At 71.2% G+C, this 112,613-nt stretch carries 107 protein-coding genes, 1 tRNA gene and 1 pseudogene (1 of these 109 running past the window's edge); 49 read left to right on the forward strand and 60 right to left on the reverse strand.

What is annotated here, in order from left to right; translation table 11 throughout:
- The first annotated feature begins 456 nt into the window (after positions 1 to 456).
- The 3 genes from AB0J66_RS35905 (at position 457) to AB0J66_RS35915 (ending at position 2,296) form a co-directional block, all read left to right on the forward strand.
- Entirely contained in the window at positions 457 to 1,389 is a 933-nt protein-coding gene (locus AB0J66_RS35905) for a hypothetical protein (protein ID WP_364670601.1), read from the forward strand.
- 3 nt (positions 1,390 to 1,392) lie between these two features.
- The gene (locus AB0J66_RS35910) at positions 1,393 to 1,809 is read left to right on the forward strand and encodes a hypothetical protein (RefSeq protein ID WP_364670604.1); all 417 of its coding nucleotides are present in this window, start codon (positions 1,393 to 1,395) and stop codon (positions 1,807 to 1,809) included.
- 343 nt (positions 1,810 to 2,152) lie between these two features.
- On the forward strand, positions 2,153 to 2,296 hold the full coding sequence (locus AB0J66_RS35915) for a hypothetical protein (protein WP_364670607.1): 144 nt from the start codon (positions 2,153 to 2,155) through the stop codon (positions 2,294 to 2,296).
- On the opposite strand, the gene AB0J66_RS35920 is transcribed toward AB0J66_RS35915, so the two are convergent.
- The 3 genes from AB0J66_RS35920 to AB0J66_RS35930 form a co-directional block, all read right to left on the reverse strand.
- On the reverse strand, positions 2,297 to 2,893 hold the full coding sequence (locus tag AB0J66_RS35920; RefSeq protein ID WP_364670610.1) for a class I SAM-dependent methyltransferase: 597 nt from the start codon (positions 2,891 to 2,893) through the stop codon (positions 2,297 to 2,299). It lies immediately after the preceding gene.
- A 104-nt stretch (positions 2,894 to 2,997) separates the two neighbouring features.
- On the reverse strand, positions 2,998 to 3,660 hold the full coding sequence (locus AB0J66_RS35925) for a DNA alkylation repair protein (RefSeq protein WP_364670612.1): 663 nt from the start codon (positions 3,658 to 3,660) through the stop codon (positions 2,998 to 3,000).
- A 16-nt stretch (positions 3,661 to 3,676) separates the two neighbouring features.
- Positions 3,677 to 4,174: a helix-turn-helix domain-containing protein gene (locus AB0J66_RS35930; RefSeq protein ID WP_364670615.1), complete on the reverse strand. Its 498-nt coding sequence runs from the start codon at positions 4,172 to 4,174 to the stop codon at positions 3,677 to 3,679.
- A 177-nt stretch (positions 4,175 to 4,351) separates the two neighbouring features.
- Between AB0J66_RS35930 and AB0J66_RS35935 the strand changes: the two genes are divergently transcribed.
- Positions 4,352 to 4,537: a hypothetical protein gene (locus AB0J66_RS35935; RefSeq protein WP_364670618.1), complete on the forward strand. Its 186-nt coding sequence runs from the start codon at positions 4,352 to 4,354 to the stop codon at positions 4,535 to 4,537.
- Here the strand turns inward: AB0J66_RS35935 and AB0J66_RS35940 are convergent.
- Positions 4,500 to 5,174 carry a class I SAM-dependent methyltransferase gene (locus AB0J66_RS35940; RefSeq protein ID WP_364670620.1) on the reverse strand — a complete coding sequence of 225 codons (675 nt, stop codon included), beginning with the start codon at positions 5,172 to 5,174 and terminating at the stop codon, positions 4,500 to 4,502. The two genes, AB0J66_RS35935 and AB0J66_RS35940, sit on opposite strands and share 38 nt — an antisense overlap.
- A 177-nt stretch (positions 5,175 to 5,351) precedes the next feature.
- On the opposite strand from AB0J66_RS35940, the gene AB0J66_RS35945 reads away from it, so the two are divergent.
- On the forward strand, positions 5,352 to 6,443 hold the full coding sequence (locus AB0J66_RS35945) for a glycerophosphodiester phosphodiesterase (protein WP_364670623.1): 1,092 nt from the start codon (positions 5,352 to 5,354) through the stop codon (positions 6,441 to 6,443).
- A gap of 40 nt (positions 6,444 to 6,483) precedes the next feature.
- On the opposite strand, the gene AB0J66_RS35950 is transcribed toward AB0J66_RS35945, so the two are convergent.
- Entirely contained in the window at positions 6,484 to 7,086 is a 603-nt protein-coding gene (locus AB0J66_RS35950) for a TetR family transcriptional regulator (RefSeq protein WP_364670626.1), read from the reverse strand.
- Between the two features lie 61 nt (positions 7,087 to 7,147).
- Here AB0J66_RS35950 and AB0J66_RS35955 point away from each other — a divergent pair, with 61 nt between their 5' ends.
- Positions 7,148 to 7,960: an SDR family NAD(P)-dependent oxidoreductase gene (locus AB0J66_RS35955; protein WP_364670629.1), complete on the forward strand. Its 813-nt coding sequence runs from the start codon at positions 7,148 to 7,150 to the stop codon at positions 7,958 to 7,960.
- 15 nt (positions 7,961 to 7,975) lie between these two features.
- Complete coding sequence (locus AB0J66_RS35960) at positions 7,976 to 8,689, forward strand: Type 1 glutamine amidotransferase-like domain-containing protein (RefSeq protein ID WP_364670632.1); 714 nt, start codon at positions 7,976 to 7,978, stop codon at positions 8,687 to 8,689.
- A 12-nt stretch (positions 8,690 to 8,701) separates the two neighbouring features.
- On the opposite strand, the gene AB0J66_RS35965 is transcribed toward AB0J66_RS35960, so the two are convergent.
- From AB0J66_RS35965 to AB0J66_RS36000, 8 genes are all read right to left on the reverse strand, one after another.
- Entirely contained in the window at positions 8,702 to 8,923 is a 222-nt protein-coding gene (locus tag AB0J66_RS35965; RefSeq protein ID WP_364670635.1) for a hypothetical protein, read from the reverse strand.
- A 113-nt stretch (positions 8,924 to 9,036) separates the two neighbouring features.
- Positions 9,037 to 9,357 (reverse strand): DUF3349 domain-containing protein, encoded by a 321-nt coding sequence (locus AB0J66_RS35970; protein WP_364670637.1) that lies wholly within the window; start codon positions 9,355 to 9,357, stop codon positions 9,037 to 9,039.
- Complete coding sequence (locus AB0J66_RS35975; RefSeq protein WP_364670639.1) at positions 9,357 to 9,653, reverse strand: hypothetical protein; 297 nt, start codon at positions 9,651 to 9,653, stop codon at positions 9,357 to 9,359. The genes AB0J66_RS35970 and AB0J66_RS35975 overlap by 1 nt, the downstream gene beginning before the upstream one ends.
- Position 9,654: 1 nt before the next feature.
- Positions 9,655 to 10,878, reverse strand: coding sequence for an inorganic phosphate transporter (locus AB0J66_RS35980; RefSeq protein ID WP_364670642.1), 1,224 nt, complete (start codon positions 10,876 to 10,878; stop codon positions 9,655 to 9,657).
- A gap of 158 nt (positions 10,879 to 11,036) precedes the next feature.
- Positions 11,037 to 13,112 carry a PQQ-dependent sugar dehydrogenase gene (locus AB0J66_RS35985; RefSeq protein ID WP_364670644.1) on the reverse strand — a complete coding sequence of 692 codons (2,076 nt, stop codon included), beginning with the start codon at positions 13,110 to 13,112 and terminating at the stop codon, positions 11,037 to 11,039.
- The gene (locus AB0J66_RS35990; protein WP_364670646.1) at positions 13,112 to 14,023 is read right to left on the reverse strand and encodes a sugar phosphate isomerase/epimerase; all 912 of its coding nucleotides are present in this window, start codon (positions 14,021 to 14,023) and stop codon (positions 13,112 to 13,114) included. Before AB0J66_RS35990 ends, AB0J66_RS35985 begins: the two co-directional genes overlap by 1 nt.
- Before the next feature lie 117 nt (positions 14,024 to 14,140).
- Positions 14,141 to 15,439: an aspartate aminotransferase family protein gene (locus tag AB0J66_RS35995; protein ID WP_364670649.1), complete on the reverse strand. Its 1,299-nt coding sequence runs from the start codon at positions 15,437 to 15,439 to the stop codon at positions 14,141 to 14,143.
- A gap of 175 nt (positions 15,440 to 15,614) precedes the next feature.
- Entirely contained in the window at positions 15,615 to 16,952 is a 1,338-nt protein-coding gene (locus tag AB0J66_RS36000; RefSeq protein WP_364670651.1) for an aminotransferase class I/II-fold pyridoxal phosphate-dependent enzyme, read from the reverse strand.
- A gap of 215 nt (positions 16,953 to 17,167) precedes the next feature.
- Here AB0J66_RS36000 and AB0J66_RS36005 point away from each other — a divergent pair, with 215 nt between their 5' ends.
- The 7 genes from AB0J66_RS36005 to AB0J66_RS36035 are packed head-to-tail and all read left to right on the forward strand — an operon-like array spanning position 17,168 to position 23,969.
- Entirely contained in the window at positions 17,168 to 18,007 is an 840-nt protein-coding gene (locus tag AB0J66_RS36005) for a nitrilase-related carbon-nitrogen hydrolase (protein ID WP_364670654.1), read from the forward strand.
- A complete protein-coding gene (gene hydA, locus AB0J66_RS36010; protein WP_364670657.1) occupies positions 18,004 to 19,404 on the forward strand; it encodes a dihydropyrimidinase in 1,401 nt (466 codons plus the stop codon). Before AB0J66_RS36005 ends, hydA begins: the two co-directional genes overlap by 4 nt.
- An 11-nt stretch (positions 19,405 to 19,415) precedes the next feature.
- Entirely contained in the window at positions 19,416 to 20,411 is a 996-nt protein-coding gene (locus AB0J66_RS36015; protein ID WP_364670660.1) for a TIGR03842 family LLM class F420-dependent oxidoreductase, read from the forward strand.
- Positions 20,408 to 21,250: an ABC transporter permease subunit gene (locus AB0J66_RS36020; protein WP_364670663.1), complete on the forward strand. Its 843-nt coding sequence runs from the start codon at positions 20,408 to 20,410 to the stop codon at positions 21,248 to 21,250. The genes AB0J66_RS36015 and AB0J66_RS36020 overlap by 4 nt, the downstream gene beginning before the upstream one ends.
- Positions 21,247 to 22,026 carry an ABC transporter ATP-binding protein gene (locus AB0J66_RS36025; protein ID WP_364670666.1) on the forward strand — a complete coding sequence of 260 codons (780 nt, stop codon included), beginning with the start codon at positions 21,247 to 21,249 and terminating at the stop codon, positions 22,024 to 22,026. The genes AB0J66_RS36020 and AB0J66_RS36025 overlap by 4 nt, the downstream gene beginning before the upstream one ends.
- Positions 22,023 to 22,787 (forward strand): ABC transporter permease, encoded by a 765-nt coding sequence (locus AB0J66_RS36030; RefSeq protein WP_364670669.1) that lies wholly within the window; start codon positions 22,023 to 22,025, stop codon positions 22,785 to 22,787. The genes AB0J66_RS36025 and AB0J66_RS36030 overlap by 4 nt, the downstream gene beginning before the upstream one ends.
- Positions 22,788 to 22,826: 39 nt before the next feature.
- On the forward strand, positions 22,827 to 23,969 hold the full coding sequence (locus AB0J66_RS36035; RefSeq protein ID WP_364670671.1) for an ABC transporter substrate-binding protein: 1,143 nt from the start codon (positions 22,827 to 22,829) through the stop codon (positions 23,967 to 23,969).
- Between the two features lie 3 nt (positions 23,970 to 23,972).
- Here the strand turns inward: AB0J66_RS36035 and AB0J66_RS36040 are convergent, their stop codons facing one another.
- The 4 genes from AB0J66_RS36040 to AB0J66_RS36055 are packed head-to-tail and all read right to left on the reverse strand — an operon-like array spanning position 23,973 to position 28,445.
- Complete coding sequence (locus tag AB0J66_RS36040; RefSeq protein ID WP_364670674.1) at positions 23,973 to 24,755, reverse strand: hypothetical protein; 783 nt, start codon at positions 24,753 to 24,755, stop codon at positions 23,973 to 23,975.
- Positions 24,752 to 25,615, reverse strand: a complete 864-nt coding sequence (locus AB0J66_RS36045) for a hypothetical protein (protein WP_364670677.1) — start codon at positions 25,613 to 25,615, stop codon at positions 24,752 to 24,754. Before AB0J66_RS36045 ends, AB0J66_RS36040 begins: the two co-directional genes overlap by 4 nt.
- On the reverse strand, positions 25,612 to 26,124 hold the full coding sequence (locus tag AB0J66_RS36050) for a hypothetical protein (RefSeq protein ID WP_364670680.1): 513 nt from the start codon (positions 26,122 to 26,124) through the stop codon (positions 25,612 to 25,614). Before AB0J66_RS36050 ends, AB0J66_RS36045 begins: the two co-directional genes overlap by 4 nt.
- A gap of 20 nt (positions 26,125 to 26,144) precedes the next feature.
- Positions 26,145 to 28,445: an EAL domain-containing protein gene (locus AB0J66_RS36055; protein ID WP_364670683.1), complete on the reverse strand. Its 2,301-nt coding sequence runs from the start codon at positions 28,443 to 28,445 to the stop codon at positions 26,145 to 26,147.
- Between the two features lie 55 nt (positions 28,446 to 28,500).
- Here AB0J66_RS36055 and AB0J66_RS36060 point away from each other — a divergent pair, with 55 nt between their 5' ends.
- Positions 28,501 to 28,878, forward strand: a complete 378-nt coding sequence (locus AB0J66_RS36060) for an Hpt domain-containing protein (protein WP_364670685.1) — start codon at positions 28,501 to 28,503, stop codon at positions 28,876 to 28,878.
- On the opposite strand, the gene AB0J66_RS36065 is transcribed toward AB0J66_RS36060, so the two are convergent.
- From AB0J66_RS36065 to AB0J66_RS36080, 4 genes are all read right to left on the reverse strand, one after another.
- On the reverse strand, positions 28,875 to 30,074 hold the full coding sequence (locus AB0J66_RS36065; protein ID WP_364670688.1) for a response regulator: 1,200 nt from the start codon (positions 30,072 to 30,074) through the stop codon (positions 28,875 to 28,877). The two genes, AB0J66_RS36060 and AB0J66_RS36065, sit on opposite strands and share 4 nt — an antisense overlap.
- A gap of 68 nt (positions 30,075 to 30,142) precedes the next feature.
- The gene (locus AB0J66_RS36070; protein WP_364670691.1) at positions 30,143 to 31,738 is read right to left on the reverse strand and encodes an ATP-binding protein; all 1,596 of its coding nucleotides are present in this window, start codon (positions 31,736 to 31,738) and stop codon (positions 30,143 to 30,145) included.
- Complete coding sequence (locus AB0J66_RS36075) at positions 31,739 to 32,161, reverse strand: response regulator (protein WP_364670694.1); 423 nt, start codon at positions 32,159 to 32,161, stop codon at positions 31,739 to 31,741.
- Between the two features lie 26 nt (positions 32,162 to 32,187).
- Positions 32,188 to 32,997 (reverse strand): SAM-dependent methyltransferase, encoded by an 810-nt coding sequence (locus AB0J66_RS36080; RefSeq protein ID WP_364670697.1) that lies wholly within the window; start codon positions 32,995 to 32,997, stop codon positions 32,188 to 32,190.
- Between the two features lie 66 nt (positions 32,998 to 33,063).
- Between AB0J66_RS36080 and AB0J66_RS36085 the strand changes: the two genes are divergently transcribed.
- On the forward strand, positions 33,064 to 34,995 hold the full coding sequence (locus AB0J66_RS36085) for a PAS domain S-box protein (RefSeq protein ID WP_364670700.1): 1,932 nt from the start codon (positions 33,064 to 33,066) through the stop codon (positions 34,993 to 34,995).
- A 4-nt stretch (positions 34,996 to 34,999) separates the two neighbouring features.
- On the opposite strand, the gene AB0J66_RS36090 is transcribed toward AB0J66_RS36085, so the two are convergent.
- Both AB0J66_RS36090 and AB0J66_RS36095 read right to left on the reverse strand, forming a co-directional pair.
- On the reverse strand, positions 35,000 to 36,892 hold the full coding sequence (locus tag AB0J66_RS36090) for a hypothetical protein (RefSeq protein ID WP_364670703.1): 1,893 nt from the start codon (positions 36,890 to 36,892) through the stop codon (positions 35,000 to 35,002).
- A gap of 122 nt (positions 36,893 to 37,014) precedes the next feature.
- On the reverse strand, positions 37,015 to 37,821 hold the full coding sequence (locus AB0J66_RS36095; protein ID WP_364670706.1) for a hypothetical protein: 807 nt from the start codon (positions 37,819 to 37,821) through the stop codon (positions 37,015 to 37,017).
- Between the two features lie 177 nt (positions 37,822 to 37,998).
- Between AB0J66_RS36095 and AB0J66_RS36100 the strand changes: the two genes are divergently transcribed.
- Positions 37,999 to 39,498, forward strand: a complete 1,500-nt coding sequence (locus AB0J66_RS36100) for a SpoIIE family protein phosphatase (RefSeq protein WP_364670709.1) — start codon at positions 37,999 to 38,001, stop codon at positions 39,496 to 39,498.
- Here the strand turns inward: AB0J66_RS36100 and AB0J66_RS36105 are convergent.
- Positions 39,485 to 39,883: an ATP-binding protein gene (locus AB0J66_RS36105; protein WP_364670712.1), complete on the reverse strand. Its 399-nt coding sequence runs from the start codon at positions 39,881 to 39,883 to the stop codon at positions 39,485 to 39,487. The two genes, AB0J66_RS36100 and AB0J66_RS36105, sit on opposite strands and share 14 nt — an antisense overlap.
- Positions 39,880 to 40,227 (reverse strand): anti-sigma factor antagonist, encoded by a 348-nt coding sequence (locus tag AB0J66_RS36110; protein WP_364670715.1) that lies wholly within the window; start codon positions 40,225 to 40,227, stop codon positions 39,880 to 39,882. Before AB0J66_RS36110 ends, AB0J66_RS36105 begins: the two co-directional genes overlap by 4 nt.
- 135 nt (positions 40,228 to 40,362) lie before the next feature.
- On the opposite strand from AB0J66_RS36110, the gene AB0J66_RS36115 reads away from it, so the two are divergent.
- Together AB0J66_RS36115 and AB0J66_RS36120 are read left to right on the forward strand one after the other, a co-directional pair.
- On the forward strand, positions 40,363 to 41,061 hold the full coding sequence (locus tag AB0J66_RS36115; protein ID WP_364670718.1) for a laminin G domain-containing protein: 699 nt from the start codon (positions 40,363 to 40,365) through the stop codon (positions 41,059 to 41,061).
- A 41-nt stretch (positions 41,062 to 41,102) separates the two neighbouring features.
- Positions 41,103 to 42,659: a protein kinase gene (locus tag AB0J66_RS36120; RefSeq protein ID WP_364670721.1), complete on the forward strand. Its 1,557-nt coding sequence runs from the start codon at positions 41,103 to 41,105 to the stop codon at positions 42,657 to 42,659.
- A gap of 108 nt (positions 42,660 to 42,767) precedes the next feature.
- Here AB0J66_RS36120 and AB0J66_RS36125 read toward each other — a convergent pair whose 3' ends face one another.
- Positions 42,768 to 43,487, reverse strand: a complete 720-nt coding sequence (locus tag AB0J66_RS36125; RefSeq protein ID WP_364670724.1) for a TetR/AcrR family transcriptional regulator C-terminal domain-containing protein — start codon at positions 43,485 to 43,487, stop codon at positions 42,768 to 42,770.
- Between the two features lie 98 nt (positions 43,488 to 43,585).
- Here AB0J66_RS36125 and AB0J66_RS36130 point away from each other — a divergent pair, with 98 nt between their 5' ends.
- Positions 43,586 to 45,061: an MFS transporter gene (locus tag AB0J66_RS36130; RefSeq protein WP_364670727.1), complete on the forward strand. Its 1,476-nt coding sequence runs from the start codon at positions 43,586 to 43,588 to the stop codon at positions 45,059 to 45,061.
- Here the strand turns inward: AB0J66_RS36130 and AB0J66_RS36135 are convergent.
- Complete coding sequence (locus AB0J66_RS36135; RefSeq protein ID WP_364670729.1) at positions 45,058 to 46,068, reverse strand: LacI family DNA-binding transcriptional regulator; 1,011 nt, start codon at positions 46,066 to 46,068, stop codon at positions 45,058 to 45,060. The two genes, AB0J66_RS36130 and AB0J66_RS36135, sit on opposite strands and share 4 nt — an antisense overlap.
- A gap of 93 nt (positions 46,069 to 46,161) precedes the next feature.
- On the opposite strand from AB0J66_RS36135, the gene AB0J66_RS36140 reads away from it, so the two are divergent.
- On the forward strand, positions 46,162 to 46,653 hold the full coding sequence (locus tag AB0J66_RS36140) for a GNAT family N-acetyltransferase (protein WP_364670964.1): 492 nt from the start codon (positions 46,162 to 46,164) through the stop codon (positions 46,651 to 46,653).
- Between the two features lie 53 nt (positions 46,654 to 46,706).
- Here the strand turns inward: AB0J66_RS36140 and AB0J66_RS36145 are convergent, their stop codons facing one another.
- The 6 genes from AB0J66_RS36145 to AB0J66_RS36170 form a co-directional block, all read right to left on the reverse strand.
- Positions 46,707 to 47,609 carry an ADP-ribosylglycohydrolase family protein gene (locus tag AB0J66_RS36145; RefSeq protein WP_364670732.1) on the reverse strand — a complete coding sequence of 301 codons (903 nt, stop codon included), beginning with the start codon at positions 47,607 to 47,609 and terminating at the stop codon, positions 46,707 to 46,709.
- Positions 47,610 to 48,154: 545 nt separating this feature from the next.
- Complete coding sequence (locus AB0J66_RS36150) at positions 48,155 to 49,294, reverse strand: hypothetical protein (protein WP_364670734.1); 1,140 nt, start codon at positions 49,292 to 49,294, stop codon at positions 48,155 to 48,157.
- A 22-nt stretch (positions 49,295 to 49,316) separates the two neighbouring features.
- Positions 49,317 to 50,537, reverse strand: a complete 1,221-nt coding sequence (locus AB0J66_RS36155) for an MFS transporter (RefSeq protein ID WP_364670736.1) — start codon at positions 50,535 to 50,537, stop codon at positions 49,317 to 49,319.
- Positions 50,534 to 50,998 (reverse strand): MarR family transcriptional regulator, encoded by a 465-nt coding sequence (locus AB0J66_RS36160; RefSeq protein WP_364670739.1) that lies wholly within the window; start codon positions 50,996 to 50,998, stop codon positions 50,534 to 50,536. The genes AB0J66_RS36155 and AB0J66_RS36160 overlap by 4 nt, the downstream gene beginning before the upstream one ends.
- Positions 50,999 to 51,017: 19 nt before the next feature.
- Positions 51,018 to 52,196 (reverse strand): GAF domain-containing sensor histidine kinase, encoded by a 1,179-nt coding sequence (locus tag AB0J66_RS36165; protein WP_364670741.1) that lies wholly within the window; start codon positions 52,194 to 52,196, stop codon positions 51,018 to 51,020.
- A gap of 30 nt (positions 52,197 to 52,226) precedes the next feature.
- Positions 52,227 to 52,724 (reverse strand): Lrp/AsnC family transcriptional regulator, encoded by a 498-nt coding sequence (locus AB0J66_RS36170; RefSeq protein WP_364670744.1) that lies wholly within the window; start codon positions 52,722 to 52,724, stop codon positions 52,227 to 52,229.
- 126 nt (positions 52,725 to 52,850) lie between these two features.
- On the opposite strand from AB0J66_RS36170, the gene ald reads away from it, so the two are divergent.
- On the forward strand, positions 52,851 to 53,966 hold the full coding sequence (ald, locus tag AB0J66_RS36175; RefSeq protein ID WP_364670747.1) for an alanine dehydrogenase: 1,116 nt from the start codon (positions 52,851 to 52,853) through the stop codon (positions 53,964 to 53,966).
- Positions 53,967 to 54,579: 613 nt separating this feature from the next.
- Here ald and AB0J66_RS36180 read toward each other — a convergent pair.
- Entirely contained in the window at positions 54,580 to 55,629 is a 1,050-nt protein-coding gene (locus AB0J66_RS36180; RefSeq protein WP_364670750.1) for an aldo/keto reductase, read from the reverse strand.
- 78 nt (positions 55,630 to 55,707) lie between these two features.
- Between AB0J66_RS36180 and AB0J66_RS36185 the strand changes: the two genes are divergently transcribed.
- Both AB0J66_RS36185 and AB0J66_RS36190 read left to right on the forward strand, forming a co-directional pair.
- Positions 55,708 to 57,807, forward strand: coding sequence for a glycoside hydrolase family 15 protein (locus tag AB0J66_RS36185; RefSeq protein WP_364670753.1), 2,100 nt, complete (start codon positions 55,708 to 55,710; stop codon positions 57,805 to 57,807).
- A 154-nt stretch (positions 57,808 to 57,961) separates the two neighbouring features.
- Entirely contained in the window at positions 57,962 to 58,111 is a 150-nt protein-coding gene (locus AB0J66_RS36190; protein WP_364670754.1) for a hypothetical protein, read from the forward strand.
- Here the strand turns inward: AB0J66_RS36190 and AB0J66_RS36195 are convergent.
- From AB0J66_RS36195 to AB0J66_RS36210, 4 genes are all read right to left on the reverse strand, one after another.
- The gene (locus tag AB0J66_RS36195) at positions 58,068 to 58,814 is read right to left on the reverse strand and encodes a DUF6082 family protein (protein ID WP_364670756.1); all 747 of its coding nucleotides are present in this window, start codon (positions 58,812 to 58,814) and stop codon (positions 58,068 to 58,070) included. The genes AB0J66_RS36190 and AB0J66_RS36195 overlap by 44 nt on opposite strands.
- Positions 58,815 to 58,957: 143 nt before the next feature.
- Positions 58,958 to 59,362 carry an SRPBCC family protein gene (locus AB0J66_RS36200; protein WP_364670758.1) on the reverse strand — a complete coding sequence of 135 codons (405 nt, stop codon included), beginning with the start codon at positions 59,360 to 59,362 and terminating at the stop codon, positions 58,958 to 58,960.
- A 12-nt stretch (positions 59,363 to 59,374) separates the two neighbouring features.
- Complete coding sequence (locus tag AB0J66_RS36205) at positions 59,375 to 60,721, reverse strand: ferredoxin reductase family protein (RefSeq protein WP_364670761.1); 1,347 nt, start codon at positions 60,719 to 60,721, stop codon at positions 59,375 to 59,377.
- 403 nt (positions 60,722 to 61,124) lie between these two features.
- On the reverse strand, positions 61,125 to 61,523 hold the full coding sequence (locus AB0J66_RS36210; protein ID WP_364670763.1) for a hypothetical protein: 399 nt from the start codon (positions 61,521 to 61,523) through the stop codon (positions 61,125 to 61,127).
- 487 nt (positions 61,524 to 62,010) lie between these two features.
- Here AB0J66_RS36210 and AB0J66_RS36215 point away from each other — a divergent pair, with 487 nt between their 5' ends.
- Positions 62,011 to 63,183 (forward strand): D-alanyl-D-alanine carboxypeptidase, encoded by a 1,173-nt coding sequence (locus AB0J66_RS36215; RefSeq protein WP_364670765.1) that lies wholly within the window; start codon positions 62,011 to 62,013, stop codon positions 63,181 to 63,183.
- On the opposite strand, the gene AB0J66_RS36220 is transcribed toward AB0J66_RS36215, so the two are convergent.
- Positions 63,178 to 63,954 carry an alpha/beta fold hydrolase gene (locus AB0J66_RS36220; protein WP_364670766.1) on the reverse strand — a complete coding sequence of 259 codons (777 nt, stop codon included), beginning with the start codon at positions 63,952 to 63,954 and terminating at the stop codon, positions 63,178 to 63,180. The genes AB0J66_RS36215 and AB0J66_RS36220 overlap by 6 nt on opposite strands.
- Before the next feature lie 103 nt (positions 63,955 to 64,057).
- Here AB0J66_RS36220 and AB0J66_RS36225 point away from each other — a divergent pair, with 103 nt between their 5' ends.
- Positions 64,058 to 64,444, forward strand: coding sequence for a helix-turn-helix domain-containing protein (locus AB0J66_RS36225; protein ID WP_364670768.1), 387 nt, complete (start codon positions 64,058 to 64,060; stop codon positions 64,442 to 64,444).
- On the opposite strand, the gene AB0J66_RS36230 is transcribed toward AB0J66_RS36225, so the two are convergent.
- On the reverse strand, positions 64,409 to 65,281 hold the full coding sequence (locus tag AB0J66_RS36230; protein WP_364670771.1) for a LysR substrate-binding domain-containing protein: 873 nt from the start codon (positions 65,279 to 65,281) through the stop codon (positions 64,409 to 64,411). The two genes, AB0J66_RS36225 and AB0J66_RS36230, sit on opposite strands and share 36 nt — an antisense overlap.
- Before the next feature lie 102 nt (positions 65,282 to 65,383).
- Here AB0J66_RS36230 and AB0J66_RS36235 point away from each other — a divergent pair, with 102 nt between their 5' ends.
- Positions 65,384 to 65,794, forward strand: coding sequence for a RidA family protein (locus AB0J66_RS36235; RefSeq protein ID WP_364670774.1), 411 nt, complete (start codon positions 65,384 to 65,386; stop codon positions 65,792 to 65,794).
- A 6-nt stretch (positions 65,795 to 65,800) separates the two neighbouring features.
- On the opposite strand, the gene selB is transcribed toward AB0J66_RS36235, so the two are convergent.
- Positions 65,801 to 67,660: a selenocysteine-specific translation elongation factor gene (gene selB, locus AB0J66_RS36240; RefSeq protein ID WP_364670777.1), complete on the reverse strand. Its 1,860-nt coding sequence runs from the start codon at positions 67,658 to 67,660 to the stop codon at positions 65,801 to 65,803.
- Positions 67,661 to 67,662: 2 nt separating this feature from the next.
- A complete protein-coding gene (selA, locus tag AB0J66_RS36245; protein ID WP_364670966.1) occupies positions 67,663 to 69,096 on the reverse strand; it encodes an L-seryl-tRNA(Sec) selenium transferase in 1,434 nt (477 codons plus the stop codon).
- Between the two features lie 389 nt (positions 69,097 to 69,485).
- On the opposite strand from selA, the gene AB0J66_RS36250 reads away from it, so the two are divergent.
- Genes AB0J66_RS36250 through AB0J66_RS36260 form a run of 3 tightly spaced genes read left to right on the forward strand, consistent with a single transcriptional unit; the run spans position 69,486 to position 71,278 of the window.
- Positions 69,486 to 70,160 (forward strand): dienelactone hydrolase family protein, encoded by a 675-nt coding sequence (locus AB0J66_RS36250; protein ID WP_364670779.1) that lies wholly within the window; start codon positions 69,486 to 69,488, stop codon positions 70,158 to 70,160.
- Positions 70,136 to 70,807 carry a phosphoribosyltransferase family protein gene (locus AB0J66_RS36255; protein ID WP_364670781.1) on the forward strand — a complete coding sequence of 224 codons (672 nt, stop codon included), beginning with the start codon at positions 70,136 to 70,138 and terminating at the stop codon, positions 70,805 to 70,807. The genes AB0J66_RS36250 and AB0J66_RS36255 overlap by 25 nt, the downstream gene beginning before the upstream one ends.
- 18 nt (positions 70,808 to 70,825) lie before the next feature.
- Complete coding sequence (locus AB0J66_RS36260) at positions 70,826 to 71,278, forward strand: hypothetical protein (RefSeq protein ID WP_364670784.1); 453 nt, start codon at positions 70,826 to 70,828, stop codon at positions 71,276 to 71,278.
- A 48-nt stretch (positions 71,279 to 71,326) separates the two neighbouring features.
- Here AB0J66_RS36260 and AB0J66_RS36265 read toward each other — a convergent pair whose 3' ends face one another.
- Both AB0J66_RS36265 and AB0J66_RS36270 read right to left on the reverse strand, forming a co-directional pair.
- The gene (locus AB0J66_RS36265) at positions 71,327 to 71,605 is read right to left on the reverse strand and encodes a hypothetical protein (RefSeq protein ID WP_364670786.1); all 279 of its coding nucleotides are present in this window, start codon (positions 71,603 to 71,605) and stop codon (positions 71,327 to 71,329) included.
- Positions 71,606 to 71,800: 195 nt separating this feature from the next.
- Positions 71,801 to 71,894: transfer RNA gene (locus AB0J66_RS36270), tRNA-Sec, on the reverse strand.
- A 39-nt stretch (positions 71,895 to 71,933) separates the two neighbouring features.
- Between AB0J66_RS36270 and selD the strand changes: the two genes are divergently transcribed.
- Positions 71,934 to 72,926 (forward strand): selenide, water dikinase SelD, encoded by a 993-nt coding sequence (gene selD / locus AB0J66_RS36275; RefSeq protein WP_364670789.1) that lies wholly within the window; start codon positions 71,934 to 71,936, stop codon positions 72,924 to 72,926.
- Positions 72,927 to 72,941: 15 nt separating this feature from the next.
- On the forward strand, positions 72,942 to 73,334 hold the full coding sequence (locus AB0J66_RS36280; protein ID WP_364670792.1) for a MerR family transcriptional regulator: 393 nt from the start codon (positions 72,942 to 72,944) through the stop codon (positions 73,332 to 73,334).
- On the opposite strand, the gene nrfD is transcribed toward AB0J66_RS36280, so the two are convergent.
- Genes nrfD through fdh form a run of 3 tightly spaced genes read right to left on the reverse strand, consistent with a single transcriptional unit; the run spans position 73,314 to position 78,509 of the window.
- Entirely contained in the window at positions 73,314 to 74,255 is a 942-nt protein-coding gene (gene nrfD / locus AB0J66_RS36285; protein ID WP_364670795.1) for an NrfD/PsrC family molybdoenzyme membrane anchor subunit, read from the reverse strand. The genes AB0J66_RS36280 and nrfD overlap by 21 nt on opposite strands.
- Positions 74,252 to 75,301: a 4Fe-4S dicluster domain-containing protein gene (locus tag AB0J66_RS36290; protein WP_364670798.1), complete on the reverse strand. Its 1,050-nt coding sequence runs from the start codon at positions 75,299 to 75,301 to the stop codon at positions 74,252 to 74,254. Before AB0J66_RS36290 ends, nrfD begins: the two co-directional genes overlap by 4 nt.
- Positions 75,291 to 78,509 carry a formate dehydrogenase gene (gene fdh, locus AB0J66_RS36295; protein ID WP_364670800.1) on the reverse strand — a complete coding sequence of 1,073 codons (3,219 nt, stop codon included), beginning with the start codon at positions 78,507 to 78,509 and terminating at the stop codon, positions 75,291 to 75,293. The genes AB0J66_RS36290 and fdh overlap by 11 nt, the downstream gene beginning before the upstream one ends.
- Before the next feature lie 51 nt (positions 78,510 to 78,560).
- Here fdh and AB0J66_RS36300 point away from each other — a divergent pair, with 51 nt between their 5' ends.
- The 7 genes and pseudogenes from AB0J66_RS36300 (at position 78,561) to AB0J66_RS36330 (ending at position 84,393) form a co-directional block, all read left to right on the forward strand.
- Positions 78,561 to 78,791 (forward strand): hypothetical protein, encoded by a 231-nt coding sequence (locus tag AB0J66_RS36300; RefSeq protein ID WP_364670803.1) that lies wholly within the window; start codon positions 78,561 to 78,563, stop codon positions 78,789 to 78,791.
- A gap of 82 nt (positions 78,792 to 78,873) precedes the next feature.
- Positions 78,874 to 79,596, forward strand: a complete 723-nt coding sequence (locus AB0J66_RS36305; protein WP_364670805.1) for an ABC transporter ATP-binding protein — start codon at positions 78,874 to 78,876, stop codon at positions 79,594 to 79,596.
- Between the two features lie 64 nt (positions 79,597 to 79,660).
- Positions 79,661 to 80,980 carry an ABC transporter permease gene (locus tag AB0J66_RS36310; protein WP_364670808.1) on the forward strand — a complete coding sequence of 440 codons (1,320 nt, stop codon included), beginning with the start codon at positions 79,661 to 79,663 and terminating at the stop codon, positions 80,978 to 80,980.
- Positions 80,981 to 81,105: 125 nt separating this feature from the next.
- Positions 81,106 to 82,512, forward strand: coding sequence for a sensor domain-containing protein (locus AB0J66_RS36315; protein ID WP_364670810.1), 1,407 nt, complete (start codon positions 81,106 to 81,108; stop codon positions 82,510 to 82,512).
- Between the two features lies 1 nt (position 82,513).
- Complete coding sequence (locus tag AB0J66_RS36320) at positions 82,514 to 83,158, forward strand: response regulator transcription factor (RefSeq protein ID WP_364670812.1); 645 nt, start codon at positions 82,514 to 82,516, stop codon at positions 83,156 to 83,158.
- Positions 83,159 to 83,686: 528 nt separating this feature from the next.
- Positions 83,687 to 83,875 (forward strand): annotated as a pseudogene (locus AB0J66_RS36325) (DUF2750 domain-containing protein); the annotation flags it as partial.
- An 89-nt stretch (positions 83,876 to 83,964) separates the two neighbouring features.
- The gene (locus tag AB0J66_RS36330) at positions 83,965 to 84,393 is read left to right on the forward strand and encodes an ester cyclase (protein WP_364670815.1); all 429 of its coding nucleotides are present in this window, start codon (positions 83,965 to 83,967) and stop codon (positions 84,391 to 84,393) included.
- A 259-nt stretch (positions 84,394 to 84,652) separates the two neighbouring features.
- Here the strand turns inward: AB0J66_RS36330 and AB0J66_RS36335 are convergent, their stop codons facing one another.
- Positions 84,653 to 89,965 (reverse strand): GH92 family glycosyl hydrolase, encoded by a 5,313-nt coding sequence (locus AB0J66_RS36335; protein ID WP_364670818.1) that lies wholly within the window; start codon positions 89,963 to 89,965, stop codon positions 84,653 to 84,655.
- Positions 89,966 to 90,126: 161 nt separating this feature from the next.
- Here AB0J66_RS36335 and AB0J66_RS36340 point away from each other — a divergent pair, with 161 nt between their 5' ends.
- Positions 90,127 to 90,774: a Bax inhibitor-1 family protein gene (locus AB0J66_RS36340; protein WP_364670821.1), complete on the forward strand. Its 648-nt coding sequence runs from the start codon at positions 90,127 to 90,129 to the stop codon at positions 90,772 to 90,774.
- A 13-nt stretch (positions 90,775 to 90,787) separates the two neighbouring features.
- Here AB0J66_RS36340 and AB0J66_RS36345 read toward each other — a convergent pair whose 3' ends face one another.
- The gene (locus tag AB0J66_RS36345) at positions 90,788 to 91,504 is read right to left on the reverse strand and encodes a trypsin-like serine protease (RefSeq protein ID WP_364670824.1); all 717 of its coding nucleotides are present in this window, start codon (positions 91,502 to 91,504) and stop codon (positions 90,788 to 90,790) included.
- A 102-nt stretch (positions 91,505 to 91,606) separates the two neighbouring features.
- Here AB0J66_RS36345 and AB0J66_RS36350 point away from each other — a divergent pair, with 102 nt between their 5' ends.
- Positions 91,607 to 92,005 carry a VOC family protein gene (locus tag AB0J66_RS36350; RefSeq protein ID WP_364670827.1) on the forward strand — a complete coding sequence of 133 codons (399 nt, stop codon included), beginning with the start codon at positions 91,607 to 91,609 and terminating at the stop codon, positions 92,003 to 92,005.
- A 32-nt stretch (positions 92,006 to 92,037) separates the two neighbouring features.
- Positions 92,038 to 92,313, forward strand: a complete 276-nt coding sequence (locus tag AB0J66_RS36355; RefSeq protein WP_364670830.1) for a hypothetical protein — start codon at positions 92,038 to 92,040, stop codon at positions 92,311 to 92,313.
- 85 nt (positions 92,314 to 92,398) lie between these two features.
- On the opposite strand, the gene AB0J66_RS36360 is transcribed toward AB0J66_RS36355, so the two are convergent.
- Together AB0J66_RS36360 and AB0J66_RS36365 are read right to left on the reverse strand one after the other, a co-directional pair.
- Entirely contained in the window at positions 92,399 to 92,800 is a 402-nt protein-coding gene (locus AB0J66_RS36360) for a hypothetical protein (RefSeq protein WP_364670832.1), read from the reverse strand.
- An 89-nt stretch (positions 92,801 to 92,889) separates the two neighbouring features.
- Complete coding sequence (locus AB0J66_RS36365; RefSeq protein ID WP_364670834.1) at positions 92,890 to 93,657, reverse strand: hypothetical protein; 768 nt, start codon at positions 93,655 to 93,657, stop codon at positions 92,890 to 92,892.
- A 190-nt stretch (positions 93,658 to 93,847) separates the two neighbouring features.
- Between AB0J66_RS36365 and AB0J66_RS36370 the strand changes: the two genes are divergently transcribed.
- Positions 93,848 to 94,132 (forward strand): hypothetical protein, encoded by a 285-nt coding sequence (locus AB0J66_RS36370; RefSeq protein WP_364670837.1) that lies wholly within the window; start codon positions 93,848 to 93,850, stop codon positions 94,130 to 94,132.
- On the opposite strand, the gene AB0J66_RS36375 is transcribed toward AB0J66_RS36370, so the two are convergent.
- The 7 genes from AB0J66_RS36375 to AB0J66_RS36405 all read right to left on the reverse strand — a co-directional run bounded on the left by AB0J66_RS36375 (position 94,129) and on the right by AB0J66_RS36405 (position 101,010).
- Entirely contained in the window at positions 94,129 to 94,551 is a 423-nt protein-coding gene (locus tag AB0J66_RS36375; RefSeq protein WP_364670840.1) for a hypothetical protein, read from the reverse strand. The two genes, AB0J66_RS36370 and AB0J66_RS36375, sit on opposite strands and share 4 nt — an antisense overlap.
- A 22-nt stretch (positions 94,552 to 94,573) precedes the next feature.
- Positions 94,574 to 95,053 carry an SMI1/KNR4 family protein gene (locus tag AB0J66_RS36380; RefSeq protein ID WP_364670843.1) on the reverse strand — a complete coding sequence of 160 codons (480 nt, stop codon included), beginning with the start codon at positions 95,051 to 95,053 and terminating at the stop codon, positions 94,574 to 94,576.
- Between the two features lie 500 nt (positions 95,054 to 95,553).
- Positions 95,554 to 96,639, reverse strand: a complete 1,086-nt coding sequence (locus tag AB0J66_RS36385; protein WP_364670846.1) for a DUF3500 domain-containing protein — start codon at positions 96,637 to 96,639, stop codon at positions 95,554 to 95,556.
- 53 nt (positions 96,640 to 96,692) lie between these two features.
- Positions 96,693 to 97,157, reverse strand: coding sequence for a hypothetical protein (locus AB0J66_RS36390; RefSeq protein WP_364670848.1), 465 nt, complete (start codon positions 97,155 to 97,157; stop codon positions 96,693 to 96,695).
- Positions 97,154 to 97,744 (reverse strand): winged helix-turn-helix domain-containing protein, encoded by a 591-nt coding sequence (locus tag AB0J66_RS36395; RefSeq protein ID WP_364670850.1) that lies wholly within the window; start codon positions 97,742 to 97,744, stop codon positions 97,154 to 97,156. The genes AB0J66_RS36390 and AB0J66_RS36395 overlap by 4 nt, the downstream gene beginning before the upstream one ends.
- Positions 97,745 to 97,797: 53 nt before the next feature.
- Positions 97,798 to 98,385 carry a helix-turn-helix transcriptional regulator gene (locus AB0J66_RS36400; protein WP_364670853.1) on the reverse strand — a complete coding sequence of 196 codons (588 nt, stop codon included), beginning with the start codon at positions 98,383 to 98,385 and terminating at the stop codon, positions 97,798 to 97,800.
- Between the two features lie 423 nt (positions 98,386 to 98,808).
- Positions 98,809 to 101,010, reverse strand: coding sequence for a beta-galactosidase (locus AB0J66_RS36405; RefSeq protein WP_364670855.1), 2,202 nt, complete (start codon positions 101,008 to 101,010; stop codon positions 98,809 to 98,811).
- Positions 101,011 to 101,188: 178 nt separating this feature from the next.
- Between AB0J66_RS36405 and AB0J66_RS36410 the strand changes: the two genes are divergently transcribed.
- The 6 genes from AB0J66_RS36410 (at position 101,189) to AB0J66_RS36435 (ending at position 108,162) form a co-directional block, all read left to right on the forward strand.
- Positions 101,189 to 102,493 (forward strand): extracellular solute-binding protein, encoded by a 1,305-nt coding sequence (locus tag AB0J66_RS36410; protein ID WP_364670857.1) that lies wholly within the window; start codon positions 101,189 to 101,191, stop codon positions 102,491 to 102,493.
- Positions 102,494 to 102,540: 47 nt separating this feature from the next.
- On the forward strand, positions 102,541 to 103,440 hold the full coding sequence (locus AB0J66_RS36415; protein ID WP_364670859.1) for a sugar ABC transporter permease: 900 nt from the start codon (positions 102,541 to 102,543) through the stop codon (positions 103,438 to 103,440).
- 2 nt (positions 103,441 to 103,442) lie between these two features.
- Complete coding sequence (locus tag AB0J66_RS36420) at positions 103,443 to 104,342, forward strand: carbohydrate ABC transporter permease (RefSeq protein ID WP_364670862.1); 900 nt, start codon at positions 103,443 to 103,445, stop codon at positions 104,340 to 104,342.
- Positions 104,343 to 104,356: 14 nt separating this feature from the next.
- A complete protein-coding gene (locus AB0J66_RS36425) occupies positions 104,357 to 105,376 on the forward strand; it encodes a LacI family DNA-binding transcriptional regulator (RefSeq protein ID WP_364670864.1) in 1,020 nt (339 codons plus the stop codon).
- 149 nt (positions 105,377 to 105,525) lie between these two features.
- Complete coding sequence (locus AB0J66_RS36430) at positions 105,526 to 106,617, forward strand: glycosyl hydrolase 53 family protein (RefSeq protein WP_364670866.1); 1,092 nt, start codon at positions 105,526 to 105,528, stop codon at positions 106,615 to 106,617.
- 117 nt (positions 106,618 to 106,734) lie between these two features.
- The gene (locus AB0J66_RS36435) at positions 106,735 to 108,162 is read left to right on the forward strand and encodes an NAD(P)/FAD-dependent oxidoreductase (protein ID WP_364670869.1); all 1,428 of its coding nucleotides are present in this window, start codon (positions 106,735 to 106,737) and stop codon (positions 108,160 to 108,162) included.
- A gap of 7 nt (positions 108,163 to 108,169) precedes the next feature.
- Here AB0J66_RS36435 and AB0J66_RS36440 read toward each other — a convergent pair whose 3' ends face one another.
- On the reverse strand, positions 108,170 to 108,970 hold the full coding sequence (locus tag AB0J66_RS36440) for an ATP-binding protein (RefSeq protein WP_364670872.1): 801 nt from the start codon (positions 108,968 to 108,970) through the stop codon (positions 108,170 to 108,172).
- Positions 108,971 to 109,130: 160 nt separating this feature from the next.
- Positions 109,131 to 112,613: the 3' portion of a DUF4011 domain-containing protein gene (locus tag AB0J66_RS36445; RefSeq protein ID WP_364670875.1), read on the reverse strand. Its footprint extends 1,299 nt past the window's final position; 3,483 of the gene's 4,782 nt are visible here — the last part of the coding sequence; its start codon lies beyond the right edge, outside the window — the gene reads right to left on this strand; it ends in the stop codon at positions 109,131 to 109,133.

Below are 112,613 nucleotides of genomic sequence, written 5' to 3' on the forward strand. Positions count from 1 at the left end.
CAGCTGCCGCCCGTCACCCTCGGTCTTCTTCCGTGGACTCATAACGTTCGATGTCATCACTCACGGTGCCCATCCCGCCAGGTCTTCAGCCTGGCATGTCGGGCCGGAAACACCTCTCGTGGCACAGTCCCGTTCAAGTTTGGGTGCGGCGGGTTGGGCTGAGCGGGTCGGGGCTCGTGGTGACGTTCGGCTACGTCGGGGTGGCGCTCGGGCTGCGGCTCGCCCAGGTTGCGGTGGATTCGTACTGGGTTCACGTCGTGCTGTGGTTCTCGTGTGCGCCGCTGAGTTTGCCCGGCGGGCCGTTTGAGGTGCTGTTCGTTTGGGGGGTGGCCGGGGTTTTCGGGTCGGTGGTGGTGGTGCAGGTGGCCGACGTTCTCTGGTGGGTGGGGCTGGCGGGCTGGGGGTCGGGGCGGTTCGGGCGAACTTCCGGTCGCGCGGTGGCCGTACAGTCGTGGCGTGATCTTGCGGTTTTCCGGGGTGGTGGTGCGGTATCGGGGGCGGCTGCTGGTCACGGCGCTGTTGTTCGCGGGGCTGGCTGTGGCGGGGGCGGTGCGGCAGGCGGCCGAGCCGACCGGGGAGCTGGTAGACATGCTGACCGTCGCGGGGGCGGCGCTGCTGGCCGGGGCGATGGTGGCGGTGGGCTTTCGGCGGCGGGCGGACGAGGCCGGGTTCGAGGTCGACGAGGAGCGGCGCTCGTTCCGTACGCCACGCAGTGCCGCCCCTGTCTTTACGGGGTTGTTCCTGCTGGCCGCGGCGGCGGCGATCGGCGGGGCGGGCGGCTGGGCGTGGGCGCACGGCGACCGGGACGGCGGCTGGGTCTTCGTGATGGTGCTGCTGGGCGCGGGGGTCGTGGCGGCGGGACCGGCGGCGTGGCGCGGGGCGGGCGCCGAGTTGACCGGCGACGGGATCCGCGGCGACCAGTCGGGCGGGTCGGTCTTCATCCCGTGGACGGCGCTGTCGGCCGAGCGGCCCGCGCGGGACGACCACCACGTCGATCTCCGGGTCGCCCATCCCGAGCAGGTGGTCCGGAAGGGGCTCGTCGTGCGGCCGCATCGGGTCCCGTTCGAGGCCGCGTCGTCGGCGTTCGTCGCTGGGGCGATACGGCACTACGCCGCGAACCCGGCCGAGCGGGCCGCGATCGGCACCCGAGCCGGTTATCGGGAGCTGGCCGCGCTCCTGGATCAGCCGCTGCGGCCGCAGGAACCGCCGACCTCGCGAAGGCGGCTGCTCTGGCGCGGAGTGGGCGGGGGCGCGGCGTTCCTCACGGGGATCACCCTCCAGACCTTCGTGGAGGCCGACACGACTCTCGGCCTGGTCCTGAGCCTGATCGGCCTCGGCCTGATCGGTGACGCCGCGCGAGGATTGCGCGCCCGCCGCCAGGAGGCCTGAGTAGTGGGTATCGATCTGGAGCTGGCCGATGTCGTGGTCGCGTTCTCCCAGATGTACGCCTGCCGGCAGTCCGGGCGGCCCTGCGAGCACCGACCCAACTGCACGGCGCACCACGACCGGCTCGTGGCCGAGGCCGCGGCCGCTCGGCCCGGGGAGGAATTTCCCACGGAGTTCCGCTACCGCCGCTTCCACGACATCGTCGAGAAGATGGAACTGACCGGGATGGGCGGCATCCCGTCGTTCAAGCTGCTGTCCAACGGTCCGTGGCTCGTGACGGCGCAGGAAATCGACGAGGCCCTCGCGGCGTACGCGCAAGCACCGACGGCCCTGCGGGTACGTCTCGAGATCGACCCGAGGTGGGCGGCCTGGCTGGCGTGGCTGGCGGTCGCCCGCGACCACGGCGGCTTCGAGGCGGAGTGACCGTCGGCAGTCGGCCTCGCTGTCCGGCTGCGGGCCGTGCTCGTGGTGAATCATCAGGGGATGACGACCCCCGAACATTCACCGGAGGAGCCGGCCGGCGCACGGCCACTGACCGCCTCCGCCTCGTTGCGGTGGACCACGCCGGCTGCCCTGTCCGAGGGGCTCCGCCTTCGCGGGTTGATCTGGGAGCCCGCCCCGCGGGCGACGGCGGCCGTTCGTCGAGCCTGACCTGCGGTGGCTGTCCGGAGTCATCGCCGAGGAGGCATCACCAAGCTCACCGCATATCTCCAGGACTCGGCGGCTGCTGCTCCGGTGCGCGCGGCGGAGGCCATGGGGGTCATGGATGGCGATCCACCTCGGCGACGTCGGCGTTCCGGTCAACTCCACTCACCGCGGCGCCTGGAACACCGACAGCGGGCAGGACTGGGCCGGCTACGCCACCGCGAGGCAACTCCGGAAGCTGCGTGACGAAGACCTCGAACGATGATCAGGCGGGTCGGCGGAGGATGAGGATTTCGCGGTGGGCGCGCGGGTCGGTGGCCGGGAGGTCGGCGGTCATGGAGCCGTAGCGGGCGATCGGCTCCAAAGAGGTGAGCCGGGTCAGTTCGGCGGCGGTCCAGGGGCGGGCCGGGATGATGGTGTCGACGACTGTCTCGTGGGCTACGGAGATGCGTACGCGCACCTGCCTTATGCCTGTGACCTGGTCGTGGACGTCCTGGGGGGAGCCCCACCGGGTCCGCACGTCGCCGATCGTCCAGTCCGGATCGGCGCCGGCGGGGGCGGCGAGGTCCACGATGAGCAGGCCGGCAGGGGCCAGGTGCTCGGCCGTACGGGTGAGGAAGCCGGTCATCGCCTCGTCGGTCAGCAGCAGCGCGGCCGAGTCGAGCATGAGCAGGGCGAGGTCGAAGCGGTGGGGCAGGTCGAAGTCGGTCATGTCGGCCTGGACCACCTGGAGCGGGAGGCCGGTGGCGCGGGTGCGGGCGCTGGCGCACATGGCGGCGGAGAGGTCCAGGGCGGTGGCCGGGATGCCACGGCGGGCGAACTCGCGGGCGTGGTCGGCGGGGCCGGCGGCCAGCTCCAGCACGCGGTGGGGCGGGCCGCCGTGGTGACGGGCGAACCACGTACAGACGAGGTCGACCTCAGCCGGGATGTCTCGGTAGCTGAAGGCGGCTCGGTACGCTTCGACGTCTATTGGCGCCGCACCATCTCGGTGATCCAGATCGGGGCGTACGGCGAGGTGCAGTTGGGCGGTGTGGGGTAGTCCTTGAGCACCTCCAGGCGCTCGCCGATGCCGATCGCCCGGTCGCGCGATCCCGGGTGGGAGATGCCGATCTGGGCCAGGCAGTGGTTCATCGCCCACTGCAGACGGTCGGGCGCGCCTTTCATCTCCGCCTCGATGACGTCGAGCAGGGCGGCGAGGTCGAGGCCGGCGGGCCTCTTGGCGACCCGCTCGGTGGTCAAGGCCCAGCCGGCACTGGCGACGGCCGGATCGGGGTCGGCCAGCCACGCGAGGCGCAGCTCCTCCGCCCACGGGCTCTTCTTGACCACGTAGTTGACGAGCCAGTCGTGCACCTTCGGGGCGCGGGCCTCGCGCAGCATCCGGTCGAGCTCGGCGCGGTCGAACAGCTTCGGCCGGCAGATCAGCAGGGCCAGCAGCCGGGCCGCGGTGTCGCCGGTCGCCCAGAGCTCCCGGGCCAGCTCCTGCTGCGTCTTCAGCCGCTTCGCGACCGCGCGCAGCCGGGTGAGGTTGACGCCGTGGTCGTCGCCGCGCTTCTCGTTCGCGGCGCGCAAGGCCGGGTCCTCGAGCGTTGCCAGCTCGGCCATCACCTCGGCCGCGGTCGTGTCGGTCACGCGCTCACCTTAGTGCCTATTTGCCGGCCGCCAGTTCGGCCAGGTAGGCCTCGGTCAGGCCGCCCAGGACGGACGGGGTGCCGGGTGGGCGCGGGATGCCCAGGTGCAGTTCGCGCAGCTCGTCCATGAAGTCGTCCCACAGCGGCTGGCCGCCGCGCTCCAGGAGCTCGGCGCGGATGGACAGCTCGCGGCTGACCGGGAGGTGGCGGCGGCCCCAGGCGCCGAGGTGGGCCAGGACCGGGACGAGCTGGATGGCGGGCTCGGTCAGGCTGAGCCGGATGCGCTGCTTGTGGGACGGGTCCGGGGCCGAGGTGATCATGCCGAGCTCGGTGAGGCGGGCCAGGCGGTCGGCCAGGATGTTGGAGGCGATGCCCTCCTCCGACTCGGTCAGCAGGGCGCGGAAGTGGCGGCGGTTGCCGAACATCATGTCGCGGATGATGATCAGCGACCATTTGTCACCGAAGACCTCCAGCGACAGGTTGATGGGACACCCGGAACGGTGATCGCCGGCCATGTGGTTCTCCCTTTCGCCGTACCGCTTGCAGTTTACAACCGGTCTGGCCTACCGTGCTGAGTCACGGCCTACATCACCTGTGACCTCGCGGTCTCCGCCGACGGCTTCACCGCTGGAGTCAACCAGAGGCTGGAGAAGCCGTTCGGCGACGGCCCGGTCGGCGAGCTGACCCGGTGGATGCAGGGCGGGACGACCTTCCACTTCGTCACCGGCGGCATCAAGGAAGCTCTCGCCCGCGCGGGAGACGGCGAGCGCCTCTTCGACGGCGTGCCGCCGCTTCATCTCAAGCCGGTCCGGGTGCGGGCGGCCTCGCTGGTCACCCACATCACTTACGCGCGAGCAGCAGGCGGCAGCCCGGCGTGATCACGTCGGCCGAGACGACGGTGAAGCCGGCCGCGGTCAGGTCGGCGCGGAGCGCGGGCAGCGGTGTGGTGCGGTAATACATCACGAACGGGGGGCGCCACACCGCGTTCCGCACCCGCATGGCGACGTCGAAACCGAGCGTGGCCAGGCCCGCGACCGAGGCCACGGGCGGCGTCTCGCCGATCGGGAAAGCGAAGGTTCCGCCCGGTTTCAGCGCCCGGTGGACGCCCTCGAAAACGGCCGGGCGCTCGGTGGGAAGGAAATGCCCGAGCGCCCCGAACGTCACCGCGAGGTCGAACGAAGCGGCGAAGGGCAGCGACCGGGCATCGGCTCGCACCAATGTGGCCGCGGGATGCGCGCGATGGGCCTCGGCCAGCATCCCCGCGCTGAAATCGACCCCGGTGACCGACGTGCACACCGAGGACAGGACCGACAATCCCGCCCCGGTGCCGCAGCAGACGTCCAGGCCGTTCGCGAACGGTCCGGGCAATGCCGCTGTCGTTGCTTCGAGCACGCGAGAAGGCGTACGGAACGGGGTCTGATCGAATTTGGGTGCCAGCAGGTCGTAGCCGTGCTCGACCGAGGACATCGCCTGGACGACCAGTTCGCGCAGCGACGGACCCCGGGGCGAGAACATCACCCGAGCGTACCTACCGGCGCGACCCGGGAGTAAACGCGAAGTGAACGGTTCGCCCTTTTCGCGCAGTTTCCGTGATCGCTACGTCACTGTTCCCGCAGCGTTGATCGCGTGGCATCGACTCTGCGCGGGACCTACCGGCGACGGTCGCCGGCACCGAGTCCCGTGGAGGACCTCGTGCCCGACCGACGTCAGGTGCTGCGCATGAGCGCCGTCGCCGCCGCCGCGCCCGCGCTGGGTACGGCCGTTGCCGCCCCGGCCGAAGCGCACCCGCGGGTCAAGAAGGAGATCTTCGGCCACCGCGGCGCCTCCGGTTACCGCCCGGAGCACACGCTCGCGTCGTACGAGCTCGCGGCCCGGATGGGCGCCGACTACATCGAGCCCGACCTGGTCTCGACCAAGGACCACGTGCTGGTCTGCCGGCACGAGCCGGAGATCAGCGGCACGACCGATGTGGCGTCACGTCCCGAGTTCGCCGGCCGTAAGCGGACCGTGCTCCTCGACGGCGTCAGCGTCACCGGCTGGTGGACCGACGACTTCACCCTGGCCGAGCTGAAGACGCTGCGGGCGGTCGAGCGCCTGCCCGCCGTGCGCCAGGAGAACACGCTCTACGACAAGCTGTTCGAGGTGCCGACCTTCACCGAGGTGCTGGAGCTGCGGGCCCGGCTGTCCAAGGATCTCGGCCGCGACATCGGTGTCATCCCGGAGACCAAGCACCCCACGTACTTCCGCCGCCTCGGCCTCGAGCTCGAGACGCCGCTGGTACGCGCCCTCGACCGGGCCCGGCTCAACAAGCGCGGGGCCAAGGTGTGGATCCAGTCGTTCGAGGCGGCCAACCTCAAGGACCTCAACGACAAGTACCGCGTACAGGTCAACCTGGTCTTCCTGACCTCGGCCACCGGTTCGCCGTTCAACGACACCAAGACGTACGCGCAGTATCTGACGCCCGCGGGCCTCAAGGAGCTGTCGACCTACGTCGATGGCATCGGGCCCGACAAGAGCCAGGTCATTCCGCGCACCGCCGAGGGCAACCTGGCCACCCCGACGTCGCTGGTGAGGGACGCCCACGCGGCCGGCCTCAAGGTCATCCCCTACACGTTCCGCGCCGAGAACCAGTTCCTGCCGGCCGATTACCGCGTGGGTGCCGACCCCAACGCTTATGGCCGCGCCATCGACGAGCAGATCACCTACCTGAAGACCGGCATCGACGGTCTCTTCACCGACCAGCCCGACATCGGCGTGCTTTCCCGCACGCTCGCCTTCGACTGACGGTTCTCCGGAGCCCCCGCGACAGTCGCGGGGGCTCCGCCTATTCGCTCAGCGCGGGCGTGATGACGTCGAAGGCGCGTGCGGTCAACTCCAGCGGATCCGACTTCCCGTCGCTCTCCGCCCAGCGCCGCAGCACGTCCTCCAGCGCGGTCAGCGCGACGCCCACCGCGAGTCCCGGGTACATGTCGGTCGCGGTGTCGCGTCCCAGTCGCGCGGCGAGGACGGCCGTCATCGCGTACCGCCAGGCCGTTTGCCTTTCCAGCGAGCGCGCGTAGAGCGCCGGCGTCCGCAGGACGAGCTGGACCACCGGCAGCGCCTTGCCGGTGTTGCCCGCGCAGTCGAGCACCGCGACCTCCACCGCGTGCCGCAGCGCCACCGCCGTCGGCTCACCGGCCGGCCGGCTCGCCAGCTCGGCCCGCATCTGGTCGCCGAGGGTCTCGAGCATCTCGACGACCACGTCCTCCTTGGACGCGTAGTACCGGAAGAACGTGCGCCGCGATACTCCCGCCGCCGCCACGATCTCGTCCACCGTGACCGTGTCGAAGCCCCGGGCCGCCATCAGCTGCAGCGCCGCCACCTTCAGCTCGTCGCTCACGACCTGCCGCTTGCGCTGCGCCATCGTCAGCCCGCGCTCGTCCACCATGCGCGCAGGATATGCCATGCCCCGCTTGACACTCAGTGCCACCGGTGGCAGCGTGAGTCACATGACCGTTGTTATCACCGGCGCCTCCAGCGGCCTGGGCCTGGCCACCGCGCGCGCCCTCACCGACCGCGGCGAGCACGTCATCGCCGCCGTCCGGGACGAACGCAAGGCCCGCGCCGTGCTGCCCGCCGCCGTGGACATCCGCCACGCCGACCTGGCCGACCTCGGCTCCGTCCGCGCCTTCGCCGCCACCGTCGGCCGAGTCGACGTCCTCATCAACAACGCCGGTGTGATGGCCCCGCCCCGCGCCGACCTCCAGTTCGCCGTCAACCACCTGGCCCACTTCGCGCTGACCGGCCTCCTGCTCGACCGGATCACCGGCCGGGTCGTCACCGTCACCTCGGTGCTGGCCAAGAAGGGCCGCCTCAACTTCGCCGACCTCGGCGCGGGTAGCCCGTCCGCCCTCTACAACCAGTCCAAGCTGGCCAACGCCGTCTTCGGCCTGGAGCTGCACCGCCGCCTGGCCGCCGCCGGGTCACCCGTACAGAGCCTCCTGGCCCATCCCGGCTACGCCGTCACCGGCCTCCAGGCGGGCATGCGGCCCAGCCTCAACCGCCTGTTCCTCACTAAAATCGGCAACCCGCTGCTGGCCGTTTCGGCCGAGAAGGGCGCCCGCCCGATCCTGCACGCGGCGACCGATCCGGCCGCCCGGAGTGGACAGCTGATCGGGCCCGGCGGCCCCGGCGAGCTGCGCGGCGCCCCCAAGGCGCTCGCCCCGGCGCCCGCCGCCACCGACCTCGAGACCGGCCGCCGCTTGTGGCAGCTCTCCGAAGACCTGACCGGAGTTCACTACCCCCTGGAGCAGCTGCGCTGAGCGTATCCTCCGGCCATGAAAGCGCTCCTCACCTCCGCCGGCATCAAGAACGACACCATCCGCGAGGCCCTGGTCGAGCTGCTGGGCAAACCGATCGAGGAGGCGAGCGCGCTCTTCGTGCCCACCGCCCTCTATCCGTTCCCCGGGGGTCCGTACATGGCGGCCCGCACGTTCCTGGGCCAGGGGCCGACGCCGCTGTGCGACCTGGGGTGGAAGGCGCTGGGCCTGCTGGAGCTGACCGCGCTGCCGAGCATCGACTTCGACACCTGGGCGCCCACGGTCCGCGAGGCCGACGCCCTGCTGTTCGGCGGCGGCGATCCGCTGTTCCTGGCCAACGAGATGCGCCGATCGGGCCTGACCGCCCTGCTTCCTGAGGTCGTCTACGTGGGAGTCAGCGCCGGCGCCATCGCCGCCGCGACCACGTTCGTCGAGACCTACACCGAGCCGCCGGCCGGCACCGACAACCCGGTCAAGGTCGAGCCCGCTGTCTTCGGCGACGTTCACCGCCTCATGGTCACCGCCGAGGGCGCCGGCCTAGTCGACTTCGCGGTCATCCCCCACTTCGAGAATCCGAACCACCCCGACGCGTCCCGCGTCAACGCCGAGAAGTGGGCTTCGCACATCCCCGCCGCGACGTATGCGATCGACGACGACACCGCCCTCAAGGTGATCGACGGCAAGGTCGAGGTCGTCTCCGAGGGTGAGTGGAAGCTCTTCCCGCCGTCCTAGCCTTCGCGCGGATCATCGGGAGCAGGATTGCGCGCAGTCCGGCAGCGAGGCGCGGGCGCGGGATCTGTCCAGCTGGTGGCCGAGCCAGGCGTTCAGGGCCAGGAAGGCGCCGCCGCAGAGGAGCAGGACGATGACCAGGATGCCGAGGATCCAGCGCCAGATGGCGAGACGGCTCTCCTGCGGGGTGTCGGTGCCCTCGAAGGGCCACGAGGAGTCGTCGTCCGGATCGTCCACGAAGACGGACGGTACCGAAAAGGGCTACCAACTACGACTTTTCCCGCGTATACGACCCCGATGGATGACGGCGCCGCCGGCCTGGGGCCGGCGGCGCCGTGGGTCAGGACAGGTCAGTCCTGGGGTGGGTCGGCCAGGGGCCAGCCGCCGGCGGCCAGGTGGGCCGAGACGCGGACGATGTCCTCGGGGGTGGCTTCCTGGAGGACCGAGTCGTTGATCATGGCCTCGATGTCGGCGGCGGTGATCACGTCGCCGCCCTGGGTCTCGGACTGGGTGGCCAGGTCGGCGGCGATCTGGCGGACCTCGTCCTCGGTCAGTTTGCGGCGCAGCAGGCCGAGCAGGGCCACGTAGTCCTGCCGGGGGACGCCGGCCGGGTAGCCCGCGCGGAGCCAGCCGACGGTGCGGGTGAGGAAGTTCGAGCGGGAGTCGGTCATCACTTGTCCACGATCGTCGGGAAGATGTGCTCGAAGCTGATCGTCTTGCCGAAGCCACTGGCCACGATGAACGTGATACCCAGCAGCACGCCGAAAATGACGATCGCGAAGAGCAGATAGCCGATGACCTTGCCGGCCGGGTTGGGCCGGGCGTGCGAGACCTCCGCGTCGCCACCCGCGCCCCAGGCCAGGGAGCGGATGCCGAGCGCGAACAGGGCGGGCAGGCCGGCCCCGAGGACCAGGCCGGCGGCCAGGACCTTCCAGGCGCCTTCGAGGGCGAATCCGAGGTTGCTCATGTCAGACCGCCGTTCCGGCCGGCTCGCGCGGCGCGTCGGCCGCGGGCGCGTCCCACTCGTCGTTGACGTTGTTGTGGTCGATCGGCTTGCGCCGCGACCGCAGGTACATGAAGGCCGCCGCGGCCAGCAGGACCACGAAGACCACGATGGCGCCGCCCAGACCGCCGACCAGGTCGGCCAGGTACCACATCAGCGCGCCGACGATGGCGGCCGAGGGCAGGGTGATCAGCCAGGCCGCGACCATGCGGCCGGCCACCCGCCAGCGGACCTGGGCGCCGGGCTTGCCGACCCCGGAGCCGAGGATCGAGCCGGTGGCCACGTGCGTGGTGGACAGCGCGAAGCCGAGGTGGCTGGAGGCCAGGATGACCGCGGCCGAGGAGGACTCGGCCGCGAGGCCCTGCGGCGGGGCGATCTCGACGAGGCCCTTGCCGAGGGTACGGATGATGCGCCATCCGCCGAGATAGGTGCCCAGTGCGATGGCCAGGGCGCAGGACGCCTTCACCCAGAACGGGATGTTCTTGGTGTCGGTCCAGTCGCCGGTGGCGATCAGGGCGAGGGTGATGATGCCCATCGTCTTCTGCGCGTCGTTGGTGCCGTGGGCGAGCGAGACGAGCGAGGCGCTGCCGATCTGGCCCCAGCGGAAGCCGTTGTCGGTGAAGCGCTTGGCGACGCCGACGGTGATCCGGTAGATGAGCCAGGTGCCGACGGCGGCCACCACGCCCGCGATGACCGGGGACAGCACGGCCGGCAAAAGCACCTTGCCGACGACGCCGTCGAGCTTGGAGCCGTCGCCGTTCCAGTTGACGCCGGCCCAGCCCAGACCGGCGATGGTGGCGCCGATGAGGCCGCCGAACAGCGCGTGCGACGAGCTCGAGGGCAGGCCCAGCAGCCAGGTCAGCAAGTTCCAGATGATGCCGCCGATGAGGCCGGCCAGGATGATGAGCAGGAGCGCCGAGCCGCCGTCGGCGGTGAGCGAGTCCTTGGGCGTACCGTCAGAGTTCTGGATCTTGACGACAGCGTTGCTGACCGTGAGCGCGACCTCGACGGAGAGGAACGCACCGATCAGGTTGAGGATGCCCGAGAGGGCAACAGCGACCTTGGGCCGCAGCGCTTTGGTGGCGATGGACGTGGCCATCGCGTTCGCCGTGTCATGGAACCCGTTGGTGAAATCGAACCCGAGGGCCGTCACCACCACCAGGGCCAGGATGACCGTTGACTCTGTCACGAAGCCAGCGTCACCCCGGGGATCAGCTCATGGAAGGTTCAAGTGATCAGCATCTAAATGTTGCGTCGTCGTTAACCCGGCGTACACCTGGAGTTTCGCGTCCGCAAACGGATCGCCCGGCCGCGCTATACAACGCGGCCGGGCGAAACGCCATCAAACTAGGCTGTGGGCTGCAGCACGACGGTCGCCGTGCCGGTCTGGGCCGGGGTTCCGGTGTCGGTGTACGACGCCACGAAGACCGCGGTCAGGTTGCCCGCCCCGGCGTGACCGGGGTCGAGGAACGTGGTGATCGAGCCACTGCAGCCGGACGCCGTGGAGAGCGGGTGCCCGTGCTGGTCGTGGCCGAGGATGTAGGTCACGGTGACCCGGGCGCAGTCGACCGGCTGGTCGTCGGTCACCTGGACCTGGAAGTTCACCGTGTCACCGAACTGGAACGGCTGGCCCGCCTGGGGCGAGGTGAACGTGACGACCGGGGCCGCCGTGCCGACCGGCAGGATCACCTCGGCCGACGAGGACCGGCCGGTGCTGTCGGTGACCTTCAGGGTCGGGCGGTAGTTGCCGTTCTGCCGGAAGGTGTACGTCGGGTTCGGCGACCGGGAGTCGACCCGGTTGTCGTTGTCGAAGTACCACTCGTAGCGCAGCGTGTCGCCGTCCGGGTCGGTCGTGCCGGCGCTGGAGAACTGCACCGTCAGCGGCGCCTGACCGGAGGTGGGCGTCGCGGTGGCCTTGGCGATCGGGGTGCGGTTGCCGCGGACGTAGTCGAACCGGGCCAGCTGGGCGTCGGGGTTCTCGGCGAAGTAGCCGTCGCCGTACTCGAGGACGTAGAGCGCGCCGTCGGGGCCGAACTCGAGGTCCATCGGGTTGTCGAAGACGAGCTCCGGCAGCACCGACTCGATCTTCGTGACCTGGTTGCGGCGGTCGAGCGTGAGCGCCTTGACCCAGTCGCGGGTCCACTCACCCAGCAGCGGCTTGCCGTCGAACGCCTCCGGCCACTTGACCCGCGAGTTCAGCCGCCGGTCGTAGTCGTAGGCCGGGCCGCCCATCGGGCCGATGCCACCCGTGCCGAGCTCCGGGAACTGGGGGCTGAGGCCGTACGAGTACGCGATCTCCGCCTTCTCGACCGGCGGCAGGTTGCGCAGGCCCGTGTTGTTGGGCGACTCGTTGACCGGCGCCGCGCAGTTGAACGGGGCGCCCGACGTGCCGGTGGCGAAGTCGTAGTCCACGTACGGCTTGTCGGCGTCGGCACAGTAGGGCCAGCCGTAGTTGGCCGGCTTGTCGATGGCCAGCCAGCGACCCTGTCCGGCCGGGCCCCGGGCCGGGTTCGCGTTCTGCGCGTCCGGCGAGTAGTCGCCCAGGTAGATCACGTCGGTGTCCGGGTCGATGGTGAAGCGGAACGGGTTCCGCAGGCCCATCGCGTAGATCTCCGGCCTGGTCTTCGGGGTCCCCTTCTTGAAGAGGTTGCCCTTGGGGACCGTGTAGCCGCCGTTCTTGCCGACCGTGATCCGGAGCACCTTGCCGCGCAGGTCGTTGGTGTTGGCCGCGCTGCGCTGGGCGTCGAAGACCGGGTTGCGGTTGGCCCGCTCGTCCAGCGGCGCGTAGCCGTCGGAGGAGAACGGGTTGGAGTCGTCACCGGTCGACAGGTACAGGTTGCCCTTGCTGTCGAAGTCGATCTTGCCGCCGACGTGGCAGCACTGGCCGCGGTCGACCGGCACCTGGATGATCTTCTGCTCGGTGTTCAGGCGCAGCGTGCTGCCGGCCAGCTTGAAGCGGGACAGCTGCAGGTGGCCCTTGAACGGCGCGAAGTCGGCCGCGGTGCCCTCGGTCGGGGCGTCGCCCTCGTTGACCTGAGGCGTCGTCGGGTCGTCGGACGGCGTGTTCAGCACCGGCGAGTAGTAGACGTAGACCCACTTGTTGTGCTGGAAGTCGGGGTCGATGGCGATGCCCTGCACGCCCTCCTCGTCGTGGAGGTAGACCGGGATGGTCGCGGCGAGCACGTTACGGCCGGTGGCCGGCTCGTGGATGCGTACCTGTCCCCCGCGGGCCGTGTGCAGCACGCGCTTGTCGGGCAGGACGGCGAGGGCGATCGGCTCGCCCGGGAAGTCGTTGAGGGTGACCTTCTGGAAGTCGGAGGACGGCGGCAGCGGCGCGCTCGATCCACCGCCGGCCACGGCCACGGAGGGCGTCAGCAGGGCGGCTACGCCCACTACGCCCAGGATGGACAGTCTGCGAATCATCAGAACCTCAATCCGGCGAGGTAGTCGTAACCGCGCTCCGCGGTCACGAGGGCCTGCTCGGGCGTACGCGGCGGGGAACCGGCGTCGTCGCGCTCCACGATGTATTCGATGAGTCCTGCTTCCTTCGAGTGGTCGAAGATGCGGCCGAAGTCGATGAGCCCGTCGCCGGGGTCGGCGAAGCTCGCGTTCACGTCGAGGTCCTTGACGTGCACCTGCTTGATGCGGCCGCGGTTCTCCTTGATGATGTCGACCGGGTCGTGGGCGCCCCGGAAGGCCCAGTACAGGTCGACCTCGAAGTGCACCAGGCGCGGGTCGGTCTCGCCGAACAGGATGTCCATGCCGGTCCGGCTGGTCCCGTTCTGGCGGAAGAACTCGGCGTGGTGGTTGTGGTAGCCGAACTGCAGCCCGGCCTTGCGGGCCAGCGCGCCCGCCTTGTTGAGGTCGGCCGCGAACGCCTTGTACACGGCGGCGTCGCGGATCGGGCCGTTGGCGCCCTGCCCGAAGAACGGGTGGACGATGAACTTGTTGCCGACGATGGCGGCGTCCTCGAGGGCCCGCTTCCAGGTGTCGGCGTTCCACGGCTGCGGGATGCCGACGTGGCCCGAGGTGGCCCGGATGCCGGCCTTGTCGAGGGCCGCCCGGAACTGCGCGGCGGTGCGGTTGACGAAGCCGGCGTGCTCGACCCGCTTGTAGCCGATCTCGGCGAGCTCGGCGAGGCTCGCGTCGAGGTCGATCGCGAGCTGGTTGCGCAAGGTGTAGAGCTGCACGCTGATCTGGTCACGCGGGACGCGGCTGAGGTGGCCCCCGTGGGAGCCGCCCGCCTGAGCGGCTCCTGGTACGGCGATGGTCGCCGCGGCGCCGGCCGCCGCAGCGGCGCCGAGGAGTTGACGACGGTTCAGTGACTGCGGCATTGCGATCTCCCCTATCGAACGACGTCGTTCGATGAGGTTACCGATCTGTTTCGTCGAAAGTGAAGCTAAGTTTCTTCAGATCAAGCAAAAGTTCTCGCTGTCCGGACAAAACATCGTTTAGATGCGGCTTTCCGCGTCCACCTGGGCCAGAGCACCGGACAGGATGGACAGACCCTCCCTGGCTTCGGCCTCGGTGAGCGTTAATGCCGGCCCCATCCGCAGCACATTGCTGTAGAGTCCGCCCTTGCCCACGAGCAGGCCACCGGCCCGGCACTCGTCGAAGACCCGGAGCGTGGCCGCCGGATCGGGCTCGGTCGTTCCAGGATGGACGATTTCGACCCCGATCATCAGTCCCTTGCCGCGCACCTCCCCCACGATGGGCAGATCGAGCGCGCGCAGCCCGTCGAGCAGGATCGCGCCGACCCGCGCCGCGTTGCCCTGCAGGTCGTGGTCGAGCACGTAGTCGAGCACCGCGTTGCCGGCCGCCGCCGAGAGCGGGTTGCCGCCGAACGTGGAGAAGCTGATCGCCGGCACCGCGTTCATCACCTCGGCCCGGCCCACCACGCCGCCGAGCGCGAAGCCGTTGCCGATCCCCTTGGCGAAGGTGATCAGGTCGGGCGTGACGCCGTGGGCCTGATAACCCCAGAAGTGCTCGCCCGTACGCCCCCAGCCGGTCTGCACCTCGTCGGCGATCAGCAGGATGCCGCTTTCGGTCAGCACCTTGTGGTACGCCCCGAGCAGACCGTCCGGGCCGGCCACGAACCCGCCGACGCCCTGCACCGGCTCGGCGATCAGCGCCGCCACATCCCCCGCGGTGACGGTGGTGAGCACCTCGCGCAGATCGTCCACGGCGGCGTCGAGGATCTGGTCGGCGGTCAGGCCGGCCATCCGCCCCCGCAGCCGGTCGCCCGAGGCCAGCCACGAGACGTTGAGCGGGGTGAGCGCGCTCGACGACCAGCTGCGGTGCCCGGTGACGGCCATGGTGGCGAAGGTCCGGCCGTGGTAGCTGTTCTTGATGGCCAGGATCTGGTTGGAGCGGCGCAGGTTCGTCGCCATCAGCAGCGCGGTCTCGTTGGCCTCGGTCCCCGAGTTGGTGAAGAAGACCCGCGCGTCGGGGATGCCGGACAGCCGCGCGATCTTCTCGGCCAGCTCGACCTGCTGCTTGATCAGGTAGAGGGTCGAGGTGTGCACGACGCCGGTGGCGAGCTGGCGCTGGACAGCCTCGTTGATCTCGGGGATGTCGTAGCCGACCATCGTGGTGAGCACCCCACCGAAGAAGTCCAGATAGGAACGACCGTCGCTCCCGGTGACGCGGCGGCCGTCACCTTTGACGATCTCCAGGGCGTCGTCGCCGTAGTAGGTCGGCATCCAGCTCGGCAGCACAGCGCGGTGGCGGGCCAGCAGATCGTCGCTCATGAGGGGCTCCTAACCATTAAAACGGACAAATCCGAATTGGGCGTGGGGGTGGCCGCGGGCGGCGCAGGGGTGGCCGCGGGCGGCGCAGGGGTGGCCGCGGGCGGCGCAGGGGTGGCCGCGGGCGGCGCGGGGGTAAGTGCGGGCGGCGCGGGCGCGGGGTTGGGCGACGGTGTACTCATCGCCAGCCGCGGGGGTGGGGGCGGGTTCGGGGGCCGCTGCCGCGGCTGGTCAGGTGGGCGGCGGTGGCCAGGGCGTCGGCCAAGGGGCCGACGTCGGTGGCGACCAGGCCGGCAGTGACGCGGACGTGGTCGGTGGGCAGGGGGGTCACGCAGAAGGGGGCGCCGGGGGCGACCGCGATGCCGTGGGCGGCCAGCGAGACCATGGCCATCTGCTGGTCGTCGACGGCCATCCACAGGTTGATGCCGTCGTCGGCGGATGCCGTCACGCCGCGCGCGTGCAGGGCCGTCAGCAACGCGGCGCGCCGTGTCGCGTAGGCGTCGCGCGCGTCGGCGATCTGGGCGGCGGCCGCGGGGTCGGTGAGCAGGTCGAGCAGGACGGCCTGGAGCAGGCGCGAGGACCAGCCGGGGCCGAGCAGCCGGCGGTCCGCCACCGCCGAGATCACCCGGGCCGGGCCGCCGATCGCGGCCAGCCGCAGATCGGGTCCGTGCGACTTGGAGAAGCCGGCGATGTGGACGGTCTGCGGCGACCCCAGGCTGACCGGTGGCGCCGAGGCGATGTCGCCCGCGTGATCGTCCTCGATCACCAGCACCTCGGGAGACCCGGCGATGATCGTCGCCAGGGACGCCGCCCGGGCCGCGGTCATGCTCACGCCGGTCGGATTGTGGGCCCGGGGCTGCAGGAAGACGGCGACCACGGGGGTCGACGACAGCGTCGCTTCCAGCCGGTCCGGGACCATGCCCGAGTCGTCCAGCGGGACGCCGATCACGGAAGCGCCGACCGCTTGCAGCAGGTCGAGCAGCGGCGGGAAGGCCGGATTTTCGACGATCACGTGATCGCCGAAGCGCACGGACACCCCGATCACCCGGTCGAGCGCGTCCAAGGCGCCGTCCACCACGGTCAGGGACTCCGGGGCGAAGGGCCACCGCGCCCGCAACGCCTCCTCCAGCCCGGGCAGCACCGGTGCGTCGAGATAGCTGGACGTCAGCCGCCCGTCCCCGATGCGTTTCAGCGCGTCCGTCAGGTCCGGCAGCAGATCATGGTCGGGGATCCCGGTGGAGAGGTCCTGCTCGAGCGCGCCCACGGCGCCCATCTGCGTGAAGCGCAGGCGCCGGCGCGAGGGGACAGCCGCCACGAACGTGCCCGAGCGCCCGCGCGTCTGCAGGACCCCGACCCGGGTCAGGCTGCGCCACGCCTCGCTGACCGTCGTCGGGCTGACACCCAAGGACCGCGCGACGTCGCGGACCGTCGGCAGCCGGGCCCCGGCCGGCAGCGTTCCGGCCGTGATCAGACGGCTGATGGCCGCAGCGATTCCCCGGGCGCTGCGATCGTCCACAGCGTCCACTATCGGCCCGATCAAATTACCTCTCAGAAACATTCCGTTACGTACGGGCAATTGTTCGCATGAATCTGTGTCGTTAGTGTCCTACGGCATCAGAGCGCGACAAGCAAGCCCTAGCGCAGGGCCTATGACGGGGAGTAGACACACGATCACAGGCCTGTTTCGGCCGTGTGAACGCTCATAAAGATCAATTGAGAGGGGCAGCAGTCATGTCCGACGTCGTTCGCGCCGCCCTCGTCCAGACCACGTGGACGGGTGACAAAGAATCGATGATCAAGGCCCACGAGGACTATGCCCGCGACGCCGCCGCCCAGGGCGCGAAGGCGATCTGCTTCCAGGAACTCTTCTACGGCCCGTACTTCTGCCAGGTCCAGGACGCCGCCTACTACGAGTACGCCGAGTCGATCCCCGGCCCCACCACCGAGCGCTTCCAGGCCCTGGCCGCCGAGCTCGGGATGGTCATGGTGCTGCCGATGTACGAGAAGGAGCAGGAGGGCGTCCTCTACAACACCGCGGCCGTCGTCGACGCCGACGGCTCCTATCTCGGCAAGTACCGCAAGCACCACATCCCGCAGGTGAACGGCTTCTGGGAGAAGTTCTACTTCCGCCCCGGCAACCTGGGCTACCCGGTCTTCGACACCGCGGTCGGCAAGGTCGGCGTCTACATCTGCTACGACCGGCACTTCCCGGAGGGCTGGCGTGAGCTGGGCCTGGGCGGCGCGCAGATCGTCTTCAACCCGTCGGCCACCAGCCGCGGCCTGAGCTCGTACCTCTGGCAGCTGGAACAGCCGGCCAGCGCGGTCGCCAACGAGTACTTCATCGGCGCCATCAACCGGGTCGGCATCGAGGAGCTGGGCGACGACGACTTCTACGGCCAGAGCTACTTCGTCGACCCCGAGGGCAAGTTCGTCGGCGAGGTCGGCGACACCCATCAGCCGGAGCTGATCGTCCGCGACCTCGACCTCGGCCTGATCAAGACGGTCCGCGAGCGCTGGCAGTTCTACCGCGACCGCCGGCCCGAGAGCTACACCCGGACGGTGGAGCTGTGAGCACCCTGATCAAGGGCGGGACGGTCATCGGGCCGACCGGGCCGTACGCGGCCGACGTGCTCATCGACGGCGAGACGATCGCGGCCGTCTTCGCACCGGGGCGGGCGCCCGAGGGCCCGGAGGTCATCGACGCCACCGGCAAGTACGTCATCCCGGGCGCGATCGACGCCCACACCCACATGCAGATGCCGTTCGGCGGCACCGAGGCCAGCGACACCTTCGACACCGGCACGAAGGCCGCCGCCATCGGCGGGACCACCACGATCATCGACTTCGCCATTCAGCGGTACGGCGAGGTCGTGCAGGACGGCCTGGCCGCGTGGCACGCCAAGACCGCGGACACGTGCCACATCGACTACGGCTTCCACATGATCGTCGGCGGGGTCGACGACGACTCGCTCAAGGCCATGGACCAGCTCGTGGCCAGCGAGGGCATCACGAGTTTCAAGCTGTTCATGGCCTACCCGGGCGTCTTCTACTCCGACGACGGGCAGATCCTGCGGGCCATGCAGAAGGCGCGCGACAACGGCGCCCTGATCATGATGCACGCGGAGAACGGCCCGGCCATCGACGTGCTGGTCAAGCAGGCGCTGGAGCGCGGCGAGACCGACCCGGTCTACCACGGCATCACCCGCCCGCAGGAGCTCGAGGCGGAGGCCACCAGCCGGGCCATCTGGCTGGCCAGTGTGGCCGCCGACTGCCCGCTCTACATCGTGCACCTGAGCGCCTCCAAGGCCCTCGAGCAGGTCAAGGCCGCCCGCGACCTGGGCCGCAACGTCTTCGCCGAGACCTGCCCGCAGTACCTCTACCTGACCCTGGAGGACCAGCTCGGCGCGCCCGGGTTCGAGGGCGCCAAGTGGGTCTGCTCCACTCCCCTGCGCAGCAAGCACGAGAGCCACCGGGCCGACCTGTGGCAGGGCCTGCGCACCAACGACCTGTCAGTGGTCTCGACCGACCACTGCCCGTTCTGCATGAAGGATCAGAAGGAGATGGGCCTCGGCGACTTCTCCAAGATCCCGAACGGGATCGGCAGCGTCGAGCACCGGGTCGACCTGCTCTACCAGGGCGTCGTGGACGGCAAGCTGTCGCTGGCCCGCTGGGTCGAGACGATCGCCACCACGCCGGCCCGGATGTTCGGCATGTACCCCAAGAAGGGCATCATCGCGCCCGGCTCGGACGCCGACATCGTGCTCTACGACCCGAACGGGCGGACCCGGATCAGCGTCGAGACGCACCACATGAACATGGACTACTCGGCCTGGGAGGGCTGGGAGATCGACGGCAAGGTCGACACCGTCCTGTCCCGCGGCGAGGTCATCTCGCGCGGTGGCGAGTACACAGGCCGGGCCGGCCGCGGCAAGTACGTCCCCCGCTCGCTCTCCGACTACCTGGTCTGAGGGGACCGCCCATGGACATTGGAGTGGTACTCCAGAACAACCCACCGGCCATGCAGGTCGTCGAATACGCCAAACAGGCCGAGGCGGCCGGGTTCAGCCACGTGTGGACGTTCGACTCGCACGTGCTGTGGCAGGAGCCGTTCGTCGTCTACTCGAAGATCCTCGACGAGACCGAACGGGTGATCGTCGGCCCGATGGTCACCAACCCGGGCACCCGGGACTGGACGGTCCTGGCCTCGCTCTTCGCGACCCTCAACGAGATGTACGGCAACCGCACGGTCTGCGGCATCGGCCGGGGTGACTCGGCGCTGCGGGTGCTCGGCGCCCAGCCGCAGAGCCTGGCCCAGCTGCGCGAGTCCGTACAGGTCATCCGTGGTCTGGCCAATGGCGGGAAGGTGCTGCTCAGGGGCAAGGAGCAGCAGCTCGCGTGGGCGGCGGACAGCCGGCTGGAGGTCTGGGTCGCCGCGTACGGCCCCAAAGCCCTGGCCTTGACCGGCGAAGTGGGTGACGGCTACATCCTGCAGCTCGCCGACCCGGACATCGCGGCCTGGATGATCGGGGCCGTCCGGCGAGCGGCCGAGGCCGCGGGACGGGATCCGATGGCGATCAAGTTCTGCGTGGCCGCGCCGGCGTACGTCGGTGACGATCTCGACCATCAGCGGGAACAGACCCGCTGGTTCGGCGGGATGGTCGGCAACCACGTGGCCGACATCGTGGCCCGCTACGGCTCGGACGGCACGGTGCCGCCGGTGCTCACCGACTACATCAAGGGCCGCGAGGGCTACGACTACGCCGAGCACGGGCGGGCCGGCAACACGCACACCACGTTCGTGCCGGACGAGATCGTCGACCGGTTCTGCATCCTGGGCCCGGTCGAGCAGCACCTCAAGCGGCTCGAGGAGCTGCGCGCGCTCGGGGTCGACCAGTTCGCGGTCTATCTGCAGCACGACGCCAAAGAGGAGACCCTCCGGGCGTACGGCGATCACATCATCCCGGCGCTCTCGTGAGAAAGGTGCTGTACGCCGTCATCGGGCTCGCGGTCGCCGTGGCGCTCTGGGAGGGCTACAAGGTGGTCGGGAGCCCGGACGGGACCGTGCTCTTCGGCGTGCGGGTCCTGCCCCGCGCCGACGACCTGTCCATGCCGCACGTGTGGACAGTGCTGGACCGCCTCGGCCGCCCGGAGCTCACGGGCGGCCGGCCGGTCTGGATCGTGGTGGTGCAGGCGTGTCTGTTCACGCTCGGCATCACCGCGGCCGGGTTCGTGATCGGGGCGCTCGTCGGGTTGCTGCTGGCGGTGGCGATGGAGCGCTTCCGGATCGTCGAGCGCGGCCTGCTGCCGTACGTCATCCTCAGTCAGACCGTCCCCCTGGTGGCGCTGGCGCCGTTGGTGGCCGGCTGGGGCGGCACGATCATGCCGGCCTGGGCCACGGTGTCGGTGATCGCCGCCTACCTGGCGTTCTTCCCGGTGGCGGTGGGCATGCTGCGCGGCCTGCAGTCGCCGTCGGCCAGCGGGGTCGAGCTGATGCGCAGCTACGCCGCCGGCTGGTGGCGCACGCTGGTCAAGCTCCGGTTCCCGGCCTCGCTGCCGTACCTCTTCCCGGCCCTGCGCCTGGCCGGGGCGGCGGCGGTGGTCGGGGCGGTGGTCGGCGAGATCTCCACCGGCACCCGCGGCGGCATCGGCCGCCTGATCATCGAATACTCGCGCGAGGCCACCTCGGACCCCGCGAAGGTCTACACCGCGATGCTCGGCGCCGCCCTGCTCGGCCTCGTCGTCGCCGGTCTCGTCAGCCTGCTGGAGCTGCCCCTGATGCGGCACCGCCGGCACGTGGAGGTGGTCACTTTATGAGCGCGGTCGTCGTTTCCTCCGTCACGAAGACCTTCAACCAGGGACGTACGGACGAAGTGGTCGCCCTGTCCGATGTCGACCTCACCGTGGGCGACGGCGAGTTCGTGTCGCTGATCGGGCCGTCCGGCTGCGGCAAGAGCACGCTGCTGCGGCTGATCGCCGACCTGATCCCGCCCTCGACCGGCACGGTCACGGTGGCCGGCAAGGGGGCCGGGACGGCCCGCAAGGAGCAGGCGTACGGCATCGCCTTCCAGCAGGCCGGGCTTTTCGAGTGGCGGACCGTGCTGCGCAACGTGGAGCTTCCGCTCGAGCTGCGCGGCATGACCAAGGCTGCACGCCGCACGCGGGCCGAACAGATGCTGGCGCTCGTCGGGCTCGAGGACTTCGGCGGGCACTACCCGGCCCAGCTCTCCGGCGGCATGCAGCAGCGGGTGGCGATCGCGCGCGCTCTCGCCGTACAGCCGCCGTTGCTCTTGATGGACGAGCCGTTCGGAGCCCTGGACGAGATGACCCGCGAACGCCTGCAGTCGGAGCTGCTCGGCATCTGCGCCAAGACCGGGACCAGCACGGTCTTCGTCACCCACTCCATCTCGGAGGCGGTGTTCCTCTCCGACCGGGTCGTCGTCATGTCGGCCCGCCCCGGCCGCATCACGGCGTCGATCACGGTCGGCCTGCCCAGCCGCGACGACGCCGGCCGCCAGTCCCCCGCCTACTTCGACAAGATCACCGAGGTCCGCCAGGCCCTGCGGGGCGCACCGCTGAAGACCGCGTCATGAAGTGGGCCCGTAGCGTCCTCCCGCCCGTCGCCGTCGGGATCGCGGCCATCGTGGCCTGGGAGCTGATCGTCTCGCTGGGGCGGATCGCGCCGTTCATCCTGCCCGCGCCGTCGGCGATCTGGCGGGAGCTGGTCGCTCAGCGGCAGAACGTGTGGGAGGCCGCCCTGGCCAGCGGCGCCAACGCGCTGATCGGCCTGGCCGGCGGGGCGGTGCTGGGCGTGCTGGCGGCCATGGCGGCCAGCCGGTTCCGGCCGCTGACCGAGGTCTCCCTCCCGTTCGCGGCCGTGCTCAACGCGCTGCCGATCATCGCCCTGGCCCCGATCCTCAACAACATGTTCGAGTCGACGAGCAGCATCCCCCGCCGGCTCGTCACCGCGATCATCGTGTTCTTCCCAGTCTTCGTGAACACGCTGCGCGGCCTGCGCGAGGTCGACCCCCTCCATCAGGAGCTCATGCACACCTACGCGGCGAGCGGCTGGACCTTCGCCCGCAAGGTGCGGCTGCCCGGCGCCCTCCCCTACGTCTTCACCGGCCTGCGCCAGGCGTCATCCCTGGCGGTCATCGCCGCCGTGGTGGCCGAGTACTTCGGCGGGCTGCAAACCGGCCTGGGGTCACGGATCACCTCGGCCGCCGCCTTCACCGCGTACCCCCGGGCCTGGGCCTTTGTAGTTGGCGCGTGCCTGCTGGGCCTCGCCTTCTACCTGACCACGCTCCTGCTCGAGCGCCTGGCCATGCCCTGGCGCACCCGCCTGATCGCCTGACCCACCAGCACGACCTTGAAACCCACTTCGGAGGCATCGATGCGAAGAATCCAGATATTTACTGCTATCGCAGCCGCGTCGGCCCTCCTGGCGGCCGGTTGCGGCACGGCCGATCAGGATGCGACCCCCACCCCCGGCGGCAGCGGCGGCGCCCTGACGCCGATCAAGCTGCAGCTGCAGTGGTTCTACCAGGCCCAGTTCGCCGGCTACATCGCCGCCGTCGACCAGGGCTTCTACAAGGAGCAGGGCCTGGACGTGCAGCTGCTCGAGGGTGGCGTCGACATCGTCCCGCAGACCGTGCTCGCGCAGGGCAAGGCCGACTACGCGGTGGCCTGGGTCCCGAAGGCGCTGGCGAGCCGCGAGCAGGGCGCCGGCATCACCGACGTCGGCCAGATCTTCGGGCGTTCCGGCACCTATCAGGTGGCCTGGAAGGACTCCGGCATCAAGACCGCGGCCGATCTGAAGGGCAAGAAGGTCGGCAACTGGGGCTTCGGCAACGAGTACGAGTTGTTCGCCGGCATGACCAAGGCCGGCCTCGACCCCGGTAAGGACGTCACCCTCGTGCAGCAGCAGTTCGACATGCAGGCGCTGCTCAAGAAGGAGATCGACGCCGCTCAGGCGATGAGCTACAACGAGTACGCCCAGTTGCTGGAGGCCAAGAATCCGCAGACGGGCAAGCTTTACACCGCCGACGACTTCTCGATCATCGACTGGAAGTCCGAGGGCACATCCATGCTGCAGGACGCGGTCTGGGCGAACACCGAGAAGCTCAACGACCCGGCGTACCAGCAGCAAACCGTGAAGTTCCTGACCGGCACCATCAAGGGCTGGGCGTTCTGCCGGGACAACGCCGAGAAGTGCCGGGATCTCGTCGTGGCCAAGGGCTCCAAGCTCGGCAAGAGCCACCAGCTGTGGCAGATGAACGAGACCAGCAAGCTGATCTGGCCCGCTCCGGGCGGCATCGGCGTCATCGACGACGCCGCCTGGAAGCAGACGGTGGACATCTCGATGACCACCAAGAACCAGACCGGGGACACGGTGCTGACCAAGGCCCCGGAGGGTCCGGCCTACACCAACGACTACATCAACCAGGCGATCACCGCGGCCAAGGCGGCCGGCGTGGACGTCAACGGCACGTCCTTCCAGCCGGCCACCGTGACGCTTACCGCGGGCGGCGCATGAACATCAGGAAGTGATCAGGCGGGCGGCCAGGGCGACCGACGTGAGGTCGCCCTGGCGCAGCTTCGCCGCCGCGTCGTGCTCGCCCAGGTTCTCGAGGCGATGCGCCGACGAATCGACCAGCTGCTCGTCGCCGCCGAGCAGCCGGCGGGCGATCCGCGCCTGGGCCGGGCTCAGGTCCGCGTACGCGCACTGGTCCAGGGCGGTGATCGTCTCGGCGTCCAGGGTGCCGGCGACGGCCCGTTCCGTGACCACCCTGAGCAGCCAGGTCGGCCACCAGCCGTACTTGCCGACGGCCCGGCCCGAGCGCACGGCCATCTCCGGCCGCTGACCGGCCCGCAGCAGCCGCAGGGCCAGCGCCGAGTCGAACTGCTCGAGCCGCATGGCGCTCAGGAACGCCTTCATCAGCGGCTGGGTGCCGACCACCGGCTCGATCTCCGCCGCCGCCTCGGCGAACCGGCCCTGAAGGGCATGGACCAGGGCGTACGCCTCGGTCGTGCCGGCCTCGCCGGTGGAGCGCTCGTTGAGTCGCTCGACCGTGGCCACCAGCCGCTCGGTGGCCTTGGTGGCCCGCTCGGCAAGCTCCTCGCTGCCGGGCTTGTTGAGGCTGCGCACCACGACCTCGGCCGCGATCTCGGCTTCACGCCGCAGCAGCGGCGAGGCGATCTTCGGCGTGATCACGTCGGAGATCCCCTCGGCCGCGGTCGCGGCGTCGAACAGCTCGGAAACCTCCTGGAACTGCCCCCACCAGGTGGCTGGGTGGGCCGCGGTCACTATCCCCGTGCTCACGATCGTCCCTCCGTGTAAACCGCCGGATTCAGCATCCCGGCCTTGACCAATGTGCGGCTCAGCGGCCGGGTCAGCTCGGCCAGGCGTACGCACGCGTCGGTCCCGATCGCGTCGTACGCCGGCTCGGCCAGCCGGTCGGTGGTCGCCTCGACCTCGGCCCGCAGTGCACGGCCCGCCTCGGTCAGTTCGTCAGACCTTTCGTCCAGCAGGCCCCGCGTCCTTAAGGTCTCGACGGCCCCGGCCCAGTGATCCCGGCCCCACCCGCGGCTGACGCGCAGGAAACGCTCGTCCATCTCGCCCGAGGCGACGTGCAGCACGAGCGCTTCGAGGCCGCTGATGCCGGCGGTCAGCAGGGCCGCCACGTGGCCGTCGCCGCGGAACTCGCGCAGCAGCATCTGGGCGTGCCAGAGCACGAGATGCGGCTCGTCCGGCCACGGCAGCGCGAGGTGGGCCGCGAACAGCGGGCGGCCCTGCGGCCAGGCGGCCGCCGCTTCAGCGGCCCGCCGGGCCAGCGCCGCCGCCTCGGCCACCTCGGGCGAGGCCAGGGTCTCGGCGCCCAGCCCTCGGGTCAGCGCGGCGTCGGCCGCGGCCAGCCGGGCCGCCACCATCGCGGCCGGCGTGGCCCTCTCCCAGACCGCCGGCAGCGCCCGCGCGATGAGGTCGGGGTTGAAGTTGTAGAACGTGGCGGCGACGACGCCGGGGCCGGTCGGGCCGAAGACGGCGCCGCGGGAGGCGAAGTAGCCCTCGGACGGGCCGGCGCCGAGCGCGGCGTACCGCTCGGGCGCCTCCGGGACGAAGTAGATCATGGCGTGGACCGGCTCGGTGACGCGCCAGGCCCGCCGCTGCGGCGACTCGGTCATTGCTGAGGCCCTTCCGTCAGGGGGAGTTCGGCCGCCTCCGCGAGGACCGGAGCCGAGGAGTGCTTCGGCGGGGGCAGCTCCGAGACCGTATGCCAGACACCGGATTTTCGGGCGGCGGGCCGGGTCACCATGTGCACCGGCAGCGGCGGCGGGGTGAACGGCCCCGCGCCCCAGCGGACCCAGATCGCCACCCGCCCGGCCGCCGCCTCGGCCAGCAGCTTGTCCACCGTGCGGGGCCGGTCGAGCCGGTCGACCTCGATCGCGATCGGGGCCGCGCCGGGCCGGGCGCAGGCCACGTCGAGCACCGAGTTCCCCTTGAGCGGGGGCGGCAACGGGAAGACGCTCGGCGCCCGCCGGTAGACCCGCCAGCCGGACGAGGCGCCCCAGTCGGCGATCGTCTCGATGATCCGGGCCGTCGCCTGGTCGTTGCTCAGCTCGGCGAAGCGCAGCTCGCCCAGCGCCGTCGCCAGGGATCGGGCCGTCCGGGTGCCGTCGTCCGCGGTGTCCATCGCCGTACACTAAGCCCCCCTCACGCCGCCACGGCCAGCTGGACCCGGCCGGCCAGCACCCGCGTCATCTCGTCGGCCGGCATCGGCCGCGCCAGGTGATATCCCTGCCCGAGCGTGTAACCGAGCCGCCGCAGCCGGTCGGCCTGCTCCTGGTTCTCGATGCCCTCGGCCACCGTGTCCAGGCCGAGCGCGCCGGCCAGCTGGATGACCGCGCGGGCCACCGCCTGCCGGGCCTCGGCCGCGGGTGTGCCCGGCTCGTCGAGCTCGATGCCGTCCACGAAGGACTTGTCGAGCTTGATGATCGAGGCCGGGAACGAGCGCAGCAGGCTCAGCGACGACTCGCCGGTGCCGAAGTCGTCCAGGGCCAGCCGTACGCCCCGGGCGTCCAGCTCGTGCAGGGTGCGCGAGACCTGGGGCCCGCGCAGCACGGCCGACTCGGTCAGCTCCAGCACGAGCCGCTCGGCCGGCAGGCCGCTCTCGGCCAGCGCAGCGAACACCTCGGCCACGAAGTCCGGGTCGTGCAGCTGCCGCACGGAGACGTTGGGGGCGATCTTCTGCATGCAGTCCGGGCCGAACTCGGCCAGCCACTCGGCGGCCTGCCGGCAGGCCTCGCGCAGCACGAAGCGCCCGAGCGGCACGATGAGGCCGGTGCCCTCGGCGGCCGGGATGAACTCCCCCGGCGCCACCAGGCCCCGTGTCGGGTGCTCCCAGCGGACCAGTGGCTCGACGCCGACGATCCGGCCCGTGGCCAGCTCGACCACCGGCTGGTAGTGGACGCGGAACTCGCCGGCGTCGAGGGCCCGGCGCAGCTCGCCGCCGATCTGGGCGTGGGCCAGCACCGGCTGCTCCATGCCGTCGTGGTAGCGGACCCAGTTGGCCTTGCCGCGCTGCTTGGCCGCGTACATGGCGACGTCGGCCTGCCGCAGCAGCCGGTCGAGGCCCTCGCCGGCGCGGGCGGTGGCGATGCCGATGCTGGCGTGCACCAGCAGGCGGTGCTCGCTCATCGGCTTGGCGAACTCGTCGAGCACCCGCCGGGCCACCGCCTCGCCGTCGGCGCCGGGGCACAGCAGCACGGCGAACTCGTCGCCGGCGAGCCGGACCGGCAGGCCGTCGGGGCCGACCCCGGAGCTGAGCGCGCCGGCCACGGCGATCAGGAGCTGGTCGCCCACGTCGTGGCCGAGCGAGTCGTTGACCGTCTTGAAATCGTCCAGGTCGACCAGCAGGACAGTGGTGTCGCCGCGGTCCAGGGCCTCGGCGACCCGGGTCCGGAACAGGCCCCGGTTGCCGAGCCCGGTCAGCCCGTCGTGGGTGACCTGGTGGCGCAGGCGGTCCTCGGAGGCGCGCTGGGCCCGCAGCAGGCGGCCGTTCTCGCGCAGGGCCATCATCTGGCGCACCGCGACCAGGCCGGTCAGCAGCACGGTGGCGATCACGACGACGAAGTCGGTCCAGGCCAGGCCGTGCCGCAGCACGGACAGCAGGGAGACGTCGACGGCGGCCAGGGCGATGTACGGCAGCCAGGTGCCGGTGCGCCGGGCCGGCCCGCCGGTGGCGATCGCCTGCCGGTACGCCCCGACGGCGACGAAGAGGTAGGTGACCGGCATGACGACGGACTGGGCGAGCAGGGTGCTCTCGTTCTCGTTGCGCACCGACAGCAGCGCCACCCCGACCCCGGTCAGGGCGGTGGCGGCGATCAGCCGGATGGCCGAGCGGTCGACCGGGCCGCGCTCGATGTACGAGACCTTGGTGATGCCGCCCAGGCCGAGCAGGAAGGACAGGCCGATCAGCACGCACGACTGGGCGCTCCAGCCGGTGTGGGCGGTGATCATCGGGGCCAGGCCGAAGGTCCAGAGCAGCGTGCCCACCCCGGCGAAGGCGATCGTGCGGTCGAGCAGCTGCCGGCGGCGGGCGCCGGTGTTGCCCAGCGGCACCCGCATCACGCCCCACATCGCGACGAGCATGCCGATGGCGGCCAGGGCGGCGGCGGGCAGCGGGATGTCGGGCAGCTCGGGTGAGGTACGGAAGGCGACCACGGCCAGGGCCAGGTAGCCGACGCTGAGCGTGCCCATCCCGATGAGGATGTGGCGCCAGAAGCGGCGGGCCACCGGGTCGAGCCGCTCGCTCCGCAGCAGGGCGAGGATGGCCGCGACCCCGGCGACGCCGCCGGCGGGCATGAAGAGGTACGCCACGGCGTCCGGCCCGGGCCGGGTCAGGTACCAGAGGACTCCGAGCACGGTGACGACGACGGCCGCGACGATGTAGCGGATCGGCGTACGCGAGTCGGTGGCCACCCCGGATGAATCGGCGGCACGAACCGCAACCATAGGACTTTTCACGACCGGGCACCTCCCCCCGCCTTCAGCAAGCAGGATTGAACTCATGGAACGGAGCCGGGAGGACGAGGTCCGGGACCGGATGCGGGACATCGCCGGCGGCGATCCCGGCCCGCCGGAGCGAGCGCTGATGAGCCGGCTCATCCGCTCGTTCCTGGCCAAGACGCCGGGCGCGGTGGATCGGCTCGGTGAGCTGCTGCGCGGCGGCGAGGTCTCGGAGCTGCGCGACCACGCGCACACGATGAAGGGCTCGGCCGCCAACATCGGCGCCGGCACCCTGGCCGGGATCCTGGCCGAGGTCGAGGGCTCGGCCCGGGAGGGCTATGTGCCCGACCCGGACGTGACGCTCGGCCGCGTCGCCGCCGAGCAGGCCCTCGCCTTCGAGGTGCTGGAGCGGTACGCGGCCGAGCTCGACAACGCTTAGCCGGCCACCTGGAGCGGGGCTCGCGGCTCGGGCTCGGGCAGCAGCATGTCCGCGTCGAAGCGGCGGCCGCCCGGGATGGCCAGCACCGGCTCGACGATCTCGATCATGCGGGCGTAGTTGGTGAGCCGGTCCAGCAGCAGGTCGGTGACGATCATGCCGCGGCCGATCAGCACGAGTCCGTTGACGGCGACGATGTCCTCGGCCACCCGCATGTTGACCTCGAGGTCGACCACGCGCAGGCCGCGGACCTTCTCCGCGACGAACTCGACGCCCTTCTTCTTGCGCAGCGCCGAGAGGACGCTCATCGCGCTGTCCTCGCGGCACTCGAGCACGGCGATGGCGCTGTCCACCTCGAGACCGCGGCTCTCCAGCGTCTCGTAGTCGATGGCGGTCCGCAGAACCGCGACCGCGGCCTCGACCAGCGGGCTCGGGTTGGCCGGCGGCTTCTTGCTCAGGCCGAGGACGATCTCGATGACGTCCTCGAGCATCGGGATGTTCTTGAGCAGCTGGACGGCGACCTCGGGCATGTGGTCGACCATGGCCTGCTCGTCGGAGGTGCACGGCATGCCCTTGTCGAGCTTGGTCAGCACGCTGGGCGGCAGGGTGACCGCGCCCAGCTGGGACGCCATGGCCGCGACCTCGATCTCCCACAGCGCGTCGAGCTGCATCTCGTGGCAGAGCTCGCCCACGAGCGTGCGGATGCGCCCGGCCCGGGCGAACGCGAGCGGGCTGGCCAGCTCGAGACATCCGAACAGGGCCTGGATGCTGGTCTTGAGGGTCTGGTCGAGCAGCTGGCGGTCGGCGGTGGACCGGCCGTGGAGCTCGACCGCCGCCCGTACGGTGGAGCGCAGCTCGTCGGTCTGGACCGGCTTGGCCAGGTAGCGGTAGACGCCGCCGCTGTTGATGGCGGCGATGGCCGAGTTCAGGTCGCTCTGCGCGGTGTGCAGCACCCGGGTCGTGTCGGGGTATTCGAGCTGGATGCGGCGCAGCAGCTCGACGCCGTCCATCTCCGGCATGCGCAGGTCGCTGATGACCGCGGCCACCGGGCCGTTCTCGGCCAGCAGCCGCAGCGCCTCGGCGCCGCTCTCGGCGACCAGGACCTGGTGGTCGCGCCGCAGCTGCAGCGCGAGCGTCTCGAGGATGGTGGACTCGTCGTCCACGAGCAGCACGGTCGGGCGTGCCAGCGTGTCAGTCATTGTGTCCATCCCCCGCGAAGCAGTGTCGTCCCTGATACCGCCACTATCGGCAGCCCGCGGACCGGTGTTTAGGGTCTATGCGTAGGCAGTCGGACACGCACCGTAGTTCCGTGGGGAAGGTGGGCACTGAGGCGGATGGTGCCACCGTGCAAGGTGACGATCGCCCGGGCCAGGCTCAGCCCCAGCCCTTTGCCCTTGATGCCCTGATGGCGCACGTTGCTGGCGCGGTAGAAGCGGTCGAACACCCGCTCCCGCTCCTCGGCCGGGGTGCCGATGCCGTGGTCGGTGACGGTCAGCTCGACCTGGGCGCCGCGCTCGTGCAGCCCCACGTGCACGTCGCCGCCGCGCGGGCTGTAGTTGACCGCGTTGGCCAGCAGGTCGTCGACCACCTGGCGGAGCCGCTCGCCGTCGGCGTGCAGCGGCAACGGCGCGACGCGGTCGGCCTCGATCCGTACCCCGTTCGCGGTCGCGGCCGGCTGGGCGGCGGCGATCGCGGCGGCCACGACCGCGGCCAGGTCGACCGGTCCGGGCTTGAGCGTGAGGTGCCCGGAGTCGAGCCCGGCCAGGTCGAGCAGGGTGTCGACGACGCCGTGGAGGGCCGTGGCGTTGCGTTGCACCGTCTCCACCATGGCCCGGCTCTCCTCGTCGAGGCCGGCCTGAACCTCGCCCAGCATCGAGGCGCTGGCCACGATCGAGGTCAGCGGCGTGCGCATCTCGTGGCTGACCAGCGCGATGAAGTCGTCCTTGGCCCGGGTGAGCTGACTGGCCAGCGCCTCGGCCCGGCGCAGCGCCATGTGCACGCCGATCTGGGCGGCCACTCCGTCCAGCAGCACGGCGAGCAGGTCCTCGTGCGGCTCGGGGGCGCCGGCGTAACAGGTGAGCACGCCGAGCACGGTCGGCCCGTCGCGCACCGGCACGGCCAGCACCGACCGGATGCCGTGCCGCAGGCAGGCCGCGGCCCGGGACCGGTCGAGCGAGCTGCGCAGGTTCACGGTGTGGGCGATGTCGGGCACCCAGAGCGGCTTGCCGGTGACCGACACCCGGCCGGTGATGCCCTCACCCCTGATCGGGGCGAAGCCGAGCACGGCCTCGAGTCCGCTGCCGGGCGCGCACCACCGGCCACCTGCGGTCAGCTCGCCTGAATCCTCGTCGGCCAGCCACAGCTCGGCGGCGGGCCAGCCGAGCGTCTCGCCCAGGGCGGCCAGCACGCCCGGGGCCGCCTCGACGACCGACCCGGCCGACTGCAGGGCCTGTTCAACCGCGCGGTGGCAGGACCGGAACCGTTCGGCCCGGCGGAGCCCGGTGACCTCGCGGGCGATCGCCACCGCGCCCAGGCGCTCGTCGCCGCCGGAGATGGGCCGGGCCGTGACGGCCACGATCCGTTCCCGACGGCCGGGCACGCGCACCACCATGTCGGCGTCGACCACCTCGCCCCGGACCGCGCGCTGCACGGGCGCCTCGGCCCAGGTGATCGGGGTGCCGTCGGCGTCGAAGAGCACACCGTCGACGCGGGCCGGGTAGTCGCGCAGCGCGGTTTCCTCGGACAGGCTCATCAGCTCGCGGACCGGCCGGTTGACCAGGACGACCTCGCCGTCGGCGGCACAGGCGATGACGCCGACGGTCAAGCTCTCCAGCAGGGCGTCGAGAAAGGCGTCGCGGTCCACCTAGGCCGTGACCGGCCACCAGGCGGGACAGCTGGCGTCGGCGCCTTGATGGCGGTGCGGGCCGAGTTCGGCCAGGTCGCCGATCACCTCGCGCAGCTTGTCGTTGGGGCAGGGCTTGAGCAGGACCGCGCAGACGCCGGCGTCGATCGGGGCGTTGTCACCGGGGTGCAGGTGACCGCTGAGCATGACGATGGGGGTGTCGCGCAGATCGGGGTGCTCGCGGATCGCCTGGGTCAGCTCGATGCCGTCCATCCGGGGCATGCCGAGATCGGTCAGCACGATGTCGGGCCGCTCGATCACCGCCATCTCCAGGGCGCGCGCTCCGTCGGGGGCGTGGCGCACGGTGTGCCCGGCCCGGGTGAGCAGCCTGGTCAGGATCAGGGCGATGTCCTCGTCGTCCTCGGCGATAAGCACTCTTGCCATCCTTCAAGCATGCGGCAATAAGTCCCTCATGTACCGATTTTGCGGCACATCCCGACGATGAAAGCCCGCTGAGCGACCTCGTCCAGGCCTTCGTCGCCCATCCAGTCGCCGACCGTGGTCACGCCGGGCTCCAGCAGTGGCCAGTCACCGAAGAAGCCGCGCACGTCCTCCTGGTCGCGCATGACCATGGGGGCCGTGGTGTTGTTGTAGATCCGGCGGACCCGCTCGACACGCTCCGAGGCGCCCTTGCGGCTGCCGTGGGTCAGCGCCAGCATGCTGCCGGGCGCGAGGGCCTCGCGGTAGCGGTCGAGGGCCCGGCCCAGGCGCTCGGTGTCCGGGATGAAGTGGGCCACCGCCACCAGCAGCAGGCAGACCGGGCGGTCGAAGTCGATCAGGTCGCGGACCACCGGCGCGCCGAGCACCGAGCCGGCGTCGGTCAGATCGGCCAGCACCATCCCGGCGTACGGGTCGTCGCCGGTCACGCAGCAACCGTGCAGAAAGGCCGAGGCGTCGACGTCGACGCCGACCACCCGCGCCCCCGGGTCGAGCTCACGGACCACCTCGCGCCCGTCGCCGGCCGACGGGATGCCACAGCCGAGATCGAGGAACTGGCCGATGCCGGCCCGGTCGGCGCGGGTGATCGCCCGGCGCAGGAACAGCCGGTTGAGCCGGACGATCGCCGGCAGCTCGGGCATCGCGGTCAGCGCGGCCGCCGCGGCCTCCCGGTCGGCCGCGAAGTTGTGCTGGCCACCGAGGAAGTAGTTGTACATGCGGGACACGGCCGGCCGCTGCATGTCGACCTCCGGCACGAGCTGGGCCTCGGCCTCACCGATCATGATGCGAGCCTAGGTGCGGATCGTTAACGTAGACGTCATATGGGCGGATCGCGTGGTAATTCCGGGTTGTCCGAGGCGGCGGGCCTGTCGCGGGCCATCGTCGCCTCGGCCCATGACGCGATCTACACGGTCGGCCGCGACTTCACCGTCCTCTCCTGGAACCCGGCGGCCGAGGCCCTGCTGGGCTACACCCCCGAGCAGATCATCGGGCGCAGCCTCGACATCCTGGTCGCCCCCGACCGCCGGGCCGACCAGCGGGAGATGTTCAGCCTCCTGGGGGCCGGCGCCCGCCTGGAGCGGCTCCGGACCCGCCGGCGGCACCGGGACGGGCGCTGGATCCCGGTCACCCTCTCCATGTCGCCGCTCACCGACGGCGGCGAGTTCGCCGGCTTCACGGTCATGGCCCGGGCCACCAGCGCCCGAGAGCGGGTCGAGGCCGGCCTGCAGGCGCTACTGGAGGCCGCGCCGGACGCGTTCGTGGGCGTCGACGACGACGGCCGCATCACGCTCGCCAACACCCAGGCCGAGCTGTTGTTCGGGCTGACCCGCAACGGGCTGATCGGCCGCCCGGTGGACAAGCTGCTCTCGCCCACCCTGCCCGACGACCCGATGCCGCCGCAGGACGCCGAGGAGTCACCGGCCGAGCTCCTCGCACCCGTCGCGCCGCCCACCCCGACCCTCGCCCACCGCATCGACGGCAGCACCGTGCCGGTCGAGGTGTCGATGAGCGCGCTCCCGACCGAGCAGGGCCGGGTCCGCTGCGCGGTGATCCGCGACATCACCGACCGGATCCGCACCGACGAGCGCTTCCGGCAGTTGCAGGCCGAGGCCGAGCGGGCCCGGGTGGACGCCCAGCTGCAGCGCACCCAGCGCCTGGAAGGCCTGGGCCAGCTGGCCGGCGGGGTGGCCCACGACTTCAACAACCTCATCGCAGTGATCGCCAACTACGCCACCTTCATCGCCGAGGCGGCCGCCGACGCCGGGCTCGACGAGATCGCCGGGGACGCGGCCCAGATCAGCAAGGCCGCCCAGCGCGGGGCCGAACTGACCCATCAGCTGCTCGCCTTCGCCCGCCGCGAGGTCCTCCGGCCGCGGCCGCTCAACCTCAACGACGTGGTCACCGACATCGAGCAGATGCTGCGGCGCTCGATCGGCGAGCACATCACCCTGTCCGTACGGCTGGCGGCCGACCTCCCGGCGGTCACCGCCGACCCCGGCCAGCTCGACCAGGTGCTGGTGAACCTGGCCGTCAACGCCCGCGACGCGATGCCCCGCGGCGGCGAGCTGACCCTCGAGACCGAGCCGCTCGACGTCGACACCGATTACGCCGCGGGCCGGCCGCACCTGCGCCCCGGCCGCTACGTCCGGCTGCGGGTCAGCGACACCGGCACCGGCATGCCGCCCGAGGTGATCGAGCGGGCGTTCGAGCCGTTCTACACCACCAAACCGGCCGGCAAGGGCACCGGCCTCGGCCTGGCCACCGTCTACGGCATCATCACGGCGGCCGGCGGCGACCTCAACGTCTACTCCGAGCCCGGCATGGGCACGACCTTCACCATCCTGCTGCCGTCCACCGACGCCGCCCCGGCCGAGCCCGAGCCCGAGGCCGAGACCCCGGCCGACGACTACCGCCGGGGCACGATCCTGGCCGTCGAGGACGAGCCCGCACTGCGCGACGTCCTGCGCCGCATCCTGACCCGGGCCGGCCATGACGTGCTGATCGCCCCCGACGGCCCGGCCGCGCTGGAGATGGCGGCCGCCCACGAGGGCGAGATCGACGTGCTGCTGACCGACGTCGTGATGCCCCACATGCTCGGCAAGGACCTGGCCGAACGCTTCACCGCGACCCACCCCGGCACCGCCGTGCTGTTCATGTCCGGCTACGCCCGCCCGGTCCTGGCCTCCCAGGGCACCCTCGACCCCGACGTCACCCTGGTCGAGAAGCCCTTCAGCAAGAACCAGCTCCTGACCGCCATCCAGCAGTCGCTCGAGCGCTGAGCGCTCAGTTCTGGCGGTTCTCGGCGGCGGTGGCGAAGTCGTCGAGCATGCGGGCCAGGCCGCTGACCGACTGCTCGGGCAGGACCTTGGTGACGGCCCGGTGGAACTCCTGGTCACCGAGGGCGGCGCGCAGGCGGGCCAGGTCGGCCACCTCGACGCGGGCGTCGGGCAGGCCGAGGGCGATCTCGATGGCCAGGGCCTGGCAGTGCAGGGCGACGGCCTCGCTGAGCCGGCCCGACAGGGTGCAGAGCAGGGCCAGACGATGCTGGCCGGTGGCCAGGCCGGGCCGGTTGCCGGTCTCCGCGTCGATCAGCAGGGCCTGGCGCAGGCGGCGCTCGGCGGTCGCGCGGTCGGCCCGGTCCTCGGCCAGGCGGCTCAGCTTGTGACAGATGGTGGCCTGCTGGGAACGGTCGCCGACCGTCTCGGCCACGGTCAGGGCACGGGTCAGCAGCCGCTCGGCCTCGGCCGTCTCGCCGCGCCGGTGGGCCAGCAGACCCAGGTAGTGCAGCAGGCTCGCCGCGTCCCGGGTGCCCGGCTCGACCCAGCCGAGAGTCTCCTCGCACACCGACCGGGCCCAGTCCCAGGCCGACCACATGTCGAGGCGCTCACGCACCAGGAAGCTGAGCCGGATCGCCTCGTCCACCCGGCCGGCGCGGTACAGGTGCTCCCGGGCCTCGATGAGATCGTCCAGGTCGGCCACCGGGTCGCTGTCGCGCGGGCGTACGCGGTGACGGTAGTAATCGGCGGCGTGCCCGTGGGCCACGGCCGTGTCGTCCGGGTAGAGCCGGGCGACCGACGCCGCCGTCCACGGATGCACGGTGTGCCGGACGCCCTCCTCGTCGACCACAGCGCGGACCAGCCCGAGAGCGGTGAGCAGGTCGAGACCGTCCAGGCCGTCGGCCGTGCCCGGCCCCGAGCCCGGCCGGACCAGGGCCGGCTCGTCGGCCGGCCGCCGGTGGACGGCGGCCCCGACGAGCAGCCGCCGGCAGTCGTCGTCGAGCAACCCGAGCAGGTCGCCCAGCACGGCGTCGTTGACCGTGCTGGCGATCGCCTCGGCCAGCGCCCGGCCCGCCCGCCGCTCGTCCTCGCGGGGCGACTGCAGGCCGGCCGCCCAGCGGGCCGGATCGGGCACGCCCCGAGCGGCCAGCAGCGCCTCCAGGCGAGCGGCCACGGCGGCGAACCCGGCCGGGCTGTGCCGCAGCAGCGCGTCCAGATGTTCCAGGGTGCGCGGGTGGCCGCCGGTGCCGGCCCAGGCCCGGCGCTGCTCGTCCGCGGTGAGCGCGGACAGCGCGGGCCGCCGGGAGGCCAGCACCCGGGCCTCGGCCTCGGTGAGCGGGCCGAGGTGATGCTCGGTCAGCCGCTGGTGCAGGTGGCCGGGCAGGGTGAACGGACGGCGGCTGGTGATCAGCAGGCGGTGCGGGCCGGGCTCGCGGATCCAGCGGGCCAGGAAGGCGGCCAGGCCGGGGTCGGCCGGCGCGGCCCGGGCGTCGGTGGCGAAATCCTGCACGACCAGGGTGACGGGCCGGTCGCCGAGCACGGCGAAGGCGGTGGCGAGCCGGTCCCGCCACAGCTCCTCGGGGGTACGCAGGTAGGCCGCGAGACGGCGGCGCCGGTCGCCGGACGCGGCGCCGGGCCGTGACGTCTCGCCCGCCAGGAGGCGGCCGAACGTGTCGAGGATCTGCTCGCCGGTGTCGGTGCCGCTGACCTGGACGACCAGACTCGCCTCGCCGGGCGGGTCAGCGGCCCCCAGGCGCCGCACCAGCTCGCCGGCGAGGGTGCGCTTGCCGATGCCACCCAGGCCGTGCACCACCACCCCGGCGCGGTCGAGGTCGCGCAGGGCCTCCAGCAGGGTTCGCAGGTCGTCGTCGCGGCCGACGAACCCCCGAGGCTCGTCCATATCGGCCACCGTAACGCCGTGGAGCGGCGCGGGCCCGCCCCGGGCCTACAAAACGGGCGCGGTCCACTTCGTACCACCGGTCAGCCGGCGGGCCGGGCGACCGCGCCCACCACCGCCGGATCTCAGCGCTCGGCGGCCGCCTCGTCCTGCTCGTCGGCCTGGTCCTCCTCGCTGTGGCGCTGGGCCGGGACGGCCTCCTCGGGGGCGCCGTGGCGGGGGCCGCTCTCGGCCGCCGGGGCCTCCGGCAGGTCGCCGGTGACCTGGGGCTGGTCGACCCAGAGGGCGCGCAGCTGGGCCTGCATGAAGGTGGTCAGGCGGGAGCGGTACTCCCGGTCGAACGACTCCAGGGCCTCGATCTGCTGCTGCAGGGCCTCGCGCTTGCTGCCGAGGCTGCCCACGACGTCGTCGTAGCGCTGGCGGGCCTGCTGGTTGAGGTGGTCGGCCTGGGACTGGGCATCCTGCGCGACCGACTCCGACTGGGCCCGGGCGTCGTTGAGGATCTTCTCGGCGTTGCGCCGGGCCTCCTCGGTGCGGGCGTGCGAGTCGCGGGCGATCTGCTCGGCCGCGGCCCGGGCGTCGGAGAGGATCTTCTCGGCCTCGCGGCGCACGTTGTGGGCGTGCACCTGGGCGTCGCGGGCGATCTGCTCGGCGGCCGCCAGCGCGTCCGTACGGATCTTGTCGGCCTGGTGGTGGGCCCGGGCCACGTGCTCCTCGGCGGTCCGCTGGGCCAGCGTCAGGACCTGCAGGGCCTGGTTCGGGTGCTGACCGGGCTGACCGGGCTGACCCGGCTGGGCCGGGCCGGACTGTGCCTGCGCGCCCTGGGCGGCGGCCGCCTGCTGAGCCTGCTGCGTCGGGGCGACGAGCGCGTGCTCCGAGGTCTGGCTGTCCGTTGACGTCCCGTTGAGCAGCACTTTGACACGATCCTTCATAGGGTTGTTGGACAAGGCGAAGACCTCCGAACCTGCGAGTTGCGGGGCGGACCACTCGCTCGGCGCTGGCGTGATCCGCGGGATGCTACCAAGCTGAGCTGGCACTTAGCGAGGTCTTGTCACCCCCGGATGTCCCGGGCGCACCGTGGGTGCGATGCCGGCCATTACGCTGTGCGCATGTCGGGCGGCGAGGTCGCACACGTCGTACAGGAGATGTTGTCCGTCATTCCGGCGGGCTGCTCCTGGTTGCTGCCCGTCCTCGGGGACGACGGCACGGTCCGTGACTTCCGCGTCGGCGCCACCAGCGGGCGGGGCCAGGACATCTACCGCCGCGGCACGAGCCGGGTCGACCGTCTGCTCAGCGAGCTCTATCCGAGCATCATCGGCGGCGAGCTCTGGCGGATCTACCTCGACGTGCTGCGCACCGGTGAGCCCGGCCGGCTCGACGAGTTCCGCTACGAGGAGAAGAAGGCCGGCGTCGTCGCCCACTCGCTGTTCGACGTGACCGTGCACCCCGCGCTCGGCGGCCTGCTGGTCTGGTGGCAGCGCCTGGACGAGGACCGCCGCCGGATGGCCAACACCGAGCTGCTGGGCAGCCTCGGCTGGACCGAATTCGACCTGGTCACCGGGGTCAGCGACTGGTCACCGGGGATGTACCGGATCTTCGGGCGCGACCCGGCCCGCGGGCCGATGACGCGGGCCGAGCAGGCGGCCGCGATGCTGCCCGAGGACCGTGGCATCGCCGAGACGGCCTGGCAGACCATGGACAGCGGCAGCCCGGCCGACGTCACCGTCCGCTTCGCCCTCGACAGCGGCGAGGTGAAGCACCTGCGGATCCTGTCCGACGTGGCCACCGACGCGAACGGCCGGCCCCTGAAGATCAATGCGGTGGTGCAGGACGTGACGGGCCGAGAGAGCTCGCGTACGGCCATCGACCGGCTCCGCGACGAGCTGCGCACCCGCGAGATGACCGCGATCGCCGAGCACCGGCTGGCCGGCCAGCTCCAGCACATGATCCAGCCGGTGCCGCGGGAGCCGTTCCCCCTGCCCGGGCTGCGGGCGCTGGTCACCTACGTGCCGGCCGAGAACACGGTGCGGGTCGGCGGCGACTGGTACCACGCGCAGCGGCTCGCCGACGGGCGGGTGCTGCTGGCGGTGGGCGACGTGGCCGGGCACGGGCTGGCCGCGGCGAACGGGATGGCGCACCTGCGGTTCGCGCTGATCGCGTGGCTCTCGATCGGGCTGTCCGAGCCGGAGATCCTGCTGGGCCACCTCAACCGGCTGTGCGGGCAGTTGCGGCTGACCGGGACGGCGGTGCTCGGCGTCTTCGACCCTGCGACCCGCGAGCTGTGCTGGGCCCGGGCCGGTCATCCGGCGCCGGTGCTGGCCCGGGCCGGGGCCGCGCGGCCGCTCGAGCTGCCCGTCGGCATGCTGCTCGGCGCCCACGACCGAGCCCCGTACGAGACCTCGGCCCTGACCCTGACCACGGGTGACCTGGTGCTGCTCTACACCGACGGCCTGATCGAGCGGCGCAGCGGGCCACCCCTGCTCCCGGTGGTGCTCGACGGTCTCGCCGCGGCGTCGGTGGCGCCCGGGGAGCCGCTGCCCGCGGTGACCGCGCTGCTGCGGCCCAGCCCCGACGACGACACCTGCACGGTGCTGGTCAGGGTCCTTTGAGGTCCAGGGCCAGCCGTACGCGCGTGGCCGCGCCGTCCGTCTCGACGTCCACCTCGTCGCAGATCCGCTCGACGATGGCCAGGCCCCGTCCCCGAGGGGCGTCGGCGGCCGGCATGGAACGGCCGAGCGCCCGGAGCGGGCCACCGTCGATCACGTCGCAGTAGACGCGCCCGTCGGCGCCCCACAGGCGCACCCGCCCGCCGCCCGCGGTGTGCTGCAGGGTGTTGGTGGCGAGCTCGCTGACGGCCAGGGTGAGCAGGTCGGCCCGGTCGCCGGGGAGCCCGAGCGCGGTCGCGTGGAGCCGGATGAAGTCACGCAGCGGCGCGAGGTCGCCGGGCTCGGCGTAGGAGGTCTCGTACGGCGTGGTGGCGGCTCCGGCGCTCATCCGCCCGGCCCGCGCTCTACCTCGACGGCGGACGGCTCGTCGTCCCCCAGCAGGCCGCCGACTCCGGTGATCTCCAGGACGGTGGCGACCGAGCCGGCCGCGTTGACCACGACGAGGCGGCCACCGCGGGCCCGGGCGGCGTGATGGGCGGCGATCAGGCTGTGCACGCCGCTGGAGTCGAGGAAGCCGACCCCGGACAGGTCGACCACGACGCGGGGACGCACGGCGACCGCGGCTTCGAGAACGGCGAACATCTCGTCGCGGACGGAAAGGTCGCAGTCGCCGGAGAGGGCCACCCGGGCCTCGCCGGCTTCCTCGGAGGTAATCGCCTCGAAGCGCGCCATCGCCGACATCATGTCATCCGGTCGCATTCTTCCCGCTTCGCCCTACGCGGAGGAGTGAGGCATGCGTACACTCACTTCGTCAAAACGGAAAAAGCGCGCCAACGGGGATTAACCATGAAGAAGCGGCGTTTTTGGATGATCTCCGTGGTTGCCTCCCTGGCCACCGCGTCCGTCGCGGCGCCGGCCTCGGCCTCCGCCGACCACGAGATCGCCTTCTGGGGCATGAACGAACGGCCCGGCTCGTCGACGATGCGCGACGGCAGCGGCTACGGGTTCCACGGCCGGATCGGCCGCGACGTCGGCGTCGGGCTGCCCACCGACGGCGGGTACGGGTACCGCTTCGACCGGCTCGACCCGGACACCCCGCCCACCCACCCCGGCCACCTGGCCATCGTGCCCGACGACAGCGAACTCGACCCGGGCACCCGCGACTACGCGATCACGCTGCGGCTGCGCACCCGGGAGCACTTCGGCAACATCATCCAGAAGGGCCAGGCCACCGTGGCCGGCGGCAGCTACAAGATCCAGATCCCGAACGGCAAGGTCCAGTGCTGGTTCCGCGGCTCCTCGACGGCGCTGCTGGTGACCGCGCCGCGGGCGATCAACGACGGGCGCTGGCACACGGTGCGCTGCGAGCGCACCGACGACGGCGTCTTCCTCGCCATCGACGGGCGCACGGTGGCCGGCCGCTACGGGTGGACCGGCGCCATCGCCAACTCGTGGCCCATCGCCATCGGCGGCAAGACCGACTGCGACCAGATCGACGTCGGCTGCGACTACTTCGCCGGCGACCTCGACTACATCGCGCTGGAAGTGGACGAGCACGCCTGGTAACCGCAGTTGACACTCGTCGCGATAGGGGCGAATGTTCCTTCGTGAGCGAAGACTGGCCGATTGCGGGAACCCTGCTCGCCTCGCGGTACAGGCTGGCCGAGCTCCTCGAGATCGGCGGCATGTCGCAGATCTGGCGGGCCGACGACGAGCTGCTGGCCCGCCCCGTGGCGGTCAAACTGCCGCTGGGCGCACAAGTGGTGTGGCGCGAGGCCCGCATGGCGGCCAAGCTGCAGCACCCGAACATCGCGGCCGTGCACGACTATCGCGAGGCGGTCCGGCCGGACGGCTCGGTCACGCCCTTCGTGGTGATGGAGCTCCTCGCCGGCGAGTCGGTGGCGGCCCGGCTCGAACGCGAGCCGATCGGGCTGGCCGAGGCGGCCCGCATCGGGGCGGCGGTGGCCGACGCGCTGGCCGCCGCGCACGCGTCGGGCGTGGTCCACCGCGACATCAAGCCGGGCAACGTGATGCTCACCCCGACCGGCGTCAAGATCCTCGATTTCGGGATCAGCGCGACCGCGGGCGAGCCGGACGACGACGAGTCCGGCTCGACCTTCGGCACGCCGGCCTACGTGGCGCCGGAGCGGCTGGACGGCATGCCGTCGGAGCCGGCGACCGACGTGTACGGGCTCGGGGTGCTGCTGTTCGAGATGGTCACCGGCGACCCGCCCTACCCCGTGGACACCTGGGAGGAGCTGGCCGAGGCGCGCGCCAACGGTGGGCCGAGGCAGCTTCCGGCCGATCTCCCGCCGGCGTTCCGCGAGCTGGTGGGCCGCTGCCTGGACGAGTCCCCGGCCGAGCGGCCGGCGGCGGACGAGGTCCGCTTCGACCTGACCGCCCTGTGGCTCAAGCCGGCGCCGGCCTTCTTCGGCCCCGCCCCGGCTTCAGCACCTTTGGCCGCATTGTCGCCGGATCCTTCGCCCGCGCGCGCGACCACGGCGTCCTCCGCTTCCTCCTCGCGCGCCGGGGCTTCCTCCTCGCGCGCTGGGGCCTCATCTCCGCGCGCCGGGGCCTCATCTCCGCGCGCCGGGGCTTCGGATTACACGCCCGGGCGGGCGGTGCCGGCCTCCGGGCGGGCGCCGGCCACGACGCTCGCGCTGACCAAGCCGCCGGCCCGCCGCCTGGCGCTGGCCCTCGGCGTCACCGCGCTCGTGGTGGCCCTGGGCGGGCTCTTCGCCATCGTCAACTGGCCGTCGTCCGAACCGGCCATCGACGCCAACCCCGAACTCCCGGCGCCCCCGGTCGTCACCTCGACCCTGGCCTCGCCGCTCGCCACCATCGAGCCCACGACGCCGCCGCCGACCTCGTCCTCCCCCACGCCCAAGCCCTCCCCCACGATCAGCTTCGACGACGCGGTGAGCCGCTTCCGCAGCGCGGTCGAGCGCGGCGCGGCCGGCGGCGACATCCGTTCCGACGTGGCCACCGACCTGCTCAACCTGCTCCAGCCGCTGACCCGCTCCGGCGGAGACACCGGCAACCAGGTCGACCAGCTCCGCCGCAAGATCAACGACCGCGCGGGCGAGGGCAGCGTCTCCTCGGCCCAGGCCGCCGTCCTCCGGTCGCGCCTGGCCGACCTCGACAAGGCCGCCCGCACGATGTGACCACGGCCGGCCCGCCCCCAGCGCTCAGGACGCCGAGTGTGACCACGGCCGGGCCGCACCCGGCGCTCAGGACGCCGAGTGTGACCACGGCCGGGCCGCACCCGGCGCTCAGGAGGCCGAGCCGGCGCCGGCTTGCAGGCGCAATCCGGCCAGGAGCAGGTCGAGTCCGGAGCGGAAGACGTCGACGTCGTCGTGCGTGGCTATCTCCCCGGCGACCTGGTGGGCGAAGGGGTACTCGTCCGGGTCCAGGGCCCGCCAGCGGTCGGCGTACATGGCCAGGAACTCCGACGGGGCCATCCCGCTCTCCAGGAACTCCCGCGGCGGCGGTTGCGCGAGATCGACAGCGACCCCGACGACGTAGCTGATGATCGACGACACCGCGTGGAAGCGTTGCCGTGGTGTCAGGTCGAGTTCCATGAGCTGCCGGCCGACCCGCTCGAACATCGCCATCGAGTTGGCCTGCATTCCCCGGTTGCGGAGCATGAACTGGCCGAACCACGGCCGGCGGACGGCTTCGTCGAACAGCGCGAGGGCGAGCGCGCGCACGTTGGCCAGCGGGTCGGGCCCGTGGGTGAGCGGCTCACTGTCGGCCAGGACCCGGCCCATCACCTCCTCGGTCGCCAGCTCGATCAGCTCGTCGCGGCTCTTCACGTACCAGTAGATGCTGGCCACGCCGCCGCCGAGTCGCGTCGCCAGGGCCCGGAAGGTCAGGGCCGGCTCTCCCCCCTCGTCGAGGATCGCGATGGCCTCGCCCAGCACCGTGTCGAGCGAATGGGAAGCCCGCTGCCGGCCCCGGGGGCGGGCCGTCGGAGCAGATCGTTCTGACATGGCTTGCATGCTATCGAACCCTGTTCTATCGTCTTGAACGTCGTTCGATACTCGGACGACGTTCGATAATCGTACGGCGCTCGAAGGACAGGTCTTCGATGAGCACTTCCGTAGTCACCCCGCCCAAGCCACTCACGTACGCCTCGCTGCGCGCCGCGGCCATCCCGCTGGCCGCGCTCTGCCTGGCCTTCTTCGTCGAGATGATCGACAACACGCTGCTCCAGATCGCCCTGCCCACGATCGGCCGCTCGCTCGGCAGTGGGACGACAGGACTGCAGTGGGTGACGGGCGTCTACTCCCTCACTTTCGGCGGCCTGCTGCTGAGCGCGGGTGCGGCCGCCGACCGGTTCGGCCGGCGCCGCGTGCTGCTGACCGGTCTCGCGGCCTTCGGCCTGATCAGCCTGACCGTCGTCCTGGTCTCCGACATCGGGCAGCTCATCGCCCTGCGTGCGGTGCTCGGGTGCGCCGCGGCGGCCATGGCGCCCGTCACGATGTCGTTGATCTTTCGGCTCTTCGACGACGCGAAGCTGCGGATGCGCTCGATCACGATCGTGCTGATCGTCGGCATGTCCGGATTCGTCCTCGGTCCCGTCCTGGGCGGGACGGTCCTCAGCCAGTTCAGCTGGCAGTGGCTGCTCGTCGTCAACGCACCCGTCGCGCTGATCGCCTGGATCGGCGTCCGGGCCGGGGTGCCGGCCGACCGGCGGGCCGACCTGACCTCCGAGCGGCTCGACCTGCCCGGCGCGGCGCTCACCGTGGCCGCGATCGGGCTCGGCTGTTACACCCTGACCAGCGGCGTGCAGTACGGCTGGCTCGCACCCGTCACGCTCGCCTGCGCCCTCGGCGCCGTCGCCGCCGTCGGTGGCTTCATCCTTCGCGAACGTCGCGCGGCCTCACCCATGATCGACCTAGCGATCTTCCGCACGGGACCCGTCCGGGGTGCGGCGCTCACGCAGCTCGCGGCCAACGTCACGATGGCCAGCGTCCTGTTCGGGCTGACCCTGCACTTCCAGTACGCGTACGGCTGGAGCCCGTTGCGCGCCGGCCTCGCCAACCTGCCCCTGATCGTCACGATGATCGTGGCGACCCCGGTCGCCGAGCAGCTCGCCGCCCGCCTCGGACACCGCTGGGCCTGCCTCGTCGGCGCCGCGCTCCTGGTGGGGTCGCTGCTCGGCATGGCCTGGGCGGTGGAGCACGGCTACCCGGCCATCGCCGCCATGATGGTCGTGCTCACGGTCGGGCTGCGCACGATCCTCACCATCTGCGCGGTCGCTCTCGTCGAGGCGATGCCCGCCAACCGGACCTCGATCGGCGCCGCCATCAACGACACCGCCCAGGAGATCGGCACCAGCCTCGGCACGGCCGTCGTCGGCACCCTCATCGCCGCCCTGGTCACGAACGCCCTTCCGGAGGGTGTGTGGAGCTCCGGCCTCGTGCACGATTTCTTCGCGGGTGAGCGGATCATCTACCTGGCCGTCGCCGTCCTGGTCGGCGTGATCGGGACGGTCGGCTCGTTGTCCCTGACCGACTCCCGCACCACCGAGGAGCCGGCGCCGTCCGAAGCCGAAGCCTAGGCCGAGCCGCGGATGACCAGGCGGGTCGGCAGGACCACCTGCGTCTCGGCCGGCTCGTCGCCGTCGATCTTGGCGAGCAGGAGGCGGACCATCTCCCGGCCCATCTCCGCGATGGGCTGGTCGACGCTGGTCAGCGGCGGATCGGTGTGCCGGACGATGACCGAGTCGTCGAAGCCGATCACGGCGACGTCTTGCGGCACGCGGCGGCCGAACTGGCGCAGCACCCGCAGCGCGCCGGCGGCCATCATGTCCGAGGCGGCGAAGACCGCGTCCAGGTCCGGGTACTGCTCCAGCAGCCGGTACATCGCCGCGGCGCCGCTCTCCTCGGAGAAGTCGCCGAAGGCCACCGGCCCGTCACCGACCACGTCGCGGAAACCCTCGAGCCGCCCGATGCCGGCCGCCATGTCGAGCGGGCCGGTGATCGCCGCGATCCGCCGGCGCCCCTGCGACCAGAGGTAGGACACGGCCTCGCGCGCGCCACCCCGGTTGTCGGCGTCGACGTAGGAGCCCCGGTCCGCGTACGTCGGGCGCCCGGCCCGGACCGTGGCCACCCCGCGCTCCTCGAGGACCGCCGGCAGCGGGTCGTCGCCGTGCAGCGAGAGCAGCAGCGCCCCGTCCACGTGCTGGCGGGTCAGGTAGCCCTCGAGCCGGCGGCGCTCCTCCGGCGCCTGCGCGATCATCAGGACCATCTGCAGGTTGCGGGCGACCAGCACGGACGAGGTGGCCTGGACGATCCGCCCGAAGAACGGCTCGGCGAAGAACCGCTCCCCCGTCTCGAAGATGACCAGCGCGATCGAGTCGGTGCGCTGGGTGACCAGGGTGCGGGCGGCCCGGTTGGGCACGTACCCCAGCTCCTGGATGGCCTCCTCGACGGCCTGCCGGGCCCGCGGGCTGACCTGAGCCGAGCCGTTGACCACGCGCGACACCGTCCCGCGGCCCACACCGGCGCGCGCGGCGACCTCTTCCAGCGTCGGCCGGCCCGTCGCCCTGTTCCGCTCGGTCGTCATCGCCTGGCACCTTCCTCCGCGCGCGATCTGAGGTCGCGCCCGACACAAAGTACCTGGCCCGCGCAGCCTGCCCTAATGCGCTACCGTGCCCGCGTGCTCGTCCGCGACTTCGAAGATCACGACTGGCCCGCCGCCTGGCCGATCATCGCCGAGGTGGTGCGCTCGGCCGACACGTTCCCCTACGACCCGGCGATGACCGAGCAGGCCGCCCGCGACATCTGGATCGAGCGCCCACCGGGCCGCACCACGGTCGCCGTCGACGACGCGGGCACGATCCTCGGCACCGCCAAGATGGGCCCCAACCGGCCCGGCCCCGGCGCCCACATCGCCACGGCCAGCTACATGGTCGCCACCGGGGCACGCGGCCGCGGCGTCGGCTCGCTGCTGTGCCGCGACTCGCTATCCTGGGCCCGTTCCCAGCGGTACGCGGGCATGCAGTTCAACGCCGTCGCCGAGTCCAACCACGCCGCCGTAGCCCTTTATCAGCGCCTCGGCTTCGAAATCCTGGGCACGGTCCCCGGCGCCTTCGCCCACCCGACACTGGGCCGGGTGGGCCTGCACCTGATGTACCAAAGCTTCGGCTGACCCGGACGTGCACCGAAGATCGCCGGCTCGGCGGCCACCGCAGGGAGCGCGGCTCAGATCGCCGGCTCGGCGGCGGCGAGCCACTCCGCGGGGAGCCTGTCGAGCCCGGTCCGGGCGCCCACGACCCCGCCCACGATCGCGCACGTGGTGTCGACGTCGCCGCCGGCCGAGGCGGTGGCCCAAAGCGCGGCCTCCAGGTCGGCCGGGTGCCGCGCCGCGCACCACAGGGCGAACGGCACAGTGTCCGGGGCCGACATCCGGCGGCCGCAGCCGACCACCGCGGCGACCTTCCGCGGGTCGGAGTCAGGCGCGATCTCGGCGACTCGCCGCAGGGCCCGGGCGACGTCGCTTCGCGGGTCGGAGTCGGGCACGGTCTCGGCGGCGGGCCGCGGGTCCCGGCTGGCGTCGCTGTCGTCCAGGCGGTCGGCGATCGCCACCAGATCCAGGCGGCCGTGCATGTTGAGCGCTGTGGCCAGCGCTACCGCTGCCGCGCCGGCGGCTGCCTCTGGGTGGGCGTGGGTGACGCGCGCTGAGCGTACGGCCTCGGTCTGCACTTGATCCTGGTTGTCGGCGAAGTAGGCGCCGAGCGGGGCTACGCGCATGGCGGCCCCGTTGCCCCAGGAACCTCGGCCGTCGAACTGGCGGCGGGTGACCTCGGCCCAGGGCTCGCCGCGGCCGAGAGCGGGCAGCACGTCGTGCATCCCGGCGCCGTAGTGGCGGTAGGGATCGGCCTCGTAGGCGCGGGCGAACCCGAGCGCGAGCGCGTCCTGATCGACCGTGCCGTGCTCCTCCAGCACGGAGAGCAGCACGAGCGCCATCGCCGTGTCGTCCGTCCAGCGCCACGGCCCGGGCCGCAGGTTGTCCACGGCGAAGCGGCGGCGGAACCAGGTTCCCCCGAAGGCGTCACCCATCGCCAGTCCCCGCAACGCCGCCACCGCGGCCGACCTGTGGATCACACTCCGATGCTCATCGAGCCGGCCGCCCGCCGCCAGCGAATTTCACAGCAGGCTGACCTCCACGCCCGGTGGCCGGGCCTGGGCCGGGTGCCCCTGTCCGGCGAGCCGGCCGGCGTCGTCGCCTGCGGGTGCTCGAGCAGGTCATAGCCCGTTGCCAGCCCCTCTCGAACCTCGATCGCCGACGGCAGCGTGGGCGTCGCCCAGCCGGTTCCGGGCGCCACCGGCGGGGGCTGCAAGCGCCCCCATTCTCGCAAGTCGCCTGCGTCGTCCGCATCCGCCAGGGCGGTTGACGCCGGCGTGCGGGACGACGCCGGCGCTCGGGACGACACCACCGCTCGGGACGACACCACCGCACGGGACGACACCACCGCACGGGACGACACCACCGCACGGGACGACGCCGGCGTGCGGGACGACGCCGGCGGGGGTGGTTGGTTGGCAGGGCTGATCAGAGGGGGCGGGAGGCCGAGTTCGTTGTGCCGGAGGGTGGCGGTGAGGTCGCCGGGGCGGAGGGGTGGTCGTGGTTGGACAGGAAGGCCTCGGCGTCAGACGCCGCTGTCGTCGTCCTCGTCCACAGTGGAGGCGTTCAGGTCGTCCCACGAACCGGGGGGCGAGGCGGGTGTGGGATTGGAGGCGACTGCGGCCGGGTCGGCGTGGAGGGCGTCGCTGATCTGGCGGATGTGGGTGGCGGCCTGGGTCAGCAGGGAGGTGACGACGGCCTCGCGGGGCAGGCCGAGGGGCACCGGGAGCGGGCGGGCGATGCCCAGGGCATCCAGGCGTTGGCGGCGCTCGTCCTCCCGGTCGCGCTGGGCGGGGGGTGGGGTGCTGGTGTGGCGGTTCACCCAGAACGGGCTCGGCGGGCCGGCCGGGCCGCTGGTCGGGAGGTCGGGGTCGCCGGGGGTGACCTTCCAGCTGGTGGCGCTGTAGCCGACCCAGAAGCGGTGGCCGAGGACGACGACGGTGCGCCAGACGGCCTTGCCGTTGTCCTTCACCTTCTCGATGGCATCGACCCGGGCCCCGGCCGCGGCCAGCGCGTCCGGCAGGCCCCGGCACACCCGCCGGGCCACGTCGCTGACCTGCTCGACCAGGCGGCCGACGGCGACATCCTCGACGGCGGCGGTGAACGGCACGAAGTCGGTGACGCCCTCCACGGCGGCGCTCAGGGCGAGCAGCTCGGGGTAGGGCCGGCCGTCCTCGGCGACCACGCTCTCCAGCAGGCGGGCCCACGAGACGACCAGGACGACCCGGTCGCCGGCCGTGCCGCGGTACGAGCCGTCGGGCAGGTGGACGCCGATCTGGTGGCCGGCCTGCACGGCCAGCGCGCGGACCAGCGGCTCGCGGGTCACGAGCACGAACAGCCCGTCGGCGGGGAGCTGGCTCAGGTAGCGGGCGGCCTGGTCGCCCGAGGTGAGCGCCGAATCCACCTTGGTCTCGATGATGGCCCGGGTCCCGCCGGGCCGGGAGAGGCGGAAGTCGCGCCGGGAATCGTCCTCGGCGGACTCCCGCTCGATGCGGCAGCCGGTCACGTCGACGCCGCTCAGCGAGCTCAGCGCGGCCAGGAAGCTGCGGGTCATCCGCGGGTCGGCGTCGAGCAGGCCCTGCAGGACGTAGTTGGTCTTTACCTCGGGGTGGCGGGCCCCACGCAGGAGAAGTTGAAGGGCTTGGAAAGGCACCGCGTTCGTCACGGGGAGCATGGTGGCACGGGGGTCAGACATTTTTGACGCGGTAGTGGCGCAGGGCCGGGATGGTCAGGGCGATCAGGGCCGTTCCGGCCAGGCCGAGCGCGCCGCCGATGGCCAGGGCGGCGCCGCCCGAGGTGACCGACGCGACCAGGCCGGCCCGGAGGTTGCCCACTTGGGGGCCGGCGGCGCCGGCGATGTGCTCCAACGAGGCCACCCGGCCGCGGTACGTGTCCGGTGTGGTGCCTTGGACGACGGTGCCGCGGGAGACGACGGCCCAGGTGTCGGCGGCGCCGGCGATCGCGAGGAAGCCCAGCACGACGAGCAGGCTGCTACTGAGGCCGGCCGCGCCCAGCGCCACCGCCCACACCGCGCCGCAGATCAGCAGCATCCGGCCCGGGCGCGGATAGCGGGTGGCCAGGCCGGAGAGGATCGAGGCCAGCACACCGCCGACGGCGACCGCGGTGGCGAACAGGCCGAGGATCTCCGGGCGGCCGCCGAACTTCTCCTCGTTGATGACCGGGAACAGGGCGAACGGCATGGCCAGGACCGTGGCCGACAGGTCGGCCAGGAGCGCGCCGCGGACCTGGGCGGTGCTCACCGCGTACCGCCAGCCGCTCTTGACCGCCCGCAAGCCGGACCGGCCCTCCGAGACCGGGACCCCGCGGGGGAGGCCGGCCAGGCCGACCAGGGCGAAGCCGAAGGTCAGGGTGTCGAAGGCGAGGCACCAGCCGACGCCGGCGAAGGCGGTGAGCGTGCCCGCCGCGGCCGGTCCGAGAAGCATGGAGAGCTGGAACGAGAGGTGGTTGAGGGCGAGGCCGGCCGCGAGGCGGTCGCCGGAGAGCAGCGACGGCACGAAGGTCTGGCGGGCCGGGCCGTTGAGGCCGCCGACGGCCGACGAGACGGCGGTCAGGACCAGCATCGCGGGCACTCCGCCGAGGTCGGTGAAGGCCACGGCGGTCATCGCGGCGCTCACCACGATCTGCGCGACCGTGCAGCGCATGGTGAGCAGCCGGCGGTCGACGTGATCGACGAAGGCGCTGCCGGCCAGGGCCAGGACGATCAGCGGTACGCCGATGGCCAGCCCGACGAATCCCACGACGGCCGCGCTGTGCGTGCGCTCCCAGACGTAGTAGATCACCGCGAACGAGCCGAACTGACCACCGAAACCGGAGGCCGTGGTGCCGAGCCACAGGCGGCGGAAGGTGCGGTTCTCACGCAGTGGGCGGAGGTCGGCCAGCGCCCTCATCCGAGGTGGTCCCGCAGGCGCAGGGCGAACGGGCGCCGGGCGAGCAGCTCGCGCAGGTCGGCGGTGACCCGGGTCAGCGAGTAGGGCAGCTCGGCGTCGAGCTCGCGGACGGCGGCCTCGGTGGCCCGCCACTCGGCGACCAGGAACGGCATGATCTCGGTGGCCCGGGCGGTGAGCCGGATCGGCCGGGTACGCCCGTCCTCGCCGGGGACGCTCTCGACCAGGCCGGCCTTGGTCATGGCGGCCGCCGTCTGGCTCATCGCCGAGTGGCTGACCTCGCGTTTCGCCGCGAGCGCGCGGATCGTCATCGGGCCGAAGCGGTGCAGGGCGATCAGCGGCCCGACGAAACGGGTCCGGACGCCCTCGAGGCCGGCCTCGTCGTAGAGCTGCGCGATGTCCCGGTCGAGGTCGCCCAGCAGGACGTGCAGATCGCTCCAGTGATTGCTGTCGAGAAGGTCCACCGAGGCAATGTAACAGTGCTTATATAATTGGCAAAGTCACGATGATCGCTGTGCCGCGACCGGGCTCGCTCTCGATCCGTACCGTGCCGGCGTGCGCGTCGACGATCGCCTTGACGATGCTCAGCCCGAGCCCGGCCCCCTGCACCTCGTAGCGCTCGGCCGCGGCCGCCCGGCGGAACGGGGCCAGCACCCGGGCACACTCCTCCGCGTCCATCCCGATGCCGGTGTCCCGCACCTCGAGCACGGCCTGGTCACCCCGCGCGTAGGCCCGAACGGTGATACGGCCGCGCGGGGTGAACTTGACCGCGTTCAACATGAGTCGTTCCAGGACCTGGCCGAGGCGCTCCTCGTCGGCTCGGACCATGACCGGCAGCGGCGCGTCGGCGACGACGTCCAGGCAGCGGGTCAGGGCCAGACCGCAATTGCGGCGGACCACCGAGCGGGCCATCTCGGCCAGGTCCACGTCGCGCTTGTCCAGGACGAGGCCGTTCACGGCCCGCGCGGCGAGCAGCATGTCGTCGACGAGGGCGGTCAAGCGGTGCGAGTTGCGGCGGATGCGGGCCACGAACTCGCCGTCGGCGCTGTCGCTGTCGCTGTCGCCGAGCAGCTCCAGGTAGCCGTTGATCGACGTCAGCGGCGTCCGCAGCTCGTGCGTCACCCGGGACAGGAACTCGTCCTTGAGGCGGTCCGCGTCCCGGACCCGGGCGTCCAGCCCACGGGCGTACTTCCGCAGCTCCAGCTGGGTCATCGCGTGCCGGGCGAGGGTACGCAGCCCGGAGCACTCGGCCGGGGTCAGCAGCTTCGGCTCGGAGTCCATCACGCAGAGCGCCCCCAGGGCCTGCCCGGACGCGGTGACCAGCGGCGCGCCGGCGTAGAAGACCACGCCCGGGTCGGCGGTGACACTCGGGAAGTCGCGGAAGCGCGGGTCGAGCCGGGCGTCGGGCACCTGCATGATGCCGACGCCGAACATGGCGTGCGCGCAGAACGAGTTGTCCCGGCCGACCTCGCAGACCTCGACGCCGACGCGGGCCTTGAACCACTGCCGTTCCTCGTCGATCAGGCTGATCGCGGCCATCGGCGTCCGGCACAGCTGAGCCGCCAGCCGGGCGATGTCGTCGAAGTCGCTCTCCGGGCCGGTGTCGAGCACGTGGTAGTCGCGAAGCGCGTCGAGCCGCTCTTGCTCCAGCGTGTCCGACATCCATCCCGCCCTCAGGTCACCGTCGCACCCCTACATTCGAAAACTCGGCGGCGCTTCTTCCGGGCTGAGGTTTCCCCGGCGATGCTCGAAGATCAGGTAGGTCTCGGTGCCGGCGATCAGGCGGGTGCCGCTCAGGCGTTCGGTGATCACGGCACGCAGATCCTCGACGTCCTCGGCCGCGACATGCAGCAGAAAGTCGTACGAACCGGACACGAAGTAGACGTCCCGGACGGCCGGGATGTCGGCCAGCGACGACGCGAACTTGCCGATCGCGTCCCGGGACTCGGAGCGGATCCGGACGGCGATCATGGCTTGGATGGGCCGGCCGATCCAGGCCGGGTCCACGTCGGCGTGGAACCCGCGGATGGCGCCGATCTCCCGCAGCCGGCGAACACGGGTCAGGCAGGTGGACGGGGCGATGCCGACCCGCTCGGCCAGGGCGTTGTTCGGCATGCGGCCGTCGGCCTCGAGCAGGGTGAGCAGCTCACGATCGATGTGATCCAGAACATCCTTCGGTTGGTCGGCCATTTTTGATCTCCGCTTCGAACCTGATGCGTTGAAACTGCCACGCGCAGAATCTCATTCGGCTATGTTGCGCGTCCGCAGCACATCGTTTCACGCTAAAGGTCACAACGGCGTGACGAAGGAGACGAGATGCGGATCGGTGTGCCCACCGAGGTCAAGAACCACGAGTACCGGGTGGCGATCACCCCGGCCGGGGTCGCCGAGTTCGTCCGCCGCGGCCACGAGGTGCTCATCCAGGCCGGCGCCGGCGCGGGCTCCGCCATCAGCGACGAGGACTACGTCGCGGCGGGCGCCACCCTCGCCGAGGACGCGGACACGGTCTGGCAGCAGGCCGACCTGCTCCTCAAGGTCAAGGAGCCGATCGCCTCGGAATACCACCGCCTCCGCAAGGACCAGGTGCTGTTCACCTACCTGCACCTGGCGGCCGACGCCGAGGGCACCAAGGCCCTCCTGGCCAGCGGTACGACCGCCATCGCCTACGAGACGGTGCAGCTGGCCGACGGATCGCTGCCGCTGCTCGCCCCGATGTCCGAGGTCGCCGGGCGGCTCGCCCCGCAGGTCGGCGCGTACAGCCTGATGCGCAACAGCGGCGGCCGGGGCGTGCTCCCCGGAGGTGTCCCGGGCGTCAGCCCGGCCAAGATCACCGTCATCGGCGGCGGCGTCTCCGGCGTCAACGCGGCCACCATCGCGCTCGGCATGGGCGCCGACGTGACCGTGCTCGACCTCAACATCGGGCGCCTGCGCCAGATCGACGCCCAGTTCGGCGGGCGGATCAAGACACTGGTGTCGTCCTCGTATGCGATCGAGCAGTCGCTGATCGAGGCCGACATGGTCATCGGGGCGGTGCTGGTGCCGGGGGCGAAGGCCCCCAAGCTGGTCTCGAACGAGCTCGTGAAGCGGATGAAGCCGGGCTCGGTGCTGGTCGACATCGCAATCGACCAGGGTGGGTGCTTCGAGGACTCGCACGCGACGACTCATGAAGAGCCGGTCTACAAGGTTCACGAGTCGGTGTTCTACTGCGTGGCGAACATGCCGGGGGCGGTTCCTAACACGTCGACGTACGCGCTGACTAACGCGACGCTGCCGTACGCGCTCCGGCTGGCCGATCAGGGGTGGCAGGACGCGCTCAAGAGCGACCCGGCGCTGGCGCTGGGGCTGAGCACGCATGCTGGGCAGCTGACCAACGCCGAGGTCGGGGCCGCCCTGGGGCTGCCCTCGGCCGAGATCGCTGCCGTCCTGGCCTGACGGGTCGCGAGGCGGGGCCCGCCCACCCAGGGGTTTCAACTGCTGCCGATTGAGTGCGGTCTGGCAACGGGCGGTGCCGGCACATGCCGGTGCGGCCCGTAAGGCCTATAACTGGGCGCTGGCGCGGGTGAAGGCCGTCATGGACCAGCGGGCTGCGGAACGTTCGTACGGTCTTGGTGATGAGGTGCTGACGTCGTCGCTGGGCTGATCATTGCCGCGTCGCGCCGGGCCCGGAACGCGGAGAAGGCGGTCGGGTTTCCGCGGTTCAAGTCCCGGCATCGCACCACGCCGCGCCGTGCTGTCCACCGGCGAAATGGTCGACAACCCGCACCACCTGGTGACCGCCCAAGCCCGGCCGCGGGCGCCCGGTCGGGCACTGTCGCGGAAGAGCGGCCCGGACCGGCGCACCGGGCGCCGCGCGTCGAGACGCTGGCAGCGGGCGGCGGCCCGGCTCAGCCGTGCTCATGCCCGGCTGCCGCTCCGCAAGGAACGACTGCCGCATGAACGCCAGAGAGCACTCAGCGGCAACGGCCTCCGTCCTACCACGCCACGACCCTGCCAAAAGACGCAAACCCGCGGCTGTGGACAACCCACAGCCGCGGGCTTTTCCGTGTTACAGGTGGCGGGCGATCTGCGACAGGTCCGCCGCCGACAGCCGGTCGGACGACGTGTTGCGCTGGTGCCAGAACGGGTAGCGCAGCGGCTCCCCGCTCACGTCGTCGAGCGCCTTGACCTCATCCGCGGTGAGCTCCAACGAAGCCGCGGCCAGGTTGTCGCGCAGCTGCTCGGGCGTGCGCGACCCGACGATCAGCGAGGTCACGCCGGGCTTCTGCGAGATGTAGGCCAGCGACACCTGGGCCGCCGACACGCCGTGCGACTCACCGATCTTCACGGCCAGCTCGATCGTGGCGTACAGCTTGTCCTCGTCGTTGACCGGGGGTTCGCTCCACTCGCTGAGGTGGCGGCTGCCGGCCGGGGCCTCGACGCCGCGGCGGTACTTGCCCGAGAGCAGACCGCCCGCGAGGGGGCTCCAGACCAGGATGCCGAGGCCCTGGTCGATCACGGCCGGGACGATCTCGGCCTCGACGTCACGGTTCTGCAGCGAGTAGTAGACCTGGGTGCTGGCGAACCGCTCGAGGTGCCGGGCGTCGGAGATGCCCAGCGCCTTCATCATCTGCCAGGCCGCGTAGTTGGAGCAGCCGATGTAGCGGACCTTGCCGCTGCGGACCAGGTCGTCCAGCGCGGTCAGGGTCTCCTCGAGCGGGGTCTGCCCGTCCCACTCGTGGACCTGGTAGAGGTCGATGTAGTCGGTGCCGAGGCGGCGCAGGCTGGCCTCCGCGGCGCGGATGATGTGGTGGCGGGACAGGCCCGCGTCGTTCGGGCCGTCACCCATCGGCATGCGCGCCTTGGTGGCGATGAGCACCTCGTCGCGGTCGCTGCCGAGCGCCTCGCCGAGGATCTCCTCGGACAGGCCCGCCGAGTAGACGTCGGCGGTGTCGATGAGGTTGACACCCGCGTCCCGGGCGATCGCGATCTGCTCGCGCGCGCCGGACACGTCGATCTGGCCGACCGGGGTCGCCCAACCGGTGCCGCCGAAGCCCATCGTGCCCAGGGTGAAGGTCGAGACCCGGAGGCCGGTGCGGCCAAGCTGCCGGTACTGCATGTCATCCCTCTTTCCGGTTCAGTGTTGCCTTGACCAGCCTTACCCGCCGCGGGCGGCCTGTCCACCGGAACGCTCAGCGTGCATCCGGCGACTACCAGAGGTATACCGGTCTATATGATGCCGCTGACGCTGCCTGTGGTTCTCACTGCCGCGCTGGGCCTTGCCGCGCCGGGCGCTCCGGGGATCGACGAGCAATACCTGCCCGCTGACAAATCGGGTCTGCTGACGTCGCGTACGACCGAGAGCCGGGTCTGGGCGACGGTGCAGAAAGAGGGCGGGCTCGGCGAGATCTTCTATCCGACGATCGGCGGCCCGAGCGCCCGGGCATTGTCGTTCGTCGTCACCGACGGCCGCGGCATCTCGAAGCCGTCGAAGGTCACCACCGAGCAGAGCGATCCGGGGAGCTTGAGTTTCCGGCAGACGTTCTCGGCGCGGTCGTGGCGATTGGTCGCCGCCTATACCGTCGATCCGCAGCGCTCGACGGTGCTGGTGGATCTGTCGTTCTCCGGGCGGGGCAAGCTGTACGCGGTTTACGACCCCGCGCTCGGCAACTCCCGCGGTGGCGATTCCGGGCGCGGGATGGTGGCCACCGACGGCGCGGTATCGAGCGCGGTCGCCGCCTCACCGGCGTTCACCGCCACCTCCAACGGTTTCTCCGGGGTCAGCGACGGGCTCACCGACCTGCGCGACGGGCGGATGGATTGGCATTACGACACGGCCGGTCCCGGCAATCTCGTGCAGACCGGCGCCATCGGGCACCGGCACACGACGCTGGCCATCGGCTTCGCCGATTCGGCCTCGGGGGCGGTCAAGACAGCGGCGAAGTCGTTGGGTCGCGGTTTCGCGTCCGTCTCACGCTCTTACGCGTACGGATGGAAGCAGTACCTTTCGCGCTTGAAGAACCCGCCTCGCGGGCTCAGCGCCACCGAACGGCAGCTGTACCGCACCTCGGCCATGGTGCTGGCCGCGAGCGAGGACAAGGCGAATCCGGGCGCCTATGTGGCCGCGCCGGCCGCGCCGTGGGCTTTCGGGACCGACGATCCCTCGGGCCCGTATCACCTGGTGTGGTCGCGGGACCTGTATCAGATCGCGCTCGCGCTGATCGCCGGCGGAGACCGGGCCGGCGCGAATCGGGCGCTCGATTTCCTTTTCCGCAAGCAGCAGAAGCCGGACGGTTCGTTCCCGCAGAATTCGCAGGTCGACGGCACCCCGGTGTGGGGTGGTCTGCAGCTCGACGAGGTGGCGCTGCCGATGGTGCTGGCCTATCGGCTCGGCCGCACCGACGCATCGACCTGGAGCCATGTGAAACGGGCGGCGGACTTCCTGCTGTCGTACGAACAGGCCCCGGCCACGCCGCAGGAACGCTGGGAGAACCAGTCGGGCTACTCCCCCAACACCATCGCCACCGAAATCGCCGGCCTGGTCTGCGCCGCGTCGATCGCCCGCGCCAATGGTGACGCCGCCTCGGCCGCGCGCTATCTCGCCACCGCCGATTCCTGGCGCGCCCGGGTCAAGGCCTGGACGGTCACGTCGACCGGTCCCTATTCGTCGTCGCCCTATTTCCTGCGGCTCACCAAGGACGGCGACCCGAACGCCGGCACGACCTACAACATCGGCGACAGCGGCCCTTCCAACGTGGACCAGCGCCGCGTCGTCGACCCGTCGTTCCTCGAACTCGTACGCCTCGGTGTGCTCCCCGCCTCCGACCCCGACATCCGCAATTCCCTGCGCGTGATCGACGCCGAGCTCGGCGTGCGTACCCCCAACGGTTTCTTCTGGCACCGCGCCTCCTTCGACGGCTTCGGCGAGAAGGCCGACGGCAGCCAGTGGGAGTACAACCTGCCCGACGACTCCCTGCTCACCCACGGCCGCGCCTGGCCCCTGCTCTCCGGCGAACGAGGCGACTACGAGATCGCCGCCGGCGACCTGCGCGCCGCCCGCACCCGCCTGACCGCCATGGCCAGGGCCGCCGGCCCCGGCCACATGCTCCCCGAACAGGTCTGGGACCAGAACCCGCCGCCCGGCCGCACCCCCGGCACGCCCACCTACTCGGCCACCCCGCTGACCTGGTCCCACGCCCAGTACATCCGCCTGGCCCAGAACCTGGCCGCCGGCCGCGTCCTCGACACCCCCGACGTGGTCGCCGACCGTTACTTGTCTCGTCCGGATGACAAATAGCGAGAGGCGACCATTATTGCGGCAAAATGGTCTCGTGCCGATCTCATTCCGCGCCCACGACGCTCTGCCAGCATCGCCGATCGTGCGGCGGGTTGGCCTGTCCCCCAGCGCCCGGGGTAGCGCCACGGCGTGCACCTGCCCTGACATTTTCGAAATGGCCGACGGCAATTTCGCAGTCATCGGCACGAACCGCACTGACGAGCTGCGGGACCACCTTCCGCCGGACGCGGGGCTCGCCTCCTACGAGAGCATCGTCGTGATCACCCGAGACACCCTCCTGGCCGCGGCGAAGGACCTGCCGTAGCACCGCGCTCGCGGTCGGCCCTCTCATCCGAGCATGACAGGACCGCCTCGTACTCGCGCCAGATCGTGTCCGCTACGACGGCCAAGGACAGCTCTGCCGAGCTTTCCACATAGATGTTCTGCCTGTTGTTCGCGGTGTCTCGCCAGAAAGCTCGCACCTTGGGACTGGCGAAGAGATAGCGCAGGTTGCTCACCATCTCCTCACGCGTGGCGACTCCGGCGGTGTACTGAACCCACACGTGCTGCAGCAGCAGATTGGAGTAGAGGTGCTGCGAGCGCGTGACCGCATCCGTGCCCGGGTCGCTCGGCCACACATCGGCGAGATCTCGATTGTCCAGCGCCATCCCGATCAACGTGACGTGCAGGCGCCGCACGTCCACATCCGCGCTGCGGCGCAATGCGGCTTCGGTGCCCTCCAAGACCTGCCGCTGCATCGCCAGCTCCACGCGCTGATCCCGTAGATCTCGGCGCTGCAATGACCAGGTGATCACCACGGCGGCCACCGCGATCGCGGAGACGACGGAGTTCACCACGCCGAACGCCTCGCCGACGCTGCTCCAGCGGCTCCACGTGGTGTCGTCGCCCCGTCGGCCGATCAGCGCCACCATCCCGATCCCGGTCATCAGAACGACCACGGTCAGCAAGGGAACCGCAAACATGATCAGGAGCATTGGCCGTTGCCGGGCAGGCTCATCGCTCCTCATGGCCGGACCTCTTTCAAGGAGCCACCGGGTTCAAGGTTACCGGTCTGACAACGATTGTGTGTTTCGGAGACGACGAAAAGTCAAGCTTGGTTATTTCAGGACAGAATTCGTGCAACTTGCGCTTTGCTGAATGCAATTGCAAATTAGACCGCTCGGGATTCGAGGATGGACCGGAGGCGGGCGAGATCGGCCTGGACCAGGCCGGTGTCGCGGGCGAAGTCCTCGTCCGAGGTGCCGGGCGCGCGGCGGACGGAGAAGACAATCTCCGAACCGTCGCCGTACGGGACGACGCGCAGCGGGTTCAGGAAGGTCTGGCCGTCGGGGAAGGTGGCCCAGTGGTCGAGGACGCCGAAGTCGTTCGGCGGGGCGAAGGTGACTTTGATTCGGCCGGTGCCGGTGAGGACGAACCATTCGCCGTCGGTCTGTTCGACGCCCTGGCCCAGGCCGGGGGCCCACTCCGGCAGGTGGGCGGGATTCGAGACGTACGCATAGACCTCGGCGGCCGGGCGATCGATGCGTTCCGCTAGGTGCGCTGTGTCCGTAGCCATACCGGGATGATCTCAGCTCGCGAGCCGGAACGTCTCGGCGTGGCGCTGGCGGGCCGGGACGCCGAGTTGGCGCAGGCTGCGCAGGACGGCGGCGGTCATGGCGGCCGGGCCGCAGACGAAGACGTCGCGCTGCGCGATGTCGGGCACCAGGCCGAGCAGGTTGCCCGCGCTGAGCGGTTGGTTCGTCTCATCCGTACGGCCGGTGAGCAGATGCAGGCGGGCCTGACGCAGGTGGGCCAGGTTCTGCAACTCGGGAAGCAGGACCGCATCGGCCGGGGTGCGCGCACGGTAGAGGACGACGATGTCACCGGTGAGGGTCTCGTCCTCGAGCAGAGCACGGATCGGAGTCACGCCGATGCCGCCGGCGATCAGACAGGCGTCCTCCCGGACGCGGCGGGTCGAGGTGAAGGCGCCGTACGGGCCCTCGGCGAACACTCTCGTGCCGATCGGGAGCTCCCGTAGGCCGGCGCTGGTGGTGCCGATGCCCTTCGCGGTCAGCCGCAGGGAGCGACCGTCCGGGGCGGCGGAGAGTGAGAACGGGTTCACCTGCCACCACGGGTTGTGACGGGGGAAGCGCCACAGGAAGAACTGGCCGGGCCGGGCGTGCAGACGGTCGAGGTCACTGCCCGTGACGTGGACCGAGACAACGCCGGGCGCCTCGGAGATCACCGCGGCCACCCGCAGCCGGTGCCGCGCGTTCCGGGCCAGCGGGACGACCACCCGGCCGGAGATCAGGGCCCCGACGGCGAACAGCCACAGCCCCCACCAATAGAGTTGGGTAAATTCGTTCGTCTTGAAGGCGCTGCCCTCGTACACCTGGTGAATCAGGGCCAGCACCACGATGACGTACACGAGAAGGTGGATGGCGTGCCACGCCTCGTAGGAAAGGGCGCGGCGGGCGATGCGTACGGACGAAACGGCGATGACCGCCACCAGGCCGGCGGCGAGCATGCCCAGAAGGACCGGCATCTGCCGGGCCAGGTTGGGGATTTCCGCGAAGAAGGAAATGCGGTCGAGTTGCGAATAGCCGAGCAGCACGAACGTCGGATGCAGCACGACCAGCCAGAAAATCGTGAACCCGGTCCAGCGGTGCCAGGTGGTGAGCCGGTCCATGCCGATCCGGCGGTCGAGGAACGGCAGCCGCGCGATGAGCAGCAGCTGCAACGCCATGACGAAACCGAGATGCAGGCCCAGAAAACGCCCGATCGAGGTCAATGTGTTGTGCGCCGGTGTCGCCGGATTGAGGAACATCAGCTCGACGATCGCGAGATTCAGGATCAAAAACGTCCAAAGCATGACGTACGCCGTGAGCACCGAGCCCAAGCGTCGCGTCAGCGCGGGCGGGGCGGCGGCGTCCATGCGTCACAGATAGCGGGCAACGGCACACCCGCGCAATCACCCGGACGAAAGGTGGCGCGGTCCGGCAATACTTGCCGGACGCCCGGGCCCCCGGGACCGGAAGGAGAGAGATGACCCACCCGCCGAAGCCGACCGACGAGACCCGCTCGTCCTCGCAGGAGAACTCGCCCGCGCAGGAGAACGAGGGGCCCGCCGAGCCGAAGGCTGCGGGTGAAAAGGCTCCAACGGCCCCTTCTCCCCGCCAACCGGGAACGGTTTACGGGGCGTCCCCGTCGGTCCCCGGCAAGCCGGTGAAAGCCACATCGCTGGCGGACGCGCCACCGCCGAATGTGCCGTCGCCGCGAAGTGAGGCAGCGAAGCCGGCCGCGGCCAAGGAGACGGGCCTGGGGGAAGAAGAGGCCACTCAGCCTTTCGCCGTGACTCCCTCGACTGATGCGGCTCCGCGCACTTCCCCATCGACGCCATCGACCGCGGACGAGAAGCCGGCCCCGCCAACCGATGCCACGCAGCCGATCACGACGGCCCAGCCGTCGACAGCCCCATCCGCGAAGGACAGCAGCGGGAAACCGGCGGGGCCGGCCCCTGCGCGGCCCTCCGTGCCTGACTCCGCACAGGCCTCTGCGCCGCAGACGAAGGGCGCGCCGCCGACTGCCACCCGGACCGGGGTCTCTGCGCCCGCGCAGGCCGATGTCACCCAGCCGCTGATCCGGATGCCGTCGGCCGACGCCGACACCACCCGCCCGGTCCGGCCCGCTCCGCCCGCCTCGACGCCTCCGGCCGGAGCGCCCACCCCGGCCGACATGACCCAGCCGCTGACCGCCGTCCCGCCGACGGAACCTCCGACGGTGCCCACCCCCACGCCGGCGAAGCAGACACCCCCGGCGCAGGCGGCGATGCCGCTGACCCGGCCTCCGGCCGAACCGACTCAGGCCTTGCCACCAGCGCAAAGCCCGGCCGAACCGACTCAGGCCTTGCCACCAGCGCAAAGCCCGGCCGAACCGACTCGGGCCTTGCCACCAGCGCAAAGCCCGGCCCGGCCGGCTCCGGCCTTGCCGCCGGCGGCGCAGGCGGCGATGCCGCTCGCGCGGGCGGCTCAGGCCGATGTCACCCGGCCGATGATCGCCGCGTCGCCAGTCACGGGGAGTGCCAAGCCTGCCGTCACAGCGCCCGCCGCCGGTTCCGCGAGCGTCACGCCGCCCCCACCCGCGCGGCCCGCGCCCACCGTCTACGGCGGGGGCCAGCCGCCCACGCCCAAAGCCAAGCGCCGCCTTCTCCCCGTACTCCTTGGGTTGATCTTGCTGGTGGTCCTGCTCGGTGGTGGGGCCGGCCTCCAACTCGCCCGCGACCTGCCCGCCGCCACCCTGACCACGAACATCGCGGCCAGCATGAAGATCCCCGGCGCCGCCCCGAGCCTGCCCTGGCCCGCGGTCGGCAGCGCCGAGCTCATGGTCGAGGGCCTGGGCCGGCTCGGTGGTTCCGGCGGGACGGAGGCCGCGCCGATCGGCAGCGTCGCCAAGGTCATGACCGCCTACGTGATCCTGCGCGATCACCCGCTCACCGGCGACGAGGAGGGTCCGACACTGACCGTTACCGCGGCCGACGTCACGGACTACCAGTCGAGGATCGCGAGCAACCAGTCCCTCGTACGGGTCGAAGTGGGCGAGAAACTCACCGAGCGTGACGCCCTCGAGGCCCTGATGTTGCCCTCCGCGAACAACATCGCGCATCAGCTGGGTGTCTGGGACGCCGGCTCGGAGGAGGCGTTCGTGGCCAAGATGAACGCCGCGGCCGAGGACCTCGGCATGAAGAACACGAACTACACCGATCCCAGCGGGTACCTGCCGACCACCACCAGTACCGCCGCCGACCAGGTCATCCTGGCCCGAGCAGCGCTCAAGAGCGCCGTCTTCGCCGAGATCGTCGCGCTGCCCGAAGCCGAGATCCCGGTCGTCGGCACGATCAAGAACTACAACGACCTACTCGGCGTCAACGGCGTCTTCGGCATCAAGACCGGCTCCACCGACGAGGCCGGTGGTAACCTGGTGTTCGCCTCGCGCCTCACCGTCGGTAACCGCAAGCTGGTTCTGGTCGGCGCGCTCTTCAATCAGCCGGGGGCGAACACGCCGCAGCAGCTGGCCAAGGTCAACCGTGAGGTCAAGAAGCTGCTGACCGCCGTGGCCAAGGTCGTCAAGGAGTACACCCTGCTCCCGGCCGACGCCGTCGGTCAGGTCGAGACGGCCTGGGGCGCGACCACCTCCGTACGGCCCGCCCGGGATCTCAAGGTCGTCGGGTGGCCCGGCCTGACGGTGCCGCTCAAGGTCACCACCACCGCGCCGTCGGCCGAGGTCACAGCGTCGCAGCCGGTCGGCACGGTCCAGGCGTCGGGCGTCAAGGTCGAGCTGCGCACCGACGCCGCGACCGAACCGCCGTCCGTCTGGTGGCGATTGACCCGATCGCTATAGAAAGGTGAGCAGCGCCTCCGGGCGATCGAGCGGGATGATATGCCCGCATTGCTCGATCACGTGCCCGGTCAGGTCGTCGGCGATCGGCTTCAGTTGTTGGTGCAGCCGATCGCCGACGGGACGAGCGCCCAAGGCGATGACCGGCATCGTGAGCCGCCCCTTTTCGGCCGCCAACTGACGGGCCGTCTCGGGCATGGCGCGATAGTGCTCGAAGGCGCAGCGCAACGATTCCGTCCCGGCGTAGGCCTCGACGAAAGCGTTTCTGACATCCGGGTCGACGCCATTTCCCTCGTGCGTGCCGGCGCGCAGGAAGAAGTCCAGGTATTCGGCTTCGTGCCCGGCCAGGACGCGCTCGGCCAGCCCCGGCACCCCGTGGAAACCGAACCACCACGGCGGTGCGGCAGGCGGTTCGGCGAAGGCCTCCATCACGACCAGTCGACGTACGCGCTCGGGGTGCCTAAGGGCCAGCAATAGGGCCGGGGGTACGCCGAGATCGAGCGCGACCACCTCGGTGGAGCGCACGCCGAGAGCGTCGAGAAGGGCACACGTATCCGCGACGAGTGTGCCCGCGTCATACCCCTGAGTCGCCCGCGTCGTACCGCCCAGACCTCGCCAATCCGGCGCGATGACCCGGCGCGTGCGGGCGAGCTCGGGGATGACGGCCGACCAGACCCGCCACGTGTGCGGAAAACCGTGCAGGAGCAGGATCGGCGGGCCGTCGCCCGCCACGGTCGTATTTATGTCGATGCCGTTCGCGGCAATGTGCGGCACAGTCGCTCCACCTCTTCTTGGTAACCAACGGTTACTTAGTCACCCTAGAATTGGTTGGGCTGGCCCGGAAGAACGCACTTATCCGAAAGGTGGTAACCCGGTGGTGACCGACGGACGGCGCGGTGACCTTTTCGACCCGGCCTGTCCCACGCGCCGGCTGCTCGACCGCATCGGCACGAAATGGGTCGCCATGGCGGTCAAAGTGCTGGCCGAGGCCGAGCCCGGCGACGTCGGTTTCGCGGAGCTCGAACGGCGGATGCCCGGCATCTCCCACAAAATGCTCTCGCAGACGCTGCGCTCCCTGACCGACGACGGCCTGGTCACGCGTCATGTCGAGCCGTCCATGCCGCCGCGGGTCCGTTACCGGCTCACCCCACTCGGTCTTTCCCTCGACGAGCCGCTGGCCGCCCTGCGCGAATGGGCCGAGCGCCACATGCCCGAGATCGCCGACTTCTCAAATGCCCGGAACGGCGTGCGCCAAATGCCGTAGGAAATGGCTCACCGCGGGCGACATCGAACGCCCGGCCAGGGTGGCCGCGTAGACCCGCCGCGTCGGCTCGTCGTCCCGGTGCAACCGCAGCAATGCGATGTCCGGTGGCGTGCTCCGCAGCGCGAGCGCCGGCACCAGAGCCACTCCGAGACCGGCCGCGACACAGCCCAATTTACCCGTCCACTCGGCGGCCACAATGTCGATCCGCGGCTGAAATCCGCTGGGCAGACTGGCCCGCAACAGCGTTTCCTCGGCGGTGGCCGATCCCGCGATGAAGGCGTCGTCGGCCAGCTCGGCCAGCCGCACCGTTCGCCGGGCCGCCAGCCGGTGATCGAGCGCCACGGCCACCAGCATTCGCTCGTCCAGGATGTGCCGCAGCTCGAATCGCTCCGCGTCAATCTCACCGGCCGGCGACGAACTGACCACCGCCACATCCGCCTCACCCTCGGCGAGCCGCTCCAGCAACTTCGGGGTCAGGCCTTCGACCAGACCCAGAGCCACTTCGGGGTAGGCCTTGCGAAAGCTGGCCAAAGCGCGCGGCACCAACGCGGCGACCGCGGTGGGAAACGCGCCCACCCGCAGTCTTCCCGCGCCTAATTCCCGCAGTTCGTCCACGGCCTTTCTGGCGTCCGAGAGTCGATTGAGCACGCCCTCCGCGTACGGCAGAAGCACCCGGCCCTCCTCGGTCAGCGCGACGCCACGCGGCAACCGGTCGAACACCTGCGCGCCCAGCTCCGCCTCCAGCGCGCCGATCTGCCGTGACACGGCCGACTGGGTGAATTGCAGCTGTCGGGCCGCCGCCGTGATCGAGCCGGTACGGGCGACCGTACGGAACACTTCCAGCAGCTGAGTCTCCACGCCGAAGCATGCTAGCCGCGCATGGCACCCATGCCAGACATTCGCTGGTCGCATGCTTCGGACCCTCGTAGCGTCTCCCCCATGCCCAAGCTGACCCTCGACAACCCGCCCACCGTCGCCGCCCCCTTCGGCGACCGATTCGCCCACGTGGCCCGAGCCGATCTGCCAGGCGGCGGAGCCCTCCTGCTCCTCTCCGGCCAGGTAGGAGTCGACGACCAGGGCGCCGTCATCGCCCCCGGCGACGCCGGGCGCCAGGCCGAGCGCATCTTCGAAATCATCGACGCCCTGCTGACCGCCCACGGCGCCACCCTGAAGGACGTCATGCACATCCGGACCTTCATGACCAGCCTGGCCGACCTGCCGGCCTACGGCGCTGTCCGCCGCCGCTTCTTCCCCACCAGCCCACCGGCCAGCACCACGGTCGAGGTGAGCCGCCTGTTCCTGGAAGGCGCCGTCCTGGAGGTGGAGGTGACCGCCCTCGCCCACCGGTAAGGCCGGCTACGCCGCCGTCCGGCGGTCGTCGGGCAGGCGACGGGTGTGCCCCTTACGGTCGAGCAGCTCCAGCATCGGCACGGCCACCCGGCGGGTGGTGCCCAGAGCCTGGCGGGCCTCGCTGAGCGTGAACGGCTGCGGCAGCTCGCCCAGCAGCCGGGCCGCTTCCTCGATCGCGCCCGCGGGCAGAACCACCTGCGGGGTGAGGCGCAGGAGCAGCCCGGTGCGTTCGGCCGCCGCCACCTGGCGAGGGCCCAGGCCCAGCGCCGCCAGGTCGTAAGCCTCCGGCGCCGCGAAGGGGCCCAGGCCGTCGAAGGCCTTGGCCACGAGCGCGACCAGGTCGTCCGGCGCCTCGGACACCCCCACGGCCACACGACCGTTACGAACCACGACGGGAGGACGAACCAGCGCCGACACCAACGCCCGATCAGGCAGCCCCAGCCGATGCCGTAACGCTTCCACCGGCATGCCGGGCTCGAGCGGATGCTCCCGCCCGTAGGCGGTCACCTCCTCGGTGAGCCGCTCGCCCAGCCGCGCCCAGTGCCCCGGATCGGCATACCAGTCACCGGCCACGGGCACTCCCCCGCCACCGTCACCCACCACCTCGACCCCGGACCCGCCGGCCTCCGCGCCCTGCCGCGCCGAGGCAGTCCCAGGCCGTCCCGCCGAGGCGACCGGAGGCTTGTCTGCCGGGGCGGCCGGGGGCGGTAGGGGGATGCCCATGGCGGCCAGGTCGGCGCCCCGGATCAGGAGGCGGCGGGTCAGCTCGGAGGTCAGCGACGGGTGGCCGTCCATGGTGGTCAGCTCGGCGGCGCGGGCTGCGGCGGCGCCGCGGCGTTTGAGGCCGGGAGGCAGGACGTCGAGGACGGTGACGCCGCCGGCCACGTGGTGGCGGCCGGGGTCACGGAGGAGCGCACGGTCACCGATACGGAGGGGTAAGGGGTGGGAGAGACGCAGGCGGGCGGTGTCGTCGCCGAGGGGGCGGATCCGCACCGGGACGGCGGCGGAGCCCGCGTGCAGGGTGGCCTCGGCGGGGAGTTCGGCCACGGGGTCGCCGTGCAGGCGTACGTCGATGAGGTCGGCGAAGCGGAAGCGGCCCGGGGTGAGCAAGGCGTCGCCGCGGCCGAGGTCGTCGCGGGGAGTGCCGCGCAGGTTGACGGCGACCCGCGCCACGGCGGTGACCTGGTCGAGCTGCTGGCCCATGCTCTGCAGGCCGCGGATGCGGACCGTGGTGTCGCCGAGCCTCAGCTCGTCGCCGACCCGGAGGCGGCCGGCCCCGAGGGTGCCGGTGACCACGGTTCCGGCGCCCTTGACCGTGAAGACCCGGTCGATCCAGAGGCGCACGGGGGCCTCCGGGTCGGCCGTGGGCAGCCGGGCGACAAGCCGGTCCAGGGCGTCGCGCAGGTCGTCGAGGCCGGCTCCGGTGGCGCCGCTGACCGCGACCGTTTCCACTGCGCCGAGCGACGTCGGGGCGATCTCCGCCTGGGCCAGCTCGGTCGCGGCCTCCGGTTCGGCCAGGTCGCTGCGGGTCACCACGAGCAGCCCGTGCCGTACGTCGAGCGCGTCCAGGGCGGCCAGGTGCTCCGCCGACTGGGGCATCCACCCCTCGTCGGCCCCCACCACGATCATCGCCGCCGGCACCGGCCCCACCCCGGCCAGCATGTTCGGCACGAACCGCTCATGCCCCGGCACGTCGACGAAGGCCACCGTCCGCCCCGACGGCAGCCCCGTCCATGCGAACCCGAGGTCGATCGTCATCCCCCGGCGCCGCTCCTCGGCCCACCGATCCGGCTCCATCCCGGTCAGCGCCCGCACCAGAGTCGACTTCCCGTGATCGACATGCCCGGCGGTCGCAATGACGTGCACGCCTACTCCCTCACGCCCGCGCCACCGGCCCCGGCGGTCGGCGCCGGACTGGCAGGCACGGCAGCGGGAGCCGTTGCGTCGGATGCCGGGCCGGCAGGCGCGGCGGCGGACGTCGGGCCGGCAGGCGCGGCGGCGGCTGGCTTTGTGGCGGCCAGGGTAGTGGCGACGGTCAGGACTGCGGTGATGACGTCGGGGTCGGCGTTCTGCGGGATGCAGCGGAGGTCGAGCAGCAGGTGGCCGCGTTCGACGCGGCCGACTACGGGGATGGCGCCTGTGCGGAGGGGGTGGGCGTAGTGCTCCGGGAGGGACAGAGCGCAGGACGGGAGGGTGACTTCGGGGGCGCCACCGCCGCCGACTACGGCTGGTGCGTCGGTGAGGGTGGCTGGGATGCCCTGGGCGGTCAGGTGGGCCCGGACCGCTTCGGTGCGGGCACGCAGGGCGGCGGGGTCGGTGCGCAGCGCTTCCCACGTAGGGGTGGTGGGGCCGGTCAGGGTGGCCTGGAGGGCGGCCAGAGTGAGTTTGTCCACACGCAGGGCGCGGGCGAGGGGGTGGCGGCGCAGGCGCTCGATCAAGGCGGCTTGGCCCAGGAGCAGACCGGCTTGGGGGCCGCCCAGAAGCTTGTCGCCGCTGGCGGTGACCAGGTCGGCGCCGGCGGTCAGGGTGGTGGTGGCGTCGGGCTCGTCCGGGAGCAGCGGGTCCGGCTGGAGCAGGCCGGAGCCGATGTCGGCCACCACCGGCGGGTCCAGGGTGGCCAGGGCGGAGACGGGGGTGTCGCTGGTGAAGCCGCGGATCACGAAGTTGGACGGGTGGACCTTGAGGATGAAGCCGGTCTGGGGGCCGATGGCCCGTTCGTAGTCGCGGAGCGTGGTGCGGTTGGTGGTGCCCACCTCGCGAAGGCGAGCGCCGGTGGACTCGAGCAGATCCGGCAGGCGGAAGCCGTCGCCGATCTCCACCATCTCGCCGCGGCTGACGATGATCTCGCGGCCGGCGGCCAGGGCGGTGGCGGCCAGGACCAGGGCGGCGGCGCCGTTGTTGACCACGTGGACGTCGCCGGCGGCGGGGACGGCGGAAGCGAGAGCGGCCAGGGTGTCCCGGCCCCGGCGGGCGCGGCGGCCGGTCTCCAGGTCGAGCTCGACGTCGGTGTGACCGGCGGCGGCCGCTACGGCGTCACGGGCGGCGGGCGACAGAGCCGCACGGCCGAGGTTCGTGTGCAGGACCACGCCGGTGGCGTTGAGGACCGGTCGCGGTCCCCGGGGCAGCGCCGCCAGGGCAGCGTCAACCGCCTCGGCCGGCGCCAACTCCCCCTCGCGAACCCTCTGCAGCGCGGCGGCAACCGCCGCTTTCACGGCCGGCCGGCCCAGCGTTGCCGTCGCGGCCACAAGGCGGGCATCGGCCAAGACCGCGTCGGTACGCGGCACGCGCCGACGCGGATCCATCGGCCCCGCCCCATCCGGGCCCGGGCCGGCCCGGCCGGTCGCACCCGGGAGCACCTCGGCCGGGCCGGCGATGCCCGGGCCCGGGCCGGCCCGGCCGGTCGCACCCGGAAGCACCCTGGCCGGGCCGGCGATGCCCGGGCGCGCGGCGTCCGCGTTGGAGTGGGGGCGCTGGTGGGCGGGTGGGTGCGGGGGATCCAGAAGGGGCGCGTTCGGATCCTGGGGCACCGGGTCTCCTCCGTCGGGATGGTGGAACCAACCTACCGCTCGGTCTCGACGGGGCATTGATCCTGGGAGGGGGGTGGCGGAACATCCGACACCGACAGCGACCATGCGGGAATAACTGACAAGTCGGACGTATGAGACGCCACCCATCCGGGTATGCCGTCGGCATGGCCACCGTGACGCACGAGCGGACATTCAACGCGGCCGGCACCGAGCTGGCCGGTGATCTCACGCTGCCCGACGGGGCGTACGGGGTAGTGCTGTTCGCCCATGGCAGTGGGAGCTCGCGGCACAGTCCGCGCAATCGCGCGGTCGCCGCGTACCTGAACCGGCACGGCCTGGGCACGCTGCTCGTCGATCTGCTCACGCACGAGGAGGAGGTACGGGACGAGCAGACCCGGGAGCTGCGCTTCGACATCGGCTTTCTCGCCGATCGCTTGATCGGCCTGGTCGACTGGCTCGTCGCGGACGCCGGTGGAGGCGGCGCGGGGCAGATCGGCGCGCGTGACCTGCCCATCGGTTTGTTCGGCGCCAGCACCGGTGCGGCGGCCGCGCTCGTCTGCGCCGCTTCCCGGCCCCGGCCCGTACGCGCCGTGGTCTCCCGCGGTGGCCGGCCCGACCTCGCCGGACCGGCGCTGATCCAGGTCGCCGCCCCGACCCTGCTGCTCGTCGGCGGCGAGGACGGGCCGGTGATCGACCTCAACGAGCAGGCCCGCAACGCCATGACCGTCACCGCCGAGCTGCGCATCGTGGCCGGCGCGACCCACCTGTTCGAGGAGCCGGGCGCTCTCGACACCGTGGCCGAGGAGGCAGCGACGTGGTTCACGACGCATCTGCGCTGATCTTCCAGGACCGGGACGACGCCGGCCGCCAGCTGGCCGAGGCGGTCGCCGCCCAGCTGCCGCGCCACCCCGGCCCGGCCCCGCTCGTGCTGGCCCTGCCCCGCGGCGGCGTCCCGATCGCCGTCCACGTGGCCGCCCGCATCGGCGGCGAGCTCGACGTGGTCATCGCCCGCAAGATCGGCGCGCCCGGCCGGCCCGAGTACGGCATCGGCGCCATCGCCGAGGACGGCCCACCGGTCTTCGACGAGGCCGCCCTGGCCGCATTGGAACTGACCGAAGCCGACCTGTCCCCCACGGTGGCCGAGGAACGCGCCGAACTGGCCCGCCGCACCCACGAATACCGCGGCGACCGCCCCGTCCCCGACCCGACCGCCCGCGAAGTGGTGGTCGTCGACGACGGCCTCGCCACCGGCGTCACCGCCCGGGCCGCCCTTCGCTGGCTGCGCGGCCACCACCCGTACCGCCTGGTCCTGGCCGTTCCGGTCTGCTCGCCGCAGGCCCTCGACACCCTGACCGGCCACGCCGACGCCGTCATCTGCCTCAGCGCCCCAGCCACGTTCCGCGCCGTCGGCCAGTGGTACCAGGATTTCACCCAACTGACCGACTTCGATGTCGCCCGCGCGCTGCGAGGTTTCGCCCCGTCCTGACCAGGGCAGGTCAATGGCATGCGTACGGGTCTACTTGCGGGCGCCGCCGCCGGAGCCGCCGGCACCGCGGCCCTGAACGCCGCCACCTACCTCGACATGGCCCTGCGCGGCCGCCCCACCAGCAAAACCCCCGAGGAGTCGATCGAGGCGCTGCCCTTCCCGATCCCCGGCGAGGGCAAAACCCGCGACAACCGCGTGACCGGCCTGAGCAGCCTCTCCGGCATAGCGACCGGCGTCGCGATCGGCGCCGCCTTCGGCCTGCTCCGGCGAGCCGGCCTACGCCCACCACCCGCCCTGGGCGGCCCGCTGATCGGCGCCGCCACCATGGCCTCGACCAATTTGTCGATGGCCGCCCTGAAGGTCACCAACCTCAAGGACTGGACCGCCGCCGACTGGCTGAGTGACGCCCTCCCCCATCTCGCCTACGGCGCCGTCACCGACGCCGTCCTCCGGGGTCTGGACCGCCGCTGAGACACCGGCACCTTCCGCCCCGGGCATGCGCAGCCCCTGTCACGACCCTCAGACTTCTCCGAGCAGTTCAGTTACTTCGATACGGGCCGAATCGATGCGTCGGTGCAACTCCCTACGCCGTGACACATGCTTGATCAAAGACCCGCGTTCTTCCGCCAGCGACAACAGCTTGTGGGCTTCCGCGCCTGCCCCCAGTTGCGCCTCTCGAATGGCCCATCGGATGTACGTCTCGCCCACCTCCCAGCCGGGATGAGACGCGACGGATTCGGGAACCGATATTGATGCCCGGTACGCCGCCCGGCCCTCATCCGGTTCATCGATGTCCATGAGGTTGCCACCGAGACCCCGCCACGCATAAGCCGCCTCCGGAGAACCGGGAAAATCGGCGATGACGCGCCGGTACAGCGTGTTGGCGGCACGCTCCTGCCCCGACCTGCTCAGATTGGCCGCGCTATCAGGTTGTCAATCCTCACCTCACCTCTCATCGCAGAAGTCAGGAAGAGACGGCGTGGGCGCTGGTGAGCGGAGGCGGACGGGAATCGAACCCGCCTGGCCCGGGTGCCGGGCCACACCGGTTTTGAAGACCGGGAGGGGCACCAGCCACCTGAACGCCTCCGCTGGACACAATAGCGGCACAGCGTGTCAGAGTGGGCGGGTGACTCGTCTTACGCAGTACGCGCATGGCGGTGGCTGTGCCTGCAAGATCCCGCCGGGTGAGCTGGAGAGCGTGGTGGCCGGGCTGGTCGGGGTGAAGATGCCTCAAGGGCCCGGGGAGCTGCTGGTCGGGCTGGACGACGGGGACGACGCGGCGGTGGTCAAGATCGCCCATGGGACGGCGATCGTGGCTACGGCCGACTTTTTCACGCCGGTGGTCGACGACGCGTACGACTGGGGGCGGATCGCCGTGGCCAACGCGCTCTCCGATGTGTACGCGATGGGCGGCACGCCGGTGGTCGGGGTGAATCTGCTGTCCTGGCCGCGTGAGGAGCTGCCGATGGAGCTGGCCGCCGAGGTGCTGCGTGGGGGGCTCGACGTGGCCGCCGAGGCGCAGTGTCACGTGGCCGGTGGGCACAGTGTGGACGATCCGGAGCCGAAGTACGGCATGGCGGTCACCGGGGTCGCCGACCCGGCGCGGCTCATGCGCAACGACGCGGGCAAGCCGGGTGTGCCGCTCACGCTCACCAAGCCGTTGGGGATCGGTGTGCTCAACAGCCGGCACAAGTCGACCGGTGAGGTGTTCCCCGAGGCCGTCGCCGCGATGACGACTCTCAATGCCGCGGCTTCGAAGAAGGCGCTCGAGAACGGCGTCGTCTGCGCGACCGATGTGACCGGGTTCGGGCTGCTGGGGCATCTGCACAAGCTCGCCCGGGCCAGCGGGGTCACCGCGCGCGTCGAGGCGGCCGCGGTTCCGTACCTGCCGGGGGCCCGGCAGGCGCTGCGGGAGGGGTACGTCAGTGGCGGGACGCGCCGCAATCTCGACTGGGTGCGGCCGCACCTGGACGCGGGCGGCGCCGGCGAGGACGAGCTGCTTCTGCTGGCCGACGCCCAGACCAGTGGCGGGCTGCTCGTGGCCGGCGAGGTGCCGGGTTTTCCGGTCATCGGTGAGCTGGTGCCGGCGGTCGGGGGCAGCACGATCCAGGTGCGATGAGCGAGAATGAACCCCATGGTGCAGGGACTCACTGTGGGCGAGGTCGCGGAGCGGGTCGGGCTCACCGCGCACACTTTGCGGTGGTATGAGCAGGAGGGCCTGGTCGCTCCGGTCGAGCGGGACACGGCCGGCCGCCGCCGCTACAGCGACGACGATCTCGGCTGGTTGCGGTTGCTGATCCGGCTGCGGGCGACCGGCATGCCGGTTCGCGACATGCGGCGGTACGCCGAGATGGTGCGCGCCGGTGATGACACGGTGGGTGACCGGCTCCGGCTGTTCGTGGAGCACCGGGAGCGGGTGCTGGCCCGCATCGCCGAGCTCCAGGCCGACCTGTCCATGCTCGACATCAAGATCGAGATGTACGGGGAGCTGGCGCGGCAGCAGCAGTCAGTCGGCGCCGCGCGCTAGTCGTTCCCGCTGCGGCACCACGGTGTACTTGGGGTCCTTGGCCGACACCACGCCGGCCTCGAAGACCCCGAAACGGGTCAGGGCCGACCCCGCCAGCAGCGACAACCCCGACAGGGCGGAGGCCACCCGCGAGCGGCGGCCGAGCACCGCGCCGACCGCTCCGGCCGCCGTCAGCAACCGGGCCGCCTTGAGCAGCTTCCCCGGCCGCCCCTGCTGGTAGGGCTCGCTGAGCAGCCCGTGCCCGTGCTCGACCCGATGCCCGGCGATCAGCTCGACGGCCGCCCCGATCACCGCCATCCGCCGCGCCGGCCGGCCCGGCGCGGCGATCAGCCCCATCCCGGCCCCGCTGGCCAGGGCGCTGCCGGCGAACATGAACGGCAGCTCCGGGTGGACCGCGTGCCAGCTCGGCACCGCCGTGTCGGCGAACAGCACCGCCGTGTAGGTGGCCAGCGCCGGGGCCAGCGCCGCCGCCCCGAACCCGGCCACGGCCCCGGCCGGCGGCAGCACCCGCCGCAGCATTTTGGACGGCAGTAGCGGCGCGAACTCGGCGGCGCCCGCGACGGCCGCCGCCCCGCCGAAACTGGCCAGGATCCAGGTGCCCATCGACATCGGCGACGTCGGCTTGACCACCCGCAGCATGTGGTGGAACCGCTCCGGCCGCCCGAGGTCGATGATCAGGAAGTAGGTGCTGGCGCCGAGCGCGCCCAGCGTCGTCAGCCGCCCCGCGCGGCGCAGCGCGACGTCGCCGGTCGTCTGGGCGCCCGCCGCGAGCAGCGCCGACCCGGCGGCCAGACCACCGGTGAACAGGTACGACGCGATGTCGTGGGTCCACACCGGCGGCCGCACGATCGGCCGGCCGTAGTACGACTGGAACTCGGCCTTGGGCACCATCGAGCGGTCCCCGCCGCCGCGCGGGCTCATCCGCGCCGCCCGGCGAACGCCACCACGGCCGTCGCGGCCATGGTCAGCGCGGCCAGCCCGGCCCGCTTCCACATCTTCGGCAGGTCGCGGGTGGGCACGATCGGGTCGGGCGGCAGCCCGTACACCTCGGGCTCGTCCAGGAGCAGGAAGAACGCGCCGTCGCCACCGACGCCGTCGGTCTCGTCATGGCCGTACAGCCGGGCCTCGTCCACGCCCTGCCCGTGCAGGTCGGCGACCCGCTGGGCCGCCCGTTCGCGCAGCTCGGACAGCTCGCCGTACTGGATCGATTCGGTCGGGCAGGCCTTGGCGCAGGCCGGGGTCTGGCCCTCGCCGATGCGGTCGTAGCAGAGCGTGCACTTCCAGGCCCGCCCGTCGTCCTCCCGGCGGTCGATCACGCCGTACGGGCAGCCGGAGATGCAGTAGCCGCAACCGTTGCAGATGTCCTGCTGCACCACGACCGTGCCGAACTCGGTGCGGAACAGCGCTCCGGTCGGGCAGACGTCGAGGCAGCCGGCGTGGGTGCAGTGCTTGCAGACGTTGGACATCATCAGCCAGCGGAAGTCGCTGCGCGGCCCCGGCGCCGACTGGCCCGGCAGGCCGGACATCGGCATGCCCAGGAACTCGGTCCCCGCGGTGCCGGCGGCGGCGAGCGCGTCCACAGCCGGCAGTACGCCCGGAGCAGTGCCGGTGTCCTGCGACGTGCCGGCGGCCGCCACGTTGACCGCCGGAGTGGCCGGCGGCCCGACCGGCAGCCCGGCGAAGGCCCCCGGTGTGTCGGTGCCGGCCCCGGAGGACGAGCGCGGCTGCTCGATGAACGCCACGTGGCGCCACGAGTTCGCGGTCAGCCCGCCCGTGTTGTCGTACGACTGCCCCAGGAGGTTGAAGCCGTCGTCCGGGACGGCGTTCCACTCCTTGCAGGCGACCTCGCACGCCTTGCAGCCGATGCAGACCGACGTGTCGGTGAAGAAGCCCATCCGCGGCGGCGGGTCGACATAGCCGGCGTCGGTGGCCGGGTCGATCGGGCCGTACAGGCTGTTATTTCCCACTGTCGCCCTCCAGCCCGGCTCGGCGCCGGTAGTCCTGAACGTACGCCAGCAGGCCCGGCCCGGACGGCCGCCGCCCGGCCCGGATGTCACACGTGCCGACCTTGCTCTCCTGGATGAGCACGTTCGGGTCGAGCGTGATGCCGATCAGGTCGTTGGCCGAGTCGCCGGTGACCAGGCCCTCGTTGCCCCAGTGGTACGGCATCCAGATCTGGTGCACGATCCGCCCCTCGATACGCAGCGGGGTCAGCCTATCGGTGATCATCACGCGGGCCTCGATGGCGGCCCGCGCGGTCACCATGTGCGCCCACCCCAGATGGGTCAGGCCGCGTTCGCGGGCCAGCTCCGGGGAGACCTCGACGAACATCTCCGGCTGCAGTTCCGAGAGGTACGCCAACTGGCGGCTCATGCCACCGGCGGTGTGGTGCTCGGTCAGGCGGCTCGTGCTGAACACGTACGGGAAGACCTTCGCGTGCTCATCGGGCGCGCTCGGGTTGGTCAAATTGTCGGTGCGGTCGTACACCTTGCGGGTCGGGTTGGCCTGCTGGCCGTAGAGCGGATTGGCCACGCCCGACTCGGCCGGCTCGTAATGGGTCGGCATCGGGCCGTCGATCAGCCCCGACGGAGCGTACAGCCAGCCCTTGCCGTCGCCCTGCATGATGAACGCGTCATCGCCGGAGATCGCCTCGACGCCCGACGCGCCCTCGGGCGGCCGATAGGACGGCGGCTTGGTCTTCTCGAAGTCGGGGACGTCGTCGCCGGTCCACTCCTGCTTGGCCTCGTCCCACCAGACGTACTTCTTCCGCTCCGACCAGGGTTTGCCGTCCGGGTCGGCCGAGGCGCGGTTGTACAGCGTGCGCCGGTTGGCCGGCCACACCCAGCCCCACTCGAGCGCCACGTAGTTCTGCTCGCGGCCCGGCTTGCGCCGCGCGGCCTGGTTGACGCCGTCCTTGTAGACCCCGGTGTAGATCCAGCAGCCGCCGGAGGTGGAGCCGTCCGGCTTCATCTCGGTGAACGAGCTGAGCAGCTTGCCGTCCTTGAGGTTGTACCCGTTGATCTCCTTCAGGACGAGTTCAGCATCCGGCTCGTCCTCGCCGTACTCCCAGGTCAGAGCTTTGATGCCGTCATCCCGCGGTTTGTCCGAATCAGCGAGCTTTTTTCGCAGGCGCCGGCCGAGGTGGTAGAAGAACCAGAGGTCGCTGCGGGCGTCGCCCGGCGGGTTGACCGCCTTCTCGCGCCACTGCAGCATCCGCTGGGTCTGCGTGAACGTGCCCTCCTTCTCCACGTGCGACGCCGCCGGCATGAAGAAGACCTCGGTCTTGCACTGCTCCGGCACGATCTCGCCGGTGCTCACCTCGGGCCCGCTCTTCCAGAACGTCGCGCTCTCGATCATGAAGAGGTCGCGGACCACCAGCCAGTCGAGATTGGCCATGCCGAGCCGCTGCGCCCGACCGTGGGCCGAGCCGACCGCCGGGTTCTGGCCGAGCAGGAAATACCCCTTGATCTTCCCGTCGATCATGTCGAGGACCTGCTGGTACGTGCCGTGGTCGCCGGTCAGCCGGGGCAGCCAGCCGTAGCCGAAGTCGTTCTCCTCGGTCGCCGCGTCGCCGAAGTACGACTTGAGCAGGCTCACCGCGTACGACTTGGCGTTGGCCCAGAAGCCGGACTGCTCCGGATGCCGGATGGCGTCGATCCACTGGTCGAACGTCTCGTGCTGCGTGTAGTGCGGCATCGGCAGGTAGCCGGGCAGCAGGTTGAACAGCGTCGGGATGTCGGTCGAGCCCTGAATGCTGGCGTGCCCGCGCAGCGCCATCACGCCGCCGCCGGGCCGGCCCATGTTGCCCAGCAGCAGCTGGATGATCGCGCCGGTGCGGATGTACTGCACGCCCACGCTGTGCTGCGTCCAGCCGACCGAATACACCAGCGCGGTCGTACGCTCCCGCCCCGAATTGGCCGTCCAGGCCTCACAGACCTCGAGGAACTTCTCCTGCGGTACGCCACAGAGCCGCTCGACGACCTCCGGGGTGTACCGGGCATAGTGCCGCTTGAGCACCTGGTAGACGCAACGCGGATCCTGCAGCGTCGGATCGCGGGGCACGTCGGCCGGGATCGGCGGGCCGTGCGACTCCTGCTCGAGCCCGGAGGCGGTCTCCCGGTCGACGTGCGACTCGCCCTCCTCCTGGCCCTCGTCCTGCTGACCCGCGTACTGCCAGCTGGACTGGTCGTACGCCCGGGTCTCGGGGTCGAAGCCGGAGAACAGCCCGTCCAGGTCCTCGGTGTCCTGGAACTCCTCGCTGACGATCATGGACGCATTGGTGTACGCGACCACGTACTCCCGGAAGTCCTTCTCGTTGCTCAGGATGTAGTTGACGATCCCACCCAGGAAGGCGATGTCAGCGCCCGCCCGCACCGGCACGAAGCTGTGCGCCAGCGCGCTGGTCCGCGTGAAACGAGGATCGATGTGGATGATCTTCGCGCCGCGCTTCTTGGCCTCGACTACCCACTGGAAGCCCACCGGGTGCGCTTCCGCCATGTTCGAGCCCTGGATGATGATGCAGTCGGCGTTGGCCAGATCCTGAAGGAATCCGGTGGCCCCGCCACGGCCGAAAGAGGTTCCCAGACCGGGAACGGTGGCGGAGTGTCAAATACGGGCCTGGTTCTCGATCTGGATGGCGCCGATCGCCGTGAAGAGCTTCTTGATCAGATAGTTCTCTTCGTTGTCCAGCGTCGCGCCGCCCAGGCTCGAGATGCCCAGCGTACGGTTCAGCGGCCGCCCGTCGGCGTCGCTGTCCTCCCAGGTCTGCTCGCGCGCGGCCAGCACCCGGTCGGCGATCATGTCCATCGCCGTGTCAAGATCCAGGGACTCCCACTCCGTGCCGTACGGCCGGCGATAGAGCACCTGCTGCTGACGGCGATCCGAAGTGACCAGGCTCAGGCTGGCCGAACCCTTCGGGCAGAGCCGGCCGCGCGAGATCGGGCTGTCCGGGTCGCCCTCGATCTGGACGACCTTCTCATCCTTGACGAAGACCCGCTGCCCACAGCCCACAGCGCAGTAGGGGCAGACCGACTTGGCCACGGAATCGGCCGTCTCGGTCCGGCTGGTCAACGCGCGCGACCCGTCCGATTTCGCGGCCGCGCCGCGGCCCAGCGGGTCGGTCCCGGTCAGCTGCTGGTAGACCGGCCAGCCCTCGATCCAGGTCTTCACGCCCACAAGTCAGACCTTAACCCCCACGCCGAAGATCCGCACGTGATACTGGAGCCGATGGCCCCACCCGATGCTCCCGTGATGCGCCGCTGCCCCCGCTGCGGCCACCTCACCCGCGCCGACCGCATGGTCAAGGGCTTCGGCCGCGACTGCGCCACCCAGCTCGGCCTGACCGGCCGCTCCATCGACACCGGCCACGAGGGCCCGGACCTGCTCGACATCCTCCGCGAGCAGCAGGAAGAGGAAGACGCCTGCGACGGCTGGGACCGCCCGGCCGACCGTCCCTGAGGCCGGGGGTGCGGTTAACCGCACCTCAAGACTGAGGGCAGCACCGCTGTCCGGAGCGCGGCGGGCGACAAGGCTTGACGGCATGGAAAACGTCTTGGAGCTCGAGGGTGTGGCGCGCCGGTTTCCGCGGGGGATCGTGGCTCTGCGCGAGGTGTCGCTGCGGGTGCGGGGCGGGGAGTTCGTGGCTGTCATGGGGGCGACCGGGTCGGGCAAGAGCACGCTGTTGCACTGTGCGGCCGGGCTGGATCGGCCCAGTGCGGGGTCGGTGCGGCTGGCCGGGCGGGAGATCGGGCGGATGCGGGAGGGGCCGCTGGCGCGATGGCGGCGGGATCGGGTGGGGTTCGTCTTCCAGTCGTACAACCTGCTGTCCGAGCTGACCGTGGCGCAGAACCTCAAGCTTCCCGGGCGGCTCGGCGGGCCGCGGCGGCGCGGGGTGGACGACGTGCTGGCGGCGGTCGGCCTTCAAGGCTTCGGCCGGCGGCCGGTGGGTGAGCTCTCCGGTGGTCAGCGGCAGCGGGTGGCGATCGCGCGGGCGCTGGTCACCGGGCCGTCGGTGATCTTCGCGGACGAGCCCACGGGGGCGCTCGACCCGAGCACCGGCGGTCAGATTCTGCGGCTGCTGCGTCAGGCCGTCGACCGGGACGGCGTCACCGTGCTGATGGTGACCCACGATCCGGGGGCGGCCGCCTGGAGCGACCGGCTCGTGATGCTGCGCGACGGCACGGTGGCCACCGACGCGCCGACCCCGGATGCGGAGACGATCGCCGATCGGCTGCGCACGATGTCGACGGCGGTGGCGGCATGATCCGGCAGGAGCTGGGGCACGGCTCGGGCTCGCTTTGCGGGCCGAAGCCGACGGTGGTGACGCGGTGATCCGGCAGGCGCTCAGACGCAACCCCTGGTCGTTCCTCGGGCCGTTCTCGACTCAGATGCTGGCGGCGGCGCTGGTCGCGGCCGGGCTCGGCATCACCACGTCGATCGACCGGGCGCCGCTGGACGCGGCGGCCCGGCAGGCGCTGACCGACAGCGGCGTGGCCGACATCGCGATCATCTTCGTCATGATCGCGATCTATCTGTCGATCATCATCGTGGGGGTGACGATGGCCGCGACCATCGCCCAGCAGGCGCGCGACATCGCGCTGGTGCGGGCCATCGGCGCCACCCCGGGACGGGTCCGCCGCTCGGTGGCGGCCCAGGCGGCGATCGTCGCCGTGCCGGCCACGCTGTTCGGGGTGCCGCTGGGCGCCCTCGGCGGGCGGGCCTGGATCGACGGGCTCGTCGCGCACGGCCTCGCCCCGGCTGCGGTGACCTTCCAGGGGCACCCGGGTGCGCTTCCGATCGCGGTGGCCGTCACGGTCGGTACGTCACTGGTGGGCGCGATGGTCGCGGCGATCCGGCCGTCGCGGATCCGGCCCGCCGTCGCCCTGGCCGAGTCGGGCGCGCCGCGGCGGCGGATCGGCAAGGTGCGGACGGCCGCCGGTCTTGTCCTGGTGGCGGGCGGGGTCGTGCTGTCGGTCGCGATCGCCGGTCTGGACGCCGAGACCACCGATCAGCTCGGGCTGTTCGTCATGCTCGCCCTCTGCGTCGGGGCCGGGCTCCTCGGGCCGGCCCTGCTCAAGGTGGCCGCGCTGGTGGGGCGCTTGTTCGGGGACACCGGGCGCCTGGCCGGCGACGCGATCGGCGTACGGGCCAAGGCCCTCTCCGGCGCTCTGGTGCCGCTGACCCTGGCCATCGCGTTCACCGCCGTCAAGGTGATCATCCTGAATACCGGCGAGCGCGTGTCCGGCACGGCGCCGGACGCCGCCGACACATGGCTGGAGTATTCCGGGACGGCCGTCTACGTCGCGTTCGCGGCCGTGGCCGCGGTCAACACGCTGGTGACCGTCGTGCTCGCCCGGCGCCGGGACCTGGCCGTCATCCAGCTGGCCGGGGCGACCCGGGGGCGCGCGCTGCGGCTCGTCGTCTGCGAGGCTCTGCTGGTGACCGGGACAGCCCTCGTGGTCGGCGCGGCGGTGGCCGCGACGACGACGCTGCCGTTGCTGCACACCGCGCTGGGCACCTGGACACCCTGGATGCCGGCGAGCTGGCTGGTCACCGGCGTACTCGCCACGGCCGCCCTGGTGCTGGCCGGCACCGCGCTGCCGGCCGCCCTGGCCCTGCGCCGCCCACCGATCGAGGTGGTCTCCTGACCGCCTCTCAGCCCGGGCCCCCGTGCCCTCCCGCACGCAAACCGGACCCCGGCTCGGCCGCGGCCCCCGAGCCGGGCCGGCCCTCGGCCGCTCCTGGCGCTCGGGCCCGGGCCGTTTCGCTGAGCGTGCTGACCGCTCGGGCCCGGGCCGTTTCGCTGAGCGTGCTGACCGCTCGGGCCCGGACGGTTTCGCTGAGCGTGCTGACCGCTCGGGTTCGGACCGTTTCGCTGAGCGTGCTGACCGCTTGGGCGAGCGGGCGGGCCTGGCGGGAGCTGGCCTACCTGGTCGGCGGGGTGTTCGTGGGGGTGCTGCCGTTCGCGCTGGCCCTCGTCGCCGTCGTCGCGTCCGCGCTGTCGGTGCTGACCGTCGGGCTGCCCGTGCTGGTCGGGGTGCTGGCTTTGGGGCGGCTCCTCCCCCGATGGTTCCGGGGTCCGGCCCGGCTGCTGCTGGATTGGGAATGGGAGAACCCGCCGCGGCTGCCGGCCCGCACGCTGTGGGGGCGGATCCGGGCGCTGCCGGGTGACCCGACGGCGTGGCGGGCGCTGGCCTACAGCCTCGCCCACTGGCCGGTCATGGTCGCCGGGGCCTACGCGGGGCTGGTCGGCGTGGTGCTCGGTCCGCTCGGCCTGACCTATCCACTGTGGTGGTTGGTCGTTCCGCGCGACTGGCCGGTCTTCGACAGCGACACCTGGACCGGCACGCTGCGGATCGCCTTGCAGGGCGCCGCGGTCGTCCTCGCGACGCCATGGTGGGTGCGGGTGATGGTGCTGATCGACCGGTTCCTCGTACGAGGTCTGCTGCACCCGAGCCGGTCGCAGCAGCGCATCGCCGCCCTCGAGGCCGGGCGGGCCGCCCTGCAGTCCGACGCGGCCGCCCTGCTGCGCCGGGTCGAACGCGACCTGCACGACGGCACCCAGGCCCGGCTGGTCGCGCTCGGCCTCACCCTGTCGCGCATCGAGAGCCGCAGCACCGAGGAGCCGGTCCGTACGCTGGCGGCGGACGCCCGGGGCTCGGTCACCGAGGCGCTGACCGAGCTGCGCGACATCGTCCGCGGCATGCACCCGCCCGCCCTGGACGACGGCCTCGAGGTCGCCCTGGCCTCGCTGGCCGCCCGCAGCGCCGTGCCGGTCCAGGTGAGCGTCGCCCTGGCCGGACGCCCGCCCGACGCGACGGCCTCGGCCCTGTACTTCGCGGTGGCCGAGCTCCTCACCAACATCGCCCGCCACTCGGGAGCGACGAGAGCCCGCGTCGAGCTGCGTTCCGAGCACCACCGCCTCCACCTCACCGTGACCGACAACGGCCGCGGCGGCGCCGCAACCCGAGACGGCCCGGCAAACGGTGGCGGCGCCGCAATTCGTAGCGGCGCCGCCACCGGCGGGAGCGGCGTGACAAGCGACGGCGGCGCGGCGGAGGGCGGCACCGGGCTGGCCGGGCTGAGGCGGCGGGCGGCCGCGCTCGACGGCGAGTTCACCGTGGACTCGCCGCCCGGCGGGCCGACGGTGGTGACCATGGTTCTTCCCGAAGGAGACTGACGTGCGGGTGATGATCGCCGAGGACAACCCGTTGCTGCGGGACGGCATCGCGTTGCTGCTCGGCGAGCACGACATCGAGGTGACCGCCGCCGTGCCGGACGCCGAGGCGCTGCTCGCCGCGGTCGCCGCCGGGCCACCCGATGCTGCCGTCGTCGACGTGCGGATGCCGCCGACGCACACCGATGAGGGGCTTCGGGCGGCGCTGACGATCAGGTCCGCGTACCCCCGAATGGGCGTTTTGGTCTTCTCGCAGTGGGTCGAGACCAGTTATGCGCGGCGGCTGCTCACCGAGAACGCCGGCCACGTCGGCTACCTGCTGAAGGACCGGATCGTCAGCACCGGCGAGTTCATCAGCGCCCTGCGGCGCGTCGCCGAGGGCGGCACCGCCCTCGACCCCGAGGTGGTCCGCCAGCTGCTCGCGACCCCCGCCGTCGATGCCGGGCTGGCCCGCCTCAGCGACCGCGAACGCGAGATCCTCGCCCTGCTCGCCGAGGGCCGCTCCAATGTGGCCATCGCCGAGCACCTGCACCTGGTCGAGCGCAGCGTCGAGAAGCACGTCACCGCCATCTTCACCAAGCTCGACCTCCCCCAGGCCCGCACCGACCATCGGCGAGTGCTGGCCGTGCTGCGCTACCTGCGCGCGTGAACCGCTTACTCGTCCTCGGCGAGGACTTCCTCGCGACGCCGCCGGATCACCGGGAGGGCGGCGATAACCAGGACCGCCACCGTCAGCGCCAGGAGCGCCGCGGAGTTCGGCCGGGTGAGGAAGATCGACGGGTCGCCGCGGGAGATGATCAGGGGCTCGCCGCAGGTTCTCCTCCAGCAGGGGCCCCAGGACGAAGCCGAGCAGCAGCGACGCCGGCTCGCAGCCCCACTTGATCAGGACGTAGCCGAGCAGGCGCCACCCGCGGCGGGTCCGATGGCGGGGCCGGTGCGGTGGAGCATCTGGATCGCCGCCGGGGTCGCCGCCGTGGTGGCCGCAGGCAGGTCCCGAAGGCGCAGTGCTGTGGCAGTCACACCCGGTGCGGGTCGAGGTTCGATAAGCGGCCGAGCCGACTGATGCACGACCCCTACGGCGACTGCTCGCCCCTCGTCCCCGAGCCACCCATGTGGGGCCCACGGGATGCGCGCTGACTAAGCGTTGAGGTCGGCTTCTCTGTTAACGTCCCGCTCTGTGAGTCAGAGCGGGAGCCAGGCGGCCGCGTTCTTCCGTGCGGTCGCTCGGCATGGCACCGTCTGGTACGTGCGGGACGATCAGGGAAGTCCCACGCCCATGACGTCCAGTGGCGAGCGGGCGATGCCGTACTGGTCGTCCCGGGCTCGGGCCCAGCACGCGGCCGAGGTTGGGGGCCCCGCCTTTCGTCCTGCCTCCATGACTGGCGAGCGGCTCCCTGTCCGAGATCTTGCAGACGGGCCGGGGTGGCGGCGGTTAGCCTGCGGCCGGAGGCGGTCATGGGGCTTGAGGAGCAGCTGTTCGCGTTGTGGCGGGTGCCGCCGGCCGAGCACGGCGGTGCCGAGGCGGCGTTCCGGCGGGTGTATGCCGATCCGGTGCTCATCAACGGGGTGCCGATGCCGGTGGCCGGGCTGGTCGCGCGGGCCCGGGCGCTGCATGCCGCGTTCACCGATCATGACATCGAGATAGTGGAGCTGGTTCGTGCGCCGGGCAAGCTGACCGTGGCGTTCCGGCATCGGGCGAAACATACCGGCGCGTGGTCCACTCCCCTGGGCGAACCGCCGGCGACCGGGCGCGTGGTGGACGGGCTCGGCATCGACATCCTCACCGTCGGCCCGGACGGCCGCGTCACCGCGATCTGGGTCCTGGCCGACGAGCTGCAGCGCATCCTTCAGGTGCGGGAGACGCCAGATGTCCTGGGCAGGTAGCGGCGAGACTTGAACCTGCCGATCAGCATGATCGAGCAGGCTCAGGTCGAGGTCTTGCCGTTCCTTCCAGTCGCCGTGGCCGTGCAGGGCGCAGCCGGCCATGGCGTTCAGCCGCGCCGCTGACATCGTCGTCACTAAGAGCGGCGGTGACATCGGCTGGCGTCGCCGGCGGCGGATTGAAGTAGGTGCTGTGCTCGTGGCTCATCGCTGCTGTCCGTGCCGCTGGGTGAGCCCGGATCGGCTCACCCAGCGGACGTGATCACTTGGTGACGGTGAAGGGGGTCTCGACCTTGGCCGATGAGGTGGTGCCGGTCAGGGTGATGGTGGTGGCGCCCGGTTGGGCGGCTCCGGGGACGCTGATGGTTTCGCTCGTGACGATGCCGTCGGCGTTGGCGTGGAGCCTGGTGGTGGTGAGGCCGTGGCCGAAGGTGCCGGTGACGGGCTCGTTCGGGGCGAAGCCGGAACCGTCGACGGTGATGGCCGTGCCGCGCGGGCCCGTGGTGACCGAGAGGGAGGCCTCCGGGGCGTAGGCGGGTTGCGCGGGGGCGGTGGCCGCCTTCAGCGTGGTGGGTTTCGCCGCCGCCGGGGCGGTGGCGACGGTCACGGTGAAGGTTGCCGTCTTGCTGGACAGGGTGTCCCAGGCGGTGACGTGCACGGTGTAGGTGCCCGCTTGGGTGTAGGTGTGCGATCCGCTGATCTCCCCGGTGGCGGAGACCGTCGCGGACGACGGGACCGTGCCGTCACCCCACTGGACCCGGGCGTTGCCGCCGGTGGTCGTGCCCAGCTGGGCCGTGAGGGACTGGCCGGCGGTGGCCGTCTGGTCGGCCGGGGCGGTCAGCGTCAGCGGGGCCGGCGCCGTGCCGTCGTCCGCGACGGCGAACACGTGGATGCGGCCCGCCGAGCCGGGGTCGCCGGTCTGTGTCGGCAGGGTCACCGAGACCAGTGTCTTGCCCGCCGGGATCTGGTAGGGCGCGGTGGCGAACAGGAACGGCTGCGCGCTGTCCCGGCTCGTGCCGAGCAGCCGGTAGGCCGACTTGGCCACGACCACGTTTCCGTACGACGGGGTGCCGTTGGGGTTGCCCCCAAGGGTCCAGTCGCTGAGCTGGATCGGAAGCGACGCGGTGGTGCCGTCGCTGAAACGAGCAGTCCCGGTCGTGCTCTGGTTGCCCTGCGTCCCGGCGCCGATGAACGAGATGCTCTTGGCGTCGGCGGGCAGGTTGAGCGTGATCGTCTTGCCGTTGCCGGTGGCGTTGTCGGGCTGACCGGCGGGCGTGGCCGGCAGCGTGAAGTGCAGGCCCGCCCCCGGCACGGTGACCGGCTGGCCCGGCGTGACACCGGCCGCGGCCAGCGCGGTGGCCGAGTACGCCCAGTTCTTGGCGTCGCAGTTGGCCGCCCGCACCCCGTCCTGGCCGATGCACACCGTGTCGAAGGAACGGACGAGGCCGCCTTCCGGCGCGTACGCCACGTCGACCCCGACCGTCGCCGAGCCCTGGCTGACGCCGTCGGTGACGGTGACCGACGCCTGGTAGTAACCCGGCTCGGCGTACGTGTGGGAGCCGCTCACGCTGTAGACGGCCCGCGAGCTCAGCGCCGTCGTGCCGGTGGTGGCCGGCGTGCCGTCACCCCAGTCGATCGTCGCCTTGTATCCGCTCGCGGTGCCGCCGGTGACGGTGGCCAGCGGGACCGACACCGCGGTCCCGGAGGTGGCCGGCACGGTCGGGACGCCGTCCACCGCAACCGCGCCGCCGCCGAGCTCGACGTCACCGCCGGCGAGCAGCTCGATCTCCGCGAGGGTGACCGACGGGCCGGTGGACTTGCCGACGACCAACCGGAACTGGGCGAACCGTCCGGGCCGGCTGATCTCGAACGGCCGGGTCTGGTTGCGCCACGGGAAGACCTCGCCCCGGCGGGAGTCGACCGTGGTCCAGGTGACTCCGTCCTTGGAGCCCTGCAGCTTCCAGTCGGTGGGGTCCCCAGCGGCCGCGCCCGAGGTCAGCGTGTAGTAGGTGGGCGTCTGCTTGCCGCCCCGGTAGGCCCAGGTGACGGTCGGCGTGGCCGAGTCGAACGTCAGCTGCGTGCTCGACGAGTCGTCGAACAGCTGGGCCGCGTTGCTCGTGCCGAGGCCGGGTCCGGTGGTGTCCTGCAGCGGCTTCGGCGCCGACTTGCCCTTGGTCAAGGAGGGCGGCGGCGCAATGCTGCCCCACGACGTCGGGCGGGGGCCCATCGTGAACTCGATCGTGCCGCCCCGCTTGAAGACCGACGAGTCGACGCTGGTCGACCCGTACGACCGGCCGTTGACCTTGACGTTCTGCACGTAGACGTTCTTCACGCTGTTGTTCCTGGCCTTGACCGTGAGGTCGCCGCCCGGGCGGTGCACGGTCATCTGGCTGAACTGCGGCGAGCCGAGCACCCAGCCCGACGAGCCGACCTGCAGCGGGTAGAGGCCGAGCGAGCTCAGGATGTACCAGGACGACATCTCACCGTTGTCCTCGTCACCGAGGTAGCCCTGGCCGATCTCGCTGCCCACGTAGAGCCGCCGCAGGATCTCGCGGACGGCCGCCTGCGACTTCGAGGGCTTGCCGGCGTAGAGATACATGTAGGGGATGTGGTGCGAGGGCTGGTTGCTCATGCCGAGCTGACCCATCCGTACGGCCCGCGCCTCGAGCATCTCGTGGATGATGCCGCCGTAACCGCCGGGGCGGTCGGCCTTCTCCGGCGTGGCGAAGAACTCGTCCAGCTTCTTCTCGAGGGCCGCGCGAGATCCGTACAGGTTGGCCAGTCCCTGCCCGTCGTGCGGCGCGGTGAAGGCGAAGTTCCAGCCGTTGGTCTCGGTGTAGACGCCACCCCAGTCGAGCGGGTCGCCGTCGAGGAAGGTGCCGGCCGCGTCGCGTCCCTGGAAGAACTTCGACTTCGGGTCGAACAGGTTGACGTAGTTGCGGGCCCGGGAGAGGAAATACTCCGACTCCTCGGCCAGCTGCGCCCGTCGCGCTTTCGGGGTGGCCGGGTCACGCGAGAGGTCGTACGCCATGTTGCCGATGCCGTAGTCGTTGATGAACCCCTCGAGGGCCCACGACACTGACTCACCGGTCGTGGTCGGCGTGTAGCCGAGGAACAGCGACGTCTCGATCCCCTTGCGGCCCACCGCGCTGCGCCCGGAGGCGACCGTCGCGTCCTTCACGGCCGAGTCGTAGGCGCCCAGCGGGTCCGGGAGCTTCACCCCGTTGACGTACGCCTCCGCGAGCGCCACATTCGCCGAGGTGCCGGTCATCAGGTCGGCGTACCCGGGCGAGGACCACCGCGCGACCCAGCCGCCGTCGCGGTACTGCTGGACGAACCCGTCGGCGATCTTCCCGGCGATCTCCGGGTAGAGCAGCGTGTACGCCGGCCAGACCGTGCGGTACGTGTCCCAGAAGCCGTTGTTGACGTAGATCTGCCCGTCGACGATCTTCGCCCCGGTCGTGGTGGCGGTCGACGTGCCGGTCGGGGCCGACACCGGGCTCGCGTACTGCCAGTGCGGCTTGGCGGCGGTGCCGGTGTTCTCCGACTGCGAGTTCGGGTAGAGGTTGAGCCGGTACAGGTTGGAGTAGAGCGTGACCAGCTGCGTCTCCGTCGCGCCCTTGACCGAGACCCGCTCGAGGCGGCTCTGCCAGGCGGTGGTGGCGGCGGCCCGGATCCGGTCGAAGCTCTTGCCGGTGGCCTCCAGGTCGAGGTTCTTGCGAGCCTGGTCGACCGAGAGGAACGACGTCGCGAAGCGCACGGTCACCGTCGGGCTCGCCGTGAGGTCGAACGAGGCCGACGCGGCGGCCGAGCCGGACGGCGCGCGGTCGAAGGCGCCGGAGACGAACATGCGGCTACGGCCGGCGGAGAGCCCGCTGCCGTTGTCCACCCAGCCGGTGAAGGTGCCGTCCGCCGCGTACGTGAAGTTGCCGTTCTGGAAGACGAGCGCGCCGCTGGTCTGCCCGGCCGGGAAGGTGAACTCCATGATCGCGGCGTGGTCGGCCGGAGCCATCCGGGCGGTCAGGCCGTTCTGCAGCTTGACGCTGTAGAAGTCGGGCCGGGCGATCTCGTCGTTGTGGCTGAAGGCGACCGCCCGGGTGCTCGGCGCGCCGGTCGTGTTGCCGCCGGCCAGCACCGGCATGATCGACATCTGGTTGCGGTCGCCCATCCACGGGCTGGGCTCGTGCGAGATGGCCAGGCCCTGCAGCGTCGGGAGGTTGGCCGCGTTGTTGGCCCGCTGGTAGTCGTACTCCCAGGAGTTCGACGTGGCGTTGGTGACCGGCGTCAGGAAGTTGAAGCCGTTCGGCAACGCCGCGAGCGGCAGGTTGTTGCCGCGCGAGAAGCCACCGGTCGCGTTCGTGCCGCGCCGGGTGTCGACGTAGTTCGTCAGCGCCGAGCCGTTGATCGCCGTCGGCGTGCCGGTGACCGTGACGTCGTCGAGCCAGCCCTGGAAGCGGGTCGCCGCGGTGGCGCCCGGGTTGTCGTAGGACAGCAGGATCCGGTCGATCGTCTTGCCGTTGGCGACCGCGCCGATGTCCGAGGAGACCGCGTTCCACTCGTCGGCGAACAGCGCCTTGGCCGCGCCCTGCCCGGCCGCGGTGAGCGCGTTGCCGTGCTGGTCGACCGGCGACTTCTTGCTGAGGTAGCTGCCGTCGGTGAAGTGCAGGTCGACCGCCGCGTAGGTCGACGGGTACTGCAGGTTCTCCCCGGTGAGCTCGGGGAAGATCTTGTAGCTCAGCCGCGACTTGGGCCCGACCGGGATGTTCACGTCGAAGAGCTTGTTGGTGCCGTACGCTCTGCCGTCCGCCTCGGCCCCGCCGGCGTACCGCAGCGACGCGACGCCGGTGAACCCGGCCTTGGCCAGCATGTTGGCCCCACGTGTGGGTCCGTCGCCGACCACGCTGACCATCGGGGTGGCCGGCGGCCGTACGTCGGTGCCGTCGCTGATGTCCCAGTCGGCCAGCTGCACGAGCGAGTCGCCCGAGTTGGCCGTGACGTTCAGCCGGTAGAACGCGTACGGCGTGGTGTTGGTGAAGGTGTAGGTGTTGGTCGCGTAGCGGCCGCCGAAGCTCTGACCGGTGCGCTTGTCCAGGTCGGTCCACTGCGAGCCGTCGGCCGAGCCCTGCAGGGCGAAGTCCTTGGGATCGCGCCCGGGCGCGTCGTTGGCCGAGGTCAGCGAGTACTTGACCACGGTCGTGGGCTGGGCCAGCTGGTAGGTGACCCAGCCGGTCGGGCTGAAGACCAGCCACTTGGTCGACGAGTCGCCGTCCTTGAGCTTGACCGCGGTCTCGCCGGGCGCGTTCTCGCCGCTGGCGGTCACGGCGGTGACCTGGTCGAGCACGCTGCCCGGCAGACCGGCCCGGATCGAGCCGGTCAGGTTGCCCTGCAGCGGCTTGCCGTTGGGGCCGAGCTCGGCCGTGCTGGCCGCGGGCTGCTTGTCGCCGCTCTCGAACGAGGAGGCGAAGTCGCCCGGCTTGACGGCGGCGCTCGCCGCGGACGGGATCCCGAAGAGGCTTATCGGTAAAACCAGCGCACCGGCGACGGCCATCCACCGTCTCGGCCAGACATACGTCATGCGGACTCCACTGTGGTCTTCAACCGGATCGAAGATCGCCAGCTTCACCCCGCCTGACAACGTTGTCAAGACACCGCCTGGAAATCGGCCGGAAACAATGCCCGCAGGTCTCATCCTTGGCGAAGGGTCCCTGCCCCGGCGTGCCGGTCCACAGTGAGGGCATGGACAACACGTACGCCTACCGCCCGGCCACGATCGCCGCCCCCGGCCTGTTCGCCCGCACGATGGGCTTCGTGGCGGCCACCACCGCGCTGTTCGCCCTCGGTGCGTACCTGGGCCGCAACCTGCCCGGCGCCGCCGCCTTCATCGCCTACCTGGCGTCGTTCGCCGCGCTGATCGCCATGCAGTTCACCGTACGCCGCTCGGCCCAGACCACGGTCGCCCTGCTGGCCGTCTTCGGCCTGCTGATGGGCGTCGCCGTGGCACCGACCCTGGTCTACTACGCCGCCACCGACCCCCAGGCGTTGTGGCAGGCCGCCGGCGCCACGGCCCTGTTCGTGGCCGCCTTCGGCGCCGCCGGCTACGCCACCCGAAGAGACCTGGCGGCCCTGGCCCGCATCTGCTTCTGGGCCCTGGTCGCCCTGCTGCTCTTCGGCATAGTCCTGATCTTCGTCAACATCCCGAACGGGAGCCTGATCTACTCGATCCTCGGCCTGGTCATCTTCGCCGGCTTCATCATGTTCGACTTCCAGCGCCTGCGCCGCTCCCGCGACATCGCCTCAGCGCCGCTCCTGGCCGCCTCGATCTTCCTGGACATCCTCAACGTCTTCCTGTTCTTCCTCCGCATCTTCCGAGGTGGCAGCCGTTGACCGCCGGCCGGAGTCACCGCCGGGCGATGGTCTGCTCGATCCAGCTGCGAAGCCGGGCCGCGTCGGCGACGGCGACGGTGCTCTGCCGGTCCGAGGCGGTGAAGACCCCGGTGATGACCGCCTTCCCGCAGGTACGGACGAACGCGGGCGCCCCCGAGTCCCCGCCGACAGGGAGCCCGGATTTCTTGTCGGCGCAGTAGTCGTTCGCGCCGGCGAGCAGGTCGCAGCGCGGATCGGCGTGGTCGATGACGCGGACGGTGGCCTCGCGGAGCCGGTTCGACTGGCAGGAACTCTCGTCCGGTTCGCAGGTGGCGCCCCAGCCCTGCACGGTCATCACCGTGCCGACCGGAGCCGACGCGCCGGCGATCGGGAGCGGCTCGGCCTTGACCCGTGGAATCCTGACGAGCGCCACGTCGGCGTCGGGGGTGAAGTAGGTCTGGTCCGGGATGCGCTTGACCTCCCGGCCGAGGCGCTGGTCGAGATTGCCCACACGCAGGCGGATGTCGGTGTTGTCGAATCGCACGCAATGCGCGGCGGTGATCACCCACTGCGGCGCGACGACGGCGCCGGTGCAGGTGGGCTGGCCGTCCTCGTACAGCCGTACCGCCCATGGCCCGTAAGTGGCGATCTTCCCGCCGACGATCGCCTGCGCGGGCAGCGCGGGCGCGGCGAAGGCCGCGACCGCCGCGACGACCGGGACGAGAATCCGGGCGAGCCTGGTGATGAGCACGATAGTCCTCCGCGTGGTCGGAACATGTGCTCCCACCGTCGCGGGAAAGGACCAATTCGTCATCGGTCGATCTACTGGTTGCGGCGGGGTATAAGTAGGCCCATGCCGTTGAGCAGGTTCCCGCTGAGAGCGTCGATCGCCGTCTCCGACATCACGGTCGCGGCCGAGTTCTATGAGGGCAAGCTGGGCCTGCCGGCGCTGCGGTCCGGCTGGAGCGCCTCCATCGCGGACGGCGGTCGTGTCTACGGCTCGGCCGGCGAGCCGGCGTTGAACGTCTACCAGTCCGCCACGGCCGGCCAGTCCCGGGCCACCCTGGCCACCTGGTACGTCGACGACCTCGACCAGGTCGTCGACGAGCTCACCGCGGCCGGGGTCGACTTCGTCCGCTACGACGGCCTCGAGCACGACGCCCGGGGCATCACCCCACGCGCCGGCGGCGGCCGTATCGCGTGGTTCCAGGACCCGGACGGCAACACCTTCGCCCTCGAGGCCGACCACTGAGCACCGTTGCCGCTCGAGGACAAGATGGCGGTATGGGAAACCCGGCGTTCTTCGGCCTCATCGGTGTCCTGGTGGGCTCGCTGATCACCGCCTTCGGCGTCGTCTACCGCGAGCGCTTGACGAATGCCCGGGAGCGAGAAGCGCGGACGGACGCAGAGGCCCGGACAAGACGAAATGAACTGCTGGCGTTCCAGCGCGAAAGCCTCGTTGCGCTGCAGGACGATCCTCGATCTGGGCAGTACGCATCGAGGACGCCAAGGAATGCAATGCGAAGCTGGACGATCTGGTCGGGCGCTTCAACGAATTGACCGCTCAACGGCTTCGAGAACTGTACTGATCTCGCGCTGAAGATGGTGATCGGGGACCGGCAGGTGAGTGGAGACGGTCCTCCGTTCACCCCTCGGGCGGTCGCACATGAGGAGACAACCGGGCCCCGACAGCGAGATCATCTCTCCAGTAGCGATAGACGAGACCCACCACAACTTCGGCTGATTCCGCCGCGATAAGACAGGGAAGAAGGCCCGCGTCTTCCAGCGACTCCACGTCGAAGGCCACGATCAGCGGGAGCTCCTCGCCGGCATGGCGGCTCACCAGCTTGCGCTCGGCCGGAGCCGGCTTGCGGAACCGAGGCCGGGAGAACTGCGTCGGGCATGCCAGATAGGCCACGTCGGTGAAAATGACCTCGAGGTTGTGGTGATAGGTCAAGTCGTTGCCGGCGGCCAGCACCAGTCGCGAGCCGTCGAAATGGTGAACGTCCCAGTCCCATTCGTCCGCTGCGTCGGGAAGCTCAAGCACGCCCCGAGTGTCGCATCCACCATCATGGCGCCACGGCCGGCGTCGCGCGGGAGGCCGGGGCGGATGTGCCGCCCCGGCCCGGCCGCCCGTCACCAGGGGGCGTAGGACCAGCCCAGCGGGTTCTGGAAGTACGAGATCGGGACGATGCCGATGCGGCCGCCGGCGCTGGTCGAGTAGACCTTGCCGGCGCCCAGGCTGATTGCCACGTGGCCGGAGGCGCTGGTGTTGTAGAAGACCAGGCTGCCGCGCGGAGCGTCGGTGTACGGCTGTTGCAGCGGGCGGGCGTTCGCGTTGGCGCGGGCGGTGGCGAATCGGCCGCTCGTGCCGAAGGCGTTCTCGACGGCCAGTTCGCATTTGCCTTCGTAATTGGTGCGCCCGTTGTTGTTGTAGAACCATTGGATGGCACGCTCGCCCGATCCCATGCTGGACCAGACGGCGCCGCTGCCGTACAGGACGAGGTTGCCGTCGTCCTGGATCACGAGCCGGTTGCCGCCCCGCCGCTGGGTGTTCGTGGTGAAGATGACGCCCGAGTCCGAGTAGATGACCAGGTTGCCGTCGGACTGCATGACGAGGCGGGGGTTGTTCCCTCGGGTGTTGCTCGACCAGAGGGGCCCGTTCGGCCCGTAGACCACGAAGTTGCCGTCGCTCTGCATGCGGGCCTCGTAGCGGCGGCTGGCCGAGAAGATGCCCTGGTTCTGGGCTCCGGCCAAAGCCTCGTTCGAGCCACCCCACAGGGTGTCGCTGCCCGCCGCGGCCTGCACGGGGACGCTCGCGCCGGCGCTCAACGCGATGATCGCGCCGCTGACGGCGAGCAGGCGGCGGAGACCTCGAAGGGCAGCGAATGCGTTTCGGTTCACGGTTTGTTCCCTTTGCGGATGCTTGTCGACCTGATGACCCCATTTCTAGTCCGTTTTGTCCGTCCGGAACATCCCCGGAGAGCGGTCGCCCGGTGCGGGCCAGCACCACACTGAAACGGCCGCGCCGACACCGGAAAGGATCATCATCCGCCGCCCTTTCGGACCGTCCTGGGGCACGAACGACGGACAGTTGACTTCGGGCGACGAGTTGATCATGATCGGGGCCCGCGAGAACGAGGAGGCGACCATGGCTGCGAAGTTCGACGCGATGAGGGCACCCCGGCAGGGCACCCTCATCGCTGTGAGCACTTTTGCTCTCGTCAGTGTGGTCGCGGTGGCGCAGGGCTGGGACCTGAGCTCCTGGGCCTGGGCCGCCGGCGTCTGTGTTGTCGGCGGGGTCTCGGCCGCGGTCACGCAGGCAGGGCGGAACCGGCGGCTGGACCGGGCCGCCGAGCAGGCGCGGGCCGGGCTTTAGACCTCGGCCTGGTACTGCTCGACCTTGTCGGCCGGCCAGCCGATGAACGGGGCGATCTCCTCCGGGTCGGCCGAGAGAGTCCAGTCCTCGATGGCCTCGGCCAGACCTTCGGGCAGCCCCTCGGTCTGGGTGGGGGTGACGGCCTCGTCCTCGAGGATGCGGTCGTGGTGGACCCAGTTGTCGTCGGGGTCGAGCTCCTGACCGGCGGCGACCAGCTCGTCGAGACCGCCGGGGCCGGCGGCGAGGATCTCGTTGGTGCGCCAGTCGATGATGTCCCAGGCGTCGTCGCCGAGCTGGCCCCCGGTGACGATGCGATGGCCCTGGGCCTCGAGCTCCTCGATGCGCTTGCGGACCCTCGCCGTGGCGGCGAAGTTGTCTTCCAGGACGTTCTCGATGTGCTTCTTCAGGAGGTCGCTCACGACGCCAGCGTACGGCCTGGGCTCAGTCCTCCTCGTACTCCTCGGCCGGGACGAAGCCGGTGATGAAGTCGGCGAAGGTGTTGGCTATCTGGTGTTTGACGCGGTCGGAGCCGACGTAGACGACCGTCGGCTCGCCCTGGGGGCCGCCGGCGGAGTAGTCGAGCATCACGGTGTCGGGGCCGGCCAGGGCTGTCACGCCGATGACGACGCCGTCGGGTGGGTAGTCCCATTCCTCGATGAGCTCGCGGGACTGCGTGTCGGCGCCCTCGGGGTAGCCGATGCCCAGGAGCACGTCCATCTGGAAGTGGTCGGCCGCCCACGACGTACGGAAGGTCGTCGGGTGGCAGTTCTCCTCGAGGACGCCGCCGTTCTGGCGGCGCAGCAGGTCGACGTACGCGCGGGGCAGGCGGTAGCCGAGGGTCTCCTCGGCCCGCCGCACCATGTCGTCGTCGACCGCCGGCCCGGTCCATTCGGAGGGACCGGGCTCGAACGGGTTCGTCATCACACCCCCATGGGGTTCAGCAGATCGAGGCGCCAGGCCGTCGACGGTCAGCGCACCGAGAGCCTCTACGCGGGGCAACGTCCCGGGCGCGACCAAGGGCGACTTCACCACGACCTACGCGTACGACGCCAACGACAACCCGATCCAGATCCGCCCGCCGGCCTTGACGACCGGCGGGACGACGGGTGGCCGCTCGTTCTCGGCGACGGGTTTGTCGGGTGCCGCGTTGGCCGCGCTGCTCGGGCCCGGCGCCCGCGCTGACCTGCGGGGTGTCACCCGGCTCGGCCCGCGCCGCCTGCCCGGCGAGCGGTGGGGCGAGCGTGAGAACCAAGAGAAACGCACAGAGCGCCGCCAATCGGCGCGCGTACGCAAACTTGATGGACATCGATGCATACCTCCCCTATGGTGTGCCGGGGGCAAAAACCACACGCATCAATGTCCGAGAGACCCCTAACGGTCTGACTTCCGCTTGAACCGATCGCTATTCGCGGTATCCGCGCCTAGTGATGACGTCGGCGATGCTCGGCGAGGGCGTCGAGACCGAAGTCGTTGGCCGGGTCCCGCCACACCGAGTGAGCGTGATTGGCGTTGCGCTGCGTGTTGTCCCATTCCAGGAGCAGGCGCGGGCCTTGCACGCGGTAGTAGTGCGGCGCGCCCGGCGTCAGATCACCGGCCCAGCCGAAACTCAAGGTCTCCAGGTCGTACGCCGTCTCGACCGGCCCGCGTTCGACGTAGGTTCGGACAAGATCGTCCAGCAGGGCCCGCTGCCGCTCGTCGAGATCGCGCGCCGGGACGCCCTTGGGCCGCGCCGTGTACTCCAGCGCGCGGTGCTCACTCTCCCCGTAGGCGGCGGCCTCGTCGATCGCGTCGCTGGCCGCCCGCAGGCTCGCCCACTGGCCCGGGTCGCTGAAGGGCGCGCGCCAGATGCCGGCCAGCGGAATGACCCGGTCCCCCTCGGCGATCGAGCTGCGGTTGCCGGTCACCAGGTCGGACGGCGCCTTGGGAGACAGGATCGCGGCCTCGCCGAGGGAAACGGCAAGCTCACGCCCGAGATCCTCCACCCGCCCGAGCGGGCGGGACGAGGCGCCACCGAGCAGCTCGGCCGAAGCCGGATCGGCCCCCAGGAAACACGGCGTGGTGGAGAGGAGCACCCCGTCGACGACCAGATTGTTCAGCGAGACGTGATGCCCGCCGAATCGCCATCCCCACGTGCCCCCGGCCGACGGCTCACCGAAGACACGCAGGTAGTACAGCCCCGGATCCCGTCCCCGCTCCCGGCCGAACCGGGCCGTGAACCCCTCGGTGTGATCGAGAATGTTCTCCAGCCCGATGATCGTCGCCACCGTGACGTAGCCCGCCCGGGACAACCCGGCCGCCACCAACCGCATGGCCGCCCGCTGCTGCCCCGGCCGCTGCTGGTGCAGGGTCAGCCCACCGTGATCCGTCGGCGTGTAGAACCACCGCCGCCGCTCGTCCGCCGCCACCTCCCCCGTGGCGACCGTCCGCTGCCCGGCATCCAGCATCTCCAGCCAGGCCCGTGCCGCCTCAGCCATGGCCCGGGCGGCACCCCGGCGTTCGTCAGTCACCTCGTCAACTTAGCTGCGCTCAACCAAAGCGAAACACGAGCACCGTCGCCTAGTCAGAAGGGGCTCATCTGGTCCAGCACATTCTCGGCGACCGCGATGATCTGCTCGACCTTCGGGAGGTCCCGCTCGACCTCGTCGCGGTCGACCCCGGGCGCGCCCGAAGACGGGTATTCGACCTGGTTGCGCCGTCGGCGAAGGCGGTCGTACGGACGGAGCACCGCGCCGAGCGGCGGGTCCAGTTGGGAGGACATCGCGTCGCGGACCGCGATGTGCCCGCCCCGGCTGGTGGCCCGCAGGCCTTGGTTCTCCAGCACGGCTGCGAGCGCCTTGCGCGCGGCGTCGTACATGAGCTGGTACGCCCCGGCCGGGTCGGTAGTCGCGATGGCGCCCGCGGAAGCGAGGTGGCGGCGAGACTGCGCGAGCAGGACGTCGGAGTGTTCGCGGCTGGCCGGCACTCGTTCCAGTTCTCCGCGCTCGAGCATGCCCTCGATGGCTCCGCGGCCCTGATCCCACCTCATGCCGGTCGTCCGTCCTCGAGAAGCGCGTGCAGCGGGCGGGAGCGGACCGATGTCAGGAACGGATCGTCGCCGGCGGACCGCCACCGGCTCGCGGAGACGCGGTTGACGTTGACCTCGCGGCCGAGCTGGGCCTCGGCGGAGCGGGCCGCGTCGGCCAGATCGTCGTCGTCGGCGTCGCCGATCACGAGCACGTCGACGTCGCGCGGCGGCGGGCCGGGCTCACCGGCGTGACGCGCGGCCCACGATCCATAGATGAAGGCCGCCTCCACGCCGGGGACCGGAGCCAACACGTCGGTCAGCACCGCGGCCGGTCCGTAGGTCAGGGCCAGCAACTCGGTCAACGGCCGGGCGAGCACATTGTCGAGATCGGCGCGCAGAAGCCGAAGATTGCCGCGCCGCTCCTCCACGACAAGCCTGGCCTCCACGAGACGGTCGGCCTCCCGGCTGACCGTCGACTGGGACACCTTCAGCCGCAGAGCCAGCTCGGAAACCGAGAAGCTCTCCTCGGGATGCAGATAGATCCAGGCCATCAGCTCTCCGAGCAGCGGCGAGCGAAGCAGCGGCATCAACCGGGATCGAGCTTGCACATCCTGCATATTAGCTTGCATCATCTGCAAGTTGTCCCGGTCGGGCGGTCTCACTAGAGTCCCTCCGCCGGAAGAAGGGGGAACAAGGGCTGCGAGCGCACCAAGGTCAAGAGCGGGTCGTCGGCGGCGGAGTGCCAGCGGGCCTGGGAGACGTGGGTGATGGTGACCGCGCGGGCGAGGCGGCGTTCGGCGGCTCGAACGGTGGCGTCCAGATCGTCGTCGTGGAGGCTGCCGATGACGAGGACATGGACGTCGGCTGGGGGTGGGCCGGGCTCTCCGGTGTGGCGGGCGGCCCAGGAGCCGTGCAGGTAGGCGGCGTCGACGCCGGGCAGCGGGGCCAGCAGGTCGGTCAGGATCGGGGCCGGGCCGTAGGCGAGCGCCAGCAAGTCGGTCAGAGGGCGGGTGACGGCGGTGCCGGCCTTGGCCCGGAGCAGGCGCAGGTTGCCGCGCCGATGCTGGTGCAGAAGGCCGGCCTCCGTGAGCCGGTCGGCCTCGCGGCCGATGGCGGACGGGGCCGCCCACAGCCGCTGAGCCAGTTCGGAGACCGGGTACGACTCCTCGGGGTGCAGGTAGAGCCAGGCCAGCAGCTCACCGGCCAGTGGCGAGCGAAGCAGCGGCAACAACTGCGATCGGGCGTGCATGACCAGCAAAGGTGGCGGCTCGAAGACACCGCGGCAAGCCCCGGACCGCGATCTCCACCAGAGGAGGGACCTCCCCCGATCGAGTGACCCGCCCCAGCTCAAGCGCCCGATCCGGCCGTCCCCACCCCGCGGGCGCCGACCCGGGCTCCGCCCGCCGACAGACCGGCCGATCACGTCACGCGCACCCCCCGGCCGCCCGGTGGTGCCGTCACCCCGGCCGCACGCGCCTGGCCGAACGGTCACCCCAACCACGCGGGCCCGGCCCGACAGTCACCCGGCCACGCCAAGGAACGCCGATCACCTCGGCCGCGCCCGGCACGGCAGTCATCCCAATCGCGCCGCAGGGCGGTCACCCCGCGCGCCCGGCAGGGCGGTCACACTCGGCCGCCCGGCTGGTGGGGTGCTCACCCGGCGGCTGGGCTCTCACTCGTGCCAGGTGGAGTGGCCGAACAGAGTCACCTTGTCCACAGCGAGCAGCTGGCCCTCGGCGGCCAGCAAGCGGTCGCGGGCGTCGGGGGGCAACGAGACGGTGGAGCCGGTGGCCAGCGGCAGGACGTGCAGGGTGAGGGTGGCGCCGGGGTGCCAGCCCAGGTCCTTGAGGTTGGCGAGCCAGGGCGAGCCGTCCCAGAAGCGGTCGGTGGCCGGGTGGCCGTCGACGCGGAGCTGGGCTACGTCGCCGGCCCAGTGGATTTCCAGGAAGAGGTCGGTGTCCGGGACTTCGGGGATGTCGAGCCGGTGGACGGCGGCCAGGTCGTCGAAGACGGTGGGGGTGGGGGCGGACTGGCGGCCGTCGAACTTTCCGTAGGCCACCGGGACGGTGCTGCCGGCGGGGCGTACGGCCTCGGGGATCACGGGAAGCGTGAGTGACGCGCCGCCGGCGGGATGCAGGGGAAGGTCGGCGAAGCCGGCCGGCGTGTAGACGCGGACGGACGGCTGGGAGTCGGTGGTCAGCGCCTCGACGCGGCCGTCCGGGCCCCAGCGGAGCTCGTCCGGGGAGAGCAGCAGGCGGTCGCCGTCGACCCAGGTCGCGGGGGCTAGGGCGGCGGGGAGCACGAGCAGGTCGAAGCCGTCCAGGTGGATCGGCGTCAGCGACGGTGACGCCGAAGTGACGACGCCCCCGGCAGAATACGAGACAGCCACGCCGGGCGACTCCTGCAGCACCAGCGTGGGGACCTCACCGGGGAGGACGGTGAGGGCCGAGGCCGTGGCCCAGTCCAGGGTGCCGGCGCCGACCGGGAGGCGCAGGGGCCAGCGGGCGAGGGTGCCCGGCGGGATGTCGACGGGAGAGGAGGGCACGACGAGATCGGTGTCGTCGAGCGAGATCTGGAATTGGGCGCCGCGGTGGACGGGGAGGGGGAAGTGCGGTTGGTGCCAGGCGATGAAGAGGAAGCCCGCAGAACCGTTGCTGCGCAGGGCGAAGCGCATCGTCGACGTGTCCTCGACACCGGCGGGCCGTTCGGCCGGGAGGGTGGACGGCATGTCGGCCAGGGTGGCGCCGAAGGCGGCCAGGAAGGCGTGCTGGTGCCGGAGCTCGGCCGAGGAGGGAGCCAGGAGGCCGGCCTCGCCGATCGGGGCGTGGAAGTCGTAACCGAGCGGCGGCATGTCGTTGGGGTAACCGGTCGCGTGTGACTCCTGGGCGCCCGCGAACGGGTTGGTGCCGCCGGCGTACATGTAGTAGCCCTGCCAGGCCGAGCCGTTCCCGATCTTGCAGTGGGCGATGGCGGCGACGTCCAGGGCGGAGGGGCGCGGGCGGCGGTGGTACGCGGTGGCCATGCCGCCGCCGAGCTCGCAGGTGGCCGGGGGGAACCAGGGCGAGGGGGTACGCGGTCGCGCGGCGCCCAGGTCGGGGCGGCGCAGGTCGGCGCCGATGCCCGGGTCGTCCCACACGTGCGAGAAGAAGTAATGGTCGCGGAACGTCGGGTCCCACGGCGCGTCGGCGTCCACCCAGAAGCCGTCACCGTAACCGCCGTAGAGCGGCAGCACCTCCGCGTCCGGCAGGTCGGCGCCGCCCCACGCGGTCGCCGTCCAGATCGGCGCGGCCAGGCCGGCCGCGCGGGCCAGCCGCTTGAGCGTGACCAGATGGCCGGGCTGGTCGTAGAGCTCGTTCTCGAGCTGGACGCCGAGCAGATCGACGTCGCCCACCGCCGCGCCGAGCTGGGTGAACCATTCGCGCACCAGCTCCAGATAGGCGGGGTCGTCCGTGCGGTGCCGCACCGGTGCCTCCTGCACCCAGTCCGGGAAGCCCCCGTTGCGGCTCTCGCCGTGCACCCACGGCCCGATCCGCAGCACCACGTCGAGCCCTTCCGCCCGGCATGTCCGAATAAAGGCCCCGACGTCGAGATTCCCGTCGAAACGGACATTCTCCGGCGACGGAGCGTGGTGCAGCCAGAAGACGTACGAAGCGACGACCGTGACGCCACCGGCCCGCATCTGGCGCAGCCGCGACACCCACCGGGAGCGCGGCACCCGGCTGTAGTGCAACTCCCCCGACACCGGGATCACCGGCACCCCGTCGCGCACGAGATAACGGCTGGTCAGCGCGGTCCCGGGCCGCCGGTCCACCTCGTTGGTCATCCGCGGCCGGCGCGGCGGGGAGGACCAGGGCTGGTGTGCGACGAACAGCACGGCGACTCCTCAAGGAACATGATCTGTAACCGGTCACAGCCGGGTGAGCACGCACGATACCTCGTATTAACGGGATGGAATCAACCCCTTGACATCGGCGCAACGGCGCAGCACTGTAACCGGTCACAGGGCCACCGCAGTGACACGCGTCTCGGAGCCCACCCAAGGAGGACCCCCCGTGAAAAAGACACACCTGCTCGCCGGGGCACTGGCCGCGGCGGTTCTGATGACCAGTGCGTGCAGCTCAGGCGACGACGACACCACCAAAGCGGACCCCAACGAGAAGGTCGAGCTGACCTACTGGAGCTGGGCCCCGAACATGGACAAGGTCGTCGAGGGCTGGAACTCGACCCACCCCAACATCAAGGTCACCGTCAACAAGCAGGACGGCGGCGACCCGGCCGTGGCCAAGCTGCTCACCGCGATCAAGGCCGGCTCCGGCGCCCCCGACGTCATGCAGGCCGAGTACCAGAAGATCCCGACCCTGGTCTCGGCCGACGCCCTGGCCGACATCTCGAAGGAGGCCGGCGACCTCAAGGCGAAGTTCCCCGAGGGCGCCTGGACCAGCGTCACCCTCGGCGGCGAGGCGCTCTACGGCGTCCCGCAGGACTCCGGCCCGATGATGTTCTACTACCGCTCCGACGTCTTCGACAAGCTGAAGATCCAACCCCCACAGACCTGGGACCAGTACGCGGCCGCGGCCCGCACGATCCACAAGGCGAACCCGAAGCAGTTCCTCGGCACGTTCTCGTCGAACGACCCGGGCTGGTTCGCCGGGCTCTCGCAGCAGGCCGGCGCGAGCTGGTGGGGCGTCAACGGTGACTCGTGGAGCGTGGCCATCGACGACGCCGCCACGCAGAAGGTCGCCAACTACTGGGGCGGCCTGGTGCAGGAGGGCGCGATCGACAACAAGCCGATGTACACGCCCGAGTGGAACGCCGCCCTCAACGACGGCACGCAGGTCGGCTGGCTGTCCGCGGTGTGGGGCCCGGGCGTGCTCGAGGGCAACGCCGCCTCGACCAAGGGCAAGTGGAAAGTCGCGCAGCTTCCGCAGTGGGACGCGGCCGCGCCCGCGACCGGCAACTGGGGCGGCTCGGCGACCAGCGTCACCTCGCAGAGCAAGCACAAGACGCAGGCGGCCGAGTTCGTGAAGTGGCTCAACAGCGACCCGGCGGCGATCAAGCTGCTGGCCGGCACGGCCAACGTCTACCCGGCCAGCGTCGACTCGGCGGCCGCGCTGACCGAGCCGCCGGCGTTCTTCAGCAACCAGCCCGACTTCTACACGGTCGCGGCCGAGGCTGCCAAGATCACCAAGCCGTTCACCTACGGCCCCAACGTCAACGTCGCGTACAGCTCCTACAACGACGCGTTCGGCAAGGCCGCCGAGTCCAAGAAGGCCGCCGGGTTCGCCGGCGCGCTCACCACGATGCAGCAGGCCACCGTGGACGACCTGAAGAACACCGGTTTCAAGGTCGCCGGTTAGTGAGACGCCGGGGCTCTCCGGGGCCCCGGCTCGTCCAAGGAGTGGCAATGACCCGCAAAACTGGCGCGCCTTATCTCTTCCTCGCCCCCGCCCTGGCGCTCTTCGGCCTCTTCCTCGCGGCGCCCATCGGCTACGCGGCCTATCTCAGTTTCCGCCGCGTCAAGGTGAGCGGCCTCGGGCTGGGCAGCGGCTCGCGCACCGAGATCTGGGCCGGCTTGGAGAACTACACCCGGTCCCTGACCGACCCCGAGTTCCTGCCGAGCGTGCTCCGCGTCGGCGCGTACGGCCTGATCGTGGTCCCCTGCATGCTCGGCCTGGCCCTGGTCATGGCGTTGCTGCTCGACGCCGGCCGGACCCGGGTGGGCACCTTCGCCCGGACCTCGATCTTCCTGCCGTACGCGGTGCCGGCCGTGATCGCCTCGCTGCTGTGGGGCTTCCTCTACCTGCCCCGGGTGAGCCCGATCGTCGACGTGCTGGACAAGATCGGCATCACCGCGCCCGACGCCCTGAGTTCGTCCTGGGTGCTGTACGCGGTAGCCAACATCGCGATCTGGGGCGGCGCCGGCTTCAACATGATCGTGCTCTACACCGCGTTGCGGGCCATCCCGACCGAGCTGTTCGAGGCGGCCCGGATCGACGGGGCCAGCGACATCCAGATCGCGCTGCGCATCAAGATCCCGGTGATCGGGCCGTCGCTGGTGATGACCACGCTCTTCTCGCTCATCGCCACCCTCCAGGTCTTCGCCGAGCCGATGACGCTGCGGCCGCTGAGCAACACCATCTCGACCACCTGGACCCCGCTGATGAAGGTCTACCGGGACGCCTTCGTGCGCAACGACATCTACGCCGCGGCGGCCACCTCGGTGATCATCGCGCTCGCCACGTTCGTGATCTCCTACGGCTTCCTCAAGCTCGTCGGCTCGCGGGCCTTCAGTCAGGAGAACTGACCATGGCTGTCACCACCGTTCCCGTGGCTCCCGCGAGCACCGCCGCCACCGCCGAGCCCCGGGTGCAGCGCAACCGCCGGACGAGCCCGACCGCGACCATCTTGCTGTTGCTCGGCGCCGCGTACTGCCTGATGCCCGTCCTGTGGGTCGTGGTCGCCTCGACCAAGAGCGCGAGCGAGCTGTTCAACACCTTCACGTTCATGCCGAGCACGCACCTGTTCGACAACATCGAGTTCCTCAACAGCTACCGCGACGGGCTCTACTGGCGCTGGATGGCCAACTCGGCCCTGTTCGCCGGGGTCGGCGCGGCCGCCTCGACGCTGGTCTCGGCGATGGCCGGCTTCGCCCTGGCCAAGTACGACTTCCGCGGCAAGGCGCTGGTCTTCAACCTGGTGCTGGCCGGGGTGCTGGTGCCGGCCGTGATCCTGGCCGTGCCGCAGTACCTGCTGCTGGCCAAGGTCGGCATGACCAACACGTACTGGTCGGTGCTGCTGCCCAGCATGATCAGCCCGTACGGCATCTACCTGTGCCGGATCTTCGCCGCCGCCACCGTGCCCAACGAGGTCCTCGAGGCGGCCCGGATGGACGGCGCCGGCGACTGGCGGGCCTTCGCCCGGGTGGCCCTGCCGATGATGCGGGCCGGGCTCGTCACGGTCTTCCTGTTCCAGTTCGTGGCCATCTGGAACAACTACATGCTGCCGTTCATCATGCTCGGCGACGACAAGCTCTTCCCGGTCACCGTCGGCCTGAGCGGCCTGCTCAACCAGGGCGCGACCCAGCCCGCCATGTACACGTCGGTGGTCACCGGGGCGCTGCTGTCCATCGTGCCGCTCGTCGCGCTCTTCCTGGCCCTGCAGCGTTACTGGCGGGTCGACCTCGGCGCCGGCGCGGTCAAGGCGTAGCTATGATCCCCAACGTGCCGACCCGCAAACGGCCCACCATCCGCGACGTCGCTCGCGAGGCCGGGGTCTCCTACGCCACCGTCTCCCGCGTCCTCAACGGGCGCGAGTGGGTGAGCCCCGACGCGGCCCGGGCCGTGCGCGAGGCCATCGCCCGGACGGGTTACACGGCCAACCCGCACGCCCGCTCGCTGGCCACCGGCAAGTCGGGCTCCATCGCGTTCCTGCTCACCGAGCCCCAGCACCTGCTCTTCGAGGACCCGAACTTCTCCGTGCTGCTGCGCGGGGTGGCCCAGGCGCTCTCCGACCGCGAGCTCACGCTGATCCTGATGATCGCCTCCACGCCCGAGGAACGGGCCCGGACGATCGCCTACCTCTCCGGCGGCCACGTCGACGGGGTGCTGCTGGTCTCCCCGCACTCCGGCGACCCGCTGCTCAGCCAGCTCGTGCGGGCCGAGGTGCCGATCGTCGCCTGCGGCCGGGTCCTCGGCTACGAGCAGGTGATCAGCTCGGTGATGGCCGACGACCGCAACGGCGGCCGCTCCGCGGTCGAGCACCTGATCGCGGCCGGCCGCACCCGGATCGCCACGATCACCGGGCCGCAGGACACCGCGGGCGGCGTCGACCGCCTCCAGGGTTACCACGACGCCCTGATCACCCACGGCATCGACATCGAGCCGGCCCGCATCGCCCACGGCGACTGGAGCCGCGAGAGCGGCGCCGCCTGCATGCGCGTCCTGCTGGAGCAGGCCCCCGACCTGGACGCGGTCTTCGCCGCCTCCGACGCCATGGCCGACGGCGCCCTGCGCGTGCTGCGCGAGGCCGGCCGCGACGTCCCCGGCAACGTCCGGGTGGTCGGCTTCGACGACTCCGGGCTGGCCGCCACCACCGAGCCCCCGCTGACCACCGTCCGCCACCCCCTCGACCGCGTGGCCGAGGAGATGGTCCGCCTCCTCACCGACGTGATCGCCGGCCGGACTCCCCTGTCCATCACCGTGCCGACGACCCTGGTCATCCGGGCCTCCTCGCCCGCCTGACCCCTCGGCTCCACCGGGCTCCCACTCCCCTTCGCGAGCCCACCGCTCCACCGGGCTCCACTCCCCTTGCGGGCCCACCGCTCCACGGCACCGATCCGGCGCCCCTCCCGGGCGCCGGCCCGTCCCCCTTCGTCGTGAAGGAGCGATAGATGAAACGGTTGATCGCCGCCGTCCTCGTGCTGACGGCCGTGCTCACCCCCGCCCCCGCCCACGCGGCCAACAGCCTCACCATGTTGGGCGCCGACGTCTCGTCCCTGCAGCGCACGCTCGACCTCGGTGGCAAGTACTACAACGCCTCCGGCGCCGCCGCCGACCCGTACGACATCCTGAAGTCAGCCGGCGCCAACTACGCCCGCCTGCGCATCTGGAACAACCCGGCCAGCGGCTACAACAACAAGGCCAAGGTCCTCCAGCAGGCCAGGTCGATCAAGGCCAAGGGCCTGAAGCTGCTGATCGACTTCCACTACTCGGACACCTGGGCCGACCCCGGCAAGCAGTACCCGCCGGCCGCCTGGGCCTCGCACAGCCTCACCCAGCTGCAGTCCGACGTCTACAGCTACACGTACGACGTCTGCACCGCCCTCAAGGCGCAGGGCACCACCCCCGACAGCATCCAGGTCGGCAACGAGATCAACGTGGGCATGCTGTGGCCGCGCGGGCAGGTGGTCAGCAACAACTTCGCCCCGCTGGCCTCCCTGCTCAAGCAGGGCTACAACGCGGTCAAGGCCTGCAACAGCGCGACCCAGGTGTGGATCCACACGGCCGACGCCGACAGCATGGCCAACGCCCGCTGGTTCTACGACGGCATCAAGGCCCGGGGCGTGACCTGGGACGTGACCGCTTTGTCATATTATTGTATGTGGCACGGCACGCTGGCCAACCTCTACAACGTCATCACCGACGTCCGTACGCGGTACGGCAAGCCGGTCGTGATCGCCGAGACCGCGTACCAGTTCACCACGGCCGACGCCGACAGCGAGCCCAACTCGATCCCGGGCACCGTGCTGTGCGACAACATCCCGGCGACGTGGGCCGGGCAGGCCCAGCAGTTCACCTGGGTGCAGAACACGGCCCGGAACGCGGGTGCGGTCGGCGTCTTCTACTGGGAGCCGACCTGGTACGCCATCAAGGGCAACGGCTGGGACCCCGCCAACATCAACGGTACCGGAGACGGCTGGGACAACATGGCCATTTTCGACTGGAGCGGCCGGGTTAATCCCTCGCTGCGCTGGGCAAGCTGATGTTCAGTGCCCGGCGCGCAGTTTGCGCCGGGCGCTCCACAGTGTCGGTTCTCACGGCATACTGAGCCTGTTCAGGGTGCTCTACTAGACGAGTCACCGAGCACCGAGGGAGTGTCCATGCAGCGGCATCGGGTGGCAGTGATCGGCGCCGGCTTCGGGGGTCTTTTCGCGATCAAGGCGCTCCGCAATGCCAACGTCGACATCACGCTCATCAACGGCACCGCGTACCACTTGTTCCAGCCACTTCTCTACCAAGTGGCCACCGGCGTCCTGTCCGAGGGCGAGATCGCCCCGCCGATCCGTGAGGTTCTGCGCGGTCAGGACAACGTCGACGTCAAGCTCGGCTGGGCCGAGAACGTCGACACCGAGAACAAGATCATTTCTGTGGCGGGCCCCGGCATCAACTACACGGTCGAGTACGACACTCTGATCGTGGCCGCCGGCGCCTCGCAGTCGTACTTCGGCAACGACCACTTCTCCGACAACGCGCCGGGCATGAAGAGCATCGACGACGCGCTCGAGCTGCGCGCGAAGATCTTCGGCGCCTTCGAGATCGCCGACCTGCAGGACGACGAGGAGGCCAAGGAGCGCTGGCTGACCTTCGTGGTCGTCGGCGCGGGCCCCACGGGTGTCGAGATGGCCGGTCAGATCGCCGAGCTGGCCCACCGCAACCTGCCGGGGCAGTACAAGCACATCGACCCCCGCCGGGCCCGGATCATCCTGATCGACGCGGTCGGCGCCGTGCTCAACACCTTCGGCGACCACTTGTCGACGCGGGCCCTGGCCCAGCTGCACAAGATGGGCGTCGAGGTCGAGCTGAACACCAAGGTCGTCAACGTCGACCGCACCGGCATCGAGGTCGAGTCGGAGCGAGGTCACCAGCGCATCCCGTCGATGACGAAGGTGTGGGCGGCCGGGGTGTCCGCTCCCCCGCTGGCCCGCAAGATCGCCGCGGCGGCCGGGGCCGAGACCGACCGGGCCGGGCGCATCATGGTCAACCCCGACCTGACGATCCCGGGCCACCCGGAGATCTTCGTGCTGGGCGACATGATGAACCTGAACGACCCGGCGACCGGGCGCCCGCTGCCCGGTGTCGCCCAGGTCGCCATCCAGGGCGGCAAGTACGCCGGTCAGACCATCAAGGGCCGGCTGCGGCGCAAGCCGCCGGGCGAGCCGTTCAAGTACTTCGACAAGGGCAGCATGGCGACCATCTCGCGGTTCTCCGCGGTCGCCAGCATCGGCAGCAAGATCCGCCTGGCCGGCTTCCTGGCCTGGGTCATGTGGCTCGTCGTGCACGTGTTCTACCTGGTCGGCTTCAAGAACAGGTTCACCACGGTGGTGCACTGGGCGGTCAGCTTCCTGGGCCGCGGCCGTTCCGAGCGGGTGGCCACCGAGCAGCAGGCCTTCGCGAGAAAGGCCATGCACGAGTACGGCAACCCGTTCGACCGGGCCCGCCTGGCCGAGGAGGCGCCGGCCGACGAGGTGTCCACGACGCAGGTCGCGCCCGCACCGGAGCCGGAGAAGGTCTCCTCCGCCCAAAAGTAGGACGCAGTCACGAGGGGAAGACGGTCGCCCAGACCATCTTCCCCTCTGCCGTCGGCAGGGCCCCCCACGCCGCCGAGGCCGCCTGGACGGTCCGCAGTCCCTGGCCGCGGGTGTTCCACAGGTCGCCCGGAGGCTCTTTCGGGATCGGCAGCAGGGTCGGCAGACGCGGGTCGCGGTCGTTGACGACCAGGTGCAGGCCGTCGTCACGCCGCAGCACGACCACCACGATCGGGGTCCGGGCGTGCTCGACCGCGTTGCCGGCCAGCTCGCTCATCACCAGCCGGGCCGGGTAGAGCACGCCGCCGGGCACCCGCCAGGCCGCGCAGGCGTCGGTGACCAGGTTGCGGGCCAGCGCCGGGGTGTCCGGCTCGGGTGGGAGGGCGAGCCGCCGCTGGTCGGTCAGCGGCCGTCCGGCCGCCACGGCGGCCCGGGCCAGTCCGTGGCTGGGATAGGTCGGCAGGAAGTACGCGGCCCCGAGGCGTTCCAGCCGGTCGGCCAGCACGCCGCCGGGCGGCACGCAGGCGACCACGTGCACGGGTGGCTCCATGGCGTCGGCCACCCGGCGGGCGGTGATCCAGGTCAGGGCGCTGGCCGCGTGCGGGTCGTCGAGGTCGCAGAGGTCGATGATCACGGCGTCGGGGTGGCCGCTGAGCGATCTCTTGAGGGCCAGGAAGGCGTCGCGGCTCAGCGCCCGTCCCCACGAGCCGCGCACGGTCACCGTGGTGACCGCGTTGTCGACTTCCGCAGTGACCGCTACGCCGCTGTCGTGCGTACGAATGCGGCGTGCGAAGGGATGGCGTCTAAGCATGACCGCCGGCACCGAGCGGCAATTCGATGGACCGAACGACGCCCTCGCCGGCGAGGGCCGGAAGGGCATGCTGAGGTGGGCTCTGCATGACCGGCCAACGAAGGGTGTGCATGAACGGGCACGCCTACCCGGCGAAGAGATCACCATGCGCGAATACCGGCTATTCACTCGATAGGGGGACGTCCTCTTCGGAGTGAATCGCGGGCAGCAGTTCGCCCGAGATGGCCCGGTACGGGGTGGGCCCGGCCAGCTGCTCGACACCGACCGGATCGGCCAGGGCCCGGTCGATCGCGGCCCGCAGCCGGGCCTGTTCGGCCGCCGGATCCTGGTACCAGGCCACCGACCACACGCGGTGCACGTGCCAGCCGAGCTCGCGCAGCTCCTCGTCGCGCAGCCGGTCGCGCTCGCGGGCCGAGGGGATGCGGGCGTACTCGGGCCCGTCGAACTCGATGCCGAGCGCGAAGACGTCCTTCTCCTCCCCCGGATGCAGGATGGCCAGCGGGATCCAGTGCCCGGCCGCACCGACCTGCCGGCGGACCCGGTAACCCCAGTCGAGGATCGCGGCCGAGACCGCGTCCTCGAACGGCGACGCGTCCTCCCGGTCGGTGATCTCCCGGCCGAGGGTGGCCGCCGACCGCTCGGCGTACTCCAGGTAGGCCTTGAGGTGCCGCACGCTCTCGTTGCCCATGTCGGGCACGTCGCCCGAGCGGATCGAGGAGACCACCTCGATGCGCTTGGCCGCGCGGGTGATGGCCACGTTGAGGCGGCGCCATCCCATCGGCCGGTTGAGCGCGCCGAAATTCGTACTGATCTTGTCGTTCTCGTCGTAGCCGTAACCGACGGACAGGATGATCACGTCGCGGACGTCGCCCTGGACCGCCTCCAGGCTCTTGACGAAGAAGCCGGTGAGCCGGTCGTCGTCGGTGAAGAAGTGCTCGAGGTCGGGCCGCTCGGCGACGGCGCGGTGCACAGCCTCCTCGATCGCGTCGGCCTGGGCCACCGAGAGCGTGACGACGCCGAGGGTCTGGCCGGGCCGGTTGGTGTAGTGGTGCAGCACCCGCTCGGCCACCGCGTCCGCCTCGATCGGGTTGTCCGAGGTCGTCTGCCGCCGGTAGACGCCGTCGACCAGGTACATCTCGACGCCGTGGTCGGGCTCCTGCGGGTAGGCGCGGGTCAGGCTGACCAGCCGGCCGTGGTAGTACGCGAGGTCGGCGAAGGCGAACAGCGCCTCGTGGCTGCTGCGGTGGTGCCAGGTCAGGTGCAGGATCGGGAAGGTCTCGCGGGCCAGCTCGAGGATGGACGGGAAATCGGTGACGTCGTCCTCGACCCGGTCGTAGTACGAGGTCGGCGGCAGCTGCTGGTGGTCGCCGGAGACCACCAGCGCATCGCCGCGGTAGATGCAGTTGATGGCGTCGGCCGTGGTCACCTGCGACGCCTCGTCGAGGATGACCATGTCGAACTCCATCTCCGGCGGCAGATAGCGGCTGACCGCCAGCGGCGACATGAGCAGGCACGGCTTGAGCGCCTGGACCGAGTGCCGGGCCTGGGCCAGCAGCTCCTGCACGGCCAGGTGGCCGGACTGCTTGTTGCCCTCGCGGCGCAGGATGCCGGGCTCGCCGGTGGCCGAGGAGGACGGGCGGCGGGCCTCCACCGCGTAGACGATGTCGGCCAGCGCGGCCGCGGTGAGCTCGTTGTCCAGCAGCCGGTAGACCTCGACGATGTGCGACCGCTCCTCGGCCGACGACGGGTGCAGTCCCGGGTCGTCCCGGATGACCGCGTCGGCCCAGCCGCGCAGCAGGGCCCGTTCCAGGACGGGCCACACGTGCTCGACCTCGATGTGCTCCTCGGCGCAGTAGTCGAGCGCCCCGGCCAGCCCGTGCTCGACCAGCACGCTGCGCGCGTCCTGGTGGCGGAACCACTCGTGCTGGCCCTCGGTGTCGTGCAGCAGCTCGACCAGCAGGTCGCGTGCGTTGTCGTAGTCGCCGAGCCGCTCCACCAGCTCGCCGTGCCGGGCCGGGCCGAACGCGTCGAGCACCTGGCCCCGGGCCGACTCCCAGCCGGCCACGGCGGCCGGCAGGCCCTCGGTCGGGTGGGCCTCCATCAGGGCGTGCGCCTGCCCGGGGCTGAGCGGGGCGTCCTCGCCGGTCAGCACCCGGCGGGCGTGCGCGGTCCAGGCGACGATCTCGTTCATCACCTCGTCGTCGGTCTTGGTGCCCCGGTAGACCGAGCCCAGCACGGCCGCGTGGGCGGCGGCGTCGGCCCAGATCGCGGTCTCGGCGTCGGTCGCCTTCTGCCGCTGGGCGGCGATCTCGCGGGCCTCGGCCAGGGTGAGGTCGCGGCCGGTGGGCACGCTGTACGCGCGGATCATCTCGGCCGCCGCCTGCAGCGGGGCGATGTGCGCGCGCAGCCAGGTGACCGCGTCGGCGATCGGGCCCTCGCCCAGCTCGGGGCGGGGCGCGCGGGCCGGGGCCGGGCGCAGCGTCGTCCGGAAACGGGTGAACTCGTCGCGGGCTTCGCCCACGATGCGCAGCAGGGCGCTGTTGGGCCGGGGCGCGCAGACGTGCACCGTCACCGCGGGCAGCGCGTCGGCCGGCACCTCGCGGATCACCTCGTCCGCGTTGTGCAGGGCGTCCTGGATCGCCGCGAAGTCGGTCTCCCGGCCCTTCCAGTGCCGGCCCAGGATCTCGGCGTACTCGGCCTCGGCGTCGGCCAGGTCCTGTAGGGCCTGCTTCCAGGCGGCCGCGTCCTCCACGTTGGCGATCGCCTCGGCCGGCTTGACCTCGGGCAGCGCCGCCTCGACGGCGATGTCCTTGGCCCGCCGGTAGGGGCGCAGCAGCTTGCGCGGGCCGCGGTGCCGGGTGAGCCGGTCGGCGATCTCGGTGACCGGCTCGTTGAGCACTTCCTCGTTGAAGTGCCGCCGGGCCTGCGCCTCGGCCTCGGCCACCGCCTCCACGGCCAGCCGCAGGGCCCGTACCGCCGCATGGGCCTTGGCCATGCCGCCGGGCTCGAACCAGGCCGCCTCGGGCTTGTGTTCCCGGCCGATCAGGTCGGCGATCGTGATGACCCGGGCCGAGTCGGGGAAGGTGACCACGTTGGGCAGGCCGAGCCGGGCGGTGACCCGGTCCATGCTTTCGTGCTTGCCCTCCAGCCGGTCCGCCTCCTCGGCGAACTTGTTGGCCAGGTGGTCGGCCTGGGCCGCGTTCAACGGGCCCAGGTCCACGGCTTCGGGGACCAGACCGGACAGATCCGGTACGCCCGTGAGGTCGTCGGCCGACGGCAGCTCGGCCCACGGGATGCCGCCGTAGCGCAGCGCGGCCAGGTGGTGGGTCAGATCCGTGGCCGCCTTCTGGACGGGAGCCAGGCTGTCGATGGTCAGCCATTCCTCCTCGACCTTGGGCGGCCGCTTGGCCGCGTGCCCGGCCAGTGCCGCCAGTTTGGCCGCGCCGGCCGGCTCGTGCAGGTCGAACGCGTCGGCCAGGGTGGAGTTGGCGATGACCGCCTCGGCCAGCTTGCTCAGCGAGGTCAGGGCCTGGCGCAGCCGCGCGTCCAGCGGCTCCCGGTCGGTGGCCTCCCGCCACAGGTAGCTCTCGCTGCTGACCCGCCCGAGCCGGGCCACCGCGTCCCGGATCCGGTAGAGCGACTC

It is taken from the genome of Actinoplanes sp. NPDC049598 (assembly GCF_040675435.1).
Lineage (GTDB): Bacteria > Actinomycetota > Actinomycetes > Mycobacteriales > Micromonosporaceae > Actinoplanes.

Coding starts and splice junctions, on each gene's coding strand:
- AB0J66_RS35915 (WP_364670607.1), top strand. CDS start 2,153: ATGGCGATCCACCTCGGCGACGTCGGCGTTCCGGTCAACTCCACTCAC.
- AB0J66_RS35930 (WP_364670615.1), bottom strand. CDS start 4,174: ATGGCCGGCGATCACCGTTCCGGGTGTCCCATCAACCTGTCGCTGGAG.
- AB0J66_RS35935 (WP_364670618.1), top strand. CDS start 4,352: ATGCAGGGCGGGACGACCTTCCACTTCGTCACCGGCGGCATCAAGGAA.
- AB0J66_RS35940 (WP_364670620.1), bottom strand. CDS start 5,174: ATGTTCTCGCCCCGGGGTCCGTCGCTGCGCGAACTGGTCGTCCAGGCG.
- AB0J66_RS35950 (WP_364670626.1), bottom strand. CDS start 7,086: ATGGTGGACGAGCGCGGGCTGACGATGGCGCAGCGCAAGCGGCAGGTC.
- AB0J66_RS35955 (WP_364670629.1), top strand. CDS start 7,148: ATGACCGTTGTTATCACCGGCGCCTCCAGCGGCCTGGGCCTGGCCACC.
- AB0J66_RS35960 (WP_364670632.1), top strand. CDS start 7,976: ATGAAAGCGCTCCTCACCTCCGCCGGCATCAAGAACGACACCATCCGC.
- AB0J66_RS35970 (WP_364670637.1), bottom strand. CDS start 9,357: ATGACCGACTCCCGCTCGAACTTCCTCACCCGCACCGTCGGCTGGCTC.
- AB0J66_RS35975 (WP_364670639.1), bottom strand. CDS start 9,653: ATGAGCAACCTCGGATTCGCCCTCGAAGGCGCCTGGAAGGTCCTGGCC.
- AB0J66_RS35985 (WP_364670644.1), bottom strand. CDS start 13,112: ATGATTCGCAGACTGTCCATCCTGGGCGTAGTGGGCGTAGCCGCCCTG.
- AB0J66_RS35990 (WP_364670646.1), bottom strand. CDS start 14,023: ATGCCGCAGTCACTGAACCGTCGTCAACTCCTCGGCGCCGCTGCGGCG.
- AB0J66_RS35995 (WP_364670649.1), bottom strand. CDS start 15,439: ATGAGCGACGATCTGCTGGCCCGCCACCGCGCTGTGCTGCCGAGCTGG.
- AB0J66_RS36005 (WP_364670654.1), top strand. CDS start 17,168: ATGTCCGACGTCGTTCGCGCCGCCCTCGTCCAGACCACGTGGACGGGT.
- AB0J66_RS36015 (WP_364670660.1), top strand. CDS start 19,416: ATGGACATTGGAGTGGTACTCCAGAACAACCCACCGGCCATGCAGGTC.
- AB0J66_RS36025 (WP_364670666.1), top strand. CDS start 21,247: ATGAGCGCGGTCGTCGTTTCCTCCGTCACGAAGACCTTCAACCAGGGA.
- AB0J66_RS36030 (WP_364670669.1), top strand. CDS start 22,023: ATGAAGTGGGCCCGTAGCGTCCTCCCGCCCGTCGCCGTCGGGATCGCG.
- AB0J66_RS36035 (WP_364670671.1), top strand. CDS start 22,827: ATGCGAAGAATCCAGATATTTACTGCTATCGCAGCCGCGTCGGCCCTC.
- AB0J66_RS36045 (WP_364670677.1), bottom strand. CDS start 25,615: ATGACCGAGTCGCCGCAGCGGCGGGCCTGGCGCGTCACCGAGCCGGTC.
- AB0J66_RS36050 (WP_364670680.1), bottom strand. CDS start 26,124: ATGGACACCGCGGACGACGGCACCCGGACGGCCCGATCCCTGGCGACG.
- AB0J66_RS36055 (WP_364670683.1), bottom strand. CDS start 28,445: ATGGTTGCGGTTCGTGCCGCCGATTCATCCGGGGTGGCCACCGACTCG.
- AB0J66_RS36060 (WP_364670685.1), top strand. CDS start 28,501: ATGGAACGGAGCCGGGAGGACGAGGTCCGGGACCGGATGCGGGACATC.
- AB0J66_RS36065 (WP_364670688.1), bottom strand. CDS start 30,074: ATGACTGACACGCTGGCACGCCCGACCGTGCTGCTCGTGGACGACGAG.
- AB0J66_RS36075 (WP_364670694.1), bottom strand. CDS start 32,161: ATGGCAAGAGTGCTTATCGCCGAGGACGACGAGGACATCGCCCTGATC.
- AB0J66_RS36080 (WP_364670697.1), bottom strand. CDS start 32,997: ATGATCGGTGAGGCCGAGGCCCAGCTCGTGCCGGAGGTCGACATGCAG.
- AB0J66_RS36090 (WP_364670703.1), bottom strand. CDS start 36,892: ATGGACGAGCCTCGGGGGTTCGTCGGCCGCGACGACGACCTGCGAACC.
- AB0J66_RS36095 (WP_364670706.1), bottom strand. CDS start 37,821: ATGAAGGATCGTGTCAAAGTGCTGCTCAACGGGACGTCAACGGACAGC.
- AB0J66_RS36100 (WP_364670709.1), top strand. CDS start 37,999: ATGTCGGGCGGCGAGGTCGCACACGTCGTACAGGAGATGTTGTCCGTC.
- AB0J66_RS36105 (WP_364670712.1), bottom strand. CDS start 39,883: ATGAGCGCCGGAGCCGCCACCACGCCGTACGAGACCTCCTACGCCGAG.
- AB0J66_RS36110 (WP_364670715.1), bottom strand. CDS start 40,227: ATGGCGCGCTTCGAGGCGATTACCTCCGAGGAAGCCGGCGAGGCCCGG.
- AB0J66_RS36115 (WP_364670718.1), top strand. CDS start 40,363: ATGATCTCCGTGGTTGCCTCCCTGGCCACCGCGTCCGTCGCGGCGCCG.
- AB0J66_RS36125 (WP_364670724.1), bottom strand. CDS start 43,487: ATGTCAGAACGATCTGCTCCGACGGCCCGCCCCCGGGGCCGGCAGCGG.
- AB0J66_RS36130 (WP_364670727.1), top strand. CDS start 43,586: ATGAGCACTTCCGTAGTCACCCCGCCCAAGCCACTCACGTACGCCTCG.
- AB0J66_RS36135 (WP_364670729.1), bottom strand. CDS start 46,068: ATGACGACCGAGCGGAACAGGGCGACGGGCCGGCCGACGCTGGAAGAG.
- AB0J66_RS36155 (WP_364670736.1), bottom strand. CDS start 50,537: ATGAGGGCGCTGGCCGACCTCCGCCCACTGCGTGAGAACCGCACCTTC.
- AB0J66_RS36165 (WP_364670741.1), bottom strand. CDS start 52,196: ATGTCGGACACGCTGGAGCAAGAGCGGCTCGACGCGCTTCGCGACTAC.
- AB0J66_RS36170 (WP_364670744.1), bottom strand. CDS start 52,724: ATGGCCGACCAACCGAAGGATGTTCTGGATCACATCGATCGTGAGCTG.
- ald (WP_364670747.1), top strand. CDS start 52,851: ATGCGGATCGGTGTGCCCACCGAGGTCAAGAACCACGAGTACCGGGTG.
- AB0J66_RS36180 (WP_364670750.1), bottom strand. CDS start 55,629: ATGCAGTACCGGCAGCTTGGCCGCACCGGCCTCCGGGTCTCGACCTTC.
- AB0J66_RS36190 (WP_364670754.1), top strand. CDS start 57,962: ATGGCCGACGGCAATTTCGCAGTCATCGGCACGAACCGCACTGACGAG.
- AB0J66_RS36195 (WP_364670756.1), bottom strand. CDS start 58,814: ATGAGGAGCGATGAGCCTGCCCGGCAACGGCCAATGCTCCTGATCATG.
- AB0J66_RS36200 (WP_364670758.1), bottom strand. CDS start 59,362: ATGGCTACGGACACAGCGCACCTAGCGGAACGCATCGATCGCCCGGCC.
- AB0J66_RS36205 (WP_364670761.1), bottom strand. CDS start 60,721: ATGGACGCCGCCGCCCCGCCCGCGCTGACGCGACGCTTGGGCTCGGTG.
- AB0J66_RS36210 (WP_364670763.1), bottom strand. CDS start 61,523: ATGTCGGCCGGGGTGGGCGCTCCGGCCGGAGGCGTCGAGGCGGGCGGA.
- AB0J66_RS36235 (WP_364670774.1), top strand. CDS start 65,384: ATGCCCAAGCTGACCCTCGACAACCCGCCCACCGTCGCCGCCCCCTTC.
- selA (WP_364670966.1), bottom strand. CDS start 69,096: ATGGATCCGCGTCGGCGCGTGCCGCGTACCGACGCGGTCTTGGCCGAT.
- AB0J66_RS36250 (WP_364670779.1), top strand. CDS start 69,486: ATGGCCACCGTGACGCACGAGCGGACATTCAACGCGGCCGGCACCGAG.
- AB0J66_RS36260 (WP_364670784.1), top strand. CDS start 70,826: ATGCGTACGGGTCTACTTGCGGGCGCCGCCGCCGGAGCCGCCGGCACC.
- AB0J66_RS36265 (WP_364670786.1), bottom strand. CDS start 71,605: ATGGACATCGATGAACCGGATGAGGGCCGGGCGGCGTACCGGGCATCA.
- AB0J66_RS36280 (WP_364670792.1), top strand. CDS start 72,942: ATGGTGCAGGGACTCACTGTGGGCGAGGTCGCGGAGCGGGTCGGGCTC.
- nrfD (WP_364670795.1), bottom strand. CDS start 74,255: ATGAGCCCGCGCGGCGGCGGGGACCGCTCGATGGTGCCCAAGGCCGAG.
- AB0J66_RS36300 (WP_364670803.1), top strand. CDS start 78,561: ATGGCCCCACCCGATGCTCCCGTGATGCGCCGCTGCCCCCGCTGCGGC.
- AB0J66_RS36305 (WP_364670805.1), top strand. CDS start 78,874: ATGGAAAACGTCTTGGAGCTCGAGGGTGTGGCGCGCCGGTTTCCGCGG.
- AB0J66_RS36330 (WP_364670815.1), top strand. CDS start 83,965: ATGGGGCTTGAGGAGCAGCTGTTCGCGTTGTGGCGGGTGCCGCCGGCC.
- AB0J66_RS36335 (WP_364670818.1), bottom strand. CDS start 89,965: ATGACGTATGTCTGGCCGAGACGGTGGATGGCCGTCGCCGGTGCGCTG.
- AB0J66_RS36340 (WP_364670821.1), top strand. CDS start 90,127: ATGGACAACACGTACGCCTACCGCCCGGCCACGATCGCCGCCCCCGGC.
- AB0J66_RS36350 (WP_364670827.1), top strand. CDS start 91,607: ATGCCGTTGAGCAGGTTCCCGCTGAGAGCGTCGATCGCCGTCTCCGAC.
- AB0J66_RS36355 (WP_364670830.1), top strand. CDS start 92,038: ATGGGAAACCCGGCGTTCTTCGGCCTCATCGGTGTCCTGGTGGGCTCG.
- AB0J66_RS36380 (WP_364670843.1), bottom strand. CDS start 95,053: ATGACGAACCCGTTCGAGCCCGGTCCCTCCGAATGGACCGGGCCGGCG.
- AB0J66_RS36390 (WP_364670848.1), bottom strand. CDS start 97,157: ATGAGGTGGGATCAGGGCCGCGGAGCCATCGAGGGCATGCTCGAGCGC.
- AB0J66_RS36400 (WP_364670853.1), bottom strand. CDS start 98,385: ATGCACGCCCGATCGCAGTTGTTGCCGCTGCTTCGCTCGCCACTGGCC.
- AB0J66_RS36415 (WP_364670859.1), top strand. CDS start 102,541: ATGACCCGCAAAACTGGCGCGCCTTATCTCTTCCTCGCCCCCGCCCTG.
- AB0J66_RS36420 (WP_364670862.1), top strand. CDS start 103,443: ATGGCTGTCACCACCGTTCCCGTGGCTCCCGCGAGCACCGCCGCCACC.
- AB0J66_RS36430 (WP_364670866.1), top strand. CDS start 105,526: ATGAAACGGTTGATCGCCGCCGTCCTCGTGCTGACGGCCGTGCTCACC.
- AB0J66_RS36435 (WP_364670869.1), top strand. CDS start 106,735: ATGCAGCGGCATCGGGTGGCAGTGATCGGCGCCGGCTTCGGGGGTCTT.
- AB0J66_RS36440 (WP_364670872.1), bottom strand. CDS start 108,970: ATGCTTAGACGCCATCCCTTCGCACGCCGCATTCGTACGCACGACAGC.